Annotated in this window: 86 protein-coding genes, 1 tRNA gene and 10 pseudogenes (2 of these 97 only partly in view); 45 read left to right on the forward strand and 52 right to left on the reverse strand. The window is 54.6% G+C overall.

What is annotated here, in order from left to right:
• Positions 1-947, reverse strand: the 5' portion of a protein-coding gene (locus ATH90_RS19365) for a zinc-binding alcohol dehydrogenase family protein (RefSeq protein ID WP_098467070.1). 64 nt of this gene lie to the left of the window's left edge; the window shows 947 of its 1,011 coding nt (coding positions 1-947); it begins with the start codon at positions 945-947; its stop codon lies off the left edge, out of view.
• A 97-nt stretch (positions 948-1,044) separates the two neighbouring features.
• Between ATH90_RS19365 and ATH90_RS19370 the strand changes: the two are divergent.
• Positions 1,045-1,948: pseudogene (locus tag ATH90_RS19370) on the forward strand (LysR family transcriptional regulator).
• A 34-nt stretch (positions 1,949-1,982) separates the two neighbouring features.
• Here ATH90_RS19370 and ATH90_RS19375 read toward each other — a convergent pair.
• Positions 1,983-3,068, reverse strand: a complete 1,086-nt coding sequence (locus tag ATH90_RS19375; RefSeq protein WP_098467071.1) for an L-dopachrome tautomerase-related protein — start codon at positions 3,066-3,068, stop codon at positions 1,983-1,985.
• 459 nt (positions 3,069-3,527) lie between these two features.
• Positions 3,528-4,580 carry a Gfo/Idh/MocA family protein gene (locus ATH90_RS19380; RefSeq protein WP_098467072.1) on the reverse strand — a complete coding sequence of 351 codons (1,053 nt, stop codon included), beginning with the start codon at positions 4,578-4,580 and terminating at the stop codon, positions 3,528-3,530.
• 134 nt (positions 4,581-4,714) lie between these two features.
• Between ATH90_RS19380 and ATH90_RS19385 the strand changes: the two genes are divergently transcribed.
• The 3 genes from ATH90_RS19385 to ATH90_RS19395 all read left to right on the forward strand — a co-directional run bounded on the left by ATH90_RS19385 (position 4,715) and on the right by ATH90_RS19395 (position 7,295).
• Entirely contained in the window at positions 4,715-5,632 is a 918-nt protein-coding gene (locus tag ATH90_RS19385; RefSeq protein ID WP_342352877.1) for a LysR family transcriptional regulator, read from the forward strand.
• A gap of 299 nt (positions 5,633-5,931) precedes the next feature.
• Positions 5,932-6,471 (forward strand): YbhB/YbcL family Raf kinase inhibitor-like protein, encoded by a 540-nt coding sequence (locus tag ATH90_RS19390; protein ID WP_098467074.1) that lies wholly within the window; start codon positions 5,932-5,934, stop codon positions 6,469-6,471.
• A 5-nt stretch (positions 6,472-6,476) separates the two neighbouring features.
• The gene (locus tag ATH90_RS19395) at positions 6,477-7,295 is read left to right on the forward strand and encodes a helix-turn-helix transcriptional regulator (protein WP_098467075.1); all 819 of its coding nucleotides are present in this window, start codon (positions 6,477-6,479) and stop codon (positions 7,293-7,295) included.
• Between the two features lie 96 nt (positions 7,296-7,391).
• Here the strand turns inward: ATH90_RS19395 and ATH90_RS19400 are convergent.
• From ATH90_RS19400 to ATH90_RS19410, 3 genes and pseudogenes are all read right to left on the reverse strand, one after another.
• Positions 7,392-8,112 (reverse strand): annotated as a pseudogene (locus ATH90_RS19400) (IS66 family transposase); the annotation flags it as partial.
• Positions 8,113-8,248: 136 nt separating this feature from the next.
• A complete protein-coding gene (locus ATH90_RS19405; protein ID WP_098467076.1) occupies positions 8,249-8,467 on the reverse strand; it encodes a hypothetical protein in 219 nt (72 codons plus the stop codon).
• Between the two features lie 2,136 nt (positions 8,468-10,603).
• Entirely contained in the window at positions 10,604-12,874 is a 2,271-nt protein-coding gene (locus tag ATH90_RS19410) for an autotransporter family protein (protein ID WP_098467077.1), read from the reverse strand.
• An 860-nt stretch (positions 12,875-13,734) separates the two neighbouring features.
• Between ATH90_RS19410 and tnpB (ATH90_RS29635) the strand changes: the two genes are divergently transcribed.
• Both tnpB (ATH90_RS29635) and tnpC (ATH90_RS19420) read left to right on the forward strand, forming a co-directional pair.
• Positions 13,735-14,061 (forward strand): IS66 family insertion sequence element accessory protein TnpB, encoded by a 327-nt coding sequence (tnpB, locus tag ATH90_RS29635; RefSeq protein WP_280523652.1) that lies wholly within the window; start codon positions 13,735-13,737, stop codon positions 14,059-14,061.
• Between the two features lie 61 nt (positions 14,062-14,122).
• Positions 14,123-15,657 (forward strand): annotated as a pseudogene (tnpC, locus tag ATH90_RS19420) (IS66 family transposase).
• Between the two features lie 54 nt (positions 15,658-15,711).
• Here tnpC (ATH90_RS19420) and ATH90_RS19425 read toward each other — a convergent pair.
• From ATH90_RS19425 to ATH90_RS19470, 11 genes and pseudogenes are all read right to left on the reverse strand, one after another.
• Positions 15,712-16,095 carry a hypothetical protein gene (locus ATH90_RS19425; RefSeq protein ID WP_098467078.1) on the reverse strand — a complete coding sequence of 128 codons (384 nt, stop codon included), beginning with the start codon at positions 16,093-16,095 and terminating at the stop codon, positions 15,712-15,714.
• A 243-nt stretch (positions 16,096-16,338) separates the two neighbouring features.
• Positions 16,339-20,718 carry a response regulator gene (locus tag ATH90_RS19430; protein WP_098467079.1) on the reverse strand — a complete coding sequence of 1,460 codons (4,380 nt, stop codon included), beginning with the start codon at positions 20,716-20,718 and terminating at the stop codon, positions 16,339-16,341.
• Positions 20,719-20,760: 42 nt separating this feature from the next.
• On the reverse strand, positions 20,761-21,918 hold the full coding sequence (locus tag ATH90_RS19435; protein ID WP_098467080.1) for an HD-GYP domain-containing protein: 1,158 nt from the start codon (positions 21,916-21,918) through the stop codon (positions 20,761-20,763).
• A 197-nt stretch (positions 21,919-22,115) separates the two neighbouring features.
• On the reverse strand, positions 22,116-24,044 hold the full coding sequence (gene estP, locus ATH90_RS19440; RefSeq protein WP_098467081.1) for an esterase EstP: 1,929 nt from the start codon (positions 24,042-24,044) through the stop codon (positions 22,116-22,118).
• Between the two features lie 707 nt (positions 24,045-24,751).
• A pseudogene (locus ATH90_RS19445) lies at positions 24,752-25,618 on the reverse strand (transposase); the annotation flags it as partial.
• 92 nt (positions 25,619-25,710) lie between these two features.
• Positions 25,711-26,802, reverse strand: a complete 1,092-nt coding sequence (locus ATH90_RS19450) for a fimbrial protein (RefSeq protein WP_098467082.1) — start codon at positions 26,800-26,802, stop codon at positions 25,711-25,713.
• Entirely contained in the window at positions 26,799-29,258 is a 2,460-nt protein-coding gene (locus ATH90_RS19455) for a fimbria/pilus outer membrane usher protein (RefSeq protein ID WP_244905996.1), read from the reverse strand. Before ATH90_RS19455 ends, ATH90_RS19450 begins: the two co-directional genes overlap by 4 nt.
• A gap of 144 nt (positions 29,259-29,402) precedes the next feature.
• Entirely contained in the window at positions 29,403-30,143 is a 741-nt protein-coding gene (locus ATH90_RS19460; RefSeq protein WP_098467083.1) for a fimbrial biogenesis chaperone, read from the reverse strand.
• 78 nt (positions 30,144-30,221) lie between these two features.
• The gene (locus ATH90_RS19465; protein WP_170041141.1) at positions 30,222-30,758 is read right to left on the reverse strand and encodes a fimbrial protein; all 537 of its coding nucleotides are present in this window, start codon (positions 30,756-30,758) and stop codon (positions 30,222-30,224) included.
• A gap of 610 nt (positions 30,759-31,368) precedes the next feature.
• A pseudogene (locus ATH90_RS29190) lies at positions 31,369-31,531 on the reverse strand (transposase); the annotation flags it as partial.
• An 829-nt stretch (positions 31,532-32,360) separates the two neighbouring features.
• Complete coding sequence (locus tag ATH90_RS19470) at positions 32,361-33,509, reverse strand: EAL domain-containing protein (RefSeq protein WP_098467085.1); 1,149 nt, start codon at positions 33,507-33,509, stop codon at positions 32,361-32,363.
• A 376-nt stretch (positions 33,510-33,885) separates the two neighbouring features.
• On the opposite strand from ATH90_RS19470, the gene ATH90_RS19475 reads away from it, so the two are divergent.
• A complete protein-coding gene (locus tag ATH90_RS19475; RefSeq protein ID WP_170041143.1) occupies positions 33,886-34,737 on the forward strand; it encodes a winged helix-turn-helix domain-containing protein in 852 nt (283 codons plus the stop codon).
• A complete protein-coding gene (locus ATH90_RS29195) occupies positions 34,722-35,261 on the forward strand; it encodes a hypothetical protein (RefSeq protein ID WP_141537504.1) in 540 nt (179 codons plus the stop codon). The genes ATH90_RS19475 and ATH90_RS29195 overlap by 16 nt, the downstream gene beginning before the upstream one ends.
• 321 nt (positions 35,262-35,582) lie before the next feature.
• On the opposite strand, the gene ATH90_RS19480 is transcribed toward ATH90_RS29195, so the two are convergent.
• Together ATH90_RS19480 and ATH90_RS29200 are read right to left on the reverse strand one after the other, a co-directional pair.
• The gene (locus tag ATH90_RS19480; protein ID WP_098467087.1) at positions 35,583-37,490 is read right to left on the reverse strand and encodes an alpha/beta hydrolase family protein; all 1,908 of its coding nucleotides are present in this window, start codon (positions 37,488-37,490) and stop codon (positions 35,583-35,585) included.
• A 21-nt stretch (positions 37,491-37,511) separates the two neighbouring features.
• Complete coding sequence (locus ATH90_RS29200) at positions 37,512-37,913, reverse strand: hypothetical protein (RefSeq protein ID WP_141537505.1); 402 nt, start codon at positions 37,911-37,913, stop codon at positions 37,512-37,514.
• Positions 37,914-38,091: 178 nt separating this feature from the next.
• Between ATH90_RS29200 and ATH90_RS19490 the strand changes: the two genes are divergently transcribed.
• Positions 38,092-39,096, forward strand: a complete 1,005-nt coding sequence (locus tag ATH90_RS19490) for a DUF481 domain-containing protein (RefSeq protein WP_098467706.1) — start codon at positions 38,092-38,094, stop codon at positions 39,094-39,096.
• A gap of 759 nt (positions 39,097-39,855) precedes the next feature.
• Here the strand turns inward: ATH90_RS19490 and ATH90_RS19495 are convergent.
• On the reverse strand, positions 39,856-41,316 hold the full coding sequence (locus tag ATH90_RS19495; protein ID WP_098467089.1) for a PhoPQ-activated pathogenicity-related family protein: 1,461 nt from the start codon (positions 41,314-41,316) through the stop codon (positions 39,856-39,858).
• 515 nt (positions 41,317-41,831) lie between these two features.
• Complete coding sequence (locus ATH90_RS19500; protein ID WP_098467090.1) at positions 41,832-42,227, reverse strand: hypothetical protein; 396 nt, start codon at positions 42,225-42,227, stop codon at positions 41,832-41,834.
• A gap of 374 nt (positions 42,228-42,601) precedes the next feature.
• Between ATH90_RS19500 and ATH90_RS19505 the strand changes: the two are divergent.
• The 14 genes and pseudogenes from ATH90_RS19505 to gspM all read left to right on the forward strand — a co-directional run bounded on the left by ATH90_RS19505 (position 42,602) and on the right by gspM (position 55,743).
• Positions 42,602-43,572, forward strand: a pseudogene (locus ATH90_RS19505) (IS5 family transposase).
• Positions 43,573-44,224: 652 nt separating this feature from the next.
• Positions 44,225-45,709, forward strand: coding sequence for an N-acetylglucosamine-binding protein GbpA (gene gbpA / locus ATH90_RS19510; RefSeq protein WP_098467091.1), 1,485 nt, complete (start codon positions 44,225-44,227; stop codon positions 45,707-45,709).
• Between the two features lie 66 nt (positions 45,710-45,775).
• A complete protein-coding gene (locus ATH90_RS19515) occupies positions 45,776-46,297 on the forward strand; it encodes a cytochrome b (RefSeq protein ID WP_098467092.1) in 522 nt (173 codons plus the stop codon).
• Positions 46,298-46,365: 68 nt separating this feature from the next.
• Positions 46,366-46,845, forward strand: coding sequence for a type II secretion system protein N (locus tag ATH90_RS19520; RefSeq protein WP_244905997.1), 480 nt, complete (start codon positions 46,366-46,368; stop codon positions 46,843-46,845).
• On the forward strand, positions 46,842-48,743 hold the full coding sequence (gene gspD, locus ATH90_RS19525) for a type II secretion system secretin GspD (protein WP_098467094.1): 1,902 nt from the start codon (positions 46,842-46,844) through the stop codon (positions 48,741-48,743). Before ATH90_RS19520 ends, gspD begins: the two co-directional genes overlap by 4 nt.
• Positions 48,740-50,224 carry a type II secretion system ATPase GspE gene (gspE, locus tag ATH90_RS19530; RefSeq protein ID WP_098467095.1) on the forward strand — a complete coding sequence of 495 codons (1,485 nt, stop codon included), beginning with the start codon at positions 48,740-48,742 and terminating at the stop codon, positions 50,222-50,224. Before gspD ends, gspE begins: the two co-directional genes overlap by 4 nt.
• Positions 50,225-50,226: 2 nt before the next feature.
• Positions 50,227-51,441, forward strand: coding sequence for a type II secretion system inner membrane protein GspF (gene gspF / locus ATH90_RS19535; RefSeq protein ID WP_098467096.1), 1,215 nt, complete (start codon positions 50,227-50,229; stop codon positions 51,439-51,441).
• 12 nt (positions 51,442-51,453) lie between these two features.
• The gene (gene gspG / locus ATH90_RS19540) at positions 51,454-51,888 is read left to right on the forward strand and encodes a type II secretion system major pseudopilin GspG (RefSeq protein ID WP_098467097.1); all 435 of its coding nucleotides are present in this window, start codon (positions 51,454-51,456) and stop codon (positions 51,886-51,888) included.
• A 1-nt stretch (position 51,889) separates the two neighbouring features.
• Positions 51,890-52,360, forward strand: a complete 471-nt coding sequence (gspH, locus tag ATH90_RS19545) for a type II secretion system minor pseudopilin GspH (RefSeq protein WP_098467098.1) — start codon at positions 51,890-51,892, stop codon at positions 52,358-52,360.
• Positions 52,344-52,718: a type II secretion system minor pseudopilin GspI gene (gspI, locus tag ATH90_RS19550; protein WP_098467099.1), complete on the forward strand. Its 375-nt coding sequence runs from the start codon at positions 52,344-52,346 to the stop codon at positions 52,716-52,718. The genes gspH and gspI overlap by 17 nt, the downstream gene beginning before the upstream one ends.
• A complete protein-coding gene (gene gspJ / locus ATH90_RS19555; RefSeq protein ID WP_098467100.1) occupies positions 52,715-53,317 on the forward strand; it encodes a type II secretion system minor pseudopilin GspJ in 603 nt (200 codons plus the stop codon). Before gspI ends, gspJ begins: the two co-directional genes overlap by 4 nt.
• Positions 53,310-54,182 carry a type II secretion system minor pseudopilin GspK gene (gspK, locus tag ATH90_RS19560; RefSeq protein ID WP_098467101.1) on the forward strand — a complete coding sequence of 291 codons (873 nt, stop codon included), beginning with the start codon at positions 53,310-53,312 and terminating at the stop codon, positions 54,180-54,182. Before gspJ ends, gspK begins: the two co-directional genes overlap by 8 nt.
• Before the next feature lie 4 nt (positions 54,183-54,186).
• Entirely contained in the window at positions 54,187-55,269 is a 1,083-nt protein-coding gene (gene gspL / locus ATH90_RS19565; protein WP_098467102.1) for a type II secretion system protein GspL, read from the forward strand.
• Positions 55,270-55,272: 3 nt separating this feature from the next.
• Positions 55,273-55,743: a type II secretion system protein GspM gene (gene gspM / locus ATH90_RS19570; RefSeq protein WP_098467103.1), complete on the forward strand. Its 471-nt coding sequence runs from the start codon at positions 55,273-55,275 to the stop codon at positions 55,741-55,743.
• Between the two features lie 186 nt (positions 55,744-55,929).
• Here gspM and ATH90_RS29980 read toward each other — a convergent pair whose 3' ends face one another.
• Complete coding sequence (locus ATH90_RS29980; protein WP_141537506.1) at positions 55,930-56,121, reverse strand: autotransporter domain-containing protein; 192 nt, start codon at positions 56,119-56,121, stop codon at positions 55,930-55,932.
• Positions 56,122-56,448: 327 nt separating this feature from the next.
• Here ATH90_RS29980 and ATH90_RS19575 point away from each other — a divergent pair.
• The 5 genes and pseudogenes from ATH90_RS19575 to tnpC (ATH90_RS19595) all read left to right on the forward strand — a co-directional run.
• Positions 56,449-56,768: pseudogene (locus ATH90_RS19575) on the forward strand (transposase); the annotation flags it as partial.
• An 812-nt stretch (positions 56,769-57,580) separates the two neighbouring features.
• Entirely contained in the window at positions 57,581-58,267 is a 687-nt protein-coding gene (locus ATH90_RS29985; protein ID WP_478212370.1) for an outer membrane protein, read from the forward strand.
• A gap of 755 nt (positions 58,268-59,022) precedes the next feature.
• A complete protein-coding gene (locus tag ATH90_RS19585) occupies positions 59,023-59,151 on the forward strand; it encodes a transposase (protein ID WP_098467105.1) in 129 nt (42 codons plus the stop codon).
• Positions 59,152-59,480: 329 nt separating this feature from the next.
• Positions 59,481-59,669 carry a transposase gene (gene tnpB / locus ATH90_RS19590; RefSeq protein WP_244905998.1) on the forward strand — a complete coding sequence of 63 codons (189 nt, stop codon included), beginning with the start codon at positions 59,481-59,483 and terminating at the stop codon, positions 59,667-59,669.
• 49 nt (positions 59,670-59,718) lie between these two features.
• A pseudogene (tnpC, locus tag ATH90_RS19595) lies at positions 59,719-60,870 on the forward strand (IS66 family transposase); the annotation flags it as partial.
• A gap of 742 nt (positions 60,871-61,612) precedes the next feature.
• On the opposite strand, the gene ATH90_RS19600 reads toward tnpC (ATH90_RS19595), so the two are convergent.
• Complete coding sequence (locus tag ATH90_RS19600; protein ID WP_098467106.1) at positions 61,613-62,836, reverse strand: EAL domain-containing protein; 1,224 nt, start codon at positions 62,834-62,836, stop codon at positions 61,613-61,615.
• Between the two features lie 98 nt (positions 62,837-62,934).
• On the opposite strand from ATH90_RS19600, the gene ATH90_RS19605 reads away from it, so the two are divergent.
• Positions 62,935-63,840 (forward strand): LysR family transcriptional regulator, encoded by a 906-nt coding sequence (locus ATH90_RS19605; RefSeq protein WP_098467107.1) that lies wholly within the window; start codon positions 62,935-62,937, stop codon positions 63,838-63,840.
• 96 nt (positions 63,841-63,936) lie between these two features.
• A complete protein-coding gene (locus tag ATH90_RS19610) occupies positions 63,937-64,839 on the forward strand; it encodes a LysR family transcriptional regulator (RefSeq protein ID WP_098467108.1) in 903 nt (300 codons plus the stop codon).
• 39 nt (positions 64,840-64,878) lie between these two features.
• Here the strand turns inward: ATH90_RS19610 and ATH90_RS29210 are convergent, their stop codons facing one another.
• The 4 genes from ATH90_RS29210 to ATH90_RS19630 form a co-directional block, all read right to left on the reverse strand.
• Positions 64,879-65,391, reverse strand: a complete 513-nt coding sequence (locus ATH90_RS29210) for a hypothetical protein (RefSeq protein ID WP_141537508.1) — start codon at positions 65,389-65,391, stop codon at positions 64,879-64,881.
• Between the two features lie 758 nt (positions 65,392-66,149).
• Positions 66,150-66,641, reverse strand: a complete 492-nt coding sequence (locus ATH90_RS19620) for an RES family NAD+ phosphorylase (RefSeq protein WP_098467110.1) — start codon at positions 66,639-66,641, stop codon at positions 66,150-66,152.
• Positions 66,641-67,114: a type II RES/Xre toxin-antitoxin system antitoxin gene (parS, locus tag ATH90_RS19625; RefSeq protein ID WP_098467111.1), complete on the reverse strand. Its 474-nt coding sequence runs from the start codon at positions 67,112-67,114 to the stop codon at positions 66,641-66,643. Before parS ends, ATH90_RS19620 begins: the two co-directional genes overlap by 1 nt.
• Before the next feature lie 131 nt (positions 67,115-67,245).
• Positions 67,246-67,665, reverse strand: coding sequence for a hypothetical protein (locus tag ATH90_RS19630; protein WP_098467112.1), 420 nt, complete (start codon positions 67,663-67,665; stop codon positions 67,246-67,248).
• Between the two features lie 168 nt (positions 67,666-67,833).
• Between ATH90_RS19630 and ATH90_RS19635 the strand changes: the two genes are divergently transcribed.
• From ATH90_RS19635 to ATH90_RS19655, 4 genes are all read left to right on the forward strand, one after another.
• On the forward strand, positions 67,834-68,229 hold the full coding sequence (locus ATH90_RS19635) for a TIGR03757 family integrating conjugative element protein (protein ID WP_098467113.1): 396 nt from the start codon (positions 67,834-67,836) through the stop codon (positions 68,227-68,229).
• Entirely contained in the window at positions 68,226-69,173 is a 948-nt protein-coding gene (locus ATH90_RS19640) for a TIGR03756 family integrating conjugative element protein (RefSeq protein ID WP_098467114.1), read from the forward strand. The genes ATH90_RS19635 and ATH90_RS19640 overlap by 4 nt, the downstream gene beginning before the upstream one ends.
• 26 nt (positions 69,174-69,199) lie before the next feature.
• A complete protein-coding gene (locus tag ATH90_RS19645; protein WP_098467115.1) occupies positions 69,200-70,597 on the forward strand; it encodes an integrating conjugative element protein in 1,398 nt (465 codons plus the stop codon).
• Between the two features lie 342 nt (positions 70,598-70,939).
• Positions 70,940-72,460: a conjugal transfer protein TraG N-terminal domain-containing protein gene (locus ATH90_RS19655; protein WP_098467117.1), complete on the forward strand. Its 1,521-nt coding sequence runs from the start codon at positions 70,940-70,942 to the stop codon at positions 72,458-72,460.
• Positions 72,461-72,462: 2 nt separating this feature from the next.
• Here the strand turns inward: ATH90_RS19655 and ATH90_RS19660 are convergent, their stop codons facing one another.
• From ATH90_RS19660 to ATH90_RS19670, 3 genes are all read right to left on the reverse strand, one after another.
• The gene (locus ATH90_RS19660) at positions 72,463-72,822 is read right to left on the reverse strand and encodes a DUF3742 family protein (RefSeq protein ID WP_098467118.1); all 360 of its coding nucleotides are present in this window, start codon (positions 72,820-72,822) and stop codon (positions 72,463-72,465) included.
• A 217-nt stretch (positions 72,823-73,039) separates the two neighbouring features.
• Positions 73,040-74,326 (reverse strand): translesion error-prone DNA polymerase V subunit UmuC, encoded by a 1,287-nt coding sequence (umuC, locus tag ATH90_RS19665; protein ID WP_098467119.1) that lies wholly within the window; start codon positions 74,324-74,326, stop codon positions 73,040-73,042.
• Positions 74,313-74,744 (reverse strand): LexA family protein, encoded by a 432-nt coding sequence (locus ATH90_RS19670; RefSeq protein ID WP_003216664.1) that lies wholly within the window; start codon positions 74,742-74,744, stop codon positions 74,313-74,315. The genes umuC and ATH90_RS19670 overlap by 14 nt, the downstream gene beginning before the upstream one ends.
• A 100-nt stretch (positions 74,745-74,844) precedes the next feature.
• On the opposite strand from ATH90_RS19670, the gene ATH90_RS19675 reads away from it, so the two are divergent.
• The 4 genes and pseudogenes from ATH90_RS19675 (at position 74,845) to ATH90_RS19690 (ending at position 78,471) form a co-directional block, all read left to right on the forward strand.
• A complete protein-coding gene (locus ATH90_RS19675; RefSeq protein WP_098467120.1) occupies positions 74,845-75,534 on the forward strand; it encodes an SOS response-associated peptidase family protein in 690 nt (229 codons plus the stop codon).
• A 122-nt stretch (positions 75,535-75,656) separates the two neighbouring features.
• Positions 75,657-76,202 (forward strand): hypothetical protein, encoded by a 546-nt coding sequence (locus tag ATH90_RS19680; RefSeq protein WP_098467121.1) that lies wholly within the window; start codon positions 75,657-75,659, stop codon positions 76,200-76,202.
• Between the two features lie 11 nt (positions 76,203-76,213).
• Positions 76,214-76,390, forward strand: a pseudogene (locus ATH90_RS29990) (hypothetical protein); the annotation flags it as partial.
• Positions 76,391-76,920: 530 nt separating this feature from the next.
• Positions 76,921-78,471, forward strand: a complete 1,551-nt coding sequence (locus ATH90_RS19690; protein WP_098467123.1) for a TIGR04141 family sporadically distributed protein — start codon at positions 76,921-76,923, stop codon at positions 78,469-78,471.
• A gap of 73 nt (positions 78,472-78,544) precedes the next feature.
• On the opposite strand, the pseudogene ATH90_RS29995 reads toward ATH90_RS19690, so the two are convergent.
• Positions 78,545-78,682: pseudogene (locus ATH90_RS29995) on the reverse strand (serine--tRNA ligase); the annotation flags it as partial.
• Positions 78,683-79,267: 585 nt separating this feature from the next.
• Between ATH90_RS29995 and ATH90_RS19695 the strand changes: the two are divergent.
• Complete coding sequence (locus ATH90_RS19695) at positions 79,268-80,929, forward strand: ATP-dependent nuclease (protein ID WP_098467124.1); 1,662 nt, start codon at positions 79,268-79,270, stop codon at positions 80,927-80,929.
• Positions 80,922-82,079 (forward strand): UvrD-helicase domain-containing protein, encoded by a 1,158-nt coding sequence (locus ATH90_RS19700; protein ID WP_098467125.1) that lies wholly within the window; start codon positions 80,922-80,924, stop codon positions 82,077-82,079. The genes ATH90_RS19695 and ATH90_RS19700 overlap by 8 nt, the downstream gene beginning before the upstream one ends.
• A gap of 231 nt (positions 82,080-82,310) precedes the next feature.
• On the opposite strand, the gene ATH90_RS19705 is transcribed toward ATH90_RS19700, so the two are convergent.
• The 10 genes from ATH90_RS19705 to ATH90_RS19755 all read right to left on the reverse strand — a co-directional run bounded on the left by ATH90_RS19705 (position 82,311) and on the right by ATH90_RS19755 (position 91,697).
• Positions 82,311-82,706 (reverse strand): single-stranded DNA-binding protein, encoded by a 396-nt coding sequence (locus ATH90_RS19705; RefSeq protein ID WP_098467126.1) that lies wholly within the window; start codon positions 82,704-82,706, stop codon positions 82,311-82,313.
• Positions 82,707-82,708: 2 nt separating this feature from the next.
• Positions 82,709-83,281, reverse strand: a complete 573-nt coding sequence (locus ATH90_RS19710; RefSeq protein WP_098467127.1) for a DUF3158 family protein — start codon at positions 83,279-83,281, stop codon at positions 82,709-82,711.
• A gap of 4 nt (positions 83,282-83,285) precedes the next feature.
• Complete coding sequence (locus tag ATH90_RS19715) at positions 83,286-84,059, reverse strand: PFL_4669 family integrating conjugative element protein (RefSeq protein ID WP_098467128.1); 774 nt, start codon at positions 84,057-84,059, stop codon at positions 83,286-83,288.
• Positions 84,060-84,297: 238 nt separating this feature from the next.
• On the reverse strand, positions 84,298-85,626 hold the full coding sequence (locus tag ATH90_RS19720) for an STY4528 family pathogenicity island replication protein (protein WP_098467129.1): 1,329 nt from the start codon (positions 85,624-85,626) through the stop codon (positions 84,298-84,300).
• Entirely contained in the window at positions 85,626-86,213 is a 588-nt protein-coding gene (locus ATH90_RS19725) for a DUF2857 domain-containing protein (protein ID WP_244905999.1), read from the reverse strand. Before ATH90_RS19725 ends, ATH90_RS19720 begins: the two co-directional genes overlap by 1 nt.
• Positions 86,200-87,930, reverse strand: a complete 1,731-nt coding sequence (locus tag ATH90_RS19730) for a ParB family protein (protein ID WP_098467131.1) — start codon at positions 87,928-87,930, stop codon at positions 86,200-86,202. The genes ATH90_RS19725 and ATH90_RS19730 overlap by 14 nt, the downstream gene beginning before the upstream one ends.
• Before the next feature lie 386 nt (positions 87,931-88,316).
• Entirely contained in the window at positions 88,317-89,657 is a 1,341-nt protein-coding gene (gene dnaB / locus ATH90_RS19740) for a replicative DNA helicase (RefSeq protein ID WP_098467133.1), read from the reverse strand.
• Positions 89,654-90,541, reverse strand: coding sequence for a ParA family protein (locus ATH90_RS19745; protein ID WP_098467134.1), 888 nt, complete (start codon positions 90,539-90,541; stop codon positions 89,654-89,656). Before ATH90_RS19745 ends, dnaB begins: the two co-directional genes overlap by 4 nt.
• Before the next feature lie 123 nt (positions 90,542-90,664).
• Positions 90,665-90,740: transfer RNA gene (locus ATH90_RS19750), tRNA-Asn, on the reverse strand.
• 60 nt (positions 90,741-90,800) lie between these two features.
• A complete protein-coding gene (locus ATH90_RS19755; RefSeq protein ID WP_034107746.1) occupies positions 90,801-91,697 on the reverse strand; it encodes a LysR family transcriptional regulator in 897 nt (298 codons plus the stop codon).
• A 101-nt stretch (positions 91,698-91,798) separates the two neighbouring features.
• Between ATH90_RS19755 and lldD the strand changes: the two genes are divergently transcribed.
• Both lldD and ATH90_RS19765 read left to right on the forward strand, forming a co-directional pair.
• Positions 91,799-92,929, forward strand: a complete 1,131-nt coding sequence (lldD, locus tag ATH90_RS19760; RefSeq protein WP_098467135.1) for an FMN-dependent L-lactate dehydrogenase LldD — start codon at positions 91,799-91,801, stop codon at positions 92,927-92,929.
• A 401-nt stretch (positions 92,930-93,330) separates the two neighbouring features.
• Positions 93,331-94,257 (forward strand): GGDEF domain-containing protein, encoded by a 927-nt coding sequence (locus ATH90_RS19765; protein WP_098467136.1) that lies wholly within the window; start codon positions 93,331-93,333, stop codon positions 94,255-94,257.
• Between the two features lie 21 nt (positions 94,258-94,278).
• Here the strand turns inward: ATH90_RS19765 and ATH90_RS19770 are convergent, their stop codons facing one another.
• From ATH90_RS19770 to ATH90_RS19800, 7 genes are all read right to left on the reverse strand, one after another.
• Positions 94,279-95,046 carry an iron-containing redox enzyme family protein gene (locus tag ATH90_RS19770; protein WP_189655696.1) on the reverse strand — a complete coding sequence of 256 codons (768 nt, stop codon included), beginning with the start codon at positions 95,044-95,046 and terminating at the stop codon, positions 94,279-94,281.
• A gap of 78 nt (positions 95,047-95,124) precedes the next feature.
• Entirely contained in the window at positions 95,125-97,587 is a 2,463-nt protein-coding gene (locus ATH90_RS19775; RefSeq protein WP_034107752.1) for an EAL domain-containing protein, read from the reverse strand.
• Positions 97,588-97,663: 76 nt separating this feature from the next.
• On the reverse strand, positions 97,664-99,481 hold the full coding sequence (locus ATH90_RS19780) for an ABC transporter ATP-binding protein (RefSeq protein WP_098467137.1): 1,818 nt from the start codon (positions 99,479-99,481) through the stop codon (positions 97,664-97,666).
• Positions 99,474-100,076, reverse strand: a complete 603-nt coding sequence (locus ATH90_RS19785; RefSeq protein ID WP_174555886.1) for a DsbA family protein — start codon at positions 100,074-100,076, stop codon at positions 99,474-99,476. The genes ATH90_RS19780 and ATH90_RS19785 overlap by 8 nt, the downstream gene beginning before the upstream one ends.
• A 36-nt stretch (positions 100,077-100,112) precedes the next feature.
• On the reverse strand, positions 100,113-101,054 hold the full coding sequence (gene trhO, locus ATH90_RS19790) for an oxygen-dependent tRNA uridine(34) hydroxylase TrhO (protein ID WP_098467138.1): 942 nt from the start codon (positions 101,052-101,054) through the stop codon (positions 100,113-100,115).
• Between the two features lie 158 nt (positions 101,055-101,212).
• Entirely contained in the window at positions 101,213-101,506 is a 294-nt protein-coding gene (locus ATH90_RS19795; protein WP_098467139.1) for a BolA family protein, read from the reverse strand.
• A 6-nt stretch (positions 101,507-101,512) separates the two neighbouring features.
• Positions 101,513-102,031, reverse strand: coding sequence for a DUF2059 domain-containing protein (locus tag ATH90_RS19800; protein ID WP_010567461.1), 519 nt, complete (start codon positions 102,029-102,031; stop codon positions 101,513-101,515).
• 193 nt (positions 102,032-102,224) lie between these two features.
• Here ATH90_RS19800 and ATH90_RS19805 point away from each other — a divergent pair, with 193 nt between their 5' ends.
• Positions 102,225-103,607: a class II fumarate hydratase gene (locus ATH90_RS19805; protein ID WP_034107761.1), complete on the forward strand. Its 1,383-nt coding sequence runs from the start codon at positions 102,225-102,227 to the stop codon at positions 103,605-103,607.
• On the opposite strand, the gene ATH90_RS19810 is transcribed toward ATH90_RS19805, so the two are convergent.
• The 3 genes from ATH90_RS19810 to pap all read right to left on the reverse strand — a co-directional run bounded on the left by ATH90_RS19810 (position 103,604) and on the right by pap (position 107,600).
• Positions 103,604-104,560, reverse strand: coding sequence for a DMT family transporter (locus tag ATH90_RS19810; protein ID WP_098467140.1), 957 nt, complete (start codon positions 104,558-104,560; stop codon positions 103,604-103,606). The genes ATH90_RS19805 and ATH90_RS19810 overlap by 4 nt on opposite strands.
• Positions 104,561-104,755: 195 nt before the next feature.
• Positions 104,756-105,940: a thiolase family protein gene (locus ATH90_RS19815; RefSeq protein WP_034107766.1), complete on the reverse strand. Its 1,185-nt coding sequence runs from the start codon at positions 105,938-105,940 to the stop codon at positions 104,756-104,758.
• Between the two features lie 145 nt (positions 105,941-106,085).
• Positions 106,086-107,600, reverse strand: a complete 1,515-nt coding sequence (pap, locus tag ATH90_RS19820) for a polyphosphate:AMP phosphotransferase (protein ID WP_098467141.1) — start codon at positions 107,598-107,600, stop codon at positions 106,086-106,088.
• 141 nt (positions 107,601-107,741) lie between these two features.
• On the opposite strand from pap, the gene mnmC reads away from it, so the two are divergent.
• Entirely contained in the window at positions 107,742-109,730 is a 1,989-nt protein-coding gene (gene mnmC, locus ATH90_RS19825; protein ID WP_098467142.1) for a bifunctional tRNA (5-methylaminomethyl-2-thiouridine)(34)-methyltransferase MnmC2/FAD-dependent 5-carboxymethylaminomethyl-2-thiouridine(34) oxidoreductase MnmC1, read from the forward strand.
• A gap of 11 nt (positions 109,731-109,741) precedes the next feature.
• Here the strand turns inward: mnmC and ATH90_RS19830 are convergent, their stop codons facing one another.
• On the reverse strand, positions 109,742-114,574 hold the full coding sequence (locus ATH90_RS19830) for an NEL-type E3 ubiquitin ligase domain-containing protein (RefSeq protein WP_244906000.1): 4,833 nt from the start codon (positions 114,572-114,574) through the stop codon (positions 109,742-109,744).
• 310 nt (positions 114,575-114,884) lie between these two features.
• On the opposite strand from ATH90_RS19830, the gene ATH90_RS19835 reads away from it, so the two are divergent.
• Positions 114,885-115,343 carry the start of an N-acetylglutaminylglutamine amidotransferase gene (locus ATH90_RS19835; RefSeq protein ID WP_034107774.1) on the forward strand. Its footprint extends 1,314 nt past the window's final position, so only the first 459 of its 1,773 coding nucleotides appear in the window; its start codon is at positions 114,885-114,887; its stop codon lies off the right edge, out of view.

Genomic DNA, 115,343 nt, shown 5'->3' on the forward strand with positions numbered 1-115,343 from the left:
CTACGCATATTGGCTGCATTAATAGCGCCAAAATTCGCACCTAGCGTGGTTTTCAATATGCCTTCGTCGACCAATCGGGCAACACGATTAAGCAGGTGATGTTGGTTGATCATGTCCGGGGTTTCGAACAGTGAGCGCGTAAACATCAACTCCCAATGCAGGGACAATGACTTCAACTTGAGCGGCATCGCATCGAGACTGCGAGGATCATCGATCACCCCTAGGCGCCCCTGTGGACGCAACACTTCAATCAATTGCGGAAGATGCTCTTCGGTGTGTGTCAGGCTGGCAACATGACTGACATCAGCCAGCCCCAGCGCTTGCAATTGGGCCCTCATCGGCTGGCGATGATCGATAACATGGTGGGCCCCCATGCGCTTGACCCACTCGATAGTTTCGAGGCGCGACGCGGTACCAATCACGGTCATGCCCGTCAGCTTACGGGCCAATTGAACCAGCATTGATCCCACACCACCGGCAGCGCCGACGACGAGCAACACATCGCCATTGCCGCCGCCTTCGCTGACGCCAAGACGATCAAACAATAACTCCCAGGCGGTAATCGAGGTCAGCGGCAATGCCGCCGCCTGCGCAGCCCGCAGAGACTGCGGTCGGTGTCCGACAATACGCTCGTCCACCACCTGCAGTTCACTGTAGCTGCCCGCCCGGATAAGCGAGCCAGCGTAGTAAACCTTATCACCGGGTTTGAACAGTGTGACGTCAGCCCCCACTTCACGCACCATGCCGGCCGCGTCCCAACCGAGAATTTTTGGTTCTTTGGCGAAGGTCCCGGAACGCACTTTGGTATCCACAGGGTTGACTGCAACGGCTTCAACCTCCACCAACAAATCCCTGGGGCCAGGCTTGGGCGCGGGGATATCCACATCTTGCAGAGAGCGTGGGTCGTTGATGGGCAGACCGTGCTCGGTAAAGGCAATGGCTTTCATGGCAACTCATCGGTAATGGGGTTACCTGCATTTTCACCGTTCCCAATACAGAGAAAAACCTACAGAATCCAACAACACTTTCACTCCCGGAAAGAAAATGATACGTGTAGACGACCTTGGGCTTTTTCTTCGCAGCGCAGCCTTGGGTAGCTTTACCGCGGCGGCAGTCGAAGCCAACTTACTGCCCGGGCAAGTTGCAGCCGCCATCAAGCGGTTAGAGCGAGAGTTGGAGGTGCGCTTGTTTACACGAACAACGCGCAGCCTACGTCTGAGCGCTGAAGGCGAACAGTACTTGTCCACGGCACGCTCAGTGCTGGAGCACCTGGAACAAGGCCGCGCCAACCTGCGAGGCGACAACGCCCCATTGCGCGGTACCTTGCATATCGCCGCACCATCGGACCTGGGACGCAATATCCTGCTGCCGTGGCTCACAGATTTTCGACGTTTTCACCCTGAGTTAAACCTGCGATTGTTGCTCTCAGACCAAGTAAGCAACTTGTTTCGCGACCCGGTGGATGTGGCCATCCGCTACGGTCAGAACCGAGACGCCAGCTATATCGCCCCTACCCCTGGTTCCTCTGAACCGTCGCGTGCTTGTGGCGTCACCGAACTACCTCTTACGGCATGGCACGCCCATGATTCCTCAAGACCTGGTGCAGCACGTTTGCCTGCCCTATCTGCAAAATGGCAGACTGCATGACCGCTGGCAGTTGGGAGCAGAAACGGTACACGTCACCGGTCCGTTGTTCAGCGATGACGCTGACGTGGTACGCCTCTGGGCGCTGGAAGGAGAAGGTCTGGCCTACAAGTCATGGTTGGATGTCAGCGCCGACGTGCAGGCGGGACAGCTAGTGGTGGTTTTGGCCGACTATCCCGGAGACGTGTACCCCCTGAGTTTTGCCTGCCCCCACCGTGGGCAAATGTCGCGAGCGGTGACCGAGCTTCATCAGTGGTTGAGGCAGCGGTTCATCGCTATTGCTCCCTTTGTCAGAGAGCAATAGCAAAGTGCTAGTGACTGCTAGGTGTTACTGGTGACTAGCGAGTTGAGAGGCGAAAAACTGTCATCGGCCATTCTACCTGAGAGCTGCCACCGTTAAATAGGCCGACACGGTCCATCTGTGCAGCGGGCAGCAACAAGCTACCGTCCAGATCGAGAAACGGCGCATCTACCCAATGCAAACGCTCATCGACAATCAAGGTATCAATACGTCCGTCAGGTCGACGTACACGGATCGCGTCAGCAGCCAAGTCAGAGAAGTATAAATTCCCGCCTGCATCCATCACCGTACCGCCCGTAGGTGGTAAGTCAGCAAAAGGCAAAACACGAACTGCGAGTTGCTGGGGCGTTAACGTCGACGAAATCAGGTCAGCAATACGCACCCTGTACCAAGGGCCCTGCAGCGCGCCGTAATACAACCACACGCCATCAGGGCTGACCTCCAGCGGATCGGCATTGACACGCAACGGGGAGCCATTAGGCGTGTTTACGGTCTTACCGCTGAGGATAATCTCTCTATCCGTGCCAGCGCTGACCGAGTAATGCCCATCCAGCACACGTTTTGCGTTACCACTATGCAGATCGATGACAATGAGACCTGCGTTACCGGCATCCGTCACAAAAGCATGATTGCCCTGAAACCGGACATCATCGACGTAGCTCCCTGGCTTTGCGACATCACTGGAAAAAGGGTAACTGCGCACGACCCGTTTTTTGTCCAAATCGATCGCAACGAGTTTGGCCCCGCCGGGAATAGGATCGCCTCCAAATTCGGCAGCACCGGTATCCACCACCCACAGCATCGAGCCTTCAAGACGCAAGGCATTGATGTTTACAAAAGCATTGCTCGCCTCTTGCCCAGGCGCCCAGGCGTTCCAAGCCCTATCGGGATAAGCCTCGCTCTGTCCTTGTGCATCGACAATGGAAAGCTGCGCTCCCGCCCCCCCCGTCCAGCGTGGGCCCGCCACATATGTGTGATCTTGGTAATGAGCCACGGCATTCCAGATCTGATTTCGACTTTGCAACGCAACCTCAAGAGTCGGCGCCTTATCTGGCAAGCTCACACAACCTGCCAGTAAAATTGCGACTGCTAACCCGCACGACAATGATCGTAACCCACTCATCACAACGCCTCCTCAGTCCATCGCTGGGAATAATTGGGTTGCTGATTATGAGCGTAAGCGCTGGGTGGAAACGGTACGCCCCCATTTTTCAGATTTAGGTTCCACAATTGAGTAAGTCCAGCCTCGTCTTTTCGAATCAGGGTGATACGGGGTTTAAGCAGCATCGTGATATCCATCGTCGGTGTATTGAGAGATATCCAGCCTAATGACAGACGTGCTGTGATAGCCATCCGCGATCGTCCACATACACTTTCAATGGAAAATTGAAAATAACCCAAAAAAGCAGCCAAGGCTGATGCTGAGATTCGCGGAAAGCGTAACCGTAATACTGCTGCGGCAACCCATTGTCGATTCAGTCATTTGAATACTCCAGTTAGTGTTTTTATAGATCTGGAGAACAGGAGAAACCGCCTCTGATTCATGCAAGGCATGGGTATGACCAGGAGCCATGTACAGAACTTAAATTGGGTCGATTTTGATGATCGAACCGCTTCTTGCGGCCTCTGAGATTGCTTCGGTGATGATGAGATTCCGTAGTCCGTCGCGCACGGAGACCAGAGGCAGTTCCGTACCTCGTATGACGTTGCAGAAGTGATCCAGTTGGATTTCAAGCGGGTCTTTTCGGTTAATGCTAGCGACCCCTGTACGAAAGGGTTTCCACCATGACCGGTCTTTGGGGGCTGCGTAGTATTTGAGCCGCATTGTTGGAACTGACAGCGAGCCGTTTTTACCAATGATGACGTAGCAATCTTCATCCTCGTAGGTGGGATAGCTCTTATTCTCCTGTGATGTTTGTTCCCAACTGCGGGCGCACCCGGCGCTGTCAGAAAGCAAGAATGAACCCAGCACGCCGCTCTCAAAGCGCAGGCCGATACACACGGTATCTTCAACAGGAAATCCACGTGCGGCATTTGACTGCATCGCCTGAACAGCAACAATTTCACCGCATAGCGAACGCAGGTTGCCGATCTCATGAATCATGTTGATCAGGATTGGACCACCACCTTCCTGGCGTCGCCATACAGCAGAATCGAAATAGTCATCCGGTTTGTAGAACAAAGCGCTCCCCTGCACAGCAACGAGATCTCCTAGGATATCGTCACGTATGACCTCGCGAGCACTGTCAAGTATTGGGCTGTACGCACGATGATGCCCGACGAGCAGCTTAGCGCCGGTGGCGTCAGCGGCCGCGAGTAACCGCTTGCCTTCCTCAACGTTGTGCGCCACCGGTTTCTCGATTAAAGCGGCAACGCCAACCTCAATGCATTGCAAGGTCTGTTCGACATGTAGCGCGTTTGGGGTGGCGAGGATGACACCATCAGGCTTGTCCTCGGCGAAGCAGGTAGCAAGGCTTGAATATTGGCAGACCCCAAGTGAATCTAAGTAGGGTGTATCAATTTGAAGCGGATCGATAACTGATGCCAGTTCACAGGAAGAACTCGCCCGGATGAGTTCAATATGGCGTCGACCGATGAGGCCGGCGCCGGCTACCACAATTCTGATTTTGGACATGCTTTAATCTTCGCGAGAGTTATTGTTATAAATCTCGACATGATAAAGGTCGGGATTCGATCTGCTAGGATCAAGGCTACTATCAGCCAGTAAGTCTATAATTGGGCCATATGGAAAATAAGAATTCTCCCATAGTGAACAATGATCCCTTCCTCAGGGATTTGCTTCTGTTCTCCGTTATCGCAAAACGTGGCAGTTTTATCGCCGCGGGGACCGAACTTGGAATTTCTCCCGCTCACGTCAGCAAGCGTGTGTTGGCGCTGGAGGAAGCGCTGGGTTGTAAGCTGTTTAACCGCACGACCAGGCGTGTTTCGATCACCCAAGATGGGGAGACAATGCTCGTTTGGGCGCAAACGATCATGGACAACGTCAATGGGATGCTTGAAACATCACTGGGTGATCGTATCGAACCCAGGGGCATGCTACGTATCAGTACCAGCCAGCGAATCGGGCGATTTCATATCGCCCCAGTGCTTACATTGCTTCGTAAACGCCATCCTAAGCTAGAGGTATGGCTGGAATTGGTTGACCGTCGAACTGATCTCATTCGCGAGCAGTTCGACATCGACATCCGAGTTGGAGAAGTTCACGAACAGAATCTAATTGTCCACAAGATCGCGGATAGTCAGAGGATCCTCTGTGCTGCACCAACTTACCTGAAGGAACGAGGGAATCCAGCAGCCTTGAACGATCTTCAACGCCATGATTGTCTGCTTTTTCGTGGCAGGGATCAGAGCTTTGGCGTATGGCGCTTAGAGGGGCCTAACGGCCCTGAGTCGGTTAAGGTCACAGGGCCGATGGCGTCTAACCACAGCGATATCGTCCGAGAATGGGCGCATGAAGGTTTCGGAGTCATAATGGCATCAACCTGGGACGTTGCTCCGAGCATAAGTAACGGGAAGCTTGCCCGCATTTTGCCTGCTTATTTTCAGCCAGCAGACGTGTCCGCAGTGACCACGGTTCGGGCTTCTGGGTCGATGAAAATAAGGGTATGTCTGGAGTTTCTAAGTGCACACTTAAGCTCAGGGCCTTATGCATTGAGAAATAAATAGTTTTTTCACCTGGCACTTTTTCTTCGGCGCGACCTGTAGCCGATTTCGAATTCATAGTCGGTGAAGTAATAGCTGATGCCCTTCTGTTCGCATTCGGCCAACTTACGACCGAAAACTGGTCGTCCGATTGTGTTGAAGAAGTCAGTTTTTCCGTAAGCGTCTGGGCAACACAGGTCGAGAGTCAGTCGTTCTCCTAAGCAATCGAGCATTTCGGCACTGTTATCGAGCATTTCGGCACAGTAACCACTCTTTACTCAACCTAGACTCGAGCTTCACTTTAAGACTCAGATGGAGTCACGATGAGAATCAGATCAATCCTACCTGCACTTTCCATGGCAGTAACACTCAGTGGATACGCTGCCGATTTCTCACTGACGAGCCGGGATATTGCCGATAATCGACCGCTGACCAGTCGTGAAGTGTTCCAAGGCTTCGGCTGCGAAGGTGGCAACACTTCTCCAGAGCTTTCCTGGATAAACGCCCCTGCGGGTACTAAAAGCTACGCGATCACCGTTTACGATCCCGATGCACCAACCGGTAGCGGTTGGTGGCATTGGACGGTGTTTAACCTGCCAGCTTCCACCAATAGCTTGCCAAGAGGAGTGGGGGCGAACCTGCCTGTCGGTGCAGTACAAGGGCGAACCGATTACGGCCAGCCGGGATTTGGCGGAGTATGCCCACCTGCGGGAGATAAACCTCATCGCTATGAATTCACTGTATGGGCATTAAAAGTCGATAAGCTACCGCTCGACAACCAGGCAAGCGGAGCCTTGGTGGGTTATATGCTCAACGCCAACGCCTTGGCCAAAGCGACCATTACTTCAACTTACGGACGTTAAGCACGATGCGCCCTTGTGACGGCATACAGCACCGCGAAAATATTATCGATGCATGTGTCATACGGGCGCGACACCCCCTTACTTTGCCAAGGGTTCCGGTGTTCGTGACCACCTTATGTCGAGTGCAACAAGGGGAAAAATTATTGCAATGGGATGATCGTGAGATGCGCGCAGGGCCTCATCATCTGATTCTGATGCCGGCCGGGCGCGAGCTTGGTATCTCCAACATCCCAGGCCCTCACGGTCACTACATCGCCGATGCGGTGACCTTCCCCGTCTCGACATTGCGTAACTTCAGCACCCGATATGGCCAGCAGATTATAAGCCGTCGCGATGTACTGAAGACCGACCTATGCGTTCCTTTGGACAGGCACACAACGCAGGCATGGGAGCAGTTGTTGGCCGCCATCAATGGGAATGCCCCCCAGGCACTATGCACACATTATGGGGAAGCTGTTCTTCTGAGCCTATGCCTTGGCGGCCAGGTCGGACCTCTGCTGATGGGACGCAACGATCCACTGTGTGAACGTGTGCAGCAACTGATAATGGCCAGCCCGGAAAGAAACTGGACGGTTGCAAGCATCGCACAACACATGAATCTGGGTGAGTCGACTTTGCGGCGCCAACTGGCGAAAGAGGGTAATAGTTTCAGGAATATTTTGGAGAGCGTTCGACTGTCGACAGCATTGCAACGATTGCAAACAACTTCTCGCCCGATCGGTGAAATCGCCGGTGCGTGCGGTTACGCCTCGGCCTCACGTTTTGCTGTTCGCTTTCGCCTACACTATGGCCTGTCACCACGTGAATTGCGGGCAGCGATATGAGCATATCCGTGAGGTCTTCGCCTATTGTTGCTGCCCTACACGCGATTGACCCTCGCGCTCGACGTAACACGGACTACTGTCGATATCTTCGGACTGTCATCCCGTTGTGCAACTAAAGCGATTGACAGCATGCGGCAGCAATTGGCGATTCACTCGCCCTCTGCATGGGCAGCCGCGTGAGCACATCTTTCAAATAAGCATGCGGATCATGGCCATTCAATCGCGAAGACTAGATCAAAGTCATTATCGCCCCGCTGCCCGTTTTACGCTGCGTAGCGACCCTGCGAAGAGCCAACTCTTGGGTCCACGAGCCCATGGTCAGATTTGGCTTTCGCGCCAGATATTATCAATGGGTACGGCCACGTCATCGAGGTAGCGCGTGAGCGCTATCCAGTGTTTGAGGTCCAACACCTTGGCGATGACCAATTCCTCAGGCACTAACTGCCAATAGGCGATCATCCAAGTATGAAGTGAGTCGATGATCCGCGGTACTTTTTCCTGCCGTATTCGTTGCCGGGCCTCCGTCTCCAGCTCACGGACTTCTCGTTCAACTTGAACAAGGCCGAATCTAGTTCAACGCTTATTCGCTAACGTGGCTTTTGTTGGTCGCGTTTAAGTCGAAGAAATTTCGGCGGGCATGGGCCACGCAGCCGATCTCCATGACGCGCACCTCAAAGCCTGCCTTGTAGCCCGCGAAGTCTTCACAGACCTGCATGCAGTTTCAGTTGCCCAGGAAGGCTCGAACATGTTCGCCAGCGCGGCTCGGGCTGAAATCGTAAACGACAGCAGCAAGTTTGAGAACTGGCTGGTGGCAAAAATTTTAAATACTAAAAAAACTTAACCAGGTAATGAAAAACAACGCAATTGAAAAATACTTTATATTCACTAAGAATTCGTAGGGGCGTTTGTTTACGCATGACGCCGCTTATTCATCAGACACCCTTTAATTTCCATTATTGTTTATGAAACCTCCAAAACCAAAGAAATGCAGCAGCCACAACAAGAGTCTGCCAAACCATAACGAGCAGCGTTCCTGAATCATGCTTCATCTCAACTAGCCGGAAATCATCGATAGCAACTCCTGTTAAAAACATCACAACTATGAACATAAAAAATAAAAAAATGATGACTTCAAATACTCTTGCAATAATTTTTTTTCGCGCTGTGCTCATTATTACTCTCCGAGAAGCTTGCCACTGATCATATAAAATCTATTGAAGTTACCGCTCTAGCTTAACCACTCGCGACCACACTAGTGCTGTGTCCGACGGCACAAAGGAGTGCAAACATCCTTGACTTTGCTAAACTGCTCGATTGGTAACTTTGTTATGTTGTCTCTGGACACATTCACTCGAATGTAACTGTAATACGTCCCATTGAAACAATATTGGTCGTTGCGGTGAGCGACGCATGTATGCTCGCAACATTTGCCGGATTTATTACCCTGCTGGATTAATTCCCACAAACTACAGGGTTGCCGCCAAACGCTCGAATGCACTCATTCATTTGGCGAACGTTAAGATTATCAATGCTCGGATTTCCAGTGACTTCAGGCCGAGGCTTTTGAATGAACAAAAAATTTATACTCGGTGTGTTTTGTTTTATAGAAAATAGCTTTTGCTCGGGATTGACCTCTCCCACCATAGACTCTAGTGAATTCAACGAGCGACCAGAAGTTACTTCATACTTTTGCGGCAACGATCTATTGGGGGACTCGACTGCTAAAGACATCGCGGATAGACTGCTAAGAAAAATGCAAATAGCAGTTTTTTTGTACATACCCATTTTCACCCCCCATAAACTATAACTAATAGTAACGCCAATCAGATTAGATAATTAATTTGAAAATGGACAACAAGGGCGGCCAGTTGGACTACCCAAAAACAGATGTTCCAAAGATCAAATTTCCCATTCGCATCCACAGAATCATTTCACCCTTGATAACTTTATAAAAAAGAGGCATAAAAAAGGGGCTTATACGCCCCAAAGCAGAAACACAAAGAGGTAAAAACTCGCTAATACCGAAAAAGCCTTCCTGGCACTCCCTCTGATCATTAGCCCCTTTTCACTGCTGATCAAAGCTAGTCGGTATTAGCGAGCGGACAATAACGGCATTTATCTTGATTTAAGAAGCGAGGTAAAGAACCCCAAATCAAGAAAATGCTATGTATCGCCGGCACCATCGGATCCTGGGTTCGGGTATGAGAACGAACCGAGGTTCTGTGGCACGCATCCAGTATGATCACTTAGCAGCAAACGAAAAAAGTTATTAATCATTAAATTAAACAATAAATAAATCATTAATCTTTAGCGCCTTCTCAGCTTTGACATCCATCCCTACAGCAAGGGCGAGGTCATGCCTGAAAAATCAAATTAATCCAACCTGCACCAGTCGTGCTCAATGAAATGGATTCGTTTCAGCATCCAGAGATACTTAACTTCGACGAGGACGGCGGTGACAAGTGCAAAGCCTGGATCACTGAACTGGGTCTGGCCGCGGTAATTCTGAGCTTTCGTGCTTCTGATTGGGGGCCGACCTGGTGCAGACGCTCCCAATCAAGTCAGATTTGACTAAACTGGTAGGTGAACTCACTGCTTTGACTGGGCCCACATTTTATACTCCCCATCCTTTGTAAATTAGTAACCAGTTCTGCCTGCAATTCCATAGAACACTGGGTGCGGTACCCAAGAGCATGCTCAACATCACGGTCGGTCCAAGAGGTTTGGATGGAAGCTTATGAAGATCATCGGCGCACAAGGTTTCAATTCCCATGAATGTGTTGATGCACCCAGGCAAGAGGATGTTGCGCAGCTACATGTTTTCGATTTTTCATAAGCTTGTTGGCGCACATAACGCATTTGAGCGAATGGCACAGCGCATGAATGCTCACCCCGACATGCGGACAATCGCCAATCTATCGTCGCCAACCCGTTTGGGAACTTGAAGCAATGGGCTTTGGGCAACGAAAAGTTCCTGCGGCGGTAGCTGAAAAAGTACTCGAATGGAAATGGCGCAGACGATAAACGCGAACTATCTGAAAGCGTCGAAAAACTTGCTGAGTATGAGAGGAATGATGGAGATGATTGCCTGAAAGCCCTTCTGCTTTTCCAAATACGGAAACGCAAATCCCCCGAATCGTCGGGGGATTTGCTTCTATCCGATACGAGCTGCATTTTCACGCAGCCTGTTCGGTTTTTTTCCGTTCAAGGTAAAGCGTCGATTTCCAGCCGAACTCAAGTAGGGCAAGGCAGCTCCATTATCGGCAGTCCATACTTGGGGAACGAAAGAAAGTCGTGCGAAGATTTTCTTACCACTTCATACGAAGCCCAAGGGTACCACTAACCGAGTTAGATACGTCAGTGTTACCACCCGCGGTCCATAACTTACCAATTTCACTATACACACCAATCGTTGGGGTCAACTCCAAACTAACGCCAGTTGCGAGCTCAACACTTTTTCCGCCAGTAGACGTTGAAACGTCCGTTGTACTCGAACTATTTATAAAACGTGCCACATCAGCACCGTTTGAAGTCGCGTAGGCATTAACCTGAGCATAAGGCTGCACTGCACCGAGGGAAGTTTCAAATTGGCCTTTCAAGCGTAACCCTGCACGCGCAATCCAGTCGTTATCGGTTTTCAATTTCACTTGGGCGCGCGTGATTTTTGAATCTTGCATATCCAAGCGTTGATGAATGATCTGAAGCTGAGGCTCTACACTCCACGAGCCCGCCCCCAACTGAAAAGATTTACCAACCTCAACGGACCCCAACAAGCTACTGCCTTTACCTTTCGCATGATTTCGGAGAGATTCAACGGTGTAATTATGATTGCCCGACTGAATAACCGTATCAACATAAAGGCCGCTATCAGTAGTGTATGTACCATACGCCCCGAAGTACTGGCTGCGAAGGGTATTCTTGCCCGCTTTCAGATTATTGATACCACCCACGGCCCCCTTTACGCTCGAACTACCTTCCAGTTGACCTATGTAAACACCTGCACGCCAGTTTGAATATGCTAGAAGATCGCTGCCCAGCTGGAACCCATTAATGTGGCTATTGCTACGAGCTGAAGCTCCGCCGCCTTGCGAAATGTCAACTTCAGATGAAATAACTCGCGTCCAAAGACGGCGATCTCCGTCACCCGACGCATTCGACGCTTCGTCGCCTATGCGCTTACGGTAGTCGCCCAGCATGGCCAGATTGCTTTGGCGCAACTGATTGGGTAGCGCCGAATAGAGTGCTACCTCTGCACGGTAACCTTGCGATCGCACATACCAGTTCTCACCGCCCCCCTTTGCGTCTCCAGCAAAAAGGCCATACTCATAAGCACCCGCGTCAATCGTCCCTCCGTCAAGCGAAAACGCGTCTTTAGTGGTTTGAGCTGTGGTGGTGGCACCATTTTTTGCAGTAACAACCTCAAGACCATCGCCGCTGGTCGCAGCGCCCAAAGCATCGGGGTTTGCAACCTGCACAATAGTTTTTCCGCTGGCCGAAGCAGTTGGACCGTCCAAAATCAGTCGATCGGAAGTTCCCTTAGTATTCAAACCTACACGCAGAAGACCATTGTTGCCGACGTATTTACCATTAATAGTAAGCGCCGTTCCAGGTTTCGCCCCAACCAATGAAACAATGCCGGCATTATCAAGAGAGGCTAGTTTTTGATCAAAACCCGCCAGATCAAGTGTGCCATTTTTTTGGACATCAACCGATGAAGATCCAAAGGCACTGGCACGCCCTGCACGCAGCACGCCCCCCTTAACAAGAACGGCACCACCGAACTGCGAATTATCGCCAGTCAGTGTCGTAGTACCAGCTAAAACCTTGATCGTCCCCCACCGACCGCCTACACCATTTGTGATACCGTTGGGGTCGCTGCTGATAGGTGCGGAAAAAATATAATTATTCGACGTATGGTTGAATACTAAAGCGCTATTCACGGAGGTAAACATCAGACTGTTTGTTAAAAACGTGCCCGCAGCCTGCGCCTTGTCCCCTTCCGCAGCTCCAATACTTATAGCAGACTTTCCTGCATTGCTCAGACCGACTTTCCCTCCTATGTTTGTTGTGCCAACAGCCAATCTACCACCATTAGAAACCACAACTGAAGTGTCTCCATCCCCCCCAACATGCAACCGTGATGCACGCACGTTACTTCCGGCTCCGCTAATTAAAGTCGACTGAGATTCGGCGTTCTTGAGGCCCAAGCCAAGAGTTGCAAAATTTGCTTTACCACCATTGATAACTTTAAATTCCCCACCGGTTATAAACCCGTTGGCATTACCTACACCAGTGAGAACACCACCATCTATCGTAAGCGGCCCCGAACCCTGGAGCATAGCGGCCTTAGGCGAAGTTATCGTAAAAATACCTGTTGGCGTAATTGTCAATCCATCAGAGAGAACGTATTTACCAGTTTGTGCTACAGACGTCGACACAACATCAGTAGCAGCCCACCCTGAAACGGCAAACAAAGACATGGGAACCGCAATCCAATGACGCGAAGACATTAGCTTTTTAAATACAAACATAAAATCTTTACCCAGCATTAAGTAGTAAGGGTTTAAAGTATCGAACATTGCTCAACACTACTGCAGCGCATGCTGCTACCAGAACGACAATAACGTGGGGAGTATAATTAAGATAATTTAAAATTATTTTTATTTTTTATAAATATTAATAACCGATAGTTATGCCCCATAGCGCTTAACTCATGACATACAAATCGCTCTTAGTACACACTCACCCCATCATAACAAAAATACATTAAACTTCAATTTATCCTATCCCCAAATTAAACTTCGATCAATTTATTTTTAGCAAAACGACAAATTTTTCAAGTCGGCACTCCAGCGACGCCGCCTCTAAAAAATAGAATTCTAGAACAGTACTTAGCTAAACTTGATTTTCCGCGGATAGCGTCGCTCACCCTAAAATATAATTCACCCCTCTAAACTCAGTTGAGTTAAAAATAATACAACTCGCCAGGTAGAAAGAAGGTAAGCGTCCGGCCAACTCACCTTCCTGACCCCAACGCCAAAGGCGATGGTGTCCACCTAATTTAGGTGGACACCATTTCTAGCCTTTTAAGCGGGTCTTTCCATGCAGTCACAACGCCGATCCTATTCCAAATCCTTCAAGGCCCAGGTAGTCCAAAGTGCACTCAGCCCGGCGCGTCGATTGCCAGCGTCGCGCAGCACCACAGCCTTAACGCGAACCTCGTCTATAAATGGATTCGGGTACTAACGAACGAAGTCACGGAGCTGCAACCTGCTTTCATTCCGCGACCTTTGCAGCTCGCCGGAGGGCATTCCCAGGCTGCGTCATCGAGCATCTGCGTTGAAATCCAGCACTCGCGTGGCACCGTCAAAGTGAACTGGCCGACCGAAAGCGCCGCCGCCTGTGCCTCCTTTCTGCGAGACCTGTTGCGGTAATTCGAATCGATGCGGTCTGGCTCGCCACCGAACCGATGGACATGCGCGCCGGCACCGAAACGGCGTTAGCCCGGGTCATTGCCGTGTTCGGCGCGGCGAAGCCGCACTGCGCTTATCTGTTCGCCAATCGCCGCGCCAATCGGATGAAAGTTCTGGTGCATGACGGCGTGGGTATCTGGCTAGCGGTGCGACGATTGAATCAAGGCAAGTTTCACTGGCCCGGCATTCGGCAAGGATCGCAGGTCGAACTCGATAACGAGCAACTTCAGGCTTTGGTACTGGGCTTACCATGGCAACGGGTCGGTGCTGGCGGCTTGATCACAGTCTTGTAACGCCTGCCATTAGCCCATCGGTTTATCGCTGCTGACTTCCGGCTCTGGCACAATCAGCGGCATGACTTCCTCGCCCAATCTCGATCAAATGACACCGGAACAGCTACGTGCCTTAGCTGAACAGGCCTTGCAGTTGCTTCACCAGGTCGACTCGATGGGTCAGAAAATCCACCGCCTTGAAACGGTCAACGAGCAACTCGCTCATGAGATCGCCATCCTCAAGCGACACAAGTTCGCCAAACGCAGCGAACAGCTAAGCCCTGACCAAGGTAGCTTGCTCGACGATTTACTCGACACTGATATCGCGGCCATCGAGGCCGAGCTGAAGGCGGTCAATCCGTCACCTGCACCGGACGAGCTACGTCAGCCCCCCAAGCGTACGCCGCTGCCGCCGCAGTTCCCACGTACAGTGATCCGTCACGAGCCAGAAAACACCCAGTGCGTCTGCGGCTGTCAACTTCAGCGCGTTGGCGAAGACGTCAGCGAGAAGCTCGATTACACACCCGGCGTGTTCACCGTCGAGCAGCATGTGCGTGGAAAATGGGCATGCCGCCAGTGCGAAACACTGATCCAGTCGCCTGTACCGGCCCAAGTGATCGACAAGGGAATCCCGACCGCAGGCCTGTTGGCCCATGTGATGGTGGCGAAGTTCGCCGACCATTTACCGCTGTACCGGCAGGAGAAGATTCTTGCTCGGGCCGGGCTGGCGATTGCTCGCTCGACACTGGCGCAATGGGTCGGACAGACCGGCGTACAACTCCAACCTCTGGTCGATGCGCTGCGTGAGCAAGTGTTGGCCCAGGGCGTGATCCGCGCCGATGAGACTCCGGTTCAGATGCTCGCGCCAGGTGAGAAGAAAACTCACCGCGCTTACGTCTGGGCCTACAGCACCACGCCGTTTTCGGCGCTCAAGGCTGTTGTTTATGACTTCAGTCCCAGTCGTGCAGGCGAGCATGCGCGCAACTTCTTTGGGCAGTGGAACGGCAAGCTGGTATGCGACGATTTCGCTGGCTACAAAGCCGGTTTCGAGAAAGACATCATCGAAATTGGCTGTATGGCCCACGCCCGTCGTAAGTTTTTCGATCTGCATGTGGCGAACAAAAGCCAGCTGGCTGAACAAGCGCTGTACTCGATTGGTGGTTTGTACGAAGTTGAACGCCAAGCTCGGGACATGTGCGATGAGGATCGTTGGCGAATACGCCAGGAAAAGGCGGTACCGATCATCAAAACACTGCATGACTGGATGTTGGCCCAGCGCGACCTGGTGCCCAACGGATCAGCCACGGCCAAAGCCCTCGATTACAGCCTGAAACGCTGGGTAGCGCTAACGCGCTACCTGGACGATGGGGCTGTGCCCATCGACAACAACCAGTTGAGAACCAGATACGGCCATGGGCGCTCGGACGCTCGAACTGGTTGTTTGCCGGATCGCTTCGCAGTGGCAAACGGGCGGCCGCGATCATGAGTCTGATCCAGTCGGCACGCATGAACGGGCATGATCCGTATGCCTATCTGAAAGATGTGCTGACACGGCTGCCGACACAGCGGGCGAGTGAGATCGAAGAGCTGCTGCCGCATCGATGGCAACCAATTTAGTTGCGCAAGATGAGATGCCCCGGCGCTTACAAAGCATCATTTTGAACACTGTCTTCACCGGACGCTCGCACTCAGTAGGCTTATAAGGATGGAGTGTTCGTGCTCCCCTGCATTCGCATCAAGATAAACAATTTCCTGACTAATGCCCTGAGAGCTAGAAACACCTAAGGCGAACTCTCGTCCCGTAGATACAGCGAGCTTCTGCGCAAAAGGAATCAGGCGGTTGACCTGCTCAATGCCGAGGTTCTCAATGGGAAGGTTCAACCCAATAAACCAGTCGGGCAAGTCATTCTCAGATACGCTCTCATCGCGCTGGTGTTTCTGGTTCACGAGGAACGCACCCAGCTCAGACCATTCGCATACGAGACCATTGAACGGAGCCAAAAGCTCTGCCTCGATAGCGTCGTTGTCGCTGCCATCTGCATATAGATAAAGCATCTGTCCTAAGCGTCCGAGGGCTCCAATGCACCTATGATAGCGCTAGTGCACGCCAATTGTGAGCAGATGCCCATAATGTGCTTATAGCTGGATTGGGTAGATGACTTCGCCGAACGCTTACGAAAGAAGCGCGTGCCCTACATAATAATGCACACGATATCATCACGTTTGGTTATGAAAAAGGATTGCGCAGCTGATGCAATAATTCGCTCGATGAAGGGCATAACCTCTCCTAGTAAAAAATCATTCGCCCCGCAATAGTTCAAGAGCACGATCGAAGTCGAACAGTTCCAGTTGCTCTGCGACCTGGACCAAGCGATTTGCCAAGGACCAAACGAGTGACATAGTGCGAAGTTCTGCAAGCGCATCTAGGGCGGCGGTATCACCTTGGGTTAAAAGGTCTCTTAGTCTGTTCAGTTGCGCGGTCACTTCCGAGCCATCCTGTAGGCCATCATCTTTCAATACCGGGGTGCTCGCCGCGAGGTCGGTTAGACCCGCCAAGGTTGTGAGTAGGCAACTGTTGACCTGAGCTGCCAGCGCTTGCAATGCCGTAGCGCTCTCGCCGTTCTGGCAGGCTTGCTCCAGCAAAGCACAGGACTGTTCCAGTGCTTTGGCGCCGATGTTGCCGGCCGTGCCGCGTAAACTATGGGCTAGTCGTCCGGCAGCTCCCACATCCGAGTCGACAAGTGCGGAACTGAATTGCTCGGTAAAATTTGTTTGAGCGTCCCTGAATTTACAGAGCAGGCGTAAATAGAGGTCCCTGCGCCCCATACAGGTGGCTAGGCCGGCATCGATATCAATGCCCTCAAGATGATCCGGCAGCCCATCAGACAGAGCCATTTCTCGCGATGCTTGAGCAGCTCGTGGCTTAATCCACTTTGCCATCGTGGCGAACATCGCCCCGACATCGAGTGGCTTGGATATATGATCCGTCATTCCACTGCTCAATGCTCGCTCGCGGTCGCCGTCCATGGCATTGGCAGTCATGGCGATCACCGGCAAAGCGTCAAAGCAAGGCTGCTGGCGAATTCGCTGGGTGGCGGTGTACCCATCCATCACTGGCATCTGACAGTCCATCAGCACGCCATCAAAGTCGTCGTCCTCAGCCAGTATGTCGAGGGCCTCCTGCCCGTGCCTGGCCAGTCTTAGCCGTATTCCAACATTCTCCAGCAGCTCGCGGGCAAGCTCCTGATTCAGTTCGTTATCTTCTACCAGCAGCACACGAGCTCCGCTCAGGCGGGCTAAGGTGCTTGCATTCTGTTGAAAGCGCTCGCGGGCACGAGTCTCATTCTTTTGGCCTTTTCCCATCACTATACCGATGGCTTCGAGCAAAGCAGACGGAGTAACCGGTTTGGTCAACACCACAGGTAACTGGATCCCCCTCCGCTCGGCTTCTTCTTGCGCCTCTTCGCGGCCAAAGGCGGTGACCATGATTACCGAAGGCGTGTGCAACAGGCTGGCTGAGTACGTCCTACTCACGGTTTCCATACCATCCATCCCGGGCATCCGCCAGTCCATCAGTATCAATGCGTAGGGCAGCGCCTTATGTTCGGCGTCGGCCAGCATTCTCAGCGCTTGGCTACCACTCCGTGCGACGTCCACTTCCAGGCCAAAGCTGCGGGCCATGCTCGAGAGGATTTCGCGGGCATTGGCATTATCATCCACGACCAATATCCGCATACCCTGCAGTTCGTCGGACTTGAACATGCGACGTGGCTGAATGTCTTCTTGCACGCCGAGCTGTACTTGGAAATGGAACGTGGAGCCTTCTCCCAGTTTACTCTCAACCCAAACTCGACCGGCCATCAGCTCCACCAGCTTCTTGGAGATAGATAAGCCCAGCCCGGTGCCACCATACTTGCGTGTGATCGAACTATCAGCCTGACTAAATGACTGGAACATCCGAGAACACTGCTCGGCAGTCATGCCTATGCCAGTGTCGCGCACCCAAAAATGCAGCCTCACGCAGTCCTCGCGCATGCTCACCTCCTCCACGCCGACCACAATGTCACCATGCTCGGTGAACTTGACAGCGTTGTTACCTAGGTTAATCAGCACTTGTCCTAATCGTAGGGGATCTCCGAGCAGTGCCATGGGAAGGTCGGGCGAGATCTGGAACAACAATTCCAGGCCCTTGTCCTCCGTTTTCAGACCAATGATTGCGGCGAAGCTGTCGAGTACATCTTCAAGACGGAAAGGGACCTGTTCGAGGCTCATCTTACCGGCCTCGATCTTGGAGAAATCGAGTATGTCGTTGATGACCCCCAGCAGGTTCTCGGCTGAGCGATGCACCTTTTCGATATAGTTGCGCTGGCGACTGTCCAGTTCGGTATGCAGCGCCAGGTGACTCATCCCGATGATGGCGTTCATTGGTGTTCGAATTTCATGGCTCATGTTGGCTAGAAACTCGCTCTTAGCGTGAGTGGCCTCTTCGGCCGCAGCCCTTGCCTCTGCCAGTGCAGTCACGTCAATGTTGATGCCGGTTGCACGCAATGGCGTGCCCTCAGGTGTACGTGAAATGCGATTGAGCGATCGGAGCGTGCGCACCCGACCATCATTTGCACGCACGATTCGGAAATCAAAGTCGACGCGATCATCGCCGCTGTGTACCGCGTTCTCGAATGTGCTGCTAGCCCGCGCCAAATCATCGGGATGCACCATGGCCTGCCAATGCTGAAGAGCGCCACTGAATTCACCAATCTGAAGCCCGTATAGCGCTTCGAGTTGCGGTGTCCAATAGTTTTTGCCGCTGACCAAGTCAGCGTCGAACAAACCGATGTCACCGGCCTCTTGCGCCAGATTCAGGCGATCGCTAGCAGTACGGAGCTTGGCCTCCATCGCCCTGCGCTCACTTACATCGCGTACCGAGGCACAAATGCAATCGCCACGCCCCTCGAGGGGCGGCAGGTGGGACAGACCAATTTCAACCGAAAATAGGCTGCCGTCTTTGCGCACGCCACTCAACTCCTCCAGGTCTGCGCCGACCTGTCGGGTTTCTCCGCTCGCAATGACCCCGCCACGTAGGACGAAATGCTTTTGGCCCTCAGCCTGCGACACCAGGTGTTCGATGCAGGAGCCAATCAACTCCCCGGGAGCATAACCAAACAGAGTATCCATTCGTGGGTTGGTCATCAGAATGTGGCCATCAGCTCCCAACACTAGCATCCCGTCCGGTGCAGCCTCGATAATGCCGCGATACCATGCTTCAGTTGCACGCAGTGCCGTTTGCTGGGCTTCCAGTTCTCTGGCCTGGTGTTCCAGTTGTAGGGTTTGGGCACTCATTTCGTCAGCCTGGCGACGAGTTTCCTGCAGCAGCGTCTGAGCCGCTTCGCTTCGCTCCATGATGGCCATGGCACTCGCCAGCTTGGGTAACACTTCTTGCAAAAGCGCTGCTTCATTCTCTTCCAGCGCGCGAAACCCGGCCATTTCCAGGACCCCGAGCAAGCGCTCGCCACGCAACACGGGCTGAACCAGCAGATGGCTGGCGCTGGCACCGCCCAACTGTGTGCGCACTCGCCAGAACTGTTCGGGCAGATCCTTGAACTGATGGGGTTGGCGATCCATTGCACACTGGCCGAGTAATCCGTCACCGAGCCCGAGTTCAGTGGGTAGAGGGTTGTCACTGTCCACCGCATAGCCGCTGAGCAACTTCAGGCGGGAAGCGCCTTCATAGAGCACATAAAGCGCCCCCTGACACATACCCAACTGTGGTGCGATGCGGCAAAAAAAAGTTTGGGCTAGAGCTTGTGGTGTTTCTGCATGTTGTAAATCCAATTGCAAAAGCGAGGCGTGGGTTTTGACCCAGCGCTGACGTTCAAGCTGACGCGCCTCCAGTTGCAGCGTGGCGATAGCACGCGCCAAGTCGCCGGTTTCGTTGCGAAGTTTGGTGTGGGGAATTTCGCCATCAAGTTTACCGGAAGCTAACTCGTCAACCGCCACGCGCACACGGTTCAGCGGTACGCGGATGGAATGGCTTACCAACCACGTCAGCAGCAACGCCAGCGTCGAACCACCCAGCAGCAAGAAATAGGTGATCGCACTACTTCGCTGGGCATACTCGGCCAGATTCTTTGCCGTATCGTAAATGTCTGCTTCCTTGTTTTTATCGATCAAAGTGAGCAATCCATCGCTTGCCTGTTCAAGCGCGAGAAAGTCTTTACTATTGAGCAATGTCAAAGCTTGGCCCAGAGAACCTTTTCCGGCCAGGTCCAAAGCGTCATCTCCACTTTTTTGGAGACGCTGCAACACCACTTCAAATTCCAGCAAACTGTTAATACTGCTCTGTCGCCGCAGTGTCGGGCGAACTTGCTCCAGAGCCTCGTGCAGACGCTCTTGGGCGGCGTCCATTTGCGCCCGGGCACTGATACGAATATCCGCGTTATTGGTGGCGATCGCGCGCTGCATTGCCAGCAATAAATGCGGTAACTGCACCCTCACCTCCTGCACACGCTGGATACCGACCAGATCCTGCTGGTACAACTGTTGCATTTTGTCCCTGAGCGAATACTGAGTACGAAGGCTTTGCACACCCAGTATCAGGACCAATATCAGCAGCGCTGCGAAACCGATGATCAGTTTACTGCGTAGGGACAGGCGCTCGAGCAGCTCGAAGAGTCTGTTCATATATGGCCTCGTTAACTAGTTGCGCAGAATGATGTCCAGCTCTCAGGGGTGGTCAGCGATGTGCTTAAGCAAGTCTGACTGTCTAGCCATGTCCTGGTCGCTGTCGGCGAACCGCTCAGCAATTTCTCGAAACCGTTCGGCATTGACCAGAAACGCGTCGCAGATGTCCGGGTCGAAATGCGAACCACGCCCCTCACGGATAATTTCTACTGCTTTCTCATGGGGCATACCGGGTTTGTACACGCGGCGGCTGATCAGCGCATCGTAGACATCCGCCACGGCCATTAAACGGGCGCTGATGGGTATGTCGTCACTGGCTACGCCTTGCGGATAACCACTGCCATCCCATTTTTCTTGGTGGCCGTATGCGATTTCCTTAGCCAAATGAAGGAAATCGACGTCGATTCCTAACTGATCCTCGGCGTGCTGGATCGCGTCGCGCCCTAAAGTAGTGTGGGTCTTCATGATCTCGAACTCTTCCGGAGTGAGACGTCCGGGCTTAAGCAGGATACGGTCTGGGATGCCTATCTTGCCTATATCGTGCAGCGGTGCCGATTTGAACAGTAGCTTGATGGTTTCATCGTCGAGGAATTGACGGAAGCGAGGATGCTCGCGCAGCAGTTCGGCCAGCACCTTTATGTAATGCTGCGTGCGGCGAATATGATTGCCCGTTTCGTTGTCACGGGTTTCGGCCAGCGATGCCATTGCATGGATTGTCACATCCTGGATCGCGATCACCTCACGGGTGCGGCGCCGTACTTCGTGTTCCAGAAATTCGTTCTGATTGCGCAGAAAGTCTGCAACTGCCTTGATCTTGATCTGGGTGTCAACCCTGGCCATGAGCACCGCAGGCACGATCGGTTTGGTAATGTAATCTGCGGCGCCCAGGCTAAAGCCTCGAATCTCATCCTCTGTGGCAGTCATGGAGGTCAGAAAGATAATCGGAATGTCGCAAATACGTCCGTCGAGCTTGAGCCGTTCGGCAACGTCGTAGCCGGACAGACCCGGCATCATGACGTCCAACAGTATCAGGTCAGGGAGTGGGTCGCTCTGGAGAAGATGTAATGCTCTTTCGCCGCTTTTGGCTGCTTTGATCCGGTATCTGCCCTTGAGCAATTCGGCTATCAGCATTAGGTTATCGGGAGTGTCATCGACCACTAGAACGGTTGCTGAGGGGTAATCGCCCTGCGCGTTATCCATGGATATAGGCTCCCTTACATGGCCATTTAGGAGTGAACGCATTAAGGTCACTCTCTGGCTAGCAAGCGTAGCTACAAAAATTTCTATCGCTAGGCGGAAGCGGGAGAAGTGATGAAAAACTCGATGCTCCCCCGCTGATCGTTTCGCCTTAATTTAAAAATGTGACTCGCATTGAGCACGAGGGTTATTGCCCTCCTCTAAAACTGGAAACTGATACTAGAGCTCACACCCTGCTGGGTAATATTGTCATCCTTTCTCACGTTATAAGTAGCGCTCAATACCAGTTCTTTCGTCAATTGCTGGCTGACACCGATGCTGAAGCGATCCGAATTACTGCGTGGTGTGTACCCCTCAAGCTTAAAATTGATCCCTGGCACACTGTTAAGGGACATGCCGACTCGCTGCGTGTCGTTTTCAAACTCATGCTCGTGAGCGGCTTCAGCAACCACTTGGGAGTGTGGGGTAACGCGGTAGCGACCTTGCAAGCCAACGCCCAAACGTTTCGAATCGCGCTGTTGGCCATCGAATGTCAACGCGGTAGAACGCGCGTCTTTTTCTGAGTACCCCTTCACCTGTACCTGTGCGTAATCTGCACTGATAAATGGCGACAAGTGCCAGTCACTCCCTGGCTGCGCAATGTCATAGCCAAAACGGCCGCTCAGTGCCCAGAGCCAACCGTCGGTATCGCCTTTCTCCGTGCCCTCACTGACGCCGAGGGCGAAATTGCGCTTGAGACTGTCGAAGTCCATCTTACCGCGAGTCAGTGCAGCGTCAGCCCACCAGTGGTTCTGTTGGTACTGCGCAAAGGCTGTGGCCATGTAGCTATTGAGTTTGTAGTCCGAATCACTGGCGCCGGCTTCAAGGGTCTGTCGATAAAACCCTGCGACGATGCCGACACGCCAATTTTCGTCGAGGCGATAGCTGCCGCCGACGTTTAGGTTGTAGCCGTTGACGTCGCCGCCGGCCGAACTGCGTTGATCGTCGAAATCCAAGTGTTGGCCACCACTGGCGACAATCTCACGCCATTGGCCAACAGCCTGCCAATTACCCAGGTCGGCTTGCCACTGATTTCGCAGTTCATCTTGGTGGCTGCGCAAGGTGCCTTGGGCCATTTCTGGTAGGAGAGTCACTTCCCAGGGCGCTGCGAGCAACGAATAGGCGTAGTCGGCAATTAGCCTCTGAGCCGCTTGAGTGGGGTGGACAGTATCGTTATAAATGAGTTTGCTTGGATCAGGGTTCGTACCGCCGATACCGTATACCGTATTAGCGCAGGCACTGGCGCTGAAACACGTTCGCTTGAGGTTCTGGTCGGTAGCGAAACCAAAGCGCCCAGGATCGGCAAACGTTTCCTCAAGCAGCAGTGGCACGTTCAAAGGAATAATCTCGGCGTCGATTTGCGATAAGCGTTGTATCAACGTCTTGTTAAATAAGCTGCTCAGGTTGCTGACGAAGGGCTGGAGCGGCGATCCGTTGTACGCTGGGGTCTGGCCCAGGTCGGGCAGCATCCACACCATCAAATAGCGACCACCGGCCTGTTGCAGAGTTTGCACGCTGTCGGCCAGTCGTCCTGCAGCCTCAGTGGTAATGGCAGGGCCTTGAGCAAGACTGGTGATAGCGAACAAATCATTACCACCGCCGGAAATCAAGTAAAGGGCCTTCGGGTCCGCTTGGCCACCATGGGCCGGAAGGTAACCTTGACGACTGCGTAGAACCGTGCCGCCGCCAGGATAGCCGGAAGGAATCGCAGCGTTGGAGACCGAGTTGATAGAGTCAAAGATGTCATCAGTACGATAGCCACTGACCGCCCAGTTGCTACCGTCCGGTAAGCCTTGTGCAGCACGAACTGGAGAAGTGGAGGCTTCCAGATCATTCGGCGCTACGCCCAGCTTTAATCCAAGCAATGTTGCTGACACCTGGCCGAAACCGCCTTGGAATGTCGGCCCCGTGCGGTTGGTGAATCGCAAACTTGCATCACTTGGTCCATTCGGATCGGGGAGCTGGCCCGCGTCGGAAAGGCTGTCACCGAAGGCAACCATCGTCGTATACGGCAATGTCGCAGCAAAACCATGTGAGTACGTGAGCACCAGTAAGTATCCAAAAATGGAAGATCGAAACTTTTTCACCATATTTAAACCCCTTAAAGTCACCGAGCCATGCCTGGCGCAGCGAAGTGACTTTCTTCTGTGTTATTACACTACGCCCGGCCTCTACTTCGAGTACCGGAATTCATAGGGCAGCGGCCCAGCAGATCTACTTAATCGACAGGCAGGAACAAGTAGAAACTTAACCTTTTACCTTCCTGCTCGTTCAAACACGACAAAGCGCAACAACATGAACTGAACAACTCCTACTAACAGGCACCAAAGAAAAGCTTACAATCTCAAATGACTGATCAGACAGCAGTACGAACACATACCGAAAGTAACAGAAGCGCCTAACAATACTGTATGTTTGAACTTGAGACTTTCAGTCTTGATAACCAACATCAAGCAACTAGCTATTAACTTTTTCACCACTCGGACTTCAAAGATCTCTAGCTGAAACTTAAACTTACACAAAAGTTAAAAACGAACTCAATCCATACATCCTAATGACCAGGTATGATATCGAGGACACGACCTACCCACAGCTTATTAATAATCTTTAAACAGTAGCAAGAGAAGTTGCCGCACTTAGTCTTTGGGGCATCGACCTGAGACAACCAAAGTGCTTCTGGCTAACTTTATCTACCGCTGCTTCCAAAGTGGCAAGTCGATCCAAAACAATCAGAGCTCTTACTCATTTCTTTATTTTTAGACGCTGCGAGAACCTCGCGCCAGCTATCCCCAAAATACAGGCGCACTTCTCCTGCAATGATCAATAAATGCCGGCAATGCACACCAAGATGCGACAGCGCAAGCAGCGTCAACCGCTCTGTGTCGTTCTTAGCTAGGCCACGTAACCGTTTCCTGACATAACCGACCTGGCGATTAATCTCCCAGAACAGGTAATCGACTCTCACCCGTACCTGCGCACTGGCTTTTTCCGCTCTTCCGCTTGGCTTCGTATAGGGCGCTGCGGTTGCCCGGTTTGTAGTAAGTGCTACGCCGGGTGGTAATCTGCCAAATGACGTGGTGACCTGCATACTCGGGGCGTTTCTACACTCCGGTATAACCGGCATCGGCCAAAACGCGCTTTCGGTACCGCACAGCAGCTTATTAACCCTCGTGATATTTGCGGCATTGCCCCTTGCGCACTGGACTCGGCCCGATTCGTCATCCATACCAATATGGGCTTTCATGCCGAAATATCATTGATCGCCTTTCTTGGCGAGTAGCATTTCCGATTGACGCTGGCCGTCCTGGTTTTATGTTGAACTCGGCGCATGAATCAGCGTGGCATCAACGATGGTGCCCTGGCGGTGTAGCAGCCCTCAGTCACCTAGGCAGCAACTGATCACGCACGCTACCCTTACCATCAACTCATGCTTTTCCAGTAGGATACGGAAGTTGAAACCTAACCAGTTTTGCATCAGATGAATCCGTAGTATCGCTCTCAGCGGATAGGTATGACGACCACCATCACCCCTTCGAGTAGCACCTGTTGACCATAGTAATCAAACCCATCCGCACATCGCCCCCCCCTCGACCAGGAACAACTCTTTACGGGTCTGGGTGGGTTTGCCGACGCGCTCCGCAATAGCGAAAGTCATTTGCTTCATCGGAAAACTTGGTAAGAAGAGTCTGAGTACTTTGCTAGACGAGGAAGGCATGCTGGCACGCAGGCTCATGACGTGATTAAGTCTCCAGACTTTTAGTAATAATCAATAGTAAAAGTTGACGTCGCATTAGCTGGACCTGCAGTGATACTATCTTCAGTTTGTATGTAACGAGCCCGCAAAGGGATATTGTAGCTACCGCCGGCCTGATTGGTTAGGATGACGCCACTGGCGTATAACGTCGCCAACCTCAGTGGATTGCCCAAATTATCGGCGACCTGTAAGCCAACCCCCCTGGCAGAGGCAGCGCCACCAGAACCACCGGCGTTCAGTTGAAGAATACCCCGAGTCGGATCAACTGGAGTAATGGTTGAATCCAGGCGTACTTTCAGCACATTACTCTTGCGTAGGTCAACACCTACAACCGTACCGTTGTTACTCCAAGTTGGTCCTGCTGACTGGTAATAGCCGTGAAAAGCCGGGCAATTACTAAGAGTAATAGAGAAGTCCTGCCAGGCTGTGAAAGTATTTTTACCGGAAAACTCACTTAGTTTGTGAGAACCCATAGGCACGATTACGTCAGAGGTCGTACACGTTTGCGAGACGATATTGATACTACCGGAATAGTCAAGGGTGCCAAGCCGGAGGCTGTTGTCAGTTACCCAATTGATCGCTACTGCAGGTAAAGATGAACCTTGGATTGTACCAGATGAAACATCACCGATTTTTATAAAAACCAAATCAAAGTTCACAGCTTGAGTAATATCAACATCACAAGCCTGAGCGCTCGCATTACTGCAGACAGCGGTAGGGCTTGAATGTGGTACAGCAGCATTATAATACTCAATAACGACGCCAATTCCCGGTACTGTCGTTGTGTAAACCTTCTGCGCGTACGGGCTGTTGTTCCAGTCGGATAATGATAAAGGCACCGAAGAAAAAACTGCTTGTCTTTGAGCTGTAGAGGTGCCTCCTGTACAGGTGACCAATAAGGGAGTAGACGAACTGAAACTCTGTCGATAGATTTCTGCGCCTTGCGGCACGTCCCGGCCAATGGTCAAGCTGCCCGCCTGCAGAGGTTGCTTTAAAGTCAATCCTTGAGAACCACTACGAAAATTGCAGGCCGCCATCGTATTTGCACCTACCAATGACAATCCGACACATAATAAAAGCCGAATCAAGATCATTTCTTACTCCCCCCCACGCCGTTCACCGGAGTGAAATGTTTTTCTAATTGAACAACCGAGCACACAACCTCCACCTGACGTAGATGCTTACCATCATTTTTTACGGGAGGTAATGGCAGCACACATTGTTGAGTCGCCTGACTTCCCCAATTGATCAGCAACTGTCGTGTGTCGTCTTTTACCCGTGCATACAACTGCCCACCTTGGCCGACCACTCCTACCGAGACGCCCCGTTCATCCACCACACTGGCACCGAACGGGAGTAGGCTTCCATCATCGAGCATCACGTTAAGCAGCAGCGCCTCGCCGTCCGTGGTGCCATATTTCAAGGCCACCACTGCACCCGCGCGAGGTGCGATCTGCTGGCTCGTTTCATTCAGTTCCACGTTGAGAGAAGTACCAAAGGGATCGATTGAGATTTCGTTCAACTCATATGGGCGCAAGTAGGGCACGACAGCGTTGCCGTAGCTATCTACACGCACGCCTGGATAGCCTGGTACTTTAGCGCCCTCTGCTCCTTCGGCAGTGACCACCGCCATCGTTTCGCTGCGATAGGGGGTAAAAGTCACACCCTGAGGATGCGCCACGATACTGCCGCTTGCATTCAGCGACAGGCTTTTGTAATCAGCACCTTGGCTAATTGTCGCTCCAACAACGGCTTTCGGCCCCGTATACTGTCCGCTAACCGAGGTGCTGTTTGTACGATTAACACCTTCATGACTACTGGTCAGACTGTAACTGTACTGGTCTTCTTCACCGGCAATGCCGCTGAGACTCGCCTGTTCGCTGTAGTAGCCCTGGTTGTCACGCAACATAGTGGCCGAAATTTGTGCCGTGCGCTGAGAACTACCAAACTCCAGAGGCATGCTCGCCGTTAACATAAGCGTGGTATCCATTTCTCCCAGGCCAACACGATTGCGACTCACACTCAAACCATAGCTGACCTGACTCACCTGTTGGCTATAGCTAAGTTGGTACTGCACATCACTGCCTGTTCGATTCCAGTAATTCTGGGTAAAACCGCTAAACACAAGCTGCCCCCAAACTCCAAGGCTTTGGTTGGCGGTGAGGGATAAGCGGCTGCGAGAGCGACCGAAAGCCTTGCTGTCGTAACCACTGCGTTGAATATCAAGTAACTGCAAGGCATCGTTGAAACCTAGGTACTCCTCGGTGGAAAAGCGCATAGCTGCGACTGCAAGGTTGCTACCAGTTTCGGCAAAGTTTTTACTGTAGGTCATGCGCACACTTTGCCCGCTAACATCGCCGCTGCGCAGGTTGGTTTGGGCCTGCGTCACATCGACTCCCACAGCACCAATCGGTGTCCCAAACGCCAGTCCACCAAGCATCGCACGATAATCATCGCTGGCTTGCGCCCCCCCATAGCCGGTAAATATATTACTCAATCCCAATTGATAGGTGCCTTGGGCCAGCCGCGCTTGGTGATTAATGTAACTATTGCGAGTTTCACCTGCCGTCACGCTGAACCGCGAAATGCCAGGGCGCAATAACTCAGCCGTAGACGCGAAAGGCACGGTGAATCGCTGCTCACTACCATCAGCCTCGTAAACCGTCACTTCAAGGTCGCCGCCATAACCTGTGGAATACAAGTCATCAATAACAAAGCGCCCTGGTGCAACGGTTGTCTCATACAGCAAATTTCCAGCCTGACGCACTGCTACACGGGCTGCCGTACGGGCAATACCTTGGATCACTGGGGCATAACCCCTTTGGGATTGAGGTAGCATTCGATCATCGGTACTTAACTGCACACCACGATAGTTGAATGTATCGAAAACCTCGCCACTGGTATTAGCCTCACCAACTACTAACTGACTCTGCAAAAATGTGACATCCCGCTGAGCATAAGTGTTAATGGCCTGATAGTTCTGTCCGCTTGTTGATTGCCAACTTAACGAGCCGTTATGACGCAAGCGCCAGTCGCCAAGATTTAAACCAGTGCTGAGACCCAAGTAAGCTGAATCGTAAGTGCCGGTGTTAGCATTATTGTGATTAGCATTGAAGGAGTAACTCAAATTGCCGGCGGTGACACCTCGATCCCACAACTCGGGACTGACATAGCCTCGAGAACTCCGACGCAACGCGATTTGCGGAATGCTGACATCCAATTGTTGACTAGAAGGATTGAAGCTCGCAGTAGAACCTGGTATCAACTGTTCGATACCCTTACATGTCGTTTCATCAAGGCTAGCTGCCGCTTCTACCGACAACTTTTGAATGTCCACTCCAACCTGTTCTAAGAGGCTGCGGCTAAAACATACCACAGGGCGGCTACCATCGGGTTCAGCATCGATGCGTATATCCTTACGATTCAGCAATTTACTATTCACTGCTATATCAGCCCGATACTGACCTGGCAAGACCGGATTACCCTTCTCGTACTGCTCGAGCTGAAGGCTGCGCGAATCTTCTGGCAAAAAAGCATCGTTGAAGTGCACAACGTCAGCCCAGGTAGACGAAGGCAGCAACACAGGAATTAATACGGGCAGAGATTTGAAAAATCGCACAATATGAATCTCAAAATAATAGCGTGTGTGACAGCATCAAGCGAAGCAAGGATAGTTATCAGGATTCTCAAATGCTTATGGTTTTAGCGGATACTTGATCAGTGTCGATGCCCCGTAATCGTTGATCGCGTTGAATTCCAACTCGCCAGCCATATTTGGTCGCGACTTAAGATCAGGCAGTGAAAAATCCTGGGTATCGTTGGGTTTAATCATACCGCTCTCACTGATATAACGTCGGCCATCAACTACGAGGCTCAACTCCGCCAAAGACACGTGGAATGCAGTCGGGTTATACGCTTGCACCGCATAAAGCTTGCCGTGGTTAACGATTTTCCACTTCAACGATCCGGGCGCGTCGACAACCGATCCAACGAGCCCATTGGGGCGGTAAAAGACTTTGATACGTGAACGAAAGGCCATCTGTAGCAAGTTGGTGTCTACCGTGCTTTCGACCTTAGGTGGAATTTCCAACACATTGAGCCAAAACACGGACTCTTTATTCGCAGGCAGCTCCTTGCCGGTGAACATTAGGCGCAGGCTTTGCCCCTTGCTAGGATCGATACGTGAAACCGGCGGTGAAAGAATAAAGGGCGCCTTTGAATTAGTGGGACTTGACCGTGCATCCCCGTCGTCAACCCATGCTTGGACCAGTGCAGGTTGTAAACCATTATTATTAAGCTTCACGGTGACTTCTTTTTGACCCTCGGGGTAAATCAATCGAGTGCCTGTTATCACCACTCCCGCCATGGCTGGCGAACTCACCAAAAAGGCGAGCGCTGTGTACGCACTAATGCGGACGACTTTCAGACTAAACATAATTTTCTCGTTAACCAGCCATCCACACACCGCACGGCACCGATATACAGGTGTACAGGTGTGCAGATGGGGTATTGATTACTGGTAGCTGATGTCGAATGTCGCGAAACTGGATACCGTGCCGGGGCTTACGGCACCCGTTGCTACATACTTCACGACATACGGCATAATCACGCCGCCGTTAGCGATATCAAACTTCTGACCACGAGTGGACTGACGTGGCCAACCAACGCGAATTTTTTCTCCACTTTTGTCAGACAGTTCCAGTTGAACATTGGTAGCGGTACCTCTATTCACCAAATTACCGGTGACTGGATCAACCCCACTGTTAGCAGTGAAATATGCGCTTGCTTTAGTGGCGGCACCTGCACAGGAGGACAGCTCAATTTGGAAGAAGGTATCGCCAGCAACTTTACCGGCTTCACCCAACGACGCTGCGGAGATATTGGGCAAATCCACATTAGCTACACGTGTTTGGTTATTCACGGTAACGGTGCAAGTCTGGTCAAGCAATGTGCCGGTAAAATTAATTCTACCATCTTGGGCGCTAGCATGTTGCACGCCAGACGCGCAGATAAAAATAGCGAGCGCAAGAGCTTTCTTTTCAATTTTCATATGAAGTTCCACGAAGTAAAAATAGTACGCCGCACACAATGTGTGACGAGGAAAGAGTACCAACCGAACGTCGATTAAAAAATTAAATCTCATTAAAAATATTATTAGCGAGAAAGTCCTGATTATTTTTTGAATTCCCTAAAAAACCCGAGGAATTCTCTTATTTGAAAATCGCCCGACATTCCTATCGGAACCCCAGCATGAGCTAGGTTATGTACGCAAAGTCTGAACGAGTAAAATAGCTGCCATACGGAACATACTAGGGGCCCGTATGGCAAAGCGTTACGAAGTTCCAAATACAGTCTGGGATTTGGTTACTGACATATTCATCGAAATCCGTCGCACCGGAGCCTGCGAAGCAATGACCATATGATGCTTAACCGCATCCTCTGGTTACTCTGCTCTGGTGCGGCCTGCCGAGATAAGCCCGAGTGATTCGATCCTTGGTCAACGGCCTATCAACGGTTTCGTGACTGGCGCAATAGCGGAGCGTTTGATCAGATGCTAAAGCGGCTTCATATCCGATTAACGAGCAGGAGCTGATCGACTTAGAACCATCGATGATCGACTCCAATTTTCGGAGAATACAGCGCGTCCATAGTCATCGGACGCTGTAACCGAACCAGTTCTGCATGAGATGAGCACGCGCATCGCCATCATCGGATAGGAAGGACCGCCGCCCACCCCCCTCCTCCCAAATTATGAGGTTCGATCAGGAAAATCAAACCCTCCCAAGGTACGACACAATCCAACTCGATCAGGACCAGTAGCACCGTCTCGAAGGCCCACTAAGACGACATGTGCACATTCGACAGTTCGACCTACGAGATGGTGAAAACGCCGGATGAAGCCATCATTGCGTCGGTATTGATCTGGATGCTATTCGGATCGATATGTGTCGTTATTGTACTGTTACTGGTAGCCCGATTTAACTGGCTAGTACTTTCTTCACCAAATGAATGCAGGATTACTAGATTAAACTGATCACCAAATTCGCGATAGCATTTTTAATATGGCTTTCTTTCTGCTACGAACCATCAGCAGGCGGCGTAAAGAACCGCCTCAGTGTTGTTGACGTATCGTGGGCACTAGGTGGCGGGCACTATTACGCTTTACTCAGCGACTGCCAGATAATAAATTGCGTGGTTATCGGGCAATATCTGAAGAGATCCCCTTAAATCACACGAGGAGATTATCGTTGACCAGGTTTCCTAAGACGTCGCCTGGAGTTTCAATAACCGACCAACAGTTATACTAAACTTGTTCAGCCGAGTAAGAGCACTCACCTCTTTCGCGGCAGAAATGCATGCAAACAGGTAAGCAGCGTAAATGACAATATAAAGATCGAGCACATAACGTACGTCATCGGAGAACGCCTCTCCCGATCCGATCAAACAGCCCAATAACTAATTGATAAAGCTGGGGAGCCCATGGGTGATTTCAAAAGCTGGAAAAAACCGCACCGGTTCAGTTTGTTGTTGAACCATCACCAAGAGCGCAAGTGCGCCACAACATACGACTATAAATACTTTCATACCCCGCCCTCAAATGTTCAGTATAAGCTCACTGAAAGGCACTAAATTTGATTCATCGCTTACGAAATTATCCGGCATTGCTTACCCAAGTAAACACAGCCTTTTGCAAACCGGAATACGTCACAGGAAAGTTGATTCGCTTGGCGTCTGCATGGAAGTAATAGCCCTGACCTCCGGACACCCCGAGCTTCATGACTTGATTTAGATCATTAATCGTTTCCATACCTTCAACAATGATCTCTTTGGAAAAGAGTCCACAATACTCAACGGTGTGCTTAAGCATTTTCTTCCCGGCCGAGTTATTCCTGGCAGCGTGTAAAAGGCTTTTATCTATCTTGATATATTCAAAATTCCCACGTTCGATAACCGTAGTGCGCGACATTCCGGCGCCCAAGTCATCTAATGCAAATCGACAGCCCAGCTCTCTAAGTTTTTCGATAAACAAAAGTGCAGACTCAAGATCATCCAACGGTTCCTCTTCCGTAAGTTCGATTACCAAACGACGAGCAAGAGCTGGGTTCGAGGTCAAGCGTTTTATAGTTCGCGCCCATAGCGTATCCAAAATAAAGCTGGACGCCGATAAATTGCATCCAATCGAAGTAGAGGTCTCGCGCTCTAATTGGTCCAATACAGAACTAAGCACGTACATATCAATAACTTTTTGAATGCCGATGTTTTTGATCGCCTTCACACACTCAGCAAAGCTGAGCAACGGCACACCGCCCTTTCCTTCGAATCGTAGAAACACCTCTTCATATAACGCGGATCTGGTCGCCATACTTCTTACAGGCTGACGATGAAGGGTGGCTTGACGCGCATCCAGGCGAGTCACCAGCTCTACGCAAATATTCATGTCCCGCTCATACATAGCGCGCCACTTATGGTTCAATTGTGCTGGTTTTAATGCCGCACCCACACACAAAGCGTTAGAGACCATAGAGGAGACTTTATAAGAGCCAATCGTACTTGGGTCTATCATCGCGACAGAGACGACGGGCAGTATTTTAGTGCCATCAATCAACACTGCGCCCATAGACAGCGAAAGATAAATATCTTCCAGCATATCGCAGGTTCGCTCATTTATAGAGGCCACAAAACTGCCGTCGCCGGTGCGGTAGACACTAGCTCCCATTAAAAAGAAGCGGTTCTGAATTGTACTGATTACACGTGCAGCAGTGTCTTCCTCGTACGCGAACCTCACCTGAGCATGATTCATTAGAACCACATGCAGGTGAACACACCCTGCTTCGATACATTGCTTGCACACTGTCTTCACCACACAAAGAAAAAGCCAATAGGCGTCTATCAGAAAATTTAAGACATCCCTCAAATTAGCACCCGTTAATGATCATTAAAAATGGCCACCACTGCCCCAGGTCGCTTGCTGCGAGCAGCCCGGAGCGCGCGCGCCTAATTTTTGACGCGCGCACGCACATGCGCGGTAACGGATTTAAAATATTGATAATTCAGCGATTATGAAGTTATTAATAACATTAATCTGGCAGATTAATGTTAATTCTGTTTTATTTCAGGCCTGCTACACTTGTGTTGAATGGTCAGAAGTCGCGCGGTGCGACAGGGTGAGCGAAAAAATGAGTCAGGTTTTACAAAATAAAATAATGTTACCATTAGATATTGAGCTAAATCTGAATCCTGAGGGAGACGGGAACGCTAAGTTCTGCTTCACCGAACAGGAACTCAAAATTTATGCAAACGAAGAGCAGCTTCGTTGCGACCTCGGTCGGTCTGAGTTTCGGTTGTTACTATTACTTACCTCCGACCCCGACAAAGTTTTCAGTAAGTCCGAGTTAATCGATTTTGCCTGGGCCGGTAGGGTTGTGTCTGAAGGCAGCCTGACCCATGCAATCTTCAACCTGCGTTCGTTCTTCTGGCGTTGCGGAAAAGATGTCTTCGTAACCGCTCCCCGTGCCGGGTACTACTTCAATTCAAAATACCTTCCCGCCTCCACTCTATCGCCCTCCTGCACGAAAGAATTGGACAATCTCGAAATAGTGTCTGAACAAACCGCGCCGGCGCCAAACTTGTTAGGGTCAAACCTTGCAATACATTCGAGGCGCAGACGTACCGCGTCCTTTGGCTTAGTCGCCGTACTCCTACTAGTCACCGGCGGTGTTTGGCTATTCAATTCTGATAGTGCAGGTTTTTTAATTGATGAGCACGTCACTATTGAGCGTTTGAGCGCCGGAGAAGCCACAATTAATATTGTGGGAGATAAATACCTGAACCCAAGCTTAAACACGCAACATGATTACTTGGTCAAACAAATCAGAAGCCTCTCTTCTCCACTCAAAGGAGAAGTATGGCTGTCATATACAAAAGCCCGATTCCGCATTGCGTGCTTTACAACTAAAGGCGCAACGACATATGCGGCGCCCCTGACTGTTAGCCTTAAAGAGGTTCTGAGTAAATGTCTTTCAATTTAAAGTCAAGACTGCACAAAATAGAATTTTCTGCAGTCGTTTTGCTGATTTTAATACTCTTGGGCGTCTGGCTCTTCAATAGAAAGTTGCCGGTCAAAGAAAATGAACTATACACAATGCAAAGTCACGTATACTGGAGTGGCGATACGGGAGTAACCTCAGGACCTAATGTAGAGAACGTTGAAACGCTGAGATTCCATGGCAGGGCATTCAGCTACACGTCCTCCTGGTACACGCCGGAAAAACTCTACTACCTGAATACTTATGGGAAAATTTATCCAGTCATCGGTAATCTTGCTTATGTGAAAATTGAGGGCAAGACTGTATCCGATGGGTTCGATGAGTATCTGGGCGGACTTAAAGTACGGGAGCTTTTTTCTCGCAGGCTCGATCTCAATGTGGGTCAGAGCTCATATGTACGGTTCCTAAAATTGGATAAGTCGGGATTTTGCGGGTATTACTATTCATCGGACAATGTCTATTGCTTTGCACCAGAGACAACCACTGTGGGTATTCCACAGCACTAAACAACAAAAGTGGCGGGGTCATGACGCGCGGCCCCTCTCTATCACTCCCCCACCTACGACCATAAAAACTTCCAATCCAGCTTCAGTCCTACACTCCACGCAAAATCATCTAACGCAGGAGCATTGCAGTGGGTGGACATACCACTCCTGAGCAAGATTGCGCGGTCGCTACCAGCGACTCAAATGAACCGTGTGAGCCTGTTCTATTAAAGCACTTCACGCGGTGAGTGGGTGATTGACCATACTTCATTCACCCACGCGTGTTTTTTTTGGGGTATATCGATACGGTTGTCGATATTTTCTTGGGCAAATTTAGACGCCTTAGGGTTTGAGATGTTTGATGAGAAAACCCTGTGCGGCTTTATAGAACTCGATTTGGTTTTCTGCGTTCTGGAACCCATGCCCCTCATTGTCCTTGACCATGTATTCAACATGGACCCCACGTTTACGCAGAGCCTCCACCACTTGGTCACTTTCACTTTTGTTAACCCGCGGGTCGTTGGCACCTTGAGCAATAAGTAGCGGAGCGGTGATTCGGTCAACGTGAAACGCCGGCGATGTAGCACGTAGACGTACCAGATCGGTATGAGGGTCTCCGATCATCGTCTTCATCTGGGCCAAGTAGGGTGCCCAGTAAGGAGGAATTGCGTTCATAAAACTGAGAAGGTTTGACACACCGACGTAATCAACGGCGGCAGAGTACAGTTCAGGGGTAAATGTGACGCCGGCCAGCGCCGCATAGCCGCCGTAGCTTGTACCGTAAATGCCCAGCCGCTTAGGGTCGGCGATACCTTGCTCTACCAGCCATTGTGCGCCGTCCGTAATGTCGTTCTGCATCTTCAAGCCCCACTGGCCGAAGCCCGCTTCCCAGAAGCGACGTCCAAACCCGGTGGACCCGCGAAAATTCATCTGAAGAACGCAAAAACCACGATTGGCTAGCAGTTGGACTTCCGGGTTATATCCCCAATTGTCACGCTGCCATGGGCCGCCATGGGGGTTGACGATGCAGGCGAGCCCCTTCGGTTCCCGGCCCACGGGCAGGGCCAGGTAGCCGTGTATGGTCAGGCCGTCTCGCGTGATGTAACTGATGGGTTTGACCTTAGCCATATCCGCTTCGGAAATTGCCAGGTTGGCGTCCGATAGCTTTTCAAGCGTATTGGTATTGACGTCATACACATAGCTGGCACCTGGGGTCCGATCATTGTAGCTGCTGACAATAAAGGTTGTTTCCTCCTTGTCGGTGTCCTCAATCGTGAAGTTATAGCCGGGTAAATGAGCGCGTAAATTGAGCATCAACGACCGAATTTTTAAGTCGAAGAAGTGAAGTTGTGGCTGGTCAGTTTGATAGGTTGCCAGCAGGGGATGCCCGCTTTTCCTCGAATAAATAACGCTGTCCAGATCCACTGTTTCCGGAGTGAACACGTGTTTTTCGCGCTCAGGATACTTTGGATCGATAAGAACCAGTCCAAGGAGGTCCCGCTTCCTGTTTGAACGGGCATAAATTTTTTGATTGTCTTGGCTGAAAAACAGCGGATCTACTTGAGTGCGATAATCAGTGGTGAGCAAGGTGCGGAATGGTTGGCCTTCGTTATCGCGGTATAGCAACGATTTGTTTAGACCGTCAGTCGTGACTGCCGCGCGCACTTTGCCCTCATGGTCCGTCTTCCAGCTGTCTATATTACCGGGGTTTTTTGCCACCAATACTGTTGAACCGGTACGTACGTTGACCTTGTAGACATCAAAGAACTGAGGATTTCGCTGGTTGTGACTGATCAGCACGTGGTCGGGATCATCGGGCAAGAAGTCTTCAATATGAGCGCGAACTCCGTTCTCAGGCGTAAGGTCGTTTACGCTGCCGTCTTTAGTATTGATCGCGATGATATGAAAGTTTTCATCGCCCTCAAAGTCTTTTTGAAAAAGAATAAACTCGGAGTTCTTCCACTGAAAGTTACTGATATCACGTGCCACTTCGTAGGTAAGTTGTCTAACTGGCCCTGTCAACTTTCCATTCTTTAGTTCCTGTATGTGGATATTCATGCGTGCAGGAGTATTGCCATTATACGTAGGCTGCAAGTAAGCCAGGGTGCGCGCATCTTCTGACAATCGATAAGAAACACGTTCCGTACGGGCAAAGAAGTCCTCAACGGTATAATACTTTGCAACGGCACGAGCGTCCATTGCCATCTGTGGCAGGAATATTAGTGCCAAAATCTTTACTGTGTTTCGCATGCGTCACTCTCAATTAATAGTTTAAAGTCTTTCCAAAATTTTTTCGATCGTTCCGCCGCATATTTCAAAGCATTGATTGAAGTCATCTTCGCATGACGTTTGGGAGAATTGGCTGGAGCTGTAATGGTCAAAGCCACCACCATTAGAGTCGCAGTATTTCTTTACGTCGCTTTTACTTCGGCCTACCGCACAAGACTGGTAATTTCTTTGATTGACAAGGGCCAACTCTCGCTCGCTTCTGCGTTCGAGTTCAGCTGCTTGCCTGCATTGATTGCGTGTATCCTTGCAACTCTGGACGCAGCCTATTCCCTTCGTGGTTTTGGGAGGTGAATATTTATAATAATAACTTGGTCCGCATCCTGTTAAACTCGCCAAAACCAAAGGCACAATAAATTTCCAAAAGCTCTTCATGATTTTTCCCATGTAAAAAACCCTTTCTTTATAGCGCGCTTTGAGCACTAATAGAATTTAATAATTATTATAAATATGCCAGACCCAAGAAAGTATCTTACTCTAATACCATTCATAAAAGTGCTACATGGGCTGTGCAAGGACGCCTTCGAAATTAATGGCTATTACATTGTGGGGTATGAGGTTTTTTATGTTGCGCTATGGGTTATTGCTTTTCGCTCTTGTCCCTGCTGCTTCTTCATATGCCGATACAGTCTGGCTGGATAACGGCGACCGTCTGAGTGGCAAAATAATCCTGTTCGACGGCAGCAAGTTATTGATCCAAACTGTATATGCGGGCGCTATACCCATCAATTGGAAACAGGTGAAGACTCTGGAAAGTGACACAGGATTGCTTGTCGAGCAAGATACCTACACTGGCGGAAAGATAAGTTCTCTGAAGGCAGCAGACGCAGGCAAAGTGACCTTGGTTCAAGGACAAACGCCACAAACCGTAGAGTTAAAAAACATTCATCAGATCATGAAGCCAGTCTCAATGGCGCACGAATTATCCTGGAAGGGCAATGTGGATGTCGCGTTGGACTATAAGCGCGAAGAAAGAGATTCCGACAAATATGATATCGACTATAATGTTACCGTTCGCGATGGTATGTGGCGCCATGGCCTCAAGGGAGAATATAATCGAGAAGTTAAAGCACGTACGCCCGCAACTAATAACTGGGGCATCACCTATGCACTCGACCATTTTTTGACCCAACAATGGTTTTGGCAAGGTCGTTTATTTTATCAGCAAGACAAAGTTGATGACCCGACTCGACAGATTGCGTTTGGGACTGGGCCGGGCTATCAATTCTGGGAAGATGAGCTTGGCGCACTTTCCCTGAAGACACTACTTGTCAAAGTTGACTACAGATTAAAAAACAATGATAAAGGTCAAGATAATTTTGCAGCGATAGGCACTGACTACAATCTTTATTTAATTGGCAAACGAATTGAGCTCTTTGCTAATGGTGAAATACGTAAACAGTTTGCCGGGGACGGCGGCTATCTGTTATTTTCCGAAACTGGCCTGCGGTACAAATTGACTGATTGGGGGGCGTTGAATATTAAAGCAGATCACACATTTTTCAACTCTGCCAACCAAGAAAGCTTCGCGAAGACCCGTTATACTGCTGGTTTCGGCGTGAGTTGGTAATCTCTAGAACCGGGTCGGTTTAAAAGAAACAATAGAGGTTATCGCGTGAGGTTTACACTGAATGGTATAACCACTTTGCTTGGGGGGGGCAAGCACGAGTTGACGACCAAGATATCGATACGCCCATTGGGGCTGCGCACATGTATCGGGTCACTGGCCAAGTCGGAGAATGCATATTCTTTTGTGCGTCCATTAAGTGCGCCCCCCCGTCGGCGGTAGAGTAGGATCACAGTTGCTCCGGCTTCATTGTCGTTGCAATCAAGTCAGCAATACGAATCCTGGACCCGAGCCACTTTAAAGTTCTGAAGTATAGCTATTCATCATCCAGGCTGACTCCCAGCGGGTCAGCATTTAAACACCCCCTGGCGCAAGGTGCCTTTATCGAATGTACCCTGAGCACGATTTCTCTCAGTCCCTGCACTCACCGAGCCATGCCCATCCAGCACGCGTTTTGCGCTGCCACTATGTAGATCAACAACAATCAGACCCGAGTCACCCGCTTCGGTCAGAACCGCACATCGTCAACGCAACTCCTGGTCGAGCGACCTCAAGAAAAACGGGTATGTTCACTCGCCCCGATTTTCAGACACCAACGAAAATTTTAAGTCGCGTCCATTAAACTTCCACCGCCCCCCCTATAGATACTACTAACTCCTGAAGACTAAACGCCCAACACTTAATCCTTTTTCAGGATGGGTCCAAGTACCTAATAAGCCATAGGCTGCTGTTGGATGCTTACTCAACCGCGCGATACATCCATTAAGTTTTGCAAGCAGGCTCGATTTGATGAGGCATCGTGTTGGGGTAGACATCGGGTAAGACCTGCACCGGAGTGCTGAGTACCAAGCCGTCAGTCATCGTTGCCTCAACATACGTGGCGCTCCAGCCTATGTCCGGATTACGCAGGCTGACGTTTAGCTCTTTGCCCGGCGGCACATTCAGCTCGGTGGCCTCGTAACAAATGCCGCAAGTTAGGCGAAAGTCACGATTGTGGGGATTCTGCGCACGCCATTGCACCAGTTTTACCGGGGGCTCCGAGAAACTGATGGCAAGGTTCGCTCCTGTACTGGCGAGGTGTACGACGCTGTTCAAAACAGGCAACGGACGTTGTTGTTGCATGCGGTTAGTGAAGGTCACCAACGAGTTTTCGATAAATGTTTTAATCCCGTAGTGGCTGGAATTAGGCACAACGCGCAACATCTTTTCACCGGGCAGTGCATCAAAGTAAAAACGTGCGTTGTCGGGTAAGAAAAAGTCATCACTGCTGGCATTCACGATGTATTTTGGAATACTCAGCCGGCGCTGCTGCGTAGTGAGTAAAGGGTCTTCTATCTTCATCAGCTTCGCGAAGCCAGCAGTATCCAGCTGCTGAGTAATGCCGGCCTGGAAGTAAGCATTGAACGCCAATGGCCAGGTTTTCCCAAAAGCGTTGTAGGTGTGCTGCAAGACCGCTCGGGTGTTGAGGATATCAATGGCGAAGGGAGCAATCGCACTCACTCGCGTATCTTCCAACGCGGCCAACCATACGGCCCAGCCGCGCTTGGACGCACCAGAGACGATGAACCTGTTGACTTCCCAGAGTTTCAGTTCCTCCTGCGCCAAGTCCATTGCCTTGACCAGCGACTGCATCATAGGAATATGCAACGACACAAAAGGACGCGCCTCAGGCTGTTGCAAAAACAACTTCCAACTGTGGGCCACGCTGTCGTCTTCACGTCGCGAAACCCCGTCGTCGCTATAGGTCAAGCACTGGTTAGGAACATCGCTCACGGAGACCACAATTGTCTGTGTCTGGCGAGCGACCGACAACAGCATATCTTCGGTAAAGTCCGTTGGCACTTGCTTGGGTTTTCCAGGCCTTACCACGTTGGTTCCGTTGTTGGCGACCAGAATAGCCTGGCCACGTACCGCAGTCCGGGGAATGTAAATATCGATAGTATGGCTCCAACTGACAGGACTGGCGAAGCCATGCCCCGTCCAGCATTGAGACTTCAATTCAAAACGTCTTAGCTCAACGCCCGCAAACATCGTTAGGTCCAGCCGGGTATATTCCAGCGGATGACTCGCCTCGCTTTGCTTGTAGCAACTCAACACTTTGGCGAAGTCCTGGCCGCTGTTTTGAAAACATTCCATCCGGCTATCTGGCGTGGCGGAAACTTTACAACCAGCGGAAATCATGACGGGTGACTGCATTGATGCATGACGTAGGAACTTGGGCATTACTGTCTCATATCAGAGTTCGGAATGTAGCTGCCCTGTTCAACGTCTGCGCTCTGATTTGATGTGGAAAGCGGTCGCTCGTAAAGAGTCCTCGACAGCCCACATGCAAGTCTCACAGAAATACTGCGGCCCATTCCCAAGGCGAGGCTGTTCAAGATCACATACTATCTGATTCAGTAAACATACTTTTCCCCCAGTCACTGTTAATAAGACAGCGTACGTCCCAGGTCGATCACAGAAACAACAACTCCCAATAAAAGAAGACATATACGAGGCACTTCCAAGCCACAGCATTAATAAATCCAGCCTAGCACATGACCTCTCATATATCAGACCGGCAACGAGCAGTTAATACACAAAAAGCGCTACGAAACTAAAATGAAAATTAGTATCCGCAAAAACACGTTGCAGTCACCCATACCTGTAGAGTGCGCCCCAAAATAGGTGAGTACATGACCTATACGCACATTCCTATTTAATGCTTTAATTTATCAATTAGAGATCACTGAAAAACTTTAGTCTTGATAGGGTTTTATCAGAGGCTCGAAATAAACAATCAGCGACAAAAGATAAAAAACCCCGACAATCGTTGTCCCGGGTTTGAGCCAGACAACTACCGCAACAAACAAGGTAATCGTCGTGACACTTCTATAAATAACCGCCAGCACATTGGTTGAGTTTTTGTATTTAGCCCTATTGAGTTCTTGTAGCGCATATAAGATTATTATCGCAACCGTCAGCAACAATACACAAACAACGTTCTTAACGTGGTGCACGACACTGTGCGAGCCAGTTAAAAAGCTTATGTAATTCATGCTTGCGTAAGCAACGACTGCCAATAACAATAAACCAATATATCGCTGGCGATTTTTATACCGCCTACTGCTGGTTGTTGCCGCATACTTTCCCATATCAGCTCCGCTCCGCGCGACTCTCAATATTGCTTATTGTGCGCAGCATCGCGCCCAATTGGGCCAGTTATTAATAATTTAAAATTCTCATAAACCAAAACTAAACCAAGGTGAATCACTGAGGCCGGCGTCTTTAACAAAAACCTTGAAGCTGGGTGCTCCCGGCAGTGACGCGTCGCTTACCAAAACGCGACCAAATGGACCCGACCGCCTCCGCGCAGAGCTTGCCTATCTCGCCGTAATCACTTGAGCCTTAGACCAGACTCAGACCGCCTGCCATCCTGACCTCCCCCTCTAGGGGAACTCTGAAAAAGACTTCCTGATTTGGCAAAATCCCCGAACACCAATCGCCAAGATGTTTGATGACGAAGCAAATGACCTTCGCCCACATCGAGTACACCGGTAAGCGCAAGCAGACCCGCAAGGAACTGTTCTTGATCGAGATGGATCGGGTAGTGCTCTGGAAGGGTTTGATCGCCCTGATCTAGCCCCAGCACTCGGACGGCGAAGACGGTCGTCCAGCGTATCCGTTGATGGCGACGCTGCTGACCCATCCCATGCAGAACTGGTTTGGTTACAGTGATCCGGCGATGGAAGAGTCGCTGTACGAGACGACAATCGTGCGCCAGTTTGCCGGCCTGAGCCTGGAGTGAATCCCGGACGAAACCACCATCCTCAACTTCCGTCGCCTGCTGGAAAAGCACGAGTTGGACAATGGCTTTCTTTGCGTTATCAATGGCTATCTCGGCGACCGTGGCTTGCTATTGCGAGAAGGCACCATCGTCGATGCCACACTGATTCATGCGCCCAGTTCGACCAAGAACAAAGACGGAAAACGCGCCCCGTAAATGCACCAGACGAAGAAGGGCAATCAGTATTACTTCGGTGCCAAAGCACACATTGGTGTCGACGATGACTCGGGACTGCAGCACAGCGTGGTGGTCACTGCGGCCAACGTCGCGGATCTAACCTGAGTTGATGAACTGCCACACGGCACCGAGAACCTGGTCTGCGCCGATTCAGGCTATACCAGTGTCGAGAAGCGCGAAGAGCAAGCGGGATGCCAAGTCATCTGGCAGATTACAGCCCGGCGTAGCACCTACAAGAAACGGAGAAACGCAGCGTGCTGTACAAAGCGATACGCAAGATCGAGGGAGACAAAGCTCAGGTTCATGCCAAGGTTGAGCATCCGTTTCGGGTGTTCAAGCGTCAGTTTGGTTAGACGAAAGTGCGCTTTCGAGACTTCGTAAAAAATACGGCCCAGATTGTAACGCTGTGCGCTCTATCGAACCTGTCGATGGCGCGTCGACATTTACTCTCAAGCGCAGGAGAGGTGCGCCCCTAATGAGGTAAATAGCTGCTGCGAGGCGCGTTCAGCGGCAAAAATGGGTTGGATAGGCACAAGACTTGATCGATTTGAACGGCTGCATTTTTTTGAAAGCGCCCATGGCCCCGCAGTCGAATAATAGCGGCCTACTTCAGACATTACCTTAGGATATTTTAATAATTATTAAATTCCAACCCTCGACGCCAAGCACCCACTCAAGACCTACAAGGATCCAATAATATTATAAATAATTATAAATAAAAATATTAATGCCGCTCGCCCTGACGTTGATTTATTCTAACAGGTCTCTCACAAGGGCTGCCGGAATGGTTCAAGCATTGCAATACCATATACTTTAATTCGATTTTCCACAGACTTCGGCGCTGCAGCGAGTGCCCAAGCTAAAAGTCAGAGATGTGTACAATCATGAACACACGCTACGCGTCTAATTCCATTCCCGGCAATGCAATCGAAAACTTGCCACTAGCTTAATTACTGTCTAATCAAAAATTTTCTTATCAAAGCGTACCTCACGACGCGCCCTGGGGCGCGCGGACCTAAAAAACACTCTCCCAATCACCAAGCACTCAGAGGGTCTTCATGCGCACAGAATGAATCAACTCTAACTCTCTCCTATCCAGAATCAAGCTTTTAAATTAGCAGGAAGAATATGTCTAAGCATAACGATAAAACCAAACTTGCGCTGGCGTCGGTCATCATCACCCTCGCTTCCCTGGCAAGCCAGCAGGCCTTTGCCCACGCTTATGTCGAAAGTCCGAAATCCCGGTCCTTCATGTGTGCCGCTTCGGGCGGAAACCTCAACCGTGACTGCGGTACTGTCGCCTACGAACCACAAAGTGTTGAATACTCGACCTCGGTGAATCAGCACTACCCTAGCCAGTACTGCTCTGGTGACTTCACTCAGTGCGGCCCGGCAAATGGAGCCATCGCGTCAGGAGGCATCAACAGCTACGGCCAACTCAACGAGCAAACTGCAACTCGTTGGCAGAAAACCACGATCAAGCCAGGCATGAATGAATTCGTTTGGCACTACACTGCCGGTCACGCCAGTGCCTACTACCAGTTCTACATCACCAAGAAAAACTGGAACCCAAATCAGCCGCTGACCCGCGACTCGTTCGAACTCAAGCCACTGCTGAATGAAAACGCTGGCGGCGTTCGCCCACCTGCCGCTGGCAATACCAAGCACAAGGTCAACATCCCGTCCGACCACAGCGGTTACCACGTAATCCTTGCTACTTGGAAGGTCTCCGACACCTCCGCCACCTTCTACCAAGTCATTGACGTGAACATCGACGGCGATGTCGCGCCGGTTCCAACCTGGAATTCGCTCGGCGCGATCCAGCCTGAGCAACTGAGTGTCGGCGACAAAGTCCGCACTCGTGTGTTCACCGCTGCAGGCGAGCAACCGAACCGCCAGACTCAACTGAACATCGATACCGTTGAGAAGGCCCAGGCCAATACCTGGCCGTTCCTGTTGGCCCAACAGGTCAACAAAGCCAATGCTGGTTATGTAGTAGGCGAACTCAACGCCAACGACGAAGTCGTGCCCAACTACGGCAAGAACACTCTGTATGCCAAGAACAAGAGTGATGTGGTGAGGGTTGAAATCCAGAAAGACCGGCCGAGCGTCATTGGCACGCTGAAGCTTTCTGGTCTTCAGGCTGAGTACCCCCTGAAGGGCGGCGCCGCTGAGCTGCATTTCAACGCTATCGCACTGGGCGGCGAATACACCATCGCTGCCACTGTCTTCAATGGCAAGGGTGAAAGCATCGCTCATCAACAAGCTGCATCGGGCAACAACAACCCACACCTCTCCATTCCGCTGCGCAATGTGAGCTCAGGCGAGTACGACGTAGTGGTCGTAGCTACCTCGCAGAAGAACGAGTTACTGCAACAGAGCCAGCGCATCACGCTCAAGGCTGAGGAAGTGGCTGGTGGTGAATACGACTTTGTCTTCCCAGAAGGTCTGCGCAGCTATAAGGCAGGAACCAAGGTTAAGTCCAAGGATGGCAACGTCTATGAGTGCAAGCCGTTCCCTTACAGCGGCTACTGCGTGCAGTGGAGCTCTAACGCCACTCAGTTCGAACCGGGCACTGGCAGCCACTGGAACATGGCCTGGACTCGCAAGTAATCATCCATAAACTGCCTACCGTAACGCGGCGCCTCGGGTGCCGCGTTACCCGTATTGGAAACACGCATGAACCACCTTTACTACTCAAGACCCCGGCGGCTGCTGTACTGGCTGTTCGCCGTGACAGTAATGTGGGCAACGATCAGTGGCTACGCCAACGCCCTGCGACAACCGGCCCCAGAGATCCAACAGGCTATCGGTTTTATCAATGTCTCGCTGACCACCTTACTAGTGCCGCTTTTCTTCCTGCGACTGTTCTACCTCATAAACCATCCCGCGCCGGCATTGCCCACCAATCTAAACCCCGGCAGGCAGATACTGATCCTTATCGGGCACTCCGCGCTATTGGTCTTCCTCGGCACCGCGCTGTTCAGCGGTGTACTGATGATGTCTCGCCCGATTGATTTGTTCGGCCTGCAGCTTCCCGCCCCCTTGCAGAACCAGCAGACCATTAGTTTTTTCAAAGCACTTCACCAGGGCATCTGCCTCGTCCTGGCCTTGCTGGTCGCCGGCCATATCTCGGCGGCGATTCACCATCAGCTACGCGGACATGATGTGCTCAAACGCATGCTACCAAAGCGCCCATGAATATGACTGTCTCATGGCGTCCACGTGGTTCAGCGCAACGTTACCTTCTACCGGCAGGTTTGGTTGCTTTGAGCCTCTGGCTGACCTCTTTGAGTGTTGAAAGCTGGACCTACGTGCACCGGGTAGCGGGCCAATCGCTAGCTGACACACTGGCCACCACACCAGTCGAAAAGGTGCTGCCCGCACCCTTGGACGATCAAAACATCGCCAAAGCCTTTGGCGCAGTATCGGTCGAATTCGACAGCTCACCCGTTAGCGAGCCTTTGAAACTCCTCGCCAGCATGCAGGGCAATCAGCCCGAGCAATCTAGAGCCCTGATCCAGTATGCCGACACCGCGGCCTTCTATTCGCCTGGTGATCGCTTGCCCGATGGAGCTCGGCTCAAGAGCATCGGCAACCACGAGATCGTGGTAATGCGAGCCGGCCGTGAGCACTACCTGCTGTTACCCGGGCGTGAACTACGCCTGCTCAAGCCTCAGGGAACGCTACTCAAGATTGCCGCCCGAAAATCTACAACCCTCCTGCAAGCGATAGAGAACACCCCATGAAACCGCCCCGGATTGCAAGCGCCTTACTCTGTATTAGTATCCTGTTGAACGCCACGCCCAGCAGCGCCGCCCTCACTACCCAACGCCTGTGGACGTTGAACATGCAGGATGCCGAACTGCGCGACCTAGTCAGCGAAGTCGGTGAAATCACCGGCAAGACGCTGGTGGTTGACCCTCGCCTGCAAGGCAAGGTCAGCGTGCAATCGTCCAGCGCACTGGACAAGGACGGTATTTACTCACTGTTCCTCACCGTGCTGCGCAGCCAGGGTTTCGCCGCCTTGGACCAGGGTGATCGAGTACTGATAATGCCAGCAGTGGAAGCGAAGACCAAGTCAAGCCAACGCTCAGGCGATGAGTTCGTGACCCAAGTTTTGGACCTACGAGACGCTAACGCCGCGGAAATCTCCGCAGTCATCCGTCCATTGGTAGGCGAGGACGCCTATGTCGCGCCTTCGACCAGCTCCAACGCCCTGGTCATTTCTGACAGCGCCAGCAACGTCGAGCGTATCCGCCAAGTGGTCAGTGAACTGGATCAAGCCGGCAACCACTCGTTCAGCACGGTCCCCCTCAAGCACGCTTGGGCCAGCGATGTGGCCAGGACCCTGAACGAAAGCATCAGCCAGACCGGCAACGGCCCCAGCAACGCCAAGGCCGTCGGTGACACCCGCAGCAACCAGGTGATCCTCGCAGGCACAGCTCAGACCCGCCAGCGCATGTCTAACTTGATCAAAGCCATAGATGTGCCGAGCAATGCCAATGACAGCACGCGTGTGGTACGACTGCACCACAGCGATGCCAAGCAGCTGTCGAAACTGCTCGACGGCATCGGCAAGCGTCTGGAGGACGGCAATCGTAGCGGCGGTGAAACCAAGGGCAGCGGCAGCTCGGTCCTGGTGAGCGCCGACGAAGGCCAGAACGCCTTAGTGCTGATGGCCGATCCGGCCCAACTGAGCATGCTCAGCACAATCATCACAGAGCTGGACCAGCCACGGGCCCAGGTGCTGGTGGAAGCGGCCATCGTCGAAGTCAGCGGCGACATTAACGAAGCGCTAGGCGTGCAATGGGCGGCGCGCGCGGGCAACGCCAATGGCACCAGCAACTTTGGTGGCACAGGCCTGTCGATCGGCAGCCTGCTGACCCAAAGCAAGGAAAAGAGCGTCACGCTGCCGGACGGTGCAGTTCTGCGTATTGGCTCAGATAACTTCAGTGCATTGGTCACAGCCCTGTCCAGTGATTCCAAGAACAACCTACTGTCCACTCCGAGCCTGCTCACGCTGGACAACGAAGCGGCGGAAATCCTGGTTGGCCAGAACGTACCGTTCCAGACGGGTTCGTATACCACCAATACCGCAGGCGCGAGCAACCCCTTCACCACCGTGGAGCGCAAGGATATCGGGGTAACCCTCAAAGTGACGCCGCACATCAACGAGGGTAACACTCTGCGCCTGAAGGTCGAGCAAGAGAGCTCGGAACTGGCTAGCGCCCCGCCCGGCATTACTACAAGCGACGTCATCACCAACAAGCGATCGGTAAAAAGCACCATCCTTGCCAACGATGGTCAGATCATTGTGCTCGGGGGGTTGATTCGGGACAACGTCAAGACTCAGGTGAGCAAAGTGCCGCTGCTGGGCGACATTCCCCTGCTTGGCTGGCTCTTCACCAGCACCAAGGATGTTACCGAGAAAACCAACCTGATGATTTTCCTGCGCCCAACCTTGCTGCGTACCAACAGCGACGGCGCCAGCATCAGCGAACGCAAATACAAAAGCTTGCGCCAGTCGCGCAACAGCAACGACAGCGGCAAAGCTCTGGTCCTACCCGCCGACTCACGCCAGCTATTCGATCCTGAGCATCGGGATCCTGCCATCGACCTGCGCGCAAACGAGCCTCGCCGATGACTTCGAACGTCCGCCTGCCCTTCGGCTTTGCCAAGCGCCATGGTGTCCTTTTGGAACCGCACGATGATGGCCTGCATTTGTTCTGCCGGCCTGGCACGTCGATGGAAATCCTCGCTGAGATCCAGCGTTGCCATGGTCCGCTGGCGAGCCATCAGATAATCGACGCCGAACAGTTTGCCGAGCGGCTCGCCACCCAATACCGCGATGGGCGCGACGACGCCATGCAAATGGCAGAAGGCCTAGGCGACCAGATCGCCGGCGAGGACGACCTTGCCAGCCTGGCCGAACAGCTGCCGCAGATCACCGACCTGCTGGAGCAAGAAGACGACGCGCCGATCATTCGCCTGATCAACGCGATCCTCGGCGAGGCGGTCAAGATCAAAGCTTCTGACATCCACTTGGAGACCTTCGAACAACACCTTAGCGTGCGCCTGCGCGTCGACGGAATGCTGCGCGAGGTACTGCGTCCACGCCGAGAGCTGGCAGGTCTACTGGTATCACGGCTCAAAGTCATGTCCAAACTCGATATCGCCGAGAAGCGCATCCCCCAAGACGGGCGCATTGCCCTGCGCATTGGCGGGCATGACGTTGATGTGCGGCTCTCTACCTTGCCTTCTGCCTACGGCGAGAGGGTAGTAATGCGTCTGCTCGACAAACAGGCCGGGCGCTTGAACCTGAGTCGGCTGGGCATGACCGAGGCGACCCGGATCAAACTGGAAGACGCCCTGCAACGTCCCCACGGCATTTTGCTGGTCACGGGGCCTACCGGTTCCGGTAAGACTACGACGCTCTACGCCGGACTCAGCAGCCTGAACAACCAGACGCGCAACATCATGACCATCGAAGATCCGGTGGAATATCACCTGGCCGGTATCGGCCAGACCCAAGTTAACACCAAGGTCGACATGACCTTCGCCCGCGGCCTGCGTGCCATCCTGCGGCAGGACCCAGACGTGATCATGGTCGGGGAAATCCGCGACCGGGAAACCGCTGACATCGCGGTGCAAGCATCCCTCACCGGTCACCTGGTGCTGTCCACCCTGCACTCCAACAGCGCCTTGGGCTCTGTCACCCGTTTGCTGGATATGGGTATCGAACCCTTTCTGTTATGCACCTCACTGCTGGGGGTAATAGCCCAACGCCTGGTACGGGTGCTCTGTCAGGATTGCAAAAGCGCCGCACCCGCCGACGCTACTGCCTGCCGCCGATTGAGCCTAGATCCGCTACAGCCCCCAATTATTTATCACCCGGTCGGTTGCCCGAGCTGCCAGCACAGCGGTTATCGTGATCGCCAAGGCATCTACGAGTTGGTGTTGTTCGACGAGCCGCTACGCCAACTGATCCACGAAGGGGCTGGAGAGGCCGCCTTGGCCCACTATGCGCGCCAGCATGTCCACAGCCTGTTCGCCGACGGTCGGGACAAGGTGCTACAAGGTGTCACGAGCGTCGAAGAACTCCTGCGCGTTACCCGGGAGCATTGATCGTGGCCGCCTACGAATACCTCGCCATGTGCAACACCGGACGCAAAAGTCGCGGCGTACTGGAGGCCGACAGCCCCCGACAAGCCCGTCAGTTGCTTCGCGAACGTAACCTGATCGCCCTGCAAGTCAAGCCAGCCCGTGGGCAAAAGAATCACGCTGGCCCCCCACAACCTCACGGGCAACGCCTCGGCGCGGCACAACTGGCCCTCCTCACCCGCCAGTTGGCAACCCTGGTCCAGGCCGCTCTGCCATTAGAGGAAGTACTTGCCGCCGTAGCCGCCCAATGCAGCGCGCGCTCACAGAAAAGCATGATGCTAGCGGTGCGCGCACGGGTGCTGGAGGGGCATGACCTGGCGCGAGCCATGGGCGATTATCCACGTGCCTTTGGATCGATGTACCGAGCCACGGTGGCCGCCGGCGAACGTGCAGGGCATCTAGCCCAAGTACTGACGCAACTGGCCGACTACACCGAAGCCCGGCACGCCGCCCGTCAACAGCTACAACTGGCCATGCTCTATCCGAGCATCTTGATGCTTGCGGCCTTTAGCATCGTCGGTTTCCTACTCAGCTTCGTAGTACCTGATGTGGTCAAGGTGTTCATCGACAGTGGCCAGCAGTTGCCGGTGTTGACCCGTGGCCTGATTGCGACCAGCGACTTTGTCCGAGATTACGGCGTGGTCCTGATCCTGGTGCTGGGTAGCGTCACTGCTGGCTTGCGCATGGCACTGCGCAACCCCTCCTACGTTCTGCGCTGGCACCAGATACAGCTGCGCCTACCCCTGATTGGACGGGTCATCCAAGCCAGCAACAGCACCCGTTTTGTAAGCACCCTGGCGATTCTCGGACGCAGCGGCGTGCCCTTGGTCGACGCCTTGAAAATCTCCGCTGAGGTAGTCGCCAATCAGCAAATCCGCGCACGCATGCAAGACGTGGCACGCGCCGTGCGCGAAGGCAGTGGGCTGACCCGGGCCCTAGAGCGCAGCGGCGATTTTCCCCCGATGATGCTGTACATGATCGCCAGCGGCGAGCGCTCGGGAGAGCTCGACAATATGCTCGAACGCGCCGCCCATCAGCAGCAGACGCAGCTGTCCAACGGCATCGCCATGCTGGTGGGCCTGTTCGAGCCAGCGATGCTGGTGTTCATGGGAGCCAGCGTGCTGGTGATCGTTCTGGCAATCCTGATGCCAATTCTCAACCTCAATCAACTCATAAACTGAAGAGCACTTACCATGCGCAATGCTTCCCGCCAGCGCGGCTTCACCCTGATCGAAATCATGGTAGTCGTCGTGATCCTCGGTATCCTGGCCGCCCTTGTCGTCCCGCAAATTATGAGCCGGCCGGACCAAGCCAAAATCACCGCCGCCCGCAGCGATATCAAGGCCATCGCAACGGCACTGGAAATCTACAAACTAGATAACCACCACTATCCCTCGACTCAACAAGGCCTCGAGTCCCTGACTAAAAAACCGACAGGTGTGCCAGAAGCACGTAATTGGAGCCCCGACGGCTACCTCAAGCGATTGCCCAAGGACCCGTGGGGAAGCCCTTATCAGTTCCTCGCCCCCGGCCGCAAGGACTCAGCCTACGACCTTTACTCCTTCGGTGCCGACGGTCGCAACGGGGGCGATGGGACAAATGCCGACATCGGCAACTGGGAGCCTTAAGATGCGCAAGTCAATGGCGGGCTTCACCATGCTCGAGCTGCTGGTCGTCATGATAATCATCGGCTTGCTGGCCAGCCTTGTAGGGTTGGTACAAAGCGACCCCAGCGCGAGAAATGCCCGGCGCGAGGCCGAACGCCTGCAGAACCTTATTGGCTTGCTGCGTGAAGATGCAGCACTGAATAACATCAGTCACGGGCTGCGCCTGGAACCTGGGCACTATGGGGTGCTGACCCTTGACCACAACGGCCAATGGCAGACGGATAAGCGTTTTAAAGAGCACTCACTTCCAGACGAGTTGCGCCTAAATCTGCAAGATCCGCAACCGCAGGGCCGAGATACGCGGCCGCAACTATTGGTACTGGCCAACGATCAGATCTCGCCCTTCAGCCTATTGCTCGAGTATCGCCGGCAGCCCCTGCTGTCATTGTCCAGCGATGGTATCCAGGAGGTGCAGCTTGCACCGGTCCAATAAACAGGCAGGCTTCACGCTGCTGGAGGTGATGGTCGCACTGGCTATCTTCGCCGTGTTGTCTTTGTCGCTCTACAGCGCCACCGAACACCTGATCGGCAACAGCGCCAGCCTCAACGAACGCACCCTGGCGCAGTGGCTGGCGGACAACCGCCTCAACGAGTTGCGCGCGGGCATGCGCGAGGTGCAGAACCAGCAGCAGGAACCGATCCTCTTCGCCGGACGTGACTGGCTGCTGAGTTGCGAAACCGTCACGGCACCCGATCCGCGCTTGCTCAAAATCATACTCGAGGTCTCCACCAATGCGCCCACGCCCCGGCAACGCGCACGCCTGGTGGGTTACGTGGAGGCTCGCCCATGAGCCGCCGCCAGAAAGGTTTTACTTTGCTCGAAGTGCTTATCGCTTTGGCTCTCTTCAGTTTGCTCGGCGTGGCCTGCTACCAGCTGCTGGAGCGAATCACACATACCGACCATAGGGTACATCAGCATGAGCGCCAACTGCGTTACCTGCAGCGGGCTCTGAGCATCTTCGAACGTGACCTGACCCAGGCCATCGCGTACCCGGTCAACGGTAGTTCGGCGCGCCAGGCCCTGATCGGTGGGCCTGAACAAATCCAACTGGTACGGGGTGGCTGGAGCAACCCGTTGCAACAGACGCGCAACAACCTGCTACTGGTCAGCCATCGCTGGAGCGGCGGACAGTGGCTACGCCAATACCGCAGCCCCGAGGCTGATCGCGACCTACCCGACAATGCGGCACAACAAACGCTACTGGATGGGGTCAGGCTTAAGCATTTGAGCTACATCGATGCCCAAGGCCAAGACCACACCAATTGGCCCATCGACGGAGCAATGCTGAGTCTGCCACGGGCCATTGAGGTGGAGTTCGACGCTCCTGGTTACCCAGACTTGCGGCGGGTGATCCTGCTGTCCGGTTTCAAAGAGCAAGAACATGATTAACATCCACAGACAACGAGGCATCGCACTGATCAGCGTGTTGTTGATCACATCGCTGGCAACGCTGATCGTCAGTGACATGCTCGCCCGCCAGCGGCTGAACGTGATCAGCAGTTCCAGCCAGATATCGCAGCAGCAGCTGTGGCAACTGGCACTGAGCGGCGAATCCTGGGCGCGCAGCCAACTCCACGACGACTGGCGCGACGAACCTGAGCCCAAGCGCGTGCACCTAGGCCAGCGTTGGGCGCGCGACACGCCGGTCTTCGACATAGATGGCGGACGTATCCACATCCATTTACAAGACTTGAGCGCACGTTTCAACCTCCAAGCCCTGCGCAAGCCAAACGACCAGATCAGTCGCTTGCGCTACCAGCGTTTGCTTAAAGAGCTCGGCCTGCCCTCTCATGATCCCGGACGCCTACCGCCATCCCTCGGGTTTGACGGCAAGCCCGTGGCATGGAACGACTGCAGCGAGCTGATGCGTCTGGAGGGTGTCGACACAGCGGTCATAGAGCGGCTGCGCCCCTGGGTCAGAACCACACCGGGCGCGCTGAATGTTAACACCGCCGGGGCCAAGCAACTGGCTAGCCTTGGCGCCCTCGATCTCGCTCAGGCCATCGCCCTGGTACAGGCACGCCCAGCCGATGGCTACAAGAGCGTCCAAGAGTTTCTCGACACACCAGCCCTTAAGCAGATTGAAATCAACTCCCAGGGGTTAGATGTCAGCAGCCGGTATTTCCAGGCGGTGTTGGATGTAGAACTGGGTGATCGGCAGTTACGCCTGATCAGCCGGTTGCGAATCGAGCAGGACGGTCAGGTCAGCGTGCTTCAGCGCACTCTCGCCGCCGCATCACTTTTTTCGGAGTAGCCCCATGCAAGCCTGGCTTTATTTCACCACCGCGACAGTGGACGACGAATCCCCAGTCATCTGGTGGCTAACCGGTGGCGAACCAGTACGCGGCACATTGCGTCAGGCTACAGTATTGGCCCAAGTGCCCCTGACTCTACTACTGCCGGCCGAAATCGTTAGCCATCACCACATCGACGTACCTCCACGCAGCGGTCGCTGGCTGCAACAAGCCATCCACTCGGAACTGGAAGAACGGCTGCTGGGCGATCCCGAATTGCTCCACCTGGCCCGCGGGCCTCTACAGGCGCGCCGTCACTGCCGCGTGTTTGTGCTGCAACGGCAATGGCTGGAGCACCTGCTAGAACGGCTGGCGAATCATGGCCTTATGGCCACACGCATTCATATCGATGCTGACTGCCTGCCGAGCAGCCAACCGCTGGCCTTGCGCTGTCGCGACCGCTGGCTGATAGGCGGGACCTGCCAGCAACGCCTTGCGCTCAGCGACCAGGAACTCGACGAGTTGGCCCCCTTGCTCCTAGACAACCTGCAGCGTAGCTTGGAAACACCTTGGCCACTCTTGGTCCAGGGTAGCGCGCAGGCTATCGATCTGCGCCAGGGGGACTTCGCCCTACGCAGCCCGTCGCGCACACCATGGCGGGCGCTGCTCGCGATCCTGGCCGTAGCTTGCTGTGCTCAAGTCGCACAAGACATCGGCCATCGGTGGTGGCTACAACACCATGCCGCCCAAGTTACGGAGGCCAGCCTGGTGCTCTGGCGGCAACGTTTCCCAGACGAACCCCGCGTGATTGACCTTGCCCGCCAGGTCCAGGCCCGCGCCCAACAGCAACTGCGACCCCAGCAAAGCCTGGCGCGCAGGCTGGAAAGCCTGGCTAGCCAATGGATCGGCAGTGACGGCGGTGTTACGCACATCCGTCGATTGGACTACCAACAGGCCCAAGGCTGGACCTTGCAGGTTAGCGCACCGGACTTTTCTACCCTCGAACGCTTGCGCGAAGCCCTCGCGAAGCAAGGCGCAAACGTGCAGGCCGACTCGGCCGTATTGACATCTGATGGCGTCAGCGCCCGCCTGAAAATCACGGACTAAACCATGAAAGCGCTTTTCACCCAATACTCAAACCGCTGGCAACAACTACCGCCTCGCGATCGCCTCGCGTTGCGGTTGCTCACGTTATTTCTCGCGGCAGCGCTGTTCTGGAGCCTACTGTGGAACCCACAGCGCGAAGCCCTGATACACGCCGAACAACACTTGCAGGAGGCCTTACAGTTGCAAACCGATCTACTCACGCTTAACGCGTCATCTAACGCCAGCAGTTCGCACGTCAACAGCCAGACAATGGCCGGCCTAATAGCCGCCACTACGGCCAAGGCAAACTTGGCCGTCGAGCGCATGGACAGTGAAGAGTCTGGACGCCTCAACCTGAGCTTGGTTGGTTCGCTAGCAGACCTGCTGAAATGGCTCGATGAGATAGAAACCCAGAATATCACCCTAGTGTCACTGCAGTTGGAGGTCTCCCCTCAGGCCATTGCCCAGGCTCGACTAAGCTTTGAATCGCATTAAAATTATTCATCCCAATTTACCGTAGACGGAGGAATGAATAGAGTTGATTGGGAATGAACGGCGAAAATTGAGATGAAAGATGCTGGACAATAGGGGTCAAAACAGGTTGCGCGGGTTGACGTAGCTGGGAAGGAGTTCGTACCAGGCTCAATTTCTTCTTATACGGCGACCGAGTATCTCACTCAGTTACCTGTCTATTACCCAACGTTCAGTCGGTAATTTCCGATGTACATCCAGGTTCTGATGGATGAGTTGCAGTTGAGGTTCAACACTCCATGCATCCTCCCCCAAGGCAAAAGGACAGCCAACTTCAACAGACGCAATCAGGCTTCCGGCGTTGAGTCGCCCGCTACTCCTGGGTGAATTGCCCCCGAGCACACGTGGCGATCATCAATGGCGTTTGCAGCCATCCGAGCCATGTTGTCCTCTCCGACGCGCTTGCGCAAATCGCCCAACATGACAAGGTTGTTCAGCTGCAGCTAACCGGCCAATGCGGAGTAAAGCGGGACCTCCGCACGGTAAGTTGCCGCACCGTTCTCGTTATTCGAGTGCAGGTAACAGTATTCAGAGCACCATTGGTATCGAAGGCATATAAACGATATTGATAGGCTCCCACATTAATATGGCCTCAGGCCAATGCAAAAGCTCCCCTGGTGGTTTGGGCGGTCGTGCCAGCCACGTTTAGTGCAGTAATTATCTCAATGCCATACCGGTGTCGAGAAGCGCGAAGAGCATGCGGGACGCCAAGTCATCCGGCAGATTGCAGCCAGGCGTAGCACCTACAAGAAAAGGGGAAACGCAGCGTGTTGTTTAAAGCGATACGCAAGATCGAGAGAGCCAAAGCTCAGGTTCACGCCAAGGTTGAGCATCCATTTCGGGTGTTCAAGCGTCAGTTTGGTTAGACGAAAGTGCGCTTTCGAGACTTCGTAAAAAATACGGCTCAGATGGTAACGCTGTGCGCCCTGTCGAACCTGTGGATGGCGCCTCGACATTTGCTCTCTGGCATGGGAGAGGTGAGCTGCTAATAGGACAAATGGCTGCTGCGAGGTGCTCGCAGTAGCAAAAAATCATGAAATACGAGGCAGATTTGACTATTTTTTGAACGGCTGCCGTTTTTTGAAAGCGCTGAAGGCGCACTAGTAAAAAAAACAGCCATCTACTTCAGACCATCCTTAGGGCGGATCATTCCTCTAACACTCGAACATCTAGCCGAAGCAAGGTAAGTACCAGCAGCACTGCCACCAACTGTACGGCGGCAATCAAGTGAGGGTCTCTTTTTTATGGATGGGGGTTGAGGTGATTGTCTGCGCCGTACGAATTTTTTTCGACCCAAGCCTTGCGCACCTGAAACTAATATCTACACTCATTTCAGCGCACAACGCCTCATTACCTGAAGAGCTCTAGAAAGGAGGTTTGGATCGATTCCCTCATCAAATTTATCACTGAATCAGGCATTTTTTTTGCTCGCAGTCACGGCAGAAAAGAGGATTAATAAAATAATTAATAAATTAATAATTTTTATTCAGATTTATCCTGGGGTAGTTTCGCATACCGCAAGCTCTCTGGTCGTTTTTAAGCTTATCTGAGCGCCTGCAAAACCGGAAATTACAATAGAACACTCTGTAACTTTTCGCGCATGGGGGAGGTTTCTCGCCCTTCTAAAACTTAGCTTGAATGCACGTATCTGCGCGAAATCTTGTAGTCTTGAGGAGAATTTATTATGAAAAAAATCTGCATGTTGATACTTTGTAGCGTTGGAGCGGAGACCTCCTTTGCCCAAGATTTGACCGATAAATGGTCAGGCCCCTATTTTGGGGCATTTATTAGCCAAACTGAAATGAATCTAAAAACAAATACTAAGGGGTCTCCGCGTGGGCCTTCCCCAACTAGTCCAGTTAGAGCGGCTATATCGTCTGCAATGGTAAACGCGGCGTCCTCTTCGGACACTATACGCGAACGCGATAGCGCACCGGGAATTGCATTCGGATACCTGTGGCAAAAAAACTCATGGGTGTATGGGTTGGAAGCTGACTTTCAAGGGGGTGCGAAGCAAAGCAGCGCACAATCCAGAACCTCAGCAATTCAAGGTTACCCTAACACACTCACTACAGAGTTGGACAGGAAGGACGAACTGCATTACTTAGCTTCACTTCGGGGCAAGTTCGGTTACGCATATGGGAATTGGCTTGCCTATTTAACAGCAGGCCCCGCTTATGGAAAGATCTCTACGAGTAGCCATATTTCGGGCTCCTTGGTTAACGGGCTTACAGTAGCGGGAGATAAAGCCTCAAACTCTGATCAACGGTTTGGTTGGACCGCCGGTGCTGGATTGGAATATGCAGTTTCAAACGATTTTCGGTTACGCGCAGAGTACGTGTATTACGACCTTGGTTCGATGAATCTAGATTCCTCCTACCAAACTACGCTGAACACTACTCAAGCAGTCGTAGCATCTGCTAATACACGCACAAACACCGAATGGCGAGGGGGTTCAACTCGGATAGGCCTGAGCTATCACTTCTAGCGCCAGGAAGCCCTGCGAAGTCTGGGAGCTGTATAAAGTTCTTCGGAACTCATCCAGACAGAATGAAATCCTCGATCCAGTAAAGTGTGCAGCCGCTAAAGGTAAGAGTGTCATGGTAGTGGAACGAGCTCAAGACAGCCTGACAACTGGTTGCAAACGCTTTCATCGAAGTCCGGCGCAGCGATTGCCTAGGGATGGGTGGTCGGCTGATACCAATGATTCCGATGCACAGCATGAAGCGCAAATCTATGTCAGACTGAACGCTGGATCACCCTGCTCGACCGCTATCTCTATGGTGGGTTTCATCTTTGTTCCGCAGGCGTTGTTCCAGCTCCAGATGCTCACCCTGCTCGGTTCACTGCAGGGCGGCAGATGCTTGATATTTCTTTGAGCGTATCGGCCTGTAGCCTAGCCTGGCGGCTCAACTGCTGGCTGCAACGCCAGCCGTGAACGGTCCAGGCTAATGCAAGACGAGCCGTCATCCAAAATCACCAGCAACAAAGCGACAGCGGCATAGCGTACCTGCGAGGGGATCAGGTCGAAGCGAAGCATAGCCATCCTGCGTCCCATGCGACACGGTATCGATACCGTGTCGCATGATGATGGCGAGTCCGACCGTGGTAACCATTTACGACGCACCGAATGTGGCCGGCCCGTAAGCGGATGGCGAACACACCTACCGAATTCCAATATTTAGGGCGATGGTGTCCGCGTATTTTTAAGCGGACGCGATCACCCTTATCGCCAGGATTCCCATGCGCCAACGCAGCTCTTACCCCCAAACCTTCAAAGCCCAGGTCGCCCAGCAATGCCTGCAACCTGGAGCGACGATTTCCAGCGTAGCGATCCATCACGGCATCAACGCCAACGTGATCCGCAAGTGACTACCGATTTACCGACATCAATCTCATGCAATCTTGCCGGCTTTCGTTCGGGTAAAAGCGGTACCAAGATGAGCAACGGAAGAGATGGTGATTATCTCGCTGCCTCTGGGCGATAAATTCATCACCGTTAAACAGCCAGCCTCGGATCCGGACGGCTGCGCGTGTTTTATTCGTGGCCTGGCCCAATGATTCGTGTCGATGTCGTCTGGATCGCCACCGAGACCATGGACACGCGCCGGCACTGAACCGCGTTGGCCAGAGTGGTCGCAGTGTTCGGTGCAGCGAAGCCGCACTGCGCTTACCTCTTTACCAACCGCCGGGCGAACCGGATGAAAATCCTGGTGCACGACGGCTTCGGTATCTGGCTGGCGGCGCGGCGCTTGAACCAAGGTAAGTTTCATTGGCCAGGCATCCATCGTGGGACGGAGATCGAACTCGACCCTGAACAACTTCAGGCGCTGGTACTGGGATTACCCTGGCAACAAGTCGGTGTAGGCGGCACAATTACATTGCTTTAAACGCTCCTTTCAGGTGTAGCACTCGGGCTGCTTTGGTAAAATCCACGGCATGACTTCCTTGCCCGATCTCGACCAAATGGCTTCCGAACAACTGCGCGCACTGGCTGCGCAGTTGATGTCCAAGATCGAGACCTAGGACAGAAAGATTCATCGTGATGAGACGATCATCGAGCAACTCACTCACGAAATCGCCACTCTCAAACGCCACAAGTTCGCCAAGCGCAGCGAGCAGATCAGCCCGGAGCAAGGCAGCCTGCTCGATGACCTGCTCAATACCGACCTTGAAGCCATCGAGGCAGAGTTAAAAGCCCTTCATCCCGCACCTGCGCAGACAGAACCACGCCAGCAACCCAAGCGTGCGCCGTTAACGCCGCAGTTCCCGCGTACCGTCATCCATCACGAGCCAGACAACACCCGATGCACCTGCGGCTGCCAGCTTCAGCGTATCGGCGAAGACGTCAGTAAGAAGCTGGACTAGACGCCGGGCGTGTTCACCGTCGAGCAGTACGTTCGTGGGAAATGGGACTGCCGCCAATGCGAAACGCTGATTCAGGCGCCGGTGCTGCCGCAGGTAATCGATAAGGGCATCTCAACAGCGGGCCTGCTGGCCCATGTGATGGTGGCCAAGTTCGCCGACCACCTGCCGCTGTATCGACAGGAAAAGATCTTCGGTCGTGCCGGTCTGGCCATCCCGCGTTCGACCCAAGCACAGTGGGTGGGCCAAACTGGCGTGCAGCTTCAGCCCCTGGTCGATGCGCTGCGCGAAGTGGTGTTGGCCCAGCGCGTGATTCACGCCGATGAAACGCCGGTACAAACGCTGGCGCCAGGCGAGAAGAAAACCCACCGCGCCTATGTCTGGGCCTAAAATACGACGCCGTTTTCGAAACTCAAAGCCGTGGTCTACGACTTCAGACCCAGCCGTGCCGGCGAACATGCGCGTAACATCATGGGCACCTGGAACGGCAAGCTGGCATGTGACGACTTCGCCGGCTAAAAGGCCAGCTTCGAGTTGGGCATCACCGAAATCGGCTGTATGGCCCATGCGCGTCGCATGTTCTTCGACTTGCATATCGCCAATATAAGCTAGTTGGCGGAGCAGGCGCTTCACTCGATTGGCGGACTGTACGAAGTCGAGCGAAACGCGAAGGGAATGAACGACAAAGATCGCTGGCGATTACGCCAGGAAACAGCGGTCCCCATCGAGCTCCTCTCGAAAATGATACGTATACTTATGCTGGAATGAGGGGGTGAAGGTGTACTTCAGAAAATCTGAGGACTTGCCCGAAGCATCCTAGAATATACAAATACTGAAAAGCCTTAAGATCATACAACCTACTGTCATTCCAGCCATAAAAGAAACAAAAAAACAAACATCGAAAAAACTATGTATGCCTGACAGACAATCATACGTCCTCCAAAAGACGACAAATAAAATCAAAACTTTTAGCGTTTATCAAAGCAAAACCACACATATAACGACATGATTCGATGCGCGCTAACCCAGCAACAGAGAAAAGAATAATAAAACTACTATTATGCGGCATTGTATCTATGCATTCTGCAGCTAGATATGTAATACCTCCATTGAAATTCACGCAGCATTTTCTGAAGTAACAAGCTATGAACCATCGCGCCAAACGCGATGCTGAGCGTTCCTGACGCTAAAGCCATCACACCGGCCATAAGGTTAATTATATTTCCTATGAAGTAGAACCAAAATCACTTGAGAGCCTCTCTGAAATCATAAATATGGAAAAATTTAAACCCCAAAACCGGAGCCACATTCGGCAGTCAAACTAACAACTGCACAAAACCGTTCCACCCACGACCAAATTAAACTTCATTCTTATTGAAAAATTATCAATGCGTTTGAAAAAAACTTAGAGCGAACATTTGGCGGCTTGCAATGCTCCCTCGAAATTCAAATCAAGACTCAATCAAAATCAAACAGATAGCCCAAAAGCGCTATACTCATTCACACCAACAGCATTAATTGAGATTTTGTTTTTTGATGAGGGGGGGCCTAGATGATATCCTTGCATGTAGCTACAGCCCAGCTTTCTAGCCACCATGATATCTTGCTCATGCTCAATCCCCTCAGCTATCACTTGCGCCCCCATCTCTTGGAAACACATTACTGCATTTGATATCATCTGAAATCTCATTGAGCTACAGTTCAAATTCCTTATCATACTCTTATCCAACTTTATGTAATCAAAGGCAAAACTATTTAATGCTGCCACTCGGGGCATCCCGACACCAAAATCATCAAGGGAAAATCGTACACCCAACGACTTCAGCGAATTTGCAAACTTTAGAAATGTCGCATAGTCTTCAACTATCGCGCCCTCCGTAAGCTCGATAATCAGCCTCCTAGCCACTGAGGGGTATTTTCTTAGATCTCTTAAAGCTGACTCCCACCAAAAGTCCAGATTGAAACTTAAAGCAGAAACATTGCAAGCAATATTGACATTAGGATTACTTTTCAGCCTATCTATAACAGCATTCAATACATAACGATCTATTAATCTGATTAGGCCAGTACTCTCGAAGGCGTTTATTGCTCTTTGCGTATCAATTTTTCCTCGACAGTAGGCAAATCTTAAAAGAGCTTCGCTGCAAAGTAGATTTTTCCCTGACATGTCATATATCGGCTGCAAACTAAGACTGCACTTACCTTCCTCCAACACACTCACTAGACGCTGGCAAAAGTTCATTTCCGACTCGTATCCTGCACGCCACTCATTTGTAAACCGGGGAGGTGCCAGCCTCATCGGAAAGTTTTTTGATTTGCTTATAACCGAAGTTAAATCTCTCGCGTCGCCACTGCTGAAAACCACTTCAAGAATAGATAACACCGGCATAATGGGTAAATACCTTCCAAAACAATTGTTCGAGGAAAAGAACAACAGCAAAGCTTCTACAACCAGCCCAACATCAGCATTACTCGAGTAAAAAGACACAGTCATTTCATCATGAGAGATCGACAACAATGAAAAACCAAATATAAAAATATGATTTTGGACCATTTCCATAATCTCGGAGCAACACTTTTCCCCATACAGCGCGCGGACATGCTTATAATTAACAAACGAAATGTGAAAGCACATAACCACATCTGCATTCGCATTCGCAGATACGGTTGAAAAACGCGAACTCTTTTTCATTTAAAGTAGTGCTCGCTGAGGAGATGAGCTATGGTCTCAGTTCCAACTACTCAAAAAAACAAGGCCGCCAAGGAAGGTGTGTTAAGGATTCTTTAAAGATGTCTTCGATCTTTGAGCTTAGGCTTTTCGTGTGCATCGCTCGCCACGCCAGTCTCTCTGCGGCCGCACGCACCCTTGACGTAAGTCCCGCCGCCGCTAGCTTCGCTCTGAAACGCTTAGAGGAGCGACTGAGGACGCGCTTGTTTGCCCGTACCACTCGAAACCTGCGCCTAACAGACGAAGGCGCTCGCTACCTGATGTGTGTCGAATCGGCTTTAGAGGTGCTGGACGAAGGAGAGAACGCCCTCCTACAGCGGCTAGGCGAAATTTCCGGCGTAATTCAGATAGCGGCGCCCTGCGACCTTGGCAGGCATTTGTTGCTTCCTTGTTTGGACGAGGTCAAAGCGCAGTATCCTGGGTTAGTAATTCATCTACTGATCAGTGATAAACCGAGAGACCTCTATCGAGAACCTATCGACTTATTTCTGAGGTTTGGCATTCCAAAAGAGTCAGACCTGATAGCGCTGCCGGTTTGGGACGACAACTATCGCGTCGCCTGCGCGAGCCCAGCCTATCTTGAGCGTCATGGCACGATCTCACACCCCGAAAATTTGTTAAGCCATAACTGCATAACCTATCATCTTGAAGGCAAACACTATGATTTATGGACGTTCTCTCGCGGAGACGAGCATATTGAAATCAAGGCCCGAGGTGATCACCGTTGCGATGATGGTGATATTGTGAGGCGTTGGGCACTCGAAGGATATGGAGTAGTTTTTAAATCTTGGATAGATGTCGCATCAGACATCAAAGCCGGCAGGCTACGCCACCTGCTTCCGGAGTGGAGAGGAGTGCACGCCCCTTTGTACTTGATGTGCCCACACCGGATGCAGGTCACGAAGACGGTCAAGCTGCTGCACACGCTTTTAAAAGAGAGATGCAAGAAGCTACTCTTAGAGCAATGAGCGAAGCAAGCACATAATATGAGATAAGCGATTTTGCGTTTCAGCACCAGAATTGAGTTTCCGTGTGTGCGGGACGTGATACTAAGGATTTTCAGGATGTCCACTATCTTTGAGCTTCAACTTTTCGTGTGTGTAGCTCGACACGCGAGTGTCTCTGCAGCTGCACGCACCCTTGACGTCAGCCCTGCCGCCGCTAGCTTCGCACTGAAGCGCTTAGAGGAACGACTGCAGACGCGCTTGTTTGCCCGTACCACGAGGAATATGCGCCTAACTGAAGAAGGGGCCCGCTATCTGGTGTCCGTCGAGTCAGCTTTAGAACTGCTGGAGGAGGGAGAGAACATCCTCCTGCAGCAGCTAGACGAAATTTCCGGCGTAATCCAGATAGCGGCGCCCTGCGACCTCAGCAGGCATTTGCTGCTTCCTTGTCTGGATGAGCTAAAAGCGCGATATCCTAAGATAAATATTCATCTACTCATCAGCGATAAACCACGAGACCTTATCCGGGAACCTGTTAATTTAGCGCTTCGATTTGGTGTTCCAAAAGAGTCGGACCTAGTCGCGTTACCGGTCTGGGAGGAAAGCTATCGAGTCGCCTGCGCCAGTCCAGCGTACCTTAAACGTCATGGCACAATTTCAAGACCAGAAGAATTGTCAGAAAGAAATTGCATCACCTTTCAGCTTAGTGGGACACATTATGATTCGTGGACATTCTCTCGCGGTGAAGAGACTGTTGAAATCAAGGCCCAAGGTGATCACCGTTGCGATGATAGTGAGATAGTGAGACGTTGGGCACTTGATGGGCACGGAGTAGTTTTCAGATCGTGGATTGATGTCGCTGAAGACATTAAAGCTGGAAGGTTGTGCCATCTGCTTCCTGAATGGCGAGGAACCCACGTGCCCTTATACCTGTTGATTCCAAACCAGGCGCAGATCACGAATACGGTAAAGCTGCTGCACACACTTTTGGTTGAGAAATGCAAGCTAATCGTGGGGTCATGAGCAAAGAAAGGATTTATCTATAAAAAGCGATCTTGGGGTTCAATTTGGGCTTCCGCGTTTGCGGGACTCGATGGGCACACTGAAAATGCCATTCGTAATAGGCGTTATTAGGAACTGCGAAACGACGCGATCAGCTAGGGATGCTCCTATCAACTCGCAGGTTTGCGCAAACCGCCCAACATAGCAAGGTTGTTCAGCCGCATTTGACCGGGTAAGGTGGAGTAAATCGGGACCTCCGCACGGTAATTTGCCGCACCGTGCAAGCCTCTGCGCTTCAGCATTGAAGTTCGCGACACTGTCTCGTGTGAAATGAACCTTCGATACCACGCCCGCATTGCCAGAAATATAGAGCTCCATTCCTTTATCTGAGAGCTCCCCACTGTAGTTCAGCTCAGTCGAGCTGTTAAGTGCAGAGATCGCCTGTGCCAGTCTTTCAGCATCAACGGCTCCTCTTACATTGGCCATCAACGTATTGATCTCGCCATTGCTGGAGAGCTCTATTGATCGAAAGCTGCCCACGATTTCGCCACGTTGAGACAGGGTAAGCTCCAAGAGCTCCACCTCAGATGAACGAGTGGCAACGTAAGTGCCAGAAACGCGGGGATCAAAACACGCGATCAGCACCGATGCCGCGGATACGACTGCAAGTACGCGCGAAACGCTTCCCATCCTATACCCCCAATCCTGTGAATTTGAGTATACGATGGCATTACGTCATCTACCTGAAATGGCTCTCAGATCAACCAGACGCTGTACTTCAGCGGCAGCTAAGTCTTTTATCAGCTGACAATGCGCCGCAATGCTAACAGCCCTCAGCGCATATATTCCCTGGATACATCCCAAAGCCACCCAGCCCTTTTCGTTAACCTGCTCTGGTGTAAGGGCTTCTCGAATACGACTTATCTCAACGTTGCAAATTTGACGTGCTTTGACCCGATCTTCCTCTGTGTACAACGGCATTGGTGCTCTCCATACGTGAGATCGACATTCCATTCATGATTCCTGCAAACACCATCAGCCTCAGTTTCGTAACGGTGGGCAGATTTGAAGGTAACAATGCATACAGGTGCTCACCATGATCCGTGAGGGCGTTCAGACCTCAAAACAGGAAAGTGTCACAGAATGAAAACCACGACCTAATACAACGTCTCCCGATTTCAAAATACTGAGTTTGACGAAAAGTTAACAAGGCCGTATGCCATTTTCGAGTATATCGAACAGCACCGATTGAAAGCTTGATAGCGAGACAACAAACATCGCCGCCCTCAATTGCGAGGGCTGCGATTAATTGGGGGTCGAACCGCAAATGCCTACGGAGGGTTGAGCCTGGTGTCCAAAGCGAACCGCTCTTGGCTAACGAGCTCAAACAGATCCTCTGCAGCAACGGGGTTCATTAGCACATTCCAGCTGTGCCGAGAAACCGCCGAAGGAATCAATACGAAGGGATGCTGCGCTAGCAGGCCATCACCAAACTGCTGCTGACCGCGGCCAGGGGAACCTGGAAAGAGCCAGTTCGCATTTGGTACCGAGTTCGGCATCACTTGGTGAACCAACTTGAATTCCTTCACCCGGGCACACGTCAAAACGTGCGGAACCGTGTCCAGTGCCTGAAAGCCTTTGTGTACGGCTACCTCCAAGATCGCAGTAGAGGGATCCGCCGAGCAATACACAGCCTTGCAACCTTTAGAGTTCCACCGGCCGCCGGCAATTTCAGCACCTATACCGGACGACCAGGTGGACGCATGCTTCTCCTGATCAAGACGCCACAAATACAGCTCACCATTCCCTGGCACTATCGTCATCAGGAATACACCCCATACTCCATGCGGGTCAGAAAATCCTCGACCAGCTCAAATCCCATTTGTGTGGTCAGAAGATCGATAGGCGCCTTCCCTTCAAGCCCCATTGCTGGCGACGTCATCCAGTTAACCGCTTGCTGACGATCACCCAGCACTTCTTCAGCCTTGCTCAGCACAGTAGCTAAGCGCCAAGTACCGTTGGTTTGTTCGGGGGTCAGCGGCTCAGGACTCTTGATCCGACGTTGCACCGTGCGATCAGACAGGCCAATGATCTTGGAAAAAACGTGATGGTCACGGAACTGACTGTACGACTGAACAAACGAGATGACCAGGTCCGACGGAAAGCCTTTCTCCATCAACGCGTGAAGCTCAAACGCGCTGGTGGCTTTGAGCTTTTTCCCCTCTCCAAACAACAGCTGCAACGGCCGTATTGGGTCGTGCGCTATTGAATAGGACTCTTTTCCTGCAGCAATCATGATCGCGCTCCTCTGCCATATGGCTAAAATATAGCGCCACATGGCAGAAATAGCTAGCCATGTCGAAGGAGCTCACTCTCCCATGATACGGCTCACCTTGCTTTTGCCGACGTTGGCATGCTCCCGAATATTCATTGAGGCGTGCACTGTTTGCTCTCCGAATGGCTGCTGTGAAGAGTACGGTTCCTGCAAATGAAGACGCCTGAGCACTCCGTCATATTTCCCCAGTACATGTTAATTTCTGAGTACATTTTCTGGAGTCGCTCTGCCACTTCGGGGAAAGAAAGGTCCGCGATCACTCTGGCTTCATCGAACTCGGAACAAAAATCCAGATAAAGCTTGTTGAAGTCGCCCACGGGCATACGTGCCTCATGCTGGATGCTTTGAGACGTGATGGAGAAAGCTCTTTCTGCCTTACTGACTGCTTTGTGAAGATTCAAAAGCTGCTGCTGACTCGTCAGCTGACGCTGCTTACCTGCTCCGTACTGTAGCTTCAAGGAGTCAGAATGAAGCTGAAGCTCGCTCTGTTGCCTGCCGCTTTTTAAGTTCATACGCCCTGAGGCGAAAGACTGACACTACTCAGAGGACTTAGCCCGGTACCGGCACATTTCCCGGCTGGCCGCTCATTCCGTTAATGCGAACACTACAAATCAGTTTTCATGATGTACAGGGGTGAGCTTACGCAGAAGATTCAGGACTCACTCCCCCGGATCTGAGCCATGAAGCCCAATATCTTTCTGATAAGCCTGGCAGCGCTGATCGTCAGCCAAACATGCGCCGCCGTACCCTGGGTCATCACCGACAGTGCTCATCCCATTGAGGCGACGAATGAGATTCGCTTGATTCTCATCGACCAGCTTTCAGGGTTGGAGGATGCGCTCTCCAGTGGGTTGCCTTCCGCGCCCGCTGTAGCCGAAGCCATGTTCGGTGAACGAATGACCACTCAGATGAGCGCGAAGATTGAAAACGCCCACCAGAACATCTTCGATGCCTGGAGCCTGGGAGTCACCAAAATCCCAGCGGTCGTGGGGGATGGGAAATACGTTGTCTATGGAGACTCAAACGTCGAGCGCGCGCTGACGAAGATCCAGCTGTACCGGGAAGCGCATCCATGAGCGAGGACCGCAAATACCCTAACCTCATCTCCATCGCACCGTTACTACTCACAGTTATCTACAGCCCCCTGAGTCAAGCGTTAAACACGGCGATCATCGTCCCTACGGTGATATCCCCCAGCTGCCTTGAATACCAAGTCGTGGGCGCATGCTTCTGGCTCCGTTGTACCAACTTTGGGTGCAAGGTCAAAACATCTGCCAAGGTTCGTCACTACGTTCCGGACGCCGTTGTCTCAAGCTATTCCGCAACAGGGCAAAATCCCTGGAGTGAAGTCAGGGCACTCAGCGGACCAATCTCCCATGCTAAAGGTGGTGGCAGCGGTACGACCAACGATCAACACGAGAACAACCTCTCCATCTTCAAAAATGTGGATGTGATTGGCCATCCAGGGATCGCAGCCTTCAATGCCTTCGCCAGCGGCTCCGGATACACCTGTGCCGGCGCCGGCACGCCTTACGTGCCAAACATGCTCAGCACACTGGATTACGTCGGCTGGCGCTACGGCATTCCAGAAAGCATCTACCCACAATCACTCATTCCCGGCGTTCGCGAGGTTGGCAGCAGGCTGTCTTTAAACCTGTGGGGGAGCATCTATCCCCGCAGCGGTTTTCTGCACCAGGTGGACGACTACAAGGCCTCCGCAGTCATGGCTCAGCGTGCTGGAGATGTTGTGACTCGTCTCGGCCAAGTCCATGTGTACCAACCGCTCCTCGCATCACCTAGCGCAGGCTACTGGCCCGCAGGTGAACTACGCGAATCAGAACCCGCCACGGGCAAGTGGCAACAGCTCGCGCCCCGCATCAGCAACTCCTGCAGCGTTTTCCCAGAATCGGGCCCTCACCTCCAGGCAATAGATGGAGGATACGCGTGGTCCCTATGGCGGCCTTACACCTGCTGCAAACGTGAAGGGCAAACCTTCCTTGGCAGCACCGGCCCTCATTAACCCTCAATTCAACACGGAGCCTGAACATGACTCGGACGTCAGCCCCCCAATCTCTCTCAACCTGCCGCTGGATGGTCCTAAGCGCCGCTCTATGGGGTGTCTCCTCTCTCGCCTTCGCCTCCGGCTTTAGTGGCTCTGGCAGCGTCATTGGCGATGATGTGCTGTACAGCATCGGTGGTGGCAACGCGGTCTCCATGGGCCGCGCGGGCAATATGCAAAGCGTCGGCGTCGGTGTGGGTTGGAACAGCAACCTGATGTGCGGAAACATGGACCTTTCAACCACGCTACATAACCAGCTCAACGGTTTGACCGGTGGCTTTCAGAGCATCATGGGGAGCGTGATTCAAAACGCGACAGGAGCTGTTGCCTCGCTGCCCGCACTAATCATTCAGCGTGCGGACCCCGGTCTCTACAACCTGCTCACCAACGGCATTCTCCAGGCTCGCTTGGACTTCGACAGATCGAAGGCAAGTTGCCGCTCGATGGCCGAGCGCATGGTCACCATTGCTGGCAATCAAACCGGATGGGGTTCACTCGCAGAAGGCCAGGCGCTCAAGGAAGCCATTATCCAAAATAAGGATGCGGTGGCAGTAACGGCTCAGGCCGAATCTGACAACGGTAATACTGGCATCCCTTGGATAGGCGGCAACAAGGCCGGGGGCCGTGGTCAACCTCCTATCAAGGTGGTTAGCGAGGTCACCAAAGCCGGCTACAACTTGCTCAACGGCCGTACCGCCAGCGACTCCTCTACGATCGGTCCAAATGATTGCAACAGCGGCATGCTTTGCGGTACGTGGCGATCGCCAGAAGAGGCTGGCGCGTTTGCCAATCGTGTCTTGGGCGAGGTACAGCAACAGACGTGCGAAAGCTGTACCAAAAGCAGCGCAACCGCAGGCGTTGGATTAACCCCGCTCATCCAAGAAGAATACGAAGAAAAACTGGAACTGCTGCAAGAGCTAATCTCAGGCACCAAGCTTCCCAACTCAGAGAATCTGTCGGCGGCAGGTAGCAATTCAATGCCCATCACCCGAGGCGTTATCACGGCCTTGCGTGACGAACCTGATCAAGAGATTTTGGCCCAGCGCCTGGCATCAGAAATTGCGGTCACCAGTGTTCTGGAGAAGGCGCTTTTACTGCAACGTACCCTCCTCGCCGGCAACAAAGAACCCAATGTGGCGGCCAACGATTTGGCCACCACTGCAGTGAACAATGAGCGCCAGTCCCTACAGCAGGAAATCACCAACCTGCGCACAGAGTTAGAACTACGCAGGTCCCTGACCAGCAACTCCCCCGCTGCCATCATCGCCCGCCACAAGGAGCGTAAAGACAACTCACGCGCCATTTATGAGGGTGACCCTGATACCAACCGCCTTGAAGAAGCAGAACGGGATGTGTACAGCAACAGCCGGGGCCGCCGGCCATGACAAGAGATCCGTTACGCAGGTTTATCAGTCTGGGCCTCTGGGCTCCCATCGCAGTAGTAAGTCTGGTGGTCGTCATTGCCCTGGCGTTCAACCTTCTGGGCATTCAGGTCATGAAAGGACTACCTGCTTGGCAAGAGTGGAGGGCCAATTCCTATTGGTATTTCTTTAGCTGGCGAGTGGCGCTTTACAGCGTCGCTCTGTCCCTCTGGCTGCGCTGCCGAGATCGTCAAATACATCGCCAACCCACCTCCAAATCGAACGTCCGCAAAGCAGAGACGGCCGTGATTTTATCGTTGCTGTTGCTGGAGCTAACCAGAGCTCAATTACGGATGGGAGCTTGAGATGACGCTCTATACCAATGACTATCTGGAGTATTACCTAACGCTTGTGGGCTGGCTCATCAGTAACGGTATCTGGGACGTCTTGATGGACTCAGGCATGTTCGCCCTGCCCATCTTCGCCATCCTGCTCCAAGAGTGGCTGAAGGCCCGAGGAGAGGGTGCTGACGAAGGCAACAAAGGGTTGTTGGCCAGCACCCGGATCGAGAGCCGGCTTTGGATGGCGACGGCCGTGATCATGTTCGCCGGCATGCCCTTCATCCATTTAGACCTGAGCACCATGCAGTTCGACGATAGCCGCTCACAACAATGTCAGTACCAGGTACCCGCGCCAGAGGACACTGGCTGGGGCAGGTCCTTCACGTCCCTGAACAACCAAAGTGCACAAGTCCCCGTCTGGTGGTTCTTCGTACACTCCATGTCCAAGGCGATCACCGGCGCCGCAGTTGCTGCCATTCCCTGCGGGAGTGATCTGAGACAGATGCGTATGCAGGTAAACAACACGCGCCTTCATGATCCCGTACTCGCTCAGGAAGTCGCCGACTTCACAAACGATTGCTACGGCTACTCACGAGCGAAGCTGTTCATGAATCGTCCAAATCTCAATGATGAGCTGACCAACGATATCAACTGGATTGGCTCTCGATACTTCACCGGTCAGCCTGGCTACTACGACACCTACCATTCCAGGACCCCACGTGCGGAATGGCCTTACGACTCTACAAGGGATATGGGACTGGCCCAGGTGAGAAACGGTGGAGGCTACCCGACTTGCAACCAGTGGTGGACAGACAGCAATAAGGGGCTTCGTAGTCGATTACTCGCTCAGGTCGATAGCAGTCTACTGGACCGCTTTATTCGGTGGGCTAGCTTCATGCCACAGGAAGAGGTGAACGATGCAATCATTCGTCAGGTGGTGTCGCCCAGTAGTCAAAGCATGACTCAGGGCAAGGTGTACTCCGACTATGGCGGACAGGTCGGCGGCTCGCTATTCAATGACATGAGTCGAGCGACAGGCACCGTCGGATTGACCGTCGGGACCCTGGCGTACTTCCCCGCCATGGACGTCGTACGCCAAGCGCTCCCGATGGTGCTGGCAGCTCTCAAGATGGCCCTGCTGATCTGCATTCCGCTGGTGCTGATGTTCAGCACCTACGACTTGAAGGCAACCATCACGGTATCCGTTGTCCAGTTCGCAATCATCTTCGTGGACTTCTGGCTACAGCTAGCACGATGGATAGATACGACCATCCTTGATGCCCTTTACGGGGCGAATTCCCCGCACTCCAGTCTGAATCCGCTGATGGGCATGAATAACACCCAGGCGGACATGCTGCTGAATTACGTGATGGCAGCACTGTTTATTGTGTTACCGACGTTCTGGGTAGGTGCTCTGAGCTTTGCTGGATTCAGAGTTGGCAACTCGATCGATGGATTGAGACAAGCCTCAAAAGGCGCCGAGGACGCCGGCTCTAGCGGCGCAAGCGCTATTCAAAGGACGTCCGGTATTGGTAGAAACAAATGAGCTTACTTCTCCTCGTCGAACCTGCCGACATCTACGCGAAAATCGCCACTGTAATCACCATATCCAGAAGCTCCATTTCGCCAGCCATCATCATTTTTCATAGCATTGGGTAAAATAAGCCCCCAACTTTGTAATGCCCCAACAAGTAACAATATCGCGTAAAAAAGCGCAGCCCAAAATGTGAAATACAGAAGCGCCCCGAGTAATAGGAGCTTAGCGGTCCAGATTATCGTGGCTGTTACTACACTGGGGACGCCCTTCACTGCCAACCACTTCACAATCAGAGCCTCTCGACGTGTGGAGGCTCTTAGAAGCCTTCCAAGACGATAGCCCGCACGATGAGCAAATCCCTTTTTGTCCATTTCGCATTCATCCTATTTTGCTATTTACGGGGTGCCCCTCAAACGCATCTGGATGCGAGTGCAAATAGGTTTGCAGAAGTTGAACAGGAAGGCTTGTAGGGGAATTCCGCAAACCAGAAGGGTTTCCTCTGGAAAACGACTCAGTACAGATTCGGAAATCCAGGTGCGTGCGGAAGAGCCCCACAGTCTACGAAGAGTGGATGACCTGTAAAATTTGCTACTGACAAGAAACTCTCCAGAGCTGGTCCAACCTAGTCGTATAGCTTTGACTCATCATCTCCCGCCGCATGCCCCAGTCTGGGCTCAGCGGGACGCTTGCTGCACGTAACGTCCCCCTGCCCCATCTGCCATTGATCTCGTCCAACACAGCCATCACCTTCGACGCCTCGGCGGGCTGAGACGCCGCGAACAAATCGTCGGTGTATTCTCCCTTCTGGCAGAGATTGAGCAGCAGCACCTCTGCCTTGCTGTAGTTGAAGCCGGGTCGAAAAACCCGATCCAGCGCATCAACCGCCGCCTTCGTCAGAAGGCGAACATCGTCCGTGGGATAGGGAAGGTCAACGATCACCCCATTGGCATACTTTGCCTCTTCCGGATTGAACATCCCTGTACGAATGCTCACGCGGATCTTCTTACATAGCGAGTGCTGGGCCCTGAGTTTTTCAGAAGCCCGCATCATGTAAGTGGCGACCGCTTCCTTGATCGAGGGCAGATCCTTCAACCGCTTACCGAACATCCTACTGCAGCAAATTTCCTGCTTTGGCGGATCGGGCTCATCCAGTTCCAGGCAAGGCGTTCCGGCGAGCTCACGAGCAGTCTTCTCGATCACTACGCTGAAGTTCTTACGGAGCATCCAGGGATCGGCCTGCGAAAGCTGCCAAGCTGTTCGAACGTTCATCTCGGCCAGGTGCGCCGTCATTTTTCTGCCAATGCCCCAGACATCTGAGACATCACACACCTTGAGCAGCTTGTCTCTTCGCACTGAGTTTCGAATATCCAGCACACCTCCCAACTGGGACTGCCACCTCTTGGCACCGTGATTGGCCAGCTTGCTGAGCGTTTTGGTTCCCGCGATGCCGACACCCACAGGAATACCCGTACTCCTAAGCACTTGGGCGCGGATACGCCGACCTAAGTGCTCCAAGTCACCTGTCATACCGGTCAGGTCCGCGAAGGCTTCATCGATGCTGTAGATCTCAACAGCCGGTACCAGGGACTCGATGACCGTCATGACCCGCTGACTCATGTCTCCGTACAACGCGTAGTTTGAGGAGAAAGGAAGGATGCCGTGCTTACGCAACTTGTCGCGGATTTGAAAGTACGGTTCTCCCATTTTGATATACGGCTTCGCATCCGCGGATCGAGCAATCACACAACCATCGTTGTTGCTGAGAACCACGATAGGCGTACGTGCCAGGTCGGGACGAAACACCCGCTCGCAACTCGCGTAGAAGCTATTGCAGTCGATCAACGCAAATACTGGCTCAGGTTTAAGCGTGGCCATGGCTGCGCACGCTGTAAGTGACAACACCCCAGATCGATAGCTCGTCCCCTTCCATCACATACCGCGCCGGGTACTTTGGATTCTCTGACCTCAAGATCACTTCAGGTCCCAGCTTGCAGAGGCGCTTGCATACTGGGTCGTTGTTAAGCAGCGCAATGACGATGTGCCCGTTCAGCGGCTCAATGGACCGATCGACAATCGCCAAGTCACCGTCGAAAATTCCGATGCCTTGCATGCTATCCCCCGCAATCGACACCAGATAAACATGGGGGGCTCGGATGTTCAGCAGCTCATCCAATGAGATCTGTTGTTCGATATGGTCAGCCGCCGGCGAAGGGAAACCCGCCGGGACTTTGAAAGAACAGAGAGGCAGCTGGACGCCGCCCTCCGCCAGAGGGCCTAGAATGACAAAGCTCATGACGCAAGATTTCTCAGATACTGTATATACATACAGTTAACTTTGAAGGCGGTTTGCGGTCAATTCAGTTGTAGGAAATTACGACAAGCGGGTGATTACCATGTGTGGACGGTTTGCTCAGTACCAAGGTATGGCGGACTACCTAAGAGAGCTCGAGGCAGAGCAGGACGTGATCAGCGGCTACGACAACCAGCCAATCGCCCGATACAACATTGCACCGACTACCCGGGTACTGATCCTGCACGGCGTCGAGGACGGGTTGCGAATTGACCCGGTCCACTGGGGATGGGCGCCCTTCTGGGCCAAAGGCAAACGTCCTGATCCGATCAACGCCAGGGTTGAAACAGTGACCACCGGGAAATTCTTCAAGCAGCTCTGGCCAAATGGCCGAGCACTTGTTGTGGCTGATGGTTGGTATGAGTGGGTCAAGGATCCTGATAATCCAAAGAAAAAGCAGCCTTACTTCATTCGCCTCAAAAGCCAGGCACCTATGTTCCTCGCTGCACTCGCTCAGGTTCATACAGGTCTTGAGCCTCACGAGGGAGATGGGTTCGTCATCATCACGGCGGCCAGCGACCAAGGCATGGTGGATATACACGATCGGCGACCGCTGGTTTTGTCTCCAGAACACGCCAGGGAATGGTTGGACCAGGAGCTGTCGCCAGCTCGAGCGGAAGACATAGCAAAAAACCATTGTCTCCCCGTCGACGAATTTGAGTGGTACCCGGTGGGGACTCCAGTAGGGAACGTCAAAAACCAAGGGGCGGATCTGATCCTTCCACTTGGATAAAGACGACAACTCAACCCCGGCAGCGGTGGTCAATGGGGAGTGACCAGCTACTCTATTCTGCAGAGTAGGCACGCTTCCTAGTGTGCACAGTCACCAACCTCCTTCCGCAAGGAATGACGCTGATGCCGTCAGTAACTGTCAAATATCGCGCAGTTCATACAAACACCGCTTGGCGCAAAGTACATGGTCATACCTCGCTACAGAATGCGATTTATGGTCAAAAAGATGGAGCGCCCGGGTTATTCGAACACCGGGTGCGAATTGACTATAAAAAGCACGGTGAACCGCTATACGTCGTTATCTGGATGGACACTGAGCCCTTCGGTTTCGTCGTCAGAAAAGACACCTCGAGCAGCGACGGTACGATGCGAGTGCAAGTGGACACTGCCTTGCTTCAGAAGTACGACGAGAACGGTGGAGCTTCTGTTAGGGAATTGGAAGGCCACTTCTCATCTCCGGCAGTTGATCCCGCAACGGCTGCAAAATTGTCCCTGAACGAAGCTTCAATCGATCAAGCAGAGGAAGGTGCGATAACGCTTCAGGAGCATTTACTGCGGGAGCGTAACGCTGCCCTGGCAGAGGCAAAGAAGGCTGAGGTGTTCCGAAACACCGGCGGCTTAGCTTGTGAGGTATGTGATTTGATTTCGCAGAAGTATATGGCGAGCTAGGCAGCTACTACTGCGAGGTTCATCACACGCAATCACTTGGCTCACGGAAAGGAAGCGAAAAAACCTTGCTCCATGAACTCGCCGTATTATGCTCCAACTGCCACAGGATCATTCACAGAACCGACCCCATGTGGGACATCAGCTCTCTCGCTGCGCATCTGAAATTAATCCGCGCGAGAGACCCGTAGCACGTAAGTTCAGGTCATAACGCAGCTCGGAACACTGTCGCTCATGTTCCGCGCAGCGTCTAACCAAGAATTGACGTTTAGAGGCCCTTATCGGCCAGTTTCAGTCGCTCACGTCTGACTCCTTTCGGCCAGAAGCAGCCTCTCACAAGCGACCGTTTTCGACCCAAAACGGACGTCGAGAGCGACCATATGAGAAGCATCGCTGATCTATCGCAGAACGAAAAACCGGAGAGCAGTGCAACTGCTGCTTGGCCATACGAAGCTTTAGAGCACCGTTAGGTACTTAGGTACTTAGGTTGATGATGCCCTAAGCGGGGCGCCAGGCATGAACATCGCCGCCAGGTTCCGTTTATTGCCGCTCCTAGTGCATTACTTGGGTGATACGAAAGTGTAATGCGTCCTCGCTCATAAACCTCGAAATTCGCAGGGGGAAAGGTTTTATCGATGATTTTCAACCACATCGTGCGTGCTTGACGGAAACAGAGGCAGATGTCAATTTAACATCAAAGCGAGAGGTCAAGGAGTGACGTGTGAAGATCACCATCAACGTGTTCATGCTCAAGGAAGGGCGAACCGTTCAGGACGCACTTTCCGATGAGGTCAACTTGCAACCTATCGCTTTTTCATTGGGCGATGTTGAGTGCCTCTTTTACCATCAGAAAAACCCTTCCCATCCGAAGTGGACGCAACTATTCGGTGCCATCCCAGATGTGGCTGGCCTCGACCTTACCGGCAGATCGCTCAAAGCCCTCCTCGTCCTGGCAGTCAGCGGCAGGGTCTTTTGCTTCACTTTTGGCCACGCCAGGCACCTGATCGATCCGCTAGCCATTGAACGTTATTTCGGGCTGCGCACGGCGCTTAGCTTGACTGATCCATTACTAATCAAGTCCGTGGAAAAGTCCAATATTGACCGCACACCACTGCGCTCAAAGGCGCAGTCATCGAGGCTGCTGTCGATTTCGGAGTTCGATTTCAAGTTTGACTCGGAGATCCTGAAATCGATAACCGGCATCGTGGAGAACGATCAGGATGAGGGCGAGTACGTTAGCGGTTCGGACTCATTGGCGCTGCATTCAGATGTAAAGCTCGAAGACTTCCCGGAGATCGCGCTTCGACTGTTGACGGCGTACGAAGACGAGTACTGCAAGGAAAAATACCCTTGGATGGACTTCATCGTTCCAGTACGCGACTCCACACTCATGGGCCAACTGGATGAGCTTTTAGTGGCTGCGATAAATATAGAGCAGTTCGATCGCGTCCGCGCGGCGCCACCCGAGCTACTTGGTAATGACATCTGCGGCTTCGGCTATGTGAAACACAGCGCTCGATCTCGCAACGGCCCGACGATTACATTCGATCTGGATCTGCGGCAGGCGCTACTCGCCAAGCACCTTCTGCGAGATCTCACCCGCCAGGCGCTGGCATCCGAACGTATCTACCTTTACGGTGCAGACGAACAACGACTTGCTGCGTGGCCTCTGTATACGTGCCTTGAGGCGGAGATCGAACACGAAGGAAAAATCTATCTGCTCAGCGAGGGTGATTGGTACCAGATTGACCGCGATTACACCGAGCAAGTGAACCGCTTCTTTGACGCCGCAGTTCCATGCAACCTGGTGTTTCCTCCGTATGGCACCGACCACGAGGGCGCTTACCTTAGACGCATCGCAGACAACATAAATTTCTATCTGCTGGACCAGAAATTGGTGAGGTTAACGGGTGCTGGTGGCCCATTCGAATTTTGTGACCTGCTCACGCCGGATCACCACATCATCCATGTCAAGAAGTACTCATCGTCGAGCGTGCTGAGCCATCTCTTTTCTCAGGCCTATGTGTCCGCTGAAGCTCTGATCAACACCCCCGATGTCGTTACTCAGGTGAACGCCCATCTGGCGGAGTTGGGTAATTTTCAGTTCGCCTTCAACCCTGTTGCGCAACCGCGCAACAGAATCGTGTTCGCTATCATGCAACCCAACGATACGTTGCACATGCCGTTTTTCTCGAAGGTGAACTTCCGGCAGTTCGCCCAGCGGCTCGGTGCAATGGGCTACCAGGTTGAGGTTTGTAGAATCGGTAATTGACCCAGCAGGCCACGGTCAATCAGACCGGCCAGCACATTTCATTGGGCGAGCAGTGATGCTCTAGGTTGAAAAGTCAGAGGACCTCGACGCCACACATGTAGGGCCTCAGCACGTCTGCACACGGATCGATCCATCAGTCTTGGTAGTTCTCCAAGACGGCCACCAGGGTACGTTCAACTGCGAGGCCCATTCCGATGAGTGTATGTAACAGCGCCGTACGAAATCCCGAGAAACCCAATCGGCGCTCCTAGCAAGCTTAAATTTTATAGAGTTTCCGGCCATCTACGGAAAGGTATTCTGTGATGACAAGCCCAAGGCGCAAGCGGGCCTGACGGGATGACTTTGGCGTCGTCCAAACCAGCGAAGGCGAGTAAGGCGCAAATCAGCGCGGACAACAAATTTTTATCTGAATAAAGGATCGTCCAGCGCATAATCTGGCGATTGCAAGGTGGGCTGGATCAGTCGTGTAACGTTACTCTCCCCGAAACCGGAATACGACCGACCACCAGGTCATTGGCCGCTGCAGCTTGATCGACGTGGCCGAACGAGATTCCGAAGAGCATCTCATTGATGCTGCGCTGCCGATCGCCGGCGCTGCTGAAAAGCCCAAGGCCCAAGTATCAGGACTAATTGTCTATGCCAGCCGCGTGTGCTGAAGGGCACCCACTTACTCTGCCTCGCAAGGCCGCCGTCGCAGCTTCGTCTTCTCACTGGACAGGTTGCCCACGTCCCTATAGCGTGAACCGCAATGGCCTTACGCCACACCGGTCGCCGCTACTTCATAAGGATTTGAAACGTGCTTATAGAATCGCTACGCCTGATCAACTTCAAAAAGTTCAAAGATCAGACTTTTGACTTCAACGAAGATGTGAATATTTTCGTAGGTGATAATAACGCAGGCAAAAGTACGATTCTGGAGGCTTTGGAGATCGTGCTCAATTTTCAGTATCGCGGTCGGCCATTCAATAGCGAATTTTCCCCGGATCTGTTCAACGCAGAGACAGTCGCTGTGTTCCGCGCCTCACCAAAAGAGCCTGCAGACTTACCGATCCTCGTGATCGAGGCGTATATGAAGAACGTGCCCGACTACCGCGGTGCGAACAACAGCCTGAAAAAAGATGCTCAGGGGGTTCAGATCAAAGCCAGCTTTGATCCAGACTTTACTGATGCCTATAACGATTACCTAGCCTCCGGTGCCGCGATAACCAGCATCCCAGTGGAATTCTACCAAGTCGAATGGATGGATTTTGCCTGGAATGTTATCAAACCGATGACCAAGCAATTTAGAGCGCTCTACATCGACCCCACTCGCATTCATCCCACCTTCGGCAAAAATCAGTACATCTCGAATGTGCTGAGCACCGCACTCAGAAAGGACGAGGAGTACCGTCTGAGCCTGAACTACCGTGAGACCCTCCAATCCTTCAACAACACAGATGAGGTCACCACCGTCAACAAGGATTTGGATTCCGATAACAGGATCACGGAGAAGAAGCTGACCATCGCCGCCAACACCATGCCCGCTGGCGCTCTCCAGAACGCTCTGCAACTTGAAGTAAATGCCGTTCCGTTCCACATGATCGGCAAGGGTGAGCAGAGCAAGGTGCAAATCAAACTGGCACTGCACAACAAGTCAAAAGACATCGACCTGGTGATGATGGAAGAGCCGGAAAATCACCTGTCGCATGTCGAGCTGAGCAAGTTGGTGCAAGACATTGAGGACCAGCGAGACGGCAAGCAGTTATTCTTGACGACCCACAGCTCTTATGTGCTGAACAAACTGAGCATCAATAACATTTGCTTGCTGCATGACGCATATAAGCGACTACACCTCCTGGACAAGGGGGTGGTCAAGACGCTGAAGCGGCTACCAGGCTACGACACACTGCGTGTCGCACTTTCCAAGAAAGTAGTGTTGGTCGAAGGCCCATCTGATGAGTTGATCCTCAAAAAGATCTACAAAGACACTCACAAGGGGCGACTGCCAGAGCAGGACGGGATCGATATCATTGTGGTGCGCGGCGTCGGGTTCAAGACGTTCATTGCGATCGGCAAAGAAATCGGTACCGCGATTAATGTCTTGCGGGATAACGATGGCAATTACGAAAAGAACGTCGTTGAAGCACGCAAGGAATACGCGGCTTTCCCAAACATAAAGCTAGTTTCGTCAAAGAACAAAGATGAATTTTCGCTGGAGCCAGCGATGATTTTAGCCAATGCCGCATCGGAAAAAGAGTTGCAGGCATTTGCAGAAGTTGTCCTCTCCGCCGAGACCTTCAAACTACTCGCTGCCAAACCTACTTTTGCTGAAAAGCTCGAGTTCATCGTGGAGTGGTTCCGAAGCAGTGACGGCGACGGCAAAGGCAAGAAGAAAGTCGATTCTGCCATCAGGGTTTTTGAGACTGATAAGCCTTTCAAATATCCGGCCTTCCTCGCTGAGGTACTGAACTTTGCCTAATAAACTCTGCATCGCGGGTGCCGGTTCAGGCAAAACTCACAAGGTCATTACCGAATCAATCGCCGAAATCGAGCGCGGGGGAAAGGTTCTGGTGGTGACCTATACGACCAGTAATCAGCAGGAACTGAGACGTCGATTTTTGGAGGTCTTTGGTACGCACAGTGATCGGTTCGTGGTCAAAGGTCTGTTCTCTTTTTACTTGGAAGACATGGTGAGGCCGTATCAGCAGGCATTGTTCCAGCGACGGATCGATGGCATCTGCTTCAACCAGCGCAATCCTCATATGAGACCAGATTCAACGTTTATGCTGCCGGGGCGCACCGAGCAGCTGGACGATAAGAGCTACAACCCAAAACACTTCCTGACTCCATGCGAGACCAAGGCTCACACCGGCTTTCTCGCAAAACTGGCGAGCCGGATCATGAAGGCCACGAAAAACTCTGCTGCAGTACGACTAGGGGAGATTTATACCCAGTTGTTCTTTGATGAGGTTCAAGATCTGGTTGGGTGGGACTATGAGGTGCTCAAGGGGCTGAGCAAAGTGATGCCGATCCCCATCACGTGTGTGGGAGATTTCCGGCAGACGGTGTACGAGACGACGTTTGGCCAAAAAGCACCTAAAACGGCCGCTGAGAAGGTCGCAGCTTTTAAGTCTATGGGTTTTGTGGAGGAGGCATTGGTGCTCAACCGTCGTTGCATTCAGCCGATTTGTGACGTCGCTGACGCAGTACACAAGGGCGCTTATGAGGCGACGGAGTCGGCGGTGAAAGAGGCCCCACCTGAGTTTGCCCATCACCTCGGCACCTTCATCGTCAGGGAGTCGGACGTCGCCGAATACATCAAGGTGTTCGACCCTATGGTGTTGCGCTGGAGTGTAACGTCCGGGACGAAGCTTCTTCCTGTCCAGGCGCGATGCTACAACTTTGGAGGGAGCAAAGGTCTAGGTTTTGAACGGGTGTTGGTGCTTCCCGCGGAAAGCCAACTGCATTTCGTCTTAGACGGCCAAAAGCCGTTTCCAGCGAAGGACGAAACAGCTCAAAACAAGCTGTACGTCGCCATCACGCGCGCGCGATACAGTTTGGGATTCATCGTGCCAGACAAGAAGGCCGCTGGCTTACGGTTCCCGAGCTGGGAAAAAGCTCCTGCTTGAAGGAAGTTTGTGACTTCACGCAGTGATGGCTTCAAATGGATAACGTTTCTGATTAGCGCCTCAATTTTGGGTAGTGCTCATGTACTACCTGAGGAATAGGGGCATCAGATCTGCACTTTCCCCAAGAATCCGCGAACGTTTGCCCGTCCGCTTTTGGCCGATTGCGACCCTTTGTAAAGAGTAGCAATCGGGTCGAAGGCGGAAATTGCTTAAAGCCAAATGTTGGGTTTTTTATACGACGTCTTCAGAAGGTGTATGGTCGTTCGATCTCATCATCAAACTCTGAAGGCGATGCGGCAAAATCCCCACTCGGCTAGCCTGCACCTTCATCGCACTGCGCTCCTCGCCATTGTCGTCCTCCCACTGATCCATAAGCATGCGACCTATCACCAGCACCCGCATGCTTTTACTGAAAAGCTCCGAGTAGCGCTCGGCGTCTTTGTGCCAAAGTTCCACGTTGGCCCAAAAACCGCCGCGATCCTCATACTCTCCGTCACCTTTAGGCACCGGGTTATCAAAGTAGACGTTGAGCTTGAGCAACCGCCGGGGCTCTTTGTTGCCATTCGCAAACTCCCTGAACTCGGGCTTCGTGCCGATGTTCCCTTCCCCCCAAAACTTGGTGGACATGGTCATACCTCCGCTGTATTGCTTGTGAGCTGCTGAGAAACTCGCTGCTGATAAATTTGTTCGGCAACTCGAATCTTGGAAGCACACAGAAATGCCTGTCGGCTGATGCTGTGCATTAAGCTGATCTGCATGTTGAGCGTGATGCGCTGAAGCTCCATGGCGTATAGATCCGAAACCAGGTTGATCGGCGTCCTGTCATTGCGTAACAAGTCAGCCCATAGGTCGACTCCCATCCTGCTGCGATCCATTCGGCTCCATCGCAGAAATACCGTGCCCGCCCCAGTCGACTGTCGCGTCATACGGATTGGGAGCAACGTGAATGGATAACGATCGGCCTGAGCCAGCACCTCACCGGTAGCTAACAGAACCAAACTGTTCATGAGCTGGCTGCACACGTCACCAAATTGCATGAGCTCCCCCTTACCCTTAAAAGGCTTTAAAAGCCCTTTAAGGAAGGCCGCATGTTCTATCGCTGAGAAGGCACTCTGTTGCAGCGGCTGGAAGGCAACGTGTTTCTCATCGACTGTCGATTCGGCCGCAGTGACAGCGCTGAGGGCATCTTCGGAATGAACCATCGACTCATCCTCCAACCGCTTCTGTTGGCACTATGGTTTCCACTGGAGCCATGCTGACCGGGCTATCTGGATCGTCATCTGGATCATCGCCCTGCCCCTCTTCTCGTGGTCGACGCTGGTATATCGGAGGCGCAAACTCGCAACGGCGTATCCCTTCCAGGACGTCCTGTGGCAGCTCTCCATACCTCTCCCGAGCCTCCCGGGCGACCGCATTGTTCGTCACAAAGTCATCACGCGTGGCGCCCGAGACTTTGTATTGTTGGGCCAACCCAAAGAGACTACGCAGCACGTAACCCCCCGCGTTGATCCAGATCTCCATGTCGCGCCGGCCCATCAACGCTGTGTGATGGGCCAGCAGCAGCCGACGAACTATGTCGTCATAAGCGATGAGCAGGTACACAGCCAAAAAGCCAAGCGGAGAGTTGATGTAGACCGGAAGCGTGACAGGATGAACGTTTAGGTTCTCACCGACACTTAACGCTTCAGGCAGGCTGTTAATAGACTGGTCCAACCGAGCTGTTATTTCTGCCAATTCAGACTTTGAAGACTCAAGCTTCTCGTGAATTCGGATCAGCCAGAAATCTGCATAGGGGTCGTCCTGCTCTGCTGCCCGCTTCATTCTGTTCACCAAGCTGACAAAGCCACTCAAACCAATAATGCCGTTTTTGCCATTCCCAGCAGGTCTGCCATGCCAAACACGGGCTGCATGATGGGTGTGAAGAGTGAGCTTCATGGCGCTGCGCAGCGGGCCAAGATTTAGTTGAACAAGGTCTGACATGGATTGCTCCTGCAAGTAGATGTCACTGCATCAGTGTTGCGAGGAAGGAGAACGTCGTCAGTCCGGAAACAGAATCGTAGGGAGGGTGTTTTGAAACAACCTCCCAAGTTCGGGGATGCTCCAACGAGCTCAGTGAGCCGATTCCACTGGAATCACAGTAGCGGTCTGCCAGCATGATTCCAGTGGAATCAACATGCTGTTCTGCCGAGGGTGATTCCACTGGAATCACTCCACTCAACTAGGGTCTTGGTCCAGACTTCAACAACGCCATGATCGCGCTCATACCTTCACGCCCCGCGACAAGGCTCTCAGGCGTCGGTTTGTCGCGCTGCATCAAGTTGTCAGACAGGCGCGGTACTCGAGCCGCCACGGCTGTCCCTGGGCCGCTGCGAGCATTGGAAAGTGCATTACCGCCCCCGTTGTCACTGGCTTGGTTGAACTCACCGCGTTGAGCCTTCTGGATCATGCCGAATAGGTATCCCGCAGGGTTGCGCACTTCCGCACTGGCGCACCGTGAAACCCACTGATCCAGTACATTTTGCTGCAACTCAGGGTGAACTGTTCCAAGCGCTACCATGACGTTCCGTCGCTGCTCCGAGGCGAGCAGAAGGAACTGCTCGGGCAATCGCAGATCCTCTCGCGCCCGCAGTACTGTGTTTTTACAAACATTTGTCTGAGTACTAGTACTAGGGGAGTTCGGATTCCGAACTGGGCTCACGACGCAAGCTTTTCGGCTGAGTTCGGAATCCGAACTCCGACCGGTATGATTCCGAACTGGGGCCCTCTCACTGAGTTCGGATTCGTTTCCAATGAGTACGGACCCCAAATTACTGAGTTCGGATTCACTTGACCCACCTTGAGCAACTGTAGTGTTGGTCCACCCCTGCCCTACCATTCGCTGCTGCAGCTTCTCAAGATGTGAAGGCAAGGCGTTCTCTCGAAGGTAGGGGTCAGCAGCAAGCTCCTCAAAGACATTGGCAGCAACGTCGCGGATCGACTTGTTTGAGTGGCCTACGCATTCCCCTATCAACTCCAGGTAACCACTGTCCAACAAGACTGCTTCAGCAATGCTCACTGGCTCATCGTGTAGGAGGTAGATATTGCCCTTCATTTGTCCGGTGGACTCATCGCGCACTCGTCCTCCAAGACTGAGCCAGCGAGTCATTCGCAAGGCCGTCAGGGCTTTGGCCACGGTTTCTCTGGATGCCAATTTGAAGGGTGTGGATGCCAAATAGGGACGTAATTGCTCGTAAGTGGGGAAGGACGTCAGGCCATCATCATTGAGCAGCAAGCGAAAGACCTGCCAGGCATTACGCTCCAACGGCGTAAGGCGGCTATCCAGCAACAGCCTCCTTGGCACTGCCTCGTGTGGATTACCGGTGAAGATAATCCCAGTTCTCTCCGTATCCAGAATAGGCGTGAGTGGCCGCGTCGACGGTCTCTCACTTTTCGACGTCGCATGCTTATCAGCTCGGGTCTCGCTGAGTGCCGCGCTGGCCGAGTCGAGCAAAGCATTTAGCGCATCAAGGTTCCCTGAGTTGAACCGGGAGTTGCCGCCTCCTCCCATCACACCAAATCCTGCGCAATCCAACTCTGAATGGCGCTCCAGATGATCGCGAGATTCAGACTACGCTCACGCTCAGCCATCAACATTGCTACATCAAGAATAGATCGAGGATCTCCTAGGTTGGTGCCCAGCTCTTTGGTAAGGCTGACCCAATGTTTCCAAAGAATTGCCTCATCCTCAGGACCAACTTGAGGCCATCGCCCCCTACGATGTGGTACGCCCAGAATCTCCCGCCTAATGGCTGACTCCTTGGGCGGAAGTCCGAAGAGCTCAAGTATCATTGGAGAACTTGCCCCAAGCGATATCGCACGGTTTATGAGTTCATCTTCGTCAGTGTTTTTTGCATGTGCCAATACTCGTCTCACTGCCACTCCATCCACCACGACTTTGAACCAAGGTACAGGTGAGTTGACCAGTGCCCCCATGCAGAGGGGATCAATGAGTGTCTTTAGGTCGTTTTCCTCAAAACCCATGGCCAGACAGCTGCGCAATTGGCCATTTTTGAGGTTGTTCAGAATCTGAAAGGCGACTGCCAGATTTAAGGGATGCACAGAAACCTCCACCACTCCGTGGTTATTGGATGACATCGCAAAAAGATTGCTTGGATTCCAACTCAATGAGCCGACGCCCCAGGCGTATGACTCTGAATAGCTTGACCAGGGCAACATCACTCAGCCGACCATCTAGAGAGGCCGCTTGGTCTTTCAACGGGGAACCTCCGAGCAGGAGTTGCCCCAACTCGGCGAGAAATCGATAACTGTCCATCTCAGGCAGCGCCGGATCTACTGCTTCCTCCCGAAGCAGACTCAAAGCCGGAGCGAAACGGCCACTCAACCCATCCAGAAGATTTAGGACCGTGTAAGCCTCGTGGCTGAGCGTCATGGGAGTTTTTGAAAAGAGATCGTTGCCCCAATCAGTAGGTCGAGAGCATAGAAAACCAATGCCCCAATCGCTCTGGTTGACGTATTCATGAGGAAGCGACACTTCAGTTGCTACGTCCTGTACCAGGCCGAAAATGGCCTGACGCAACGAATCAGGCGAATCGACAGCACGCTCGATGTACCAAAGGTCAGCAACCGGATGTAGCCCTCCCGCCTGGATGGGAATGGACTGAAGACAAGAGTCCTCGAAAAGTGGAATCGCTTCACCAGTCGCTTGCGCCAACTGATGCTTAATAGCCTGAGTCCGCGTCGTGACACCAGCGATAGCTGAAAGCCTATTGGACGCCATACGCGCTTGTTGCTCATCCTCATGAAGCACGTACACCGGCTCATCCGCCTGTGCAAATTCATCAGGTACGTTTTGCCGCAGCCTTTTGCTGACTGGTACTTGCAGAGGCCGCTGAGTAGGAGGAACAACGGCATCTATCTTAAGACTCAGGTCGCGGCCGGAGACAGCAGGTTCAGACCGTTCAACTGGATATGAACGATCGGGCTCAAGCACATCCAGCTTTAAACTGTTGTAGTCCTGCCCCAACAGCTGCCCCATTTTGTGGAGCAGTTCATCCTGGAAGCGCTCGTAGTTAAACTCGCCCTGGTCGAATAGAGAAAGCACCTCTTGGAACAGAAGCTCGTGTTCAATTTCTTGAGGCGTTGCCCCAGCATGTTTAAGCCAAGCCTTCTCGCTCGAGCGGCGCAAACTCGTTAGTTTTTCGATCTGAGGTTTACCGAGTCCGGCATATAAAGCGTTTGGAATCGCCGGCAAAAGATAACGCACCGCATCCTGCATTTTGCTGACATGAGGCTGGGAGATTGGGTAACCATCCTGCTTCAGAAGCTTCGCCAACTCTCTTTGGGAGATCGGTGTATCGACCTCAAGTTGGTAAAACTCTCGCGCACGCTCTACTCCTAGAGCTCGCTCGATGAAGGTCAACTCACCATGGAGATCGCTTTCCGCTAAGTGCCCTGTGAGAGCAACGATTTCGCCACGACTAGGCCAAGGCCTAAACAAGCAGTGAAAGCGAAAGAAGCGTTCTTCTCCGGTTTCCCGCCATAACTCGTTGAGAATGGCTAGGCGCGTGTTGCCGCCATTGCGAATGATAAAATGCTCGTCCCCCACTCGACGAGTGACGGGAGGCGGTGCGTCCAAGCCTCGACTTTGGATTGAGGCAAGAAGGTCATCGTATCGAGGGTTTCGGTTCAACCTGGGATTGTGGTCATAAGGCTTGAGCTGGTCCAACGTCAGGACCATTGGAGTATCGACGATTGGATCAGACAGACGACCTACCGTGGGTGCGCTGTTCGTAAAAGCACCCTGTAGCAGCTTCCCTTTGATCTGATCCGTCGACATGGGCTTGGCGGCCATTAGCTCACCTCCATGATCAGCATGGCGTCACTCATGGTTGCTCCCCTCTATGGAGGGTAACTCACGACAGTGTTCGGGCAACTGAACCTGGAGTATCTCTACCCCCTTCCACCCATCAGTCCGACAGGCCAATGCATAAAGAAAGTCGCTGCTGTCCAACAGCTCCTTGCTTAGGCGGAACACGACCGTGCAGGTGTCATCGCAGTTGTCTTCGCTTCCCTGAATCATCAGCGAATCTTCGACGCTGTAACTGCCACACTCAGGGCAGGTATCTATATCGACTTCGCCCTCAGGCAGAGACTCACCGGCAAATCTGTTAAGCGACACGTGAAGCGGAAATTCTGCACCACAGTCACAGCAGCGTCCTTGTTGGTTGAACACACCCATTACTTTGCCCTCCGTTGATCCCGGGAGAAGTTTGAAAAGCGTGTCTGCTCAGGCGTGAAAGCGACTCGAACCGTACCGGTAGGTCCATTGCGATGCTTGCCGAAAATGAGCTCTGCCACCCCGCAATCATTAGTTTCTGGGTGGTAGACCTCATCGCGGTAGATGAACATGATGACGTCACCGTCCTGCTCAATTGCACCTGACTCTCGTAGGTCGCCATTGAAAGGGCGCTTATCGGCTCGCTGCTCTACCGACCGGTTGAGTTGAGACAATGCAATAACAGGGCAATTGAATTCCTTGGCGAGAGCTTTCAAAGACGCGGTGATACCTGCGATCTCAAGGTTGCGATTTTCCTTACCATCCAACCGCATCAATTGGAGGTAGTCGACCATGATCAGCCGAGGCATACCCGAACGCCGCGCCGCTCGCCGCACCTTGGACCTTAGCAAGGACGGGGTAAGACTAGAGGTATCATCAATAACGAGTCGCTCACCGTAATCATTGATGCGGCCCACCGCCGCAATCACTTTGGGCCAGTCTTCATCACGCAATTGACCACGCATCAAATTCGCCAAGTTGAGCTGGCCCAAGATTGCTATTAAACGAAACATCAACGCATGAGCAGGCATCTCCTGACTGTAGATCTGAACCGTATTGGTTGGCTTCTGCTGGAGGGCAGCATCCACCACGCTGAGCGCGAGGCTGGTTTTACCCATGGAAGGACGTGCCGCGATGACGATCAAATCAGCATCTTGAAAACCACCCGTAACCTGATCCATCGCATCCAGCCCACTGGGGATACCGGTGATGCTGTCACCTTCGTTGAAGTGGTAGTCGATCCTTTCTACCACCTCCATTAACGTCTGCTTCACATCAACAAAATCACTCCTCCCCCTGTCCTGCCCCAGCAAGAAGAGTTTCTGCTCAATGAGCTCCTGAACCTCAGCACTCTTGGCTTGGTTTGAGGAAGCCACGCGGCTGCATTCGTATCCGAGCATGACCAACCGACGAAGATGGGAGCGCTCATGAACGATGGCGGCATAGGTCGAGATATTGGCAACCGAAGGAGTGTTCTTGGCTAACTCTCCAAGGTAGCTCAGGCCTCCTACTTCATCTGGCTCGTCCAATGACTCGAGGACGGTTACCACATCAATCGGTGAACCGCGCACAGCAAGCTTCTCGATCGCCTGGTAAATCAGACGATGATCACGCCTGAAAAAATCGTCCGCGGTAATGACGTCTGCAATGAGGTCCCACGTGGAATTGTCGAGCATCAGGCCACCGAGAACGCCTTGCTCGGCCTCAACTGAATGAGGTGGGGCTAAATCAAGCACGCTCATACTGCCGCTCTCCCTAGCGTTACCCTCTTCGATAGCATCGACACGTTCTGGCTCAGCCGCTCCTCACTCAGCGCTTCGAACTTCAAACGCCAATCGGGAAACAGCTCCATAGAGAGGTCTTTGATGACCTTGAACGCGGTTGGTGAACGGCGATGTGTAGGCAGCCGATACTCCAATCGGTGAGCGGGAATACCTTCAGTGGCAGCACGACGAAAACTCACCGCCGCCGGGATTGTTGTGCGGACCATCTGAACCTGGGGATGGTCCGAAAAAGTCTCGGCTAAAGATTGATAAATCAGGTTTGCATCATTCGTTGCGTCAAGCTTATTGATCACCACATTCAGCGGTGGCGTTACAGCACCAAGCGCTGCCAATGGCTCAAGATCTCGGTAGAGCTGGAGCATCCCGCGGTGAAACTCTCGAGCAGTCAACATATCCGGAGTGATGGGAGAAATAGCCATTTGGGCGCCCAGCAACGCCATCTCCAGGAGGATGGAGCGCGCGCCCTGGGTGTCGATCAAAATCAGATCAAAGGCGCTCTCAAACGCCGGCATCAAATTTTTGAGACGAAGACGGCCGTCAGCTGCGTGCAACAGCAGATTGCTCAACTGGTTGAACGGGTCATTGGAGTGAATCAGCGAGAGATTGGGAATGCAGGTCTGGGAGATGATCTGGTCGGCCCGGGTCTCATTATTCGCGATCAGTTGATAGGTGCCCCCTGGCGCTTCATGCGAAAGCGCGTAGAAAGACGACAGCGACGGCTGATTATCGAGATCAATAAGTAGGGTTCGAAGACCTGCATCGGCGCAGAACGCACCTAGGTTGGCGCCTACCGTGGTTTTACCCGGTCCGCCCTTGGTTGAAACGATTGCTGCGATTTTCATACTGCTTGCCTCTGAATCGAAGGATTAAAGGCAGCTTCATAAAAGTCACGCTATAGACTGATTACCAGGTGAAAACACCCTGAACGAAAAAAGCCTGCATCTCTGCAGGCTTTTCTCAATGTCTGGCTCCACGACCTGGACTCGAACCAGGGACCCAATGATTAACAGTCATTTGCTCTACCAACTGAGCTATCGCGGAATGCGCCGTATGTTACTGATTGAAAAGGAGAAGTCAAGCTTTCTCTAGCATTTGCCGCGATTAATCCGGATGGCCGGTTGAAACGGCGTGCTCCCTGGCCAGCTCCAGCCACGCCAAGGCAGCGGGTGGTAGGTGGGCGCTGGCGCGCCAGGCCAGGGCGATGTGCCAGTCGGTGTGGGGTTCGTCCAGGGGAATCAGGGCGATGCCGGCGTGTTGATGCTTGTGCGCCAACATGCGCGGTAGGAAGGCCACGCCCAGGCCGGCGGCGACCAGGTCGACGATGAAATCGATCTGTCCGCTACGAGCGGTTACCTTGGGGGTGACGCCTTTGCGCTCGCAGGCGGCGAGGATCTTGGCGTTGAGGGCAAAGCCGGCTTCGAACAGGATGAACGGCGAATCGGCCAGGTCGGTGAAGTCGATACGCTTGAAGTGAGCCAGCGGATGGCGAATGGGTAGCACGGCCATCAGCGGCTCGTTTCGCACGGGCTGGTAGTCAAAATCCTCATCCACCGGCAGCAACAGTGCCGCCAGGTCGACTTCCCCCGCTTCCAGGCACTCGCGCAATTTTTTGCTGCCGTATTCGGTGAGTTCGATGTCGATGTCCGGGTAGCGGCTACGGTAGGTGGCGAACATCGTCGCAAACAGCACGCCGCAGCCCACCGGTGGCAGGCCGATGCGCAGCACGCCGCGCTTGAGGCCGCGCAGGTCGTTGATCTCGGCCACCAGGTCGTTGCGCTCGGCAAGCAGCACCAAGGCTCGCCGGTAGGCAATTTCGCCGGCCGCGGTGAGTTCGTTGCGGTGGCCCAGGCGATTGAGCAGAGGCGTGCCCAGCTCTTCTTCCAGGGTCTTGACCGCTTTGCTGACGGTGGACTGGGTCAGGGCGACCACCTCGGCAGCCTGGGAGAAACCGCCCTGGCGTACCACTTCGACAAAGGCTCGTAATGTCCTCAGGTTCATCAGTATTCCCTTGGCGACTGGCAACCAGTGATAAAAGTTGTTTTTATCATGCCAGAGAGTTGCCTATCCTGAACCCACTTTGCCTTGTGGAGCCGCTAATAATGATCATCTCGTCCGCCTCCGACTACCGCGCAGCCGCCAAGCGCAAGCTGCCGCGCTTCCTGTTCGACTACATCGACGGCGGCGCCTACGCCGAACACACGATGCGTGCGAACAGTTCGGACCTGGCCGAGATCAGCCTACGCCAGCGCATCCTGCGCAATGTGGACAACCTGAGCCTGAAGACCACGCTCTTCGGCCAGACCCTGGACATGCCGGTGATCCTCAGCCCGGTCGGGCTCACCGGTATGTATGCGCGGCGTGGCGAAGTGCAGGCGGCCAAGGCGGCGGCCAACAAGGGCATTCCGTTCTGCCTGTCGACGGTGTCGGTGTGCCCGATCGAGGAAGTGGCGTCGCAAAGCGCGCAGGCGATCTGGTTCCAGCTCTACGTGCTCAAGGACCGTGGTTTCATGCGCAATGCGCTGGAGCGCGCGCAGGCCGCCGGGGTCACCACATTGGTGTTTACCGTGGACATGCCCACGCCCGGCGCGCGCTATCGCGACGCTCATTCCGGCATGTCCGGGCCGTTCGCGGCTCAGCGGCGCATGCTGCAAGCCGTGACCAAACCGCAATGGGCGTTCGACGTGGGGTTGATGGGCCGTCCCCATGACCTGGGCAACATCTCCAAGTACCTGGGCAAACCGACGCATCTGGAAGACTACATCGGCTGGCTGGCGAACAATTTCGACCCGTCGATCAGCTGGAAAGACCTGGAGTGGATCCGCGAGTTCTGGAAAGGCCCGATAATCATCAAGGGCATCCTCGACCCCCAGGACGCCAAGGATGCGGTGAGTTTCGGCGCCGACGGCATCGTGGTGTCCAACCACGGCGGCCGCCAGTTGGATGGCGTGCTGTCCACCGCCAAGGCGCTGCCGCCGATTGCCGACGCCGTGGGCGATGACCTCACGGTGCTGGTGGACTCCGGCATCCGTTCCGGGCTGGACGTAGTGCGCATGCTCGCCCTGGGCGCCAAGGCCTGCCTGCTGGGACGCGCCACCGCCTATGCCCTGGCCGCCGACGGCCAGCACGGGGTGGAGAACCTGCTGGACATCTTCGCCAAGGAAATGCGCGTGGCCATGACGCTGACCGGCGTCACGTCCATCGAGCAGATCGACCGTACCACCCTCGTCTGACCCTGCTGGTCGACGATTCCACTTGCCTAGGATGGGGCCAACTGCTCCGGCAACAGCCCCAGCCGCTGGCCGAGGGTATCGTCCAAGTGTTGCCCCCGCCTCCCTGGCTTGCCAAATAACTGGCGCCACTCTCCGGCGACTGTATTTACCGATGGGGACAGTCGCCTGATTTATAAAGGTTTTATTTAATTGAACGAACCTGGCATGAATCTCGCTCTAACCTTATTCAAACAGGCTGAGCGATGACAGGACGTGCGGCAGTACCCAGGGGTTATAACCCATGGCAAAGCGGTCTAAACTGTTACTCATGTTTTACGGAACTGAAGGAACAGTAAGACGCTTGGCACTCGCCACTCTTATCAAGCCTGTAAGACAGCTATGTGCTTAGAGGCCGATCGCTTATGAAAACACCGACCCAGACCAATGCAATTGACTTTGACAGTGCCAAATTGCAACGCCTGGGATTTGGTCAGCCATCCCTCCTTCCGCGCCGCCCCACGACCCTCGCTCAACTTCGCCAGCAACTGGGCCAGCAATTGCAAACCAGCCTGGAGCCGGAGCGTATCCTCGGTGCGTTTTTCCGCGAGGTCCAGCGCCTGGTGCCCTTGGACGCCCTGCATTACCGGCACCAAGCCAGCGACCTGCGCTTGGAGTTTGGCCATCGCGGCCACCATTCGGTGAGTTACAGCCTGAGCCATGAAGGCGAGCATCTTGGCGAGCTGATCTTTCGGCGTAACCAACGCCTGACGGAAGAAGAACTCGGCCAGCTCGAATCGCTGCTGGCTACCCTGCTCTACCCGATGCGCAACGCGCTGCTTTACCGCGCGGCCACCCGCAGCGCCCTGCGCGACCCCTTGACCGAGACCGGTAACCGCATTGCCATGGACCAGACGCTGCAACGGGAAATCGACATGGCGCGCCGGCACCTGAACCCGCTGTCCTTGCTGATGCTGGACATTGACCACTTCAAGACCATCAACGATACCCACGGCCATGCCGCAGGCGATAACGTGCTGCGCGCCGTCGCGGCAGCGATCAAGAGCCAGTTGCGTAACGTGGATATGGTGTTTCGATTTGGCGGGGAAGAGTTTCTGATCCTGCTGTCCAACACCGGCCGGGACGCAGCGGCGATGGTCGGTGAGCGCCTGCGCCAGGCTGCACAGGCCCAGGACTACCGGGCGGACGGAACGCGAATCGAATTGACGGTCAGCCTGGGTTGCTCCACCTTGCTGGCTGCAGAGTCTGCCGAAAGTCTGTTGCGCCGAGCCGACAGCGCGCTGTACGTGGCCAAGCGCGAAGGCCGCAACCGCTTGGCGATGGCGGGGTAGACCCCGCCACCTCCCTTTACATCAGGCTTCGCTGGCGACCCGCGCCTGGCGCTCGCGCATCACGGCTGGGGCTTTCTCTTTCTCCAGGCGCATGCAGCTTTCCAGGAACAGGTACATGTAGTCGTAGCTCTTGCACACGGCCTGACGCAACTCCACCTGCAGGGCCTTGCTCGGGTTCATCCCGGCCAGGGTGCAGATGATTTCCAGCGCTTCCCACGGGTGCGCATCATCGTACTGGGCGTGCATCTTCAGCCACTTCATCGCACGCTTGCGCTCTTCCTCGGGGAAGGCCGCCGCGTAGACACCGGTAGAGCATACGACCGCGGACCACTCCCCCGTTGCGCCTTCAATCGCGTAGTTGGTCGCGGCAATAGCCACGATCAGCGAATCGGCGGAACTGGTGTGCCAGCACCAATGACTCAGCGCATGTAACTCCGGCGGCACGTTCTGGGCCTGCAACTCCTCCAGGCTCACGCCGTGTGCCCGGGCCCAATGCACCCAATAGTCGGCGTGGTTGAGTTCCACGCGAATATTGCGCATCAGCCATCGCCGCGCCATGTCCTCCCCAGGATGTCGGGCAAATTTAGTCTTGGTGAGGTTCTGTGCCATGTACAAGGCAAACTGTTCCACCACAGGCCAGCCACCGATCAGGTAGTGGCGCATGGTCTTGGCGCTGAGCGTGTTGTCGCGCATGCGCTGGTACAGTTCGTGCTCGACAACTCGGCGCTTGCTCTCGCTACAGTCCTGGATGAGTTTCTGCGCCCAGGCGGGGTAACTCGAGGCTTCCATAAGCGGGCCGGTTCTATTGAAAGTGTCGATCACTGTAAGGCTCCTTTTTAAGTGTGATTGTACAGACCAGCAAATGTTTCAGCGGAATGTGCCGGGCGCCTTGAATAACAGAGGCTGCGGCCGCACAGGTCGACACTGCAAGCTATCAAAGGTAAACAATTGCGGTCGTTCAATCAGGTAGCCCTGAGCGTAATCCACACCAATCTCGAGTAACGCCTGTTCGATTTGCGGTGTCTCGACAAACTCTGCAATTGTGCGCTTACCCATGACGTGGCCGATGTGGTTGATCACTTCGACCATCGCGCGGTTAATCGGGTCGTCCAGCATATCCTTTACGAAACTTCCATCGATCTTCAGGAAGTCTACAGGTAAATGTTTGAGATAGGCGAATGAGGACATTCCGGCACAAAAGTCATCCAGCGAGAAATGACAGCCTAAGGCTTTGAGTTCATTAATAAAGCGGATCGCACTGCCTAAGTTTGCAATCGCACTGGTTTCGGTAATTTCAAAACAGATCATGCCGGGCGGAATATTGTATGTATGAAACTTCTCACGCAAAAACCCGAGGAAGTCATCATCACCAATGGTTATGCCTGACAGATTGATCGCACACATGGCCATGGGACGCCCAGGGCGTTCCAACAGGCAACGGGCGATGATCTTGAACACATTTTCCACCACCCAACGGTCCAGGGAGGTCATCAGACCGTAACGCTCGGCGGCCGGAATAAAGCTGTCGGGCAAAATGATGCGACCGGCCTCGTCATGCAGGCGCAGCAGGATCTCGATATGCCCGTCACCACCGTCAGTCTGGCCCAGCGGCGAAATTTCCTGGGCGTACAGGCAGAAGCGGTTCTCTTCCAATGCCATGTGCAGGCGCTGTACCCAGGCCATTTCGCCAAAGCGCAGCGACAGTTCCGAGTCATCGGCGTGATACACCTGCACGCGGTTGCGGCCTTTTTCCTTGGCCATGTAGCACGCCATGTCGGCGGCCCGCAGCGAGGTTTCCAGGGTGGTCGGGGTGTTCCCCATGTGCACCAGGCCGATACTGACCGTGGTCATGAACGGCCGCCCCTTCCAGACAAAATGCAGGCTTTGCACTGTATGGCGCAGGCTCTCGGCGATCTTTTCGGCCACGGCCGGCGGACAGTTTTCCAGCAGGATGCCGAATTCGTCGCCCCCCAGTCGCGCCAGTGTGTCGCCTTCGCGCAGGTCAGACTGCAGCAACGCGCAGATATGCCGCAGCAACTCGTCACCCGCCGCATGGCCGCAGGTGTCGTTGACCAGCTTGAACTGGTCGAGATCAAGGAACATCAATGCATGGCGCCCGCCGTTCTGCTGGGCGGAAGGGTGCAGCACCTGTTCCAGGCGGAACTCGAACTCGCGACGGTTGGCCAGGCCGGTCAGTGCATCGTGGGTCGCCTGCCAGGACAGGTTAGCGATGTATTGACGCTCCTGGGTCATGTCATGCAAGACCAGCACCGCCCCCGTGATCTTGCCGGCGGCGCGGATCGGCGCCCCCACCAGGGTCACCGAGACCGTGCTGCCGTCCAAGCGCTGGATGGTTTTCGAATGCTCGCTGCCACCGCCGAGCTGGCCCTTGACGATATGTTCGATCAGGGTAAAACCGTCGGGCTGGGCGTTGTCATCCAGCAGGTTGAACAACGCAGCCAGGGGCAACCCCTGGGCTTGGGCGGTGGTCCAGTGGGTCAGGGCCTCGGCTGCCGGGTTCATGTAGGTGATGGCACCGTCGACGTCGGTGGTAATCACCCCATCGCCAATCGACTCCAGGGTGACCTGCGCGCGCTCCTTCTCTTCTTGCAGCGCATTGGCAAAAGCATGGCGCTGGGTCAGCAGCTTATGCGTGCGCAACAGTGCCAGCACGATCAGGCCGAGGGCGGTGGCCAGGTTGGTGATCAGCAGCAAACGCAGGATCACCCGCGAGCCTTCGCCCAAGGCGTCACTGAAGGCTTTGGCCGCCGGCGTCACGCTTTCGTTGATCGCGGTGATATGCGCCTTCCATTGCCGCACATCGTTGGCGGTGACCTGGTCGCGGGTGATTGCGTTGTGCATCTCGCGCGCCAGGTCATCCAATTGCACCAGGTAGCCATCGCCGACGGTCCACAGCTCGATGGCTTTTTCCAGGTAGCTGAAATGGCGAAAGTTGAGGTACAGCCAGATGACGCTGGAAACGTCATCCGGGTGGTTGCCACCCTTGAGAATGCCAAGGCGTGCGGCATTCAGATCAGGGGTGGAACGGTCCAGTGCCACGCGCAATTCGTGCCCACCCTGGGGCACGGCAATGGCTTGCTGGTATTTGAGGTAAGTGGTCTGGTCGCGGTTATCGGCGTACAGCGTCAGGTAGTAGATGGCGTCCTTCTGGCCCTTGGACCACAGGCTTTCGCCGGCCACATAGCCCCGCACCGCCGAGAGCACGTAGAGACTGACGCAGCCCAACAATGCCTGGAACAGTACAACGGCGATAAAGGGCCAGACAATGCCCAACAGCCTTGGCGTTCCGAGAGTCCGTTTTTGCTTCATGAAGTCCCTTGCACATGCACTGCTGGGTACGCACGCGAATATCCGCTTCCGATAGCTCAGACTAGGCTAAATCAAATCAACGCACTTGTTGCAAGTGCCCATAGAGCTTGGCATACAAGCCGCCATCGGCAATCAGTTGCTGGTGATCACCGTCCTCCGCAATATGACCACCGTCGAATACTAATACTCGATCGGCCTGCTTAACCGCCGACAGGCGGTGGGCAATGATCAGTGTAGTACGCCCGCTGAGGAAGCGCGCCAGCGCCTGGTGCAGGTTGTATTCGGTGGCGGCGTCCAGGGCGGAAGTCGCTTCGTCCAGTATCACCACTTTCGGCTCGGCCAGCACCATGCGCGCAATCGCCAGGCGCTGACGCTGCCCTCCCGAGAATCGTACCCCAGAACGCCCGACCACGCTGTCCAGGCCCATGGGCAATGCCTTGACGGTAGCATCGAGTTGGGCAATTTCCAGTGCCTGCCAACAGGCCTGGTCACTGCGCTCGCGCCCCATGGTGAGGTTGGCACGAACCGTGTCGTTGAACAGCGCAGGATGCTGCAGTACCACAGCGACGTGCTCGCGAATGGTCTCCAGGCCGATTTCCTGCTGGGTTGCCCCGCCAAAGCGGATCGTGCCGGCCTGAGGCGTGTAGAGCCCGAGCAGCAGTTGCACCAGGGTGCTTTTGCCACCGCCGCTGGCGCCGACGATCGCCACCTTTTCACCGGGGGCGATGGTCAGGTTCAACTGGTCCAGCACCAAGTCTTCGCCATAGCCGAAATCGAGGCCGCGCACTTCGATGCCAACGGTTTCACGCCCGGTGAACGGGTCTTCGCCGCCGGCATATTGCGGCTCATCGGCACGCGCCAGCAGTTCGTTGATCCGCGTCAGCGCCCCGCCCGCCGCGTAGTACGCGTATTGCAGGTTGAGCAGTTGCTCCACCGGGCCGATCATGAACCACAGGTAGCTGAACACTGCGAGCATCTGGCCGATGGACAGGTCGGAAAACAGCACCGTCAGCATCGCCGCCGCACGGAAGATGTCGATACCGAACTGGAACAGCAAACCGCTGGCGCGGCTGGAGGCGTCGGTTTTCCACTGGGAATGGATCGCGTAGTCCCGCACCTCCTGGGCACGCTGGCCCAGGCGCCCGAGGAAGAAGCCCTGCCGGTTGCCTGCGCGCACCTCCTGGATGGCGTCCAGGGTTTCAGTCAGCGCCTGGGTAAACCGCGAGGTACTGTCGTTCTCCAGTTTCTTCAGGTGTTTGACCCGCTTGCCCAACTGCACAGTGGCGTAGATCACCAGCGGGTTGAACAGCAAGATCAGCAGCGCCAGTTGCCAATGCATCCACACCAGGATCGCCGAAGTCCCCACCAGCGTGAGCATGGCCACCAGGAAGCGGCTGAGGGTTTCGCCGACGAATTTATCCAGGGTGTCCAGGTCGGTGACCAGGTGGGTGGTGACGGTGCCACTGCCCAGGCTTTCATATTCACCCAGGGAAATACGCTTGAGCCGTTCGATCAGGCGCACGCGAATGCGGTACACGATGTCCTTGGCCAACCGCGCAAACAGTCGCGCCTGCACCACGTTGAACACCAGGGCCCCACACCGCAGGAACAGGGTCACCAACAGCATCAGGCCGATATAACCAGCAGCCTTCTGCCAACCCAGGGGCAGCGCCTGGTTCATCACCTTGAGCGCTGCATCGCCACGGCCCAGCAGCACTTCATCGACCAGCAAGGGCAAGAGCAGAGGGATGGGCACGCTGCACAGGGTCGCCAGCACGGCAACACCATTGGCGATCCACAGGGATTTCTTGTGGCGCAGGGCCAGGCGGCGAATCTCCGCCCAGGTCAGGCGGTCGACGCGTTTACCGGGTTCTTTGTCAGGCTGATCATGCACAGGTTGCTCGCTCCAGCCATCGTCCCAACAAAGGCGACAGCTCGGACAGCGGCTGATAACCATTGGTCAGCAAGGCCAACTGGCCATTGCGTTCGGCTAGCAGCGTCGGAAAACCGGCGATGCCAAGGTCTTGTACCCAGGTGAAATCGGCTGCGGTGGCAGCGTGCTGCTCGGCACGGTCAAACGCGCCGGCGAATTCGATACGAGGGATGCCGGCTTGCTCGGCCAGTTCCACCAGCACACTGGCCAGGGTCACGTCACGACCCTCGACGTAAAATGCACGCTGGATAAGCCCCAGCAGCGTCCAGGCGCAGTCCGGCGCCAGGCTGCGCGCAGTGACGATGGCGCGGCACGCAGGCTCGGTGTCGTAGACAAACCCGTCGGGCAACGCACCTTCACGCTTGAACGGCTGGCCGGTGGCGTCGGTGACCGCCTGCCAGTGCTCCAGGATATAGCGCCGGGTCGTCGGCTCCAGTGCCGCACCGCTGCCGGTGCGCAAGCCGCCCACCACCAGGTGCAGTTCCACGCCGGCCGCCTGGGCCTGCTCCACCAACGCCTCGGCCACCGGGGCAAAGCCCCAGCACCAGGAACACATCGGGTCCATTACATAGAGCAGGCGCGCAGACATGGGTCAGGCCTCGGAAGGAGTTTGCTTGTAGTTGAAGCCAATCGGGTGCGGCATATTGCGGGCCTTGGCCAGCTCGATCTGCTTCTGGCGGTCAATCGCGCTGCGACGGGTCTTCTCCGGCAGCTTATCCCAGCAATGCGGGCAACTGATGCCAGCCACGTAATGCTCGCAGGCGCGGTCTTCCACACTTACAGGGGTGCGGCAGGCATGACATTGATCGTAGTCGCCTTCGCTCAGGTCGTGGCGCACGGTCACGCGATTATCGAAAACAAAGCAGTCGCCCTGCCACTTGGTTTCTTCCTGGGGCACCTCTTCGAGGTACTTCAGGATGCCGCCCTTGAGGTGGTAGACCTCATCAAAGCCTTCGCTGAGCATGTAGCTCGAGGCTTTCTCGCAACGAATGCCGCCGGTGCAGAACATGGCGACCTTCTTGTGCTTGGCTGGGTCGAAGTTGGCTTTGATATAGTCGGGAAATTCGCGAAAACTGGTGGTTTTCGGGTCGATCGCGCCTTCGAAGGTACCGATCGAGACTTCGTAGTCGTTACGGGTGTCGATCAGCAGCACTTCCGGATCGCTGATCAGCGCGTTCCAGTCCTTCGGGTCAACATAAGTGCCGACTTTCTTGTTCGGGTCGACGCCTTCGACGCCCAGGGTCACGATCTCTTTCTTGAGCTTGACCTTGGTGCGGTAGAACGGCTGATCGTCGCAATAGGATTCTTTGTGGTCGATGTCGACCATGCGTGGGTCGTTCTTCAGCCAGGCCATCAGGCCATCAATGCCTTCGCGGCTGCCGGAAACGGTGCCGTTGATGCCTTCTTCAGCGATCAGCAAGGTACCTTTGATGCCGTTGTCGACCATCGCCTGCAGCAGTGGCTCGCGCAGGGCGACGTAATCTTCAAGGGTGACGAACTTATACAGTGCCGCCACGACAATCGGTTGAGTCATGGGTGTTCTCTCCAGGTGGCTACCCTCGTAAGGGGTGAACCGGATGCAAAAAAAACGCGCCGACTAAGCGGCGCGTTGAGGATTCTAACAAAAAGCCAGCTGCCAGCGGAAAGATTGCTTCAATCTTGCCGTTTACAGCTTGAAGCGTGCGGCGGCTTTCAGTGTCCTCCGGCGCAAGTCGGCGAGGCCGGGGCTGCGTCGATTTTCGCCCACTCTTCAGGCGTGTAGGTATGCAGCGCCAGCGCATGAAACTCGCTCATCAGGTCACCCAGGGTGGCGTAGACCTTCTGGTGGCGCTTGACGCGGTTGAGCCCCTCGAACTGCGGGCTGACCAGCACGGCCTTGAAATGGGTCTGCAACCCACGGCTGTGCATATGGCTTTCGTCCAGCACGCTCAAGTGGTCGTTGCCCAGGGCGGCAAGTGCCGTTTCGATACGCTGTTGCATGGTCATTCCTGCTTACTTCTTCTTGGCCGGTGCGGCGGCTTTTGGCGTCAGCTCGTTGGTCATGTCTTCCAACAGCTTGTTCACCACCGGCACGGCGCTTTCCAGCTTGGCCTGGGTCATCTGGGCCGATTGCTGGGTCAGTTGCGGCATTTTTTCCAGCACTTTCTTGCCCAATGGCGACTGGTAGAAAGCAACCAGGTCCTTGAGTTCGGACTCGCTGAAATTGCTGGTGTAGAGCTTGACCATGTCAGGCTTGAGTTTTGGCCAGCCGATGGCCTGGTCCAGGGCGGCGTTGGCCTTGGCCTGGTAGCTGTCCAGTACGGACTGCTTGGCGGCAGGCGCCTTGGTCTGTTCGAAACGCTGGGCGAACATTTGCTGCACTTGCATGTACACCGGGGTACCCAGCTTGTCAGCATGGGCCAGGGTAAGGAAGGCTTCGGCACTGGCGTTGTGGCTGGCGGTATCGGCAAAGACTTGGCCGCTGGCGCAAACCAGAGCAACCGCGGTACAGATGGCACGAAGACGAGTCATCGAGTTTCCTTTTCTAGCAGGCGAGGTAAGACCCCAAGGGCGCCCATTCTGCGCCTAAAAAACGCCATGGCTCAACCCCACCCCTTGTCGGGCCTGGATTTGCGGCACTCAATCCGATGAAAAGTCTTTTAGGGGAACCCCCAGGGCCCATCACAGCCTAAACTGCGCAAACGAACCTGAAGGAGTGTGCCCGATGAGCCGTATCGAAACCGACAGCCTGGGAGAAGTCCACGTCCCGGATGACGCTTACTGGGGCGCGCAGACCCAACGCTCGCTGGTGAATTTTGCCATTGGCGAGCAACGCATGCCCCTGGCGGTACTGCACGCCCTGGCCTTGGTCAAGAAGGCTGCGGCACGGGTCAACGACCGCAATGGCGACCTGCCCGCCGACATCGCCCGCCTGATCGAGCAGGCCGCCGACGAAGTATTGGCCGGTCAACATGATGACCAGTTCCCCCTGGTGGTCTGGCAGACCGGCAGTGGCACCCAGAGCAATATGAACGCCAACGAAGTGATCGCCGGCCGCGCCAACGAGCTGGCGGGCAACCCGCGCGGCGGCAAGAGCCCGGTGCACCCCAACGATCATGTCAACCGTTCCCAGAGTTCCAATGACTGCTTCCCCACGGCCATGAGCATCGCCGCCGTGCAGGCCGTGCATCAACAGCTGCTCCCCGCGATTGCGACCCTCTCCGGCGGGCTGGCGGAGCAGGCGGCCAAGCATATGAAGCTGGTGAAAACCGGGCGCACCCACATGATGGATGCCACGCCGATCACCTTTGGCCAGGAACTCTCGGCCTTTATCGCCCAACTCGATTACGCTGAACGCGCCGTACGCGCAGCCCTGCCCGCCGTGTGCGAGCTGGCCCAGGGCGGCACCGCCGTAGGTACCGGGCTCAACGCGCCCCACGGATTTGGCGAAGCGATTGCTGCCGAACTGGCGGCGCTGTCGGGCTTGCCGTTCGTCACCGCACCGAACAAATTCGCCGCCCTCTCCGGCCACGAGCCGCTGGTGACGCTGCACGGCGCGCTGAAAACCCTGGCCGTGGCCTTGATGAAAATCGCCAACGACCTGCGCCTGCTCGGCTCCGGTCCGCGCGCCGGCTTGGCGGAAGTGAAGTTACCAGCCAACGAACCGGGCAGTTCGATCATGCCGGGCAAGGTCAACCCCACCCAGTGCGAAGCCCTGTCGATGCTGGCCTGCCAGGTCCTGGGCAATGACGTGACCATCGGCATTGCCGCCAGCCAGGGGCACTTGCAGTTGAACGTGTACAAGCCGGTGATCATCCACAACCTGCTGGAATCGATCCGCCTGCTCGCCGACGGCTGCAACAACTTCCAGGAACACTGCGTGGCAGGCCTTGAACCCGACGCCCAGCAGATGGCCGCGCATCTGGAGCGGGGGTTGATGCTGGTGACGGCACTCAATCCGCACATCGGCTACGACAAGTCCGCAGAGATCGCCAAGAAGGCCTACGCGCAAGGGTTGACCCTGCGGGAGGCGGCGCTTGACCTGGGGTACCTCACCGAGGCGGAATTCGACCAGTGGGTACGCCCGGAAGACATGCTGGGCGCCTAGGGCGCCATGCGTAACCGCCGGGCCTTCAGCCCGGCGAGCAACGACGGCGCCAGCGCCACGGTCGCCGAGCCCAGCACCACCACCAACGCCCCGGTATACCCCAGGGCGTTGATGTCTTCGGCCTGTACATACGCCGGCCATAGCCACGCCGCCAAAGCCACCGCCACAAAAGTCACCAGAGGCGTGAGCGACAGCGTCGCACTGACCCGCGAGGCTTCCCAGTGGGCGAGCGCTTCGGCAAAGGCGCCGTAGGCCACTAGCGTATTCATGCAGCACGCCAGCAACAGCCAGCCTTGCAGCGGGCTCAGGTCCAGTGCTTCCAGGGGATGTGCCCAGGGCGTAAGCAGCGCGGCGCACGACAGGTAGATCACCATCATCACTTGCAGCGAATTCCACACCGTCAGCAATTGCTTCTGGCCTAGCGCGTAGAACACCCAAATAGTGGTGGCGAGCAGGATGGTCAGCACGCCTGCGGTGTAGGCGCCGAGCGAGGTGAGCATTTCGTCCAGGCGCTGGTTGAAGAACAGGCCAAACCCGATGATCAATACCACCAGGCCCAAGCCCTGGCCCAGGCTGAAGCGCTCCTTGAACACGAACACACTGGCGATCATCAAGAAGATCGGCCCCATCTGCACCACCAACTGCGCAGTGCCGGGGCTGAGCATTTTCAGGCCCACCAGGTACAACACGTAATTGCCCACCAGGCCGCACACCGCCATCCCCACCAGCCACCCACCCTTGGGGCCCAGCACTTTGCGGCTGGGCAAGCGCCTGGTGAGCGCCAAGTAGATGAACAGGCAACCGCCGGCCACCGTCAGGCGAAACCAGGTGACGGTGATCGGGTCCATCACCTGCAGCACCTGCTTGAGTTTGATCGGCAGAATACCCCAGAGAAACGCGGTCAGCAGGGTCAGGAGAAAGCCGTAGACCCAGCGGCCGGAAGAGATGTGCATGAGTGCCCCAGAAGCCAGAGGAAGTGGAACCGGCATTCTAGGGGCAAGCGAATGGATTGGGCTATGACGCGGTTCAAATGTGGGAGCGGGCTTGCTCGCGAATGCGGCGTGTCAGTATCGGATGTGCTGACTGATACACCGTATTCGCGAGCAAGCCCGCTCCCACACTTTCTGATCCGGTTTCTTCAGTGAGATTTACCGCACAGCTTCGAAAAGCCCCGTGGCGCCCATGCCGCCGCCCACGCACATGGTGACGATGCCATAGCGCAGATTGCGCCGCTGCAACTCACGCACCAGGTGCCCCACCTGCCTCGAACCGGTCATGCCAAAGGGATGCCCAATGGAGATCGAACCGCCGTTGACGTTGTATTTGGCATTGTCGATTTCCAAGCGATTGCGCGCATACAGGCACTGGGAGGCGAACGCCTCGTTGAGCTCCCACAGGTCAATGTCTGCCACCTGCAAGCCCTTGGCCTTGAGCAGCTTGGGCACCGAAAATACCGGGCCAATGCCCATCTCGTCGGGCTCGCAGCCGGCCACGGTAAACCCGCGGAAAAACGCCTTGGGCTTGAGGCCCAGTGCCAGGGCTTTTTCCAGGCTCATCACCAGGGTCATCGAGGCACCGTCGGAGAGCTGTGAGGAGTTACCTGCCGTCACCGAACCGTCTTCGGCGAACACGGGTTTCAAGCCTTGCAGACTGGCCAGGGTGGTGTCCGGGCGATTGCAGTCATCACGGTCGACCACGCCTTCGAGCACCTGCACCTCACCCGTGTGCTTGTCCTCGACCTTGTAAGTGACGCTCATCGGCACGATTTCATCGTTGAACAAACCGTCGGCCTGGGCCTGGGCGGTGCGCTGCTGGCTTTGCAGGGCATACAGGTCCTGCTCTTGGCGGCTGACGTTGTAGCGACGCGCAACGATCTCGGCGGTCTGGCCCATGGGGAAGTAGATGCCCGGCACCTGCTCTCTGAGCAACGGGTTGATCAGGTTGTCGGTGTTGACGCTTTTGAGGGTCAGGCTGATGGATTCGACGCCGCCGGCGACGATGATGTCGCTGCACCCCGAGGCAATCTGGTTGGCGGCGATGGCAATCGCCTGCAAGCCCGAAGAGCAGAAACGGTTGAGGGTCATACCCGCGGTGCCAGTGCCTAATTGGGAGAGCACCGCCACGTTGCGGCCGATGTTGTAGCCCTGGGCACCTTCGTTGGAGCCGGCGCCGACGATGCAATCTTCCACCGTGGCCGGGTCAATGCCATTGCGGGTGAGCAGCGCATTGACGCAATGAGCGGCCATGTCATCCGGACGGGTCTGGTTGAACTTGCCGCGAAAGGATTTGGCCAGGCCGGTTCGCACGCTGTCGACGATCACTACTTCACGCATGGGCTACCTCGATCTTGTGGTTGTTGGATCGAGCATAGATCCAGCCCTGCGCAACCGCGACGATCATTCACCCGGCGTATACAAAAGCATGGCCAGCGTGCTCTGCCTGCGGTGAGCAGGCTTGTTCACCAGAACAAGCCAGGCGCTATTTCTTTTTCTTTTTGTCGTGCTTGTCGGACTTGGCGAACGCCTCTTCCAGCGCCAGGTTGATGGTGCGCAACACCTTGACCCGCGCCCAGCGCTTGTCGTTGGCTTCCACCAAGGTCCAGGGTGCGACTTCGGTGCTGGTGCGGTCGACCATATCGCCCACGGCAGCCCGGTAGTCGTCCCATTTTTCGCGGTTGCGCCAGTCGTCTTCGGTGATCTTGAAGCGCTTGAACGGAATCTCTTCGCGGGCCTGGAAGCGTTCCAACTGGGTCTGTTTGTCGATGGCCAGCCAGAACTTGACCACGATCACGCCCGCGTCGCGCAGTTGCTCTTCGAAGTCATTGATCTCGCCATAGGCACGCATCCAGTCCGCCGTGGTGCAGAAGCCCTCGATGCGCTCCACCAGCACGCGGCCATACCAGGAGCGATCAAACACGGTGAATTTGCCGCGCGCCGGGATTTTCTGCCAGAAGCGCCAGAGGTAAGGCTGCGCACGCTCGTCTTCGGTGGGCGCCGCGATCGGCACGATATGGTACTGACGCGGGTCAAGGGCCGCAGCCAACCGCCGGATAGCACCGCCTTTGCCCGCCGCATCGTTGCCTTCAAATACCGTCACCAGGGCGTGCTTGCGCATGCGTTTGTCGCGCATCAAGCCGGAAAACCGCGCCTGCTCGGTGATCAGTTGTTCTTCGTAATCGTCCTTGTCCAGGCGCAGCGTCATGTCGAGGCTGTTGAGCAGGCTCATCTGGTCGACCGCAGAGGGCAACGGCGCCGGGTTCATGCCACTGGCCTTGCCCTTGCGCAGTTCCAGGGCATTTTGCAGGCCTTCGAGCAGGATCTTGCCCACGGTGAGGCTGCGATAGTTGCTGTCGACACCCTCGATCACATGCCACGGTGCGTAGTCACGGCTGGTGCGCCGTAGAACGCGTTCGCCAAAGTGCACGAACTTGTCGTAGGTCTGGGACTGCTGCCAGTCCAGCGGGCTGATGCGCCAGCTGTGCAGCGGGTCATCGGCCAATGCCTTGAGCCGCGCTTTCATCTGCTTCTTGGACAGGTGGAACCAGAACTTGAAGATCAGTGCGCCTTCGTCGCAAAGCATTTTTTCCAGGCGTTCGGCGCCGGCGATGGCCTGGTCCAGACGGGCGTCCTTAATCTGCCCATGCACGCGGCCTTGCAGCATCTGGCTGTACCAGTTACCGAAAAAGATGCCCATGCGCCCTTTGGCCGGCAGTTGGCGCCAGTAGCGCCAGGCCGGTGGTCGCGCCAGTTCTTCGTCGGTCTGCTGGTCGAAGGTGCGCACTTCGATCAGGCGCGGGTCCATCCATTCATTCAGCAGCTTGACGGTCTCGCCCTTGCCGGCGCCTTCGATGCCGTTGATGAGGATGATCACCGGGAAGCGCTTTTGCTGTTGCAGTTCGTACTGCACTTCCAGCAGGGCTTCACGCAGGGCGGGCACTTCGGCTTCGAAGGTGTCTTTGTCGATGGCGTGACCGATTTCGGCGGATTCGAACATGGGCAGCTCCGTTTCAAGATGGATCAAGACTAGCGGATTGGGCAACGCCGTGCGGGAGGAAATTCCACCGCCGCTTGCCATGGGTCAATTCAAAGCCTGTTGATCGGCTAGAATGGCGGCCTTGTCTTTACCGAGCCGCCCATGAACCCCGTAATCCACGCCCAGCTCGACTGGGATGACCAAGGTCGCCCGCATTCGCGGGTGTTCGACGATGTGTACTTTTCCGACCAGTCGGGCCTTGATGAAACCCGCTATGTGTTCCTGGAACAGAACCGTTTGCAGGAACGCTTTGCCGCCCTGCCGGTGGGCGGCAGGCTGGTGATTGGCGAGACCGGCTTCGGCACTGGCTTGAATTTTCTCTGCGCCTGGCAGCTCTTCGAGCAACACGCGGTGGCCGGTGCGCGGCTGCATTTTGTCAGTGTGGAAAAGTACCCGCTGAGCCATGCCGACCTGCACCGCGCCCTCGCCCTCTGGCCCGAACTGGCGCCCTTCGCCGAGCAACTGCTGGCGCAGTACATCGCCATCCACCAAGGCTTCCAACGCCTGGTGCTGGACAACGGCCGCGTGACGCTGACCCTGTTGATCGGCGACGCCCTCGAGCAGTTACCGCAACTGGACGCGCAGGTCGATGCGTGGTTTCTCGACGGCTTCGCCCCGGCGAAAAACCCCGACATGTGGACCGCCGAGCTGTTCGCCCAACTGGCACGCCTGGCGGCACCCGGCTCGACCATCAGTACCTTTACCAGCACCGGCTGGGTACGCCGGCTGATCAACGCCGCCGGGTTCAAGATGAAACGTACCCCGGGCATCGGCCACAAATGGGAGATCCTGCGTGGCGAGTTTCTCGGTTGGCCGGTCGAAACGCCGCCACCGGCCCCAGGCAAACCGTGGTTCGCCCGCCCAGCGCCCCTGCAGGGTGAGCGCAGCGCGCTGGTGATCGGCGGCGGCCTCGCCGGCTGCGCCACGGCGGCCAGCCTCGCGGCACGCGGCTGGAACGTCAAACTGCTGGAGCGCCATGGCGCCCTGGCCCAGGAAGCCTCGGGCAACCCGCAGGGCGTGCTGTACCTCAAGCTGTCCGCTCATGGCACGGCGCTTTCCCAGCTGATTCTCAGCGGCTTCGGCCACACTCGGCGCCTGCTGGAGCACCTGCACCGGGGCGTCGACTGGGACGGTTGCGGCGTGCTGCAACTGGCGTTCAATGCCAAGGAGGCCGAACGTCAGGCGCAGTTGGCCGAAGCGTTCGCGCCAGGCCTGCTGCACCCGTTGGATACCGCTCAGGCCCAGGCGCGCGCGGGCGTGGCATTGGCCCATGGCGGGCTGTTTTACCCCGAGGGCGGCTGGGTGCATCCGCCAGCCCTGTGCGAATGGCAGGCGCGGCACCCGTTGATCGAGGTTCTGCCCCATCACGAAGCCCTTGAGTTGCGACGCGTTGACGGTCAATGGCAAGCCCTGGCCGGCGATCACCTGCTGGCCAGCGCCCGTGTCGTGGTGCTGGCCGGTGCCGCCGAGGTCAAGCGCTTTGCGTTCAGTGCCGACCTGCCGCTCAAGCGTATCCGCGGGCAAATCACCCGGTTGGCGCAAACCCCGGCCAGCCAGGCGCTGGCTACCGTGGTGTGCGCCGAGGGCTACGTTGCCCCGGCGCGCCTGGGAGAGCACACCCTGGGCGCCAGCTTCGACTTCAAGAACGATGACCTCACGCCTACCGCCACCGAACACGCGGGCAACCTGGACATGCTGCGGGAAATCTCCGCCGACCTGGCCCTGCGCCTGGGTGCCGACACATTGGCCCCCGGAGACCTTGAAGGCCGCGCTGCATTCCGCTGCACCAGCCCCGACTACCTGCCGATTGTCGGGCCGCTGGCCGAACGCGATGCGTTCGACGAGGCCTATGCGATTCTGCGCAAGGACGCCCGCCACGTGCCAACGGCCCCCTGTCCCTGGCTCGATGGCGTCTACATCAACAGCGGCCATGGCTCACGGGGCCTGGTGACCGCGCCGCTGTGTGCCGAACTGCTGGCAGCCTGGCTGGAAGCCGAACCCTTGCCCTTGCCCAGCAGCGTGGCCGAGGCTTGCCACCCCAATCGCTTTGCCTTGCGCGCGCTGATTCGCAGCAACGCCGGCAAGCCCTAGACCAGGCTGAATCACGGGATCACACAGGGTGACAGATCTCCGAGCCTCAGCGCCTCCTTGGTCAGGCGCTCGGATTCGCCCTTATGCGCCGCCTGCTGCTCGCGCAGGATCTGGTTCATCTGGTCAAGGTAGTCGACGTCGTTCAGCGCGGTGCTTTTTTCAAACACAGCCTGCAGGCGTTGGTCAAAGGGCTCGTTCAACGCCTCGAACGATCGGCTGAATGTGAGTTTCAAGTGACGGTCCCATAACGGCAGCTCCACCAGGTAGTTCAAGAGCTTGGGTGAGCGCTCCGCCGCCCGGAGTTGTTCTTCGGCACTGTTCAGCGCTTCCAGCGTGACGCCTCCCAGGCGCGCAAAACGCATATGCCGGGGCTGACCCGGCAAATGAAACTTGCTGGCCAGCCCTGTCCGGTAGGCCAGGCTGACTTCCAGCGGATCGGCCTCCGGGTGCTCCTGACTGTGCGTGCGGGCGTAGCTGTCCAACTGGTCCAGACGAAACAGGCCCTTGGCCAACTTCAGCAGTGGCTTGGCGGTCAGCTTGCCACCTTCGACCCCTTTGGCGGCCTCGTGGATCTCCACCAGCACCTCAAGGTTGCTGAAATTCAGTGCCGCACTGTCATCGCAATTGAGGGGAGTGGCCGCCCGGTCAAAGATCTCATGGCGTAGCTGCGTGTCATGCCCGGCGGCCTCCAGCACCCTCCAGACACGCCGCTCCAGGTCCTCACGCACCAGTTGAGCATCACCAGTGCCGCCCAGTTCGGCCAATAACCCGAACAGGCTCTCGGACTCTGGCTCATGCTTGAGCCCTGTCCAAACGATCTCCTTTTGCGAGTACCGCGCAACCCCGCTATCGGCCAACCATAGTTCCCGGGCCTTCTGCTCGTTGAGGCGAGCGATGTCATCTTCCAGGAAGCCCATGCCTACGCCGGTCCGGCTCCGGTAGTCGGCGAGTGTCTTTCGGCTGGCTTCATCCAGCGGGTTGTGCCGCAGGTTGATGGCTTCAGCCACCGGACGTGGCGCGGTGGACAACCAGCCGGGCAAGGCCAGGATATCGTTGTCGCGCAGGTCGAGGTACTGCAGGTAGGGCAGGCGCGACACCCCACCGGGAAACGCGCGCAGACGACAATGACGCACCATCAGCTCACGCAACTCGAACAGGTGACCGATGGCAGGCGGGTCGGTCAACGGGTTGTTGCTCAGGCTCAATACCTGCAGGCCTCGCAGGTCAGCCAGCTTGGCGCGGGTGTGTTCGGTGAGTTGCAGGTGGTTGTCGTTGAGGTACAGGCGTTTGAGCGCGGGCATCTGTGACAGTACCTCCGGCAGGCGTGTCACCTCGTTACTGCGCAGTTCCAAAGCCTCAAGCTGCTTGAAGTGCTTGAGAAAATAGGCCACGTCATCGTCGAGCCCCATTCTGTTCAACGACAACTGCCGGACATGGGCAAAGTTGACCTGCGCCGGTAATGTGGGCAATCGACCCACGACCAGGCCATCGAGTACCAGGCTTGGGACCTTTACCCCGTCGGCATCGGGCAACAGCAGCATCTGTTTCCAGCCCTCCTCGATGGCCTGCATCGCCTGGTGACGGCCCAAGCGGTAATCTGCCTGGGGCTGAGGGAGACCGCCGAAGGACGTCTTGTCACTGCGCCACACCTTGAGCGCCCGATGCAGGGCCTCGAACTGTCGCTCCAACGCCTCCACGGACTGGGCGCGCGCCAGGTGATCGGGGCCTTGCCGGTCCAGGAACGTCGCCACCTGGCGCTCGTCAAAACCGGGATACAGCCGGTGGACCTTGCGCACCAGCGCCGCCGGGTGCCGCGTCGAGCGCACCATGGCCTGGACGCACGGCACCGGCGCCGGCTCAGGGAGTGCACGCTCGGGCCACAGATAGCGTGACAGCACGTGGCGTTCTTCCTCGGCGCACGCCTGGATCGCGTCGCGTAACCGACTGGCGTGCTCTGCCCCCGATAGGTTCAGTGCAGCCAATTGCGCAGGCGACAAAGTGGCGAGCAGCGCCTGGTAAAACCCTTCTGGGCCTGACGCCTTTTCGCCCAGTGGCGCACCTTTATCGTCGAACGCCTGGACCCCATCGCCGGTCTCGACCAGTGTGCGCCGCCACCGTGCATGCTGGCTGCCAGAGGTGCCGATCAGGTTGCCGATCACACTGTCCCGGCGTACCTGCACTTGCATATCCCGCGGCCACCCGGCGACTTTCGCCAGCAGGTTGACGGCCAGCCGTCGCGAGGGGGCGGCCGCCAGCTCCGGCAGGTACAGGCCGATCAACGCCTGATCTTCTTCCTGCATGACCAACGCTTCGCGTACCCGTTGTGCGAGCGGCAGCGGCACGCGTCGGGTGCTGCGCAGTTGCCGGCGATGCACGGTTGACGTCTTGGACAGTAATTCCCAGGCGATGCGATTGGGCAAGTGCGGGAAATGCGCCTTGAGCAACCCGTGGTCTGAATGGGTAATGCCATCCGCTGCTTCGTACAGCTGCTGGAACACCTCTCGGTGGGTACGCTTGAGCGAGGCCAGCAACTGGCGCGCCAGCACCGCGCCCTGCTCATCGGGTGGTACCGAGCTCCCCAGCAGGGTGTAGGTCTCGTCCGGCGGCAGGACGTCGAGCAGGGTCGCCATGACTTCGCCGTCTTTGAGCGCCTGTTCAGTGATGTGGATGCTCAAGTGTCCAGGGTCGAACGGTACGGTGCCCGGGTAACGTTCGAGCAGCGCCCCTTGGCTGTCCAGCACCTCGAAAAACCGTCCCTGCGGCCATCCCGGCATCAGCGGCAACGCCAGCAACTGGACGCGCGCTGTGTTTGCATCCGGCCGTGGCTGATGTTCCAGCTGCCAGGTCAGATCGCGGACTTGCTGGTTCAGGGCGAAACGCGCCACGCAGTCGTTGAAGCGCTCCGGCAGCGGCCTGTTTTGCAGGGCCAGGGCGTGCAGCCGGGAGGGGCGCATGTCGACAATGCTCGCCACGTGTTTCAATTGCTCGGGGGCCAGCGCGGCCAGGCGCGGGTTGAGCCGAGTGAGGATGTAGGATGGGCTGCCCCACTCCTGGGTGTGTTCGAACGCAAACCGCCAGCCGCCCTGGCGGTTGTGCAGCAGGCGTGGACAATAGGCCGTGGGACGCGTCGGATGAAGGACGTGCCAGTAACCCGACCGCTCATCGTAGGCCACCGAATACACCACCCCCTTGATCCTGACATATGAATGACCGCCGGCCTGGTAGATCCCACGGCTATTGGCAACCGTCAGGGCGTCGACATCCAGCGTCCGGCCGTATGGCTTCAGCCGCCGACGCCACAAGCGAGGCGCCGCATCAGGCATCTGCACGGCTTCGACCGCCTCGAAGAACTCCGCGGGATTGGACTTGTAGGCCCTGAACACCTTGCCCGCCACCTTCACACCGTCCGCGAACAGGGCCATGGCCGCCAGGTTTTCGGCCACATTGACCAAATGTTCAAGGCCCTCGGCCTGGTCGCTATGGGTCCATTCATCCACCCCCTCGAAGACCTCGGCGAGCATCTCGCCGACGGCGACGCCGATCATCAATTGCCCAAGCACCGGCACCACCAGGCCGGCGATGTTCAACATATTCAGGCCCGCCTCCAGATAGCCTTGTAGGCGTTTCTGGCGCACCTCGTCATCCACTTGCGCCGTCGGTACGGCCAATGCAACGGCGTCCAGTTGGATCTTGCGGGTCAGGGCGCCGAAGAAGAACTGCTCCAGGCTGGCGTCCACCACCACGGGCTCGACGCGTTCCAGTGTCCTGTGTTTGTCAAAACGCTGGAAAAAACCGAACCGCTCGGCCTCATCCAGATAGCGAGTGAAAAAAGTGCGATAGGCCGGCACCTGAAGCTTGAGCGTCAGGTAGGCGGTCAGATCGCCTAGCGTGGGGTATTCATACCACGGGCGCCCGGGCTCGCCTGGCATGTACACCAGCAAGGGCCCATCAGCAAAGCCGTGCGTGGAGACATGGCCGAACACCAGCACGCTCCACAGGCATGCCCCGTGCACATTCATCCCTTGCCAGGCCAGCGGCTTTTCATGGAACACCACATGCTGCAGGTTTCGGGCGGGCACGCGGGCATTGAGCAGGAGGGCCTGCAACGCGGTATGGCCGGACTCACTGATATCCCCCTTGCCATGGGCGATCTGCAAGTCGATGTGCATGTCCTTGATCTTGCACTGGCCGACCTCGCCGACCACCGGATTGTAGGCCCGTTCAGCGCCGCCCTCGTCGTCACTCGCCGTGAGGTTGAACACCTCACGCAGGTGCCGTTGATAGGCCTCGCCCAGGTCCAGTTCGCGGCAGTACCGCGCAAAGGCTCCAGCGCTCAGCGTCGACACGTCCTGGCCTGCCTCACCCGTTCGAATCACCGCGCCTGCGGGCAGCCCCCCCGCCTCGGCCTGGTCCAGGGTAAAATTCTGCATGGCCGCCTGCAGCAGGTTGTGCTTGTCCAAGGACATCGTCCGCAGCCGTAAGCCGCTGCCGACGGTCAACCCGGCGAACTGCCGCTTGGGCAACTCCAGCCAGTCACGTTCGACGTCCAGGTCAGCATGCCCCTTCGCCGCCAGGAGTGCGTTGAGTCGCCCGGCACAAAATGACCTGAGGGGTGTTACACGGCGCAACAGGCTCGCGGCCCGCTCGCGGGGTTGAAGGCTGCTGGCATTCGCCGCTTCGAGCGCCTGACGCGTTTGTGCAGTGGCACTCACCAGCCATGGGGGCAGCGTGTGCTGCAGCACCTTGGCCTTGTCCAGGTCGCCGGTGATTTCCAGCAGTGCAGCGGTTATTTGCGCCTGAGTGACAGGCGCAGCGGCCTGGCTTACAGCCGGGTTTCGGGTCATCGGCAACAGTCCTTATTGCGTTGGATAATGACCCGGACAATAACGCCCACGCCGGCGATGAAGGGTTCAAATAGGCGGTCGATAACACGGCGCATCCCCCCACTTTTTGCATCCGTTATTGACCTATCTACCGACCGTAGACGGGCGCCCCCGTCGCACGCGACGTGGCTTGCGGCCACTCAAGGCCCTTTGCCTTATAACGTATTGTTCTAAAACTCCCACAATCAGCCCGGGTCAGTCTCTGGGTACCCGCCATTTTGGCGAGGTCCCTTTTTTGTCCCTCCCCAACGGAAAAACCGGTAAGGAATCTATGTGCGGATTAGCTGGCGAGTTACGTTTCGATCATCAACCTGCCGACCTGGCAGCGGTGGAACGAATCACCCATCATTTGGCACCACGCGGTCCTGACGCGTGGGGCTTCCATGCCCAAGGGCCGATTGCCCTGGGCCATCGACGCTTGAAAATCATGGACCTGTCCGACGGTTCGGCCCAACCGATGGTCGACGCCCAATTGGGGCTGTCCCTGGCGTTCAACGGCGCGATCTACAATTTCCCGGAGTTGCGTGAAGAGCTGGAAGCCCTGGGCTACGCCTTCTATTCCGGTGGCGACACCGAAGTGCTGCTCAAGGGTTATCACGCCTGGGGCGAAGCGCTGCTGCCCAAGCTCAACGGCATGTTTGCCTTTGCCATCTGGGAGCGCGATGCCCAGCGCGTGTTCATCGCCCGTGACCGGCTCGGCGTGAAGCCGCTGTACCTGTCGCGCACCGGC

Source organism: Pseudomonas lurida, assembly GCF_002563895.1.
Lineage (GTDB): Bacteria > Pseudomonadota > Gammaproteobacteria > Pseudomonadales > Pseudomonadaceae > Aquipseudomonas > Aquipseudomonas lurida.

What these genes read in the sequence shown, in the direction of transcription:
- ATH90_RS19375 (WP_098467071.1), bottom strand. Translation starts at nt 3,068, where the DNA reads ATGAGTGGGTTACGATCATTGTCGTGCGGGTTAGCAGTCGCAATTTTA.
- ATH90_RS19380 (WP_098467072.1), bottom strand. Translation starts at nt 4,580, where the DNA reads ATGTCCAAAATCAGAATTGTGGTAGCCGGCGCCGGCCTCATCGGTCGA.
- ATH90_RS19390 (WP_098467074.1), top strand. Translation starts at nt 5,932, where the DNA reads ATGAGAATCAGATCAATCCTACCTGCACTTTCCATGGCAGTAACACTC.
- ATH90_RS19395 (WP_098467075.1), top strand. Translation starts at nt 6,477, where the DNA reads ATGCGCCCTTGTGACGGCATACAGCACCGCGAAAATATTATCGATGCA.
- ATH90_RS19405 (WP_098467076.1), bottom strand. Translation starts at nt 8,467, where the DNA reads ATGAGCACAGCGCGAAAAAAAATTATTGCAAGAGTATTTGAAGTCATC.
- ATH90_RS19410 (WP_098467077.1), bottom strand. Translation starts at nt 12,874, where the DNA reads ATGTTCGATACTTTAAACCCTTACTACTTAATGCTGGGTAAAGATTTT.
- ATH90_RS19425 (WP_098467078.1), bottom strand. Translation starts at nt 16,095, where the DNA reads ATGCTTTATCTATATGCAGATGGCAGCGACAACGACGCTATCGAGGCA.
- ATH90_RS19430 (WP_098467079.1), bottom strand. Translation starts at nt 20,718, where the DNA reads ATGAACAGACTCTTCGAGCTGCTCGAGCGCCTGTCCCTACGCAGTAAA.
- ATH90_RS19435 (WP_098467080.1), bottom strand. Translation starts at nt 21,918, where the DNA reads ATGGATAACGCGCAGGGCGATTACCCCTCAGCAACCGTTCTAGTGGTC.
- estP (WP_098467081.1), bottom strand. Translation starts at nt 24,044, where the DNA reads ATGGTGAAAAAGTTTCGATCTTCCATTTTTGGATACTTACTGGTGCTC.
- ATH90_RS19450 (WP_098467082.1), bottom strand. Translation starts at nt 26,802, where the DNA reads ATGATCTTGATTCGGCTTTTATTATGTGTCGGATTGTCATTGGTAGGT.
- ATH90_RS19460 (WP_098467083.1), bottom strand. Translation starts at nt 30,143, where the DNA reads ATGTTTAGTCTGAAAGTCGTCCGCATTAGTGCGTACACAGCGCTCGCC.
- ATH90_RS19465 (WP_170041141.1), bottom strand. Translation starts at nt 30,758, where the DNA reads ATGAAAATTGAAAAGAAAGCTCTTGCGCTCGCTATTTTTATCTGCGCG.
- ATH90_RS19470 (WP_098467085.1), bottom strand. Translation starts at nt 33,509, where the DNA reads ATGAATCATGCTCAGGTGAGGTTCGCGTACGAGGAAGACACTGCTGCA.
- ATH90_RS19475 (WP_170041143.1), top strand. Translation starts at nt 33,886, where the DNA reads ATGAGTCAGGTTTTACAAAATAAAATAATGTTACCATTAGATATTGAG.
- ATH90_RS29195 (WP_141537504.1), top strand. Translation starts at nt 34,722, where the DNA reads ATGTCTTTCAATTTAAAGTCAAGACTGCACAAAATAGAATTTTCTGCA.
- ATH90_RS19480 (WP_098467087.1), bottom strand. Translation starts at nt 37,490, where the DNA reads ATGCGAAACACAGTAAAGATTTTGGCACTAATATTCCTGCCACAGATG.
- ATH90_RS29200 (WP_141537505.1), bottom strand. Translation starts at nt 37,913, where the DNA reads ATGGGAAAAATCATGAAGAGCTTTTGGAAATTTATTGTGCCTTTGGTT.
- ATH90_RS19490 (WP_098467706.1), top strand. Translation starts at nt 38,092, where the DNA reads ATGTTGCGCTATGGGTTATTGCTTTTCGCTCTTGTCCCTGCTGCTTCT.
- ATH90_RS19495 (WP_098467089.1), bottom strand. Translation starts at nt 41,316, where the DNA reads ATGCCCAAGTTCCTACGTCATGCATCAATGCAGTCACCCGTCATGATT.
- ATH90_RS19500 (WP_098467090.1), bottom strand. Translation starts at nt 42,227, where the DNA reads ATGGGAAAGTATGCGGCAACAACCAGCAGTAGGCGGTATAAAAATCGC.
- gbpA (WP_098467091.1), top strand. Translation starts at nt 44,225, where the DNA reads ATGTCTAAGCATAACGATAAAACCAAACTTGCGCTGGCGTCGGTCATC.
- ATH90_RS19515 (WP_098467092.1), top strand. Translation starts at nt 45,776, where the DNA reads ATGAACCACCTTTACTACTCAAGACCCCGGCGGCTGCTGTACTGGCTG.
- gspD (WP_098467094.1), top strand. Translation starts at nt 46,842, where the DNA reads ATGAAACCGCCCCGGATTGCAAGCGCCTTACTCTGTATTAGTATCCTG.
- gspE (WP_098467095.1), top strand. Translation starts at nt 48,740, where the DNA reads ATGACTTCGAACGTCCGCCTGCCCTTCGGCTTTGCCAAGCGCCATGGT.
- gspG (WP_098467097.1), top strand. Translation starts at nt 51,454, where the DNA reads ATGCGCAATGCTTCCCGCCAGCGCGGCTTCACCCTGATCGAAATCATG.
- gspH (WP_098467098.1), top strand. Translation starts at nt 51,890, where the DNA reads ATGCGCAAGTCAATGGCGGGCTTCACCATGCTCGAGCTGCTGGTCGTC.
- gspJ (WP_098467100.1), top strand. Translation starts at nt 52,715, where the DNA reads ATGAGCCGCCGCCAGAAAGGTTTTACTTTGCTCGAAGTGCTTATCGCT.
- gspK (WP_098467101.1), top strand. Translation starts at nt 53,310, where the DNA reads ATGATTAACATCCACAGACAACGAGGCATCGCACTGATCAGCGTGTTG.
- gspL (WP_098467102.1), top strand. Translation starts at nt 54,187, where the DNA reads ATGCAAGCCTGGCTTTATTTCACCACCGCGACAGTGGACGACGAATCC.
- gspM (WP_098467103.1), top strand. Translation starts at nt 55,273, where the DNA reads ATGAAAGCGCTTTTCACCCAATACTCAAACCGCTGGCAACAACTACCG.
- ATH90_RS29985 (WP_478212370.1), top strand. Translation starts at nt 57,581, where the DNA reads ATGAATCTAAAAACAAATACTAAGGGGTCTCCGCGTGGGCCTTCCCCA.
- ATH90_RS19585 (WP_098467105.1), top strand. Translation starts at nt 59,023, where the DNA reads ATGCGCCAACGCAGCTCTTACCCCCAAACCTTCAAAGCCCAGGTCGCC.
- tnpB (WP_244905998.1), top strand. Translation starts at nt 59,481, where the DNA reads ATGAAAATCCTGGTGCACGACGGCTTCGGTATCTGGCTGGCGGCGCGG.
- ATH90_RS19600 (WP_098467106.1), bottom strand. Translation starts at nt 62,836, where the DNA reads ATGAAAAAGAGTTCGCGTTTTTCAACCGTATCTGCGAATGCGAATGCA.
- ATH90_RS19605 (WP_098467107.1), top strand. Translation starts at nt 62,935, where the DNA reads ATGTCTTCGATCTTTGAGCTTAGGCTTTTCGTGTGCATCGCTCGCCAC.
- ATH90_RS19610 (WP_098467108.1), top strand. Translation starts at nt 63,937, where the DNA reads ATGTCCACTATCTTTGAGCTTCAACTTTTCGTGTGTGTAGCTCGACAC.
- ATH90_RS19620 (WP_098467110.1), bottom strand. Translation starts at nt 66,641, where the DNA reads ATGACGATAGTGCCAGGGAATGGTGAGCTGTATTTGTGGCGTCTTGAT.
- parS (WP_098467111.1), bottom strand. Translation starts at nt 67,114, where the DNA reads ATGATTGCTGCAGGAAAAGAGTCCTATTCAATAGCGCACGACCCAATA.
- ATH90_RS19630 (WP_098467112.1), bottom strand. Translation starts at nt 67,665, where the DNA reads ATGAACTTAAAAAGCGGCAGGCAACAGAGCGAGCTTCAGCTTCATTCT.
- ATH90_RS19635 (WP_098467113.1), top strand. Translation starts at nt 67,834, where the DNA reads ATGAAGCCCAATATCTTTCTGATAAGCCTGGCAGCGCTGATCGTCAGC.
- ATH90_RS19640 (WP_098467114.1), top strand. Translation starts at nt 68,226, where the DNA reads ATGAGCGAGGACCGCAAATACCCTAACCTCATCTCCATCGCACCGTTA.
- ATH90_RS19645 (WP_098467115.1), top strand. Translation starts at nt 69,200, where the DNA reads ATGACTCGGACGTCAGCCCCCCAATCTCTCTCAACCTGCCGCTGGATG.
- ATH90_RS19655 (WP_098467117.1), top strand. Translation starts at nt 70,940, where the DNA reads ATGACGCTCTATACCAATGACTATCTGGAGTATTACCTAACGCTTGTG.
- ATH90_RS19660 (WP_098467118.1), bottom strand. Translation starts at nt 72,822, where the DNA reads ATGGACAAAAAGGGATTTGCTCATCGTGCGGGCTATCGTCTTGGAAGG.
- umuC (WP_098467119.1), bottom strand. Translation starts at nt 74,326, where the DNA reads ATGGCCACGCTTAAACCTGAGCCAGTATTTGCGTTGATCGACTGCAAT.
- ATH90_RS19670 (WP_003216664.1), bottom strand. Translation starts at nt 74,744, where the DNA reads ATGAGCTTTGTCATTCTAGGCCCTCTGGCGGAGGGCGGCGTCCAGCTG.
- ATH90_RS19675 (WP_098467120.1), top strand. Translation starts at nt 74,845, where the DNA reads ATGTGTGGACGGTTTGCTCAGTACCAAGGTATGGCGGACTACCTAAGA.
- ATH90_RS19680 (WP_098467121.1), top strand. Translation starts at nt 75,657, where the DNA reads ATGCCGTCAGTAACTGTCAAATATCGCGCAGTTCATACAAACACCGCT.
- ATH90_RS19705 (WP_098467126.1), bottom strand. Translation starts at nt 82,706, where the DNA reads ATGTCCACCAAGTTTTGGGGGGAAGGGAACATCGGCACGAAGCCCGAG.
- ATH90_RS19710 (WP_098467127.1), bottom strand. Translation starts at nt 83,281, where the DNA reads ATGGTTCATTCCGAAGATGCCCTCAGCGCTGTCACTGCGGCCGAATCG.
- ATH90_RS19715 (WP_098467128.1), bottom strand. Translation starts at nt 84,059, where the DNA reads ATGTCAGACCTTGTTCAACTAAATCTTGGCCCGCTGCGCAGCGCCATG.
- ATH90_RS19720 (WP_098467129.1), bottom strand. Translation starts at nt 85,626, where the DNA reads ATGGGAGGAGGCGGCAACTCCCGGTTCAACTCAGGGAACCTTGATGCG.
- ATH90_RS19725 (WP_244905999.1), bottom strand. Translation starts at nt 86,213, where the DNA reads ATGTCATCCAATAACCACGGAGTGGTGGAGGTTTCTGTGCATCCCTTA.
- ATH90_RS19730 (WP_098467131.1), bottom strand. Translation starts at nt 87,930, where the DNA reads ATGGCCGCCAAGCCCATGTCGACGGATCAGATCAAAGGGAAGCTGCTA.
- dnaB (WP_098467133.1), bottom strand. Translation starts at nt 89,657, where the DNA reads ATGAGCGTGCTTGATTTAGCCCCACCTCATTCAGTTGAGGCCGAGCAA.
- ATH90_RS19745 (WP_098467134.1), bottom strand. Translation starts at nt 90,541, where the DNA reads ATGAAAATCGCAGCAATCGTTTCAACCAAGGGCGGACCGGGTAAAACC.
- ATH90_RS19755 (WP_034107746.1), bottom strand. Translation starts at nt 91,697, where the DNA reads ATGAACCTGAGGACATTACGAGCCTTTGTCGAAGTGGTACGCCAGGGC.
- lldD (WP_098467135.1), top strand. Translation starts at nt 91,799, where the DNA reads ATGATCATCTCGTCCGCCTCCGACTACCGCGCAGCCGCCAAGCGCAAG.
- ATH90_RS19765 (WP_098467136.1), top strand. Translation starts at nt 93,331, where the DNA reads ATGAAAACACCGACCCAGACCAATGCAATTGACTTTGACAGTGCCAAA.
- ATH90_RS19770 (WP_189655696.1), bottom strand. Translation starts at nt 95,046, where the DNA reads ATGGAAGCCTCGAGTTACCCCGCCTGGGCGCAGAAACTCATCCAGGAC.
- ATH90_RS19775 (WP_034107752.1), bottom strand. Translation starts at nt 97,587, where the DNA reads ATGAAGCAAAAACGGACTCTCGGAACGCCAAGGCTGTTGGGCATTGTC.
- ATH90_RS19785 (WP_174555886.1), bottom strand. Translation starts at nt 100,076, where the DNA reads ATGTGTTCCTGGTGCTGGGGCTTTGCCCCGGTGGCCGAGGCGTTGGTG.
- trhO (WP_098467138.1), bottom strand. Translation starts at nt 101,054, where the DNA reads ATGACTCAACCGATTGTCGTGGCGGCACTGTATAAGTTCGTCACCCTT.
- ATH90_RS19795 (WP_098467139.1), bottom strand. Translation starts at nt 101,506, where the DNA reads ATGACCATGCAACAGCGTATCGAAACGGCACTTGCCGCCCTGGGCAAC.
- ATH90_RS19800 (WP_010567461.1), bottom strand. Translation starts at nt 102,031, where the DNA reads ATGACTCGTCTTCGTGCCATCTGTACCGCGGTTGCTCTGGTTTGCGCC.
- ATH90_RS19805 (WP_034107761.1), top strand. Translation starts at nt 102,225, where the DNA reads ATGAGCCGTATCGAAACCGACAGCCTGGGAGAAGTCCACGTCCCGGAT.
- ATH90_RS19810 (WP_098467140.1), bottom strand. Translation starts at nt 104,560, where the DNA reads ATGCACATCTCTTCCGGCCGCTGGGTCTACGGCTTTCTCCTGACCCTG.
- ATH90_RS19815 (WP_034107766.1), bottom strand. Translation starts at nt 105,940, where the DNA reads ATGCGTGAAGTAGTGATCGTCGACAGCGTGCGAACCGGCCTGGCCAAA.
- pap (WP_098467141.1), bottom strand. Translation starts at nt 107,600, where the DNA reads ATGTTCGAATCCGCCGAAATCGGTCACGCCATCGACAAAGACACCTTC.
- mnmC (WP_098467142.1), top strand. Translation starts at nt 107,742, where the DNA reads ATGAACCCCGTAATCCACGCCCAGCTCGACTGGGATGACCAAGGTCGC.
- ATH90_RS19830 (WP_244906000.1), bottom strand. Translation starts at nt 114,574, where the DNA reads ATGACCCGAAACCCGGCTGTAAGCCAGGCCGCTGCGCCTGTCACTCAG.